89 protein-coding genes and 3 pseudogenes (1 of these 92 running past the window's edge) are annotated in these 115,343 nt (G+C 71.7%); 55 read left to right on the forward strand and 37 right to left on the reverse strand.

Translation table 11 applies throughout. The features are described 5' to 3' along the window. Nucleotides 1–87: 87 nt before the first annotated feature. Complete coding sequence (locus ACWGJB_RS29245; protein ID WP_453383062.1) at nt 88–2,268, reverse strand: LuxR C-terminal-related transcriptional regulator; 2,181 nt, start codon at nt 2,266–2,268, stop codon at nt 88–90. Nucleotides 2,269–2,384: 116 nt separating this feature from the next. Here ACWGJB_RS29245 and ACWGJB_RS29250 point away from each other — a divergent pair, with 116 nt between their 5' ends. Together ACWGJB_RS29250 and ACWGJB_RS29255 are read left to right on the forward strand one after the other, a co-directional pair. After that, nucleotides 2,385–3,071, forward strand: coding sequence for an esterase/lipase family protein (locus ACWGJB_RS29250; RefSeq protein WP_453383063.1), 687 nt, complete (start codon nt 2,385–2,387; stop codon nt 3,069–3,071). A 75-nt stretch (nt 3,072–3,146) separates the two neighbouring features. Continuing rightward, a complete protein-coding gene (locus tag ACWGJB_RS29255) occupies nt 3,147–3,830 on the forward strand; it encodes a class I SAM-dependent methyltransferase (protein WP_453383064.1) in 684 nt (227 codons plus the stop codon). A 12-nt stretch (nt 3,831–3,842) separates the two neighbouring features. Here the strand turns inward: ACWGJB_RS29255 and ACWGJB_RS29260 are convergent, their stop codons facing one another. Both ACWGJB_RS29260 and ACWGJB_RS29265 read right to left on the reverse strand, forming a co-directional pair. Continuing rightward, on the reverse strand, nt 3,843–4,217 hold the full coding sequence (locus ACWGJB_RS29260; protein WP_450763491.1) for a fic family toxin-antitoxin system, toxin component: 375 nt from the start codon (nt 4,215–4,217) through the stop codon (nt 3,843–3,845). 4 nt (nt 4,218–4,221) lie between these two features. Further along, entirely contained in the window at nt 4,222–4,473 is a 252-nt protein-coding gene (locus ACWGJB_RS29265) for a toxin-antitoxin system HicB family antitoxin (protein ID WP_351698264.1), read from the reverse strand. A 129-nt stretch (nt 4,474–4,602) separates the two neighbouring features. Between ACWGJB_RS29265 and ACWGJB_RS29270 the strand changes: the two genes are divergently transcribed. From ACWGJB_RS29270 to ACWGJB_RS29280, 3 genes are read left to right on the forward strand one after another with little or no spacing between them, the layout of a single operon-like run. Further along, nucleotides 4,603–5,445: an ABC transporter ATP-binding protein gene (locus tag ACWGJB_RS29270; RefSeq protein WP_453383065.1), complete on the forward strand. Its 843-nt coding sequence runs from the start codon at nt 4,603–4,605 to the stop codon at nt 5,443–5,445. Nucleotides 5,446–5,449: 4 nt separating this feature from the next. Further along, nucleotides 5,450–8,017, forward strand: coding sequence for an ABC transporter permease (locus ACWGJB_RS29275; RefSeq protein WP_453383066.1), 2,568 nt, complete (start codon nt 5,450–5,452; stop codon nt 8,015–8,017). Between the two features lie 43 nt (nt 8,018–8,060). Further along, the gene (locus tag ACWGJB_RS29280) at nt 8,061–8,915 is read left to right on the forward strand and encodes a TIGR03621 family F420-dependent LLM class oxidoreductase (RefSeq protein ID WP_453383067.1); all 855 of its coding nucleotides are present in this window, start codon (nt 8,061–8,063) and stop codon (nt 8,913–8,915) included. Between the two features lie 163 nt (nt 8,916–9,078). Here ACWGJB_RS29280 and ACWGJB_RS29285 read toward each other — a convergent pair whose 3' ends face one another. Together ACWGJB_RS29285 and ACWGJB_RS29290 are read right to left on the reverse strand one after the other, a co-directional pair. Continuing rightward, nucleotides 9,079–9,972: a helix-turn-helix transcriptional regulator gene (locus ACWGJB_RS29285; RefSeq protein ID WP_453383068.1), complete on the reverse strand. Its 894-nt coding sequence runs from the start codon at nt 9,970–9,972 to the stop codon at nt 9,079–9,081. A 399-nt stretch (nt 9,973–10,371) separates the two neighbouring features. Then, on the reverse strand, nt 10,372–10,923 hold the full coding sequence (locus ACWGJB_RS29290; RefSeq protein WP_453383069.1) for a GNAT family N-acetyltransferase: 552 nt from the start codon (nt 10,921–10,923) through the stop codon (nt 10,372–10,374). Nucleotides 10,924–11,165: 242 nt separating this feature from the next. Here ACWGJB_RS29290 and dacB point away from each other — a divergent pair, with 242 nt between their 5' ends. The 14 genes and pseudogenes from dacB to ACWGJB_RS29360 all read left to right on the forward strand — a co-directional run bounded on the left by dacB (nt 11,166) and on the right by ACWGJB_RS29360 (nt 27,490). Then, on the forward strand, nt 11,166–12,500 hold the full coding sequence (dacB, locus tag ACWGJB_RS29295; protein WP_453383070.1) for a D-alanyl-D-alanine carboxypeptidase/D-alanyl-D-alanine endopeptidase: 1,335 nt from the start codon (nt 11,166–11,168) through the stop codon (nt 12,498–12,500). Between the two features lie 189 nt (nt 12,501–12,689). Beyond that, nucleotides 12,690–13,109: a GNAT family N-acetyltransferase gene (locus ACWGJB_RS29300; RefSeq protein ID WP_453383071.1), complete on the forward strand. Its 420-nt coding sequence runs from the start codon at nt 12,690–12,692 to the stop codon at nt 13,107–13,109. A 249-nt stretch (nt 13,110–13,358) separates the two neighbouring features. After that, entirely contained in the window at nt 13,359–14,699 is a 1,341-nt protein-coding gene (locus ACWGJB_RS29305; protein WP_453383072.1) for a hemolysin family protein, read from the forward strand. Beyond that, nucleotides 14,696–15,709 (forward strand): hemolysin family protein, encoded by a 1,014-nt coding sequence (locus tag ACWGJB_RS29310; protein ID WP_453383073.1) that lies wholly within the window; start codon nt 14,696–14,698, stop codon nt 15,707–15,709. The genes ACWGJB_RS29305 and ACWGJB_RS29310 overlap by 4 nt, the downstream gene beginning before the upstream one ends. A 60-nt stretch (nt 15,710–15,769) precedes the next feature. Continuing rightward, nucleotides 15,770–16,627, forward strand: a complete 858-nt coding sequence (locus ACWGJB_RS29315; RefSeq protein WP_453383074.1) for an SGNH/GDSL hydrolase family protein — start codon at nt 15,770–15,772, stop codon at nt 16,625–16,627. Between the two features lie 239 nt (nt 16,628–16,866). After that, the gene (locus ACWGJB_RS29320) at nt 16,867–18,411 is read left to right on the forward strand and encodes an FMN-binding glutamate synthase family protein (protein ID WP_453383075.1); all 1,545 of its coding nucleotides are present in this window, start codon (nt 16,867–16,869) and stop codon (nt 18,409–18,411) included. Nucleotides 18,412–18,418: 7 nt separating this feature from the next. Beyond that, entirely contained in the window at nt 18,419–19,210 is a 792-nt protein-coding gene (locus ACWGJB_RS29325) for an alpha/beta hydrolase family protein (RefSeq protein ID WP_453383076.1), read from the forward strand. 189 nt (nt 19,211–19,399) lie between these two features. After that, nucleotides 19,400–19,519, forward strand: a pseudogene (locus tag ACWGJB_RS29330) (SGNH/GDSL hydrolase family protein); the annotation flags it as partial. 743 nt (nt 19,520–20,262) lie between these two features. Then, the gene (locus ACWGJB_RS29335; RefSeq protein WP_453383077.1) at nt 20,263–22,551 is read left to right on the forward strand and encodes a tectonin domain-containing protein; all 2,289 of its coding nucleotides are present in this window, start codon (nt 20,263–20,265) and stop codon (nt 22,549–22,551) included. Nucleotides 22,552–22,729: 178 nt separating this feature from the next. Further along, entirely contained in the window at nt 22,730–23,068 is a 339-nt protein-coding gene (locus ACWGJB_RS29340; protein WP_453383078.1) for a DUF4326 domain-containing protein, read from the forward strand. A 113-nt stretch (nt 23,069–23,181) separates the two neighbouring features. Continuing rightward, nucleotides 23,182–24,627 carry an adenylosuccinate lyase gene (gene purB / locus ACWGJB_RS29345; protein ID WP_453383079.1) on the forward strand — a complete coding sequence of 482 codons (1,446 nt, stop codon included), beginning with the start codon at nt 23,182–23,184 and terminating at the stop codon, nt 24,625–24,627. Nucleotides 24,628–24,707: 80 nt separating this feature from the next. Further along, nucleotides 24,708–25,196: a G/U mismatch-specific DNA glycosylase gene (gene mug, locus ACWGJB_RS29350; protein WP_453383080.1), complete on the forward strand. Its 489-nt coding sequence runs from the start codon at nt 24,708–24,710 to the stop codon at nt 25,194–25,196. A 400-nt stretch (nt 25,197–25,596) separates the two neighbouring features. Then, a pseudogene (locus ACWGJB_RS29355) lies at nt 25,597–26,231 on the forward strand (response regulator transcription factor). A 101-nt stretch (nt 26,232–26,332) separates the two neighbouring features. After that, nucleotides 26,333–27,490 carry an ROK family transcriptional regulator gene (locus tag ACWGJB_RS29360; RefSeq protein ID WP_453383081.1) on the forward strand — a complete coding sequence of 386 codons (1,158 nt, stop codon included), beginning with the start codon at nt 26,333–26,335 and terminating at the stop codon, nt 27,488–27,490. A gap of 91 nt (nt 27,491–27,581) precedes the next feature. Here the strand turns inward: ACWGJB_RS29360 and ACWGJB_RS29365 are convergent, their stop codons facing one another. Beyond that, nucleotides 27,582–28,343: a GntR family transcriptional regulator gene (locus tag ACWGJB_RS29365; protein ID WP_453383082.1), complete on the reverse strand. Its 762-nt coding sequence runs from the start codon at nt 28,341–28,343 to the stop codon at nt 27,582–27,584. 647 nt (nt 28,344–28,990) lie between these two features. Between ACWGJB_RS29365 and ACWGJB_RS29370 the strand changes: the two genes are divergently transcribed. From ACWGJB_RS29370 to ACWGJB_RS29395, 6 genes are all read left to right on the forward strand, one after another. Then, nucleotides 28,991–29,821 carry an alpha/beta fold hydrolase gene (locus ACWGJB_RS29370; RefSeq protein WP_360494996.1) on the forward strand — a complete coding sequence of 277 codons (831 nt, stop codon included), beginning with the start codon at nt 28,991–28,993 and terminating at the stop codon, nt 29,819–29,821. 1,007 nt (nt 29,822–30,828) lie between these two features. Beyond that, complete coding sequence (pdxR, locus tag ACWGJB_RS29375; protein ID WP_453383083.1) at nt 30,829–32,259, forward strand: MocR-like pyridoxine biosynthesis transcription factor PdxR; 1,431 nt, start codon at nt 30,829–30,831, stop codon at nt 32,257–32,259. A gap of 106 nt (nt 32,260–32,365) precedes the next feature. Continuing rightward, the gene (locus ACWGJB_RS29380; RefSeq protein ID WP_453383084.1) at nt 32,366–33,946 is read left to right on the forward strand and encodes an alkaline phosphatase D family protein; all 1,581 of its coding nucleotides are present in this window, start codon (nt 32,366–32,368) and stop codon (nt 33,944–33,946) included. Nucleotides 33,947–34,155: 209 nt separating this feature from the next. Next, on the forward strand, nt 34,156–35,562 hold the full coding sequence (locus ACWGJB_RS29385) for an SWIM zinc finger family protein (protein ID WP_453383085.1): 1,407 nt from the start codon (nt 34,156–34,158) through the stop codon (nt 35,560–35,562). Next, nucleotides 35,559–38,225: a DUF7825 domain-containing protein gene (locus ACWGJB_RS29390; RefSeq protein WP_453383086.1), complete on the forward strand. Its 2,667-nt coding sequence runs from the start codon at nt 35,559–35,561 to the stop codon at nt 38,223–38,225. Before ACWGJB_RS29385 ends, ACWGJB_RS29390 begins: the two co-directional genes overlap by 4 nt. A 145-nt stretch (nt 38,226–38,370) precedes the next feature. Next, nucleotides 38,371–39,819: a GNAT family N-acetyltransferase gene (locus tag ACWGJB_RS29395; protein WP_453383087.1), complete on the forward strand. Its 1,449-nt coding sequence runs from the start codon at nt 38,371–38,373 to the stop codon at nt 39,817–39,819. An 86-nt stretch (nt 39,820–39,905) separates the two neighbouring features. On the opposite strand, the gene ACWGJB_RS29400 is transcribed toward ACWGJB_RS29395, so the two are convergent. Beyond that, nucleotides 39,906–41,117: a trans-sulfuration enzyme family protein gene (locus ACWGJB_RS29400; protein WP_453383088.1), complete on the reverse strand. Its 1,212-nt coding sequence runs from the start codon at nt 41,115–41,117 to the stop codon at nt 39,906–39,908. Between the two features lie 59 nt (nt 41,118–41,176). Between ACWGJB_RS29400 and ACWGJB_RS29405 the strand changes: the two genes are divergently transcribed. From ACWGJB_RS29405 to ACWGJB_RS29430, 6 genes are all read left to right on the forward strand, one after another. Then, complete coding sequence (locus ACWGJB_RS29405) at nt 41,177–41,668, forward strand: Lrp/AsnC family transcriptional regulator (protein WP_362561907.1); 492 nt, start codon at nt 41,177–41,179, stop codon at nt 41,666–41,668. 33 nt (nt 41,669–41,701) lie between these two features. After that, nucleotides 41,702–43,390 carry a DUF885 domain-containing protein gene (locus ACWGJB_RS29410; RefSeq protein WP_453383089.1) on the forward strand — a complete coding sequence of 563 codons (1,689 nt, stop codon included), beginning with the start codon at nt 41,702–41,704 and terminating at the stop codon, nt 43,388–43,390. A gap of 282 nt (nt 43,391–43,672) precedes the next feature. Continuing rightward, nucleotides 43,673–44,344 (forward strand): hypothetical protein, encoded by a 672-nt coding sequence (locus ACWGJB_RS29415; RefSeq protein WP_453383090.1) that lies wholly within the window; start codon nt 43,673–43,675, stop codon nt 44,342–44,344. A 143-nt stretch (nt 44,345–44,487) separates the two neighbouring features. Then, nucleotides 44,488–44,715 (forward strand): ferredoxin, encoded by a 228-nt coding sequence (locus ACWGJB_RS29420; RefSeq protein ID WP_360495046.1) that lies wholly within the window; start codon nt 44,488–44,490, stop codon nt 44,713–44,715. Beyond that, the gene (locus tag ACWGJB_RS29425; protein ID WP_453383091.1) at nt 44,702–46,096 is read left to right on the forward strand and encodes an NAD(P)/FAD-dependent oxidoreductase; all 1,395 of its coding nucleotides are present in this window, start codon (nt 44,702–44,704) and stop codon (nt 46,094–46,096) included. The genes ACWGJB_RS29420 and ACWGJB_RS29425 overlap by 14 nt, the downstream gene beginning before the upstream one ends. A gap of 34 nt (nt 46,097–46,130) precedes the next feature. Then, entirely contained in the window at nt 46,131–47,363 is a 1,233-nt protein-coding gene (locus ACWGJB_RS29430) for a cytochrome P450 (protein WP_453383092.1), read from the forward strand. 19 nt (nt 47,364–47,382) lie between these two features. Here ACWGJB_RS29430 and ACWGJB_RS29435 read toward each other — a convergent pair whose 3' ends face one another. Beyond that, entirely contained in the window at nt 47,383–47,898 is a 516-nt protein-coding gene (locus ACWGJB_RS29435; RefSeq protein ID WP_453383093.1) for an immunity 21 family protein, read from the reverse strand. A 47-nt stretch (nt 47,899–47,945) separates the two neighbouring features. After that, entirely contained in the window at nt 47,946–48,419 is a 474-nt protein-coding gene (locus ACWGJB_RS29440; RefSeq protein ID WP_450763431.1) for a rhodanese-like domain-containing protein, read from the reverse strand. A 134-nt stretch (nt 48,420–48,553) separates the two neighbouring features. Here ACWGJB_RS29440 and ACWGJB_RS29445 point away from each other — a divergent pair, with 134 nt between their 5' ends. Continuing rightward, a complete protein-coding gene (locus ACWGJB_RS29445; RefSeq protein ID WP_360495034.1) occupies nt 48,554–49,000 on the forward strand; it encodes an Lrp/AsnC family transcriptional regulator in 447 nt (148 codons plus the stop codon). Here the strand turns inward: ACWGJB_RS29445 and ACWGJB_RS29450 are convergent. The 5 genes from ACWGJB_RS29450 to ACWGJB_RS29470 all read right to left on the reverse strand — a co-directional run bounded on the left by ACWGJB_RS29450 (nt 48,997) and on the right by ACWGJB_RS29470 (nt 55,270). Beyond that, a complete protein-coding gene (locus ACWGJB_RS29450) occupies nt 48,997–51,987 on the reverse strand; it encodes an AAA family ATPase (protein ID WP_453383094.1) in 2,991 nt (996 codons plus the stop codon). The two genes, ACWGJB_RS29445 and ACWGJB_RS29450, sit on opposite strands and share 4 nt — an antisense overlap. A gap of 34 nt (nt 51,988–52,021) precedes the next feature. After that, nucleotides 52,022–53,185 carry an exonuclease SbcCD subunit D gene (locus ACWGJB_RS29455; protein WP_453383095.1) on the reverse strand — a complete coding sequence of 388 codons (1,164 nt, stop codon included), beginning with the start codon at nt 53,183–53,185 and terminating at the stop codon, nt 52,022–52,024. Between the two features lie 101 nt (nt 53,186–53,286). Further along, nucleotides 53,287–53,919, reverse strand: coding sequence for a YigZ family protein (locus ACWGJB_RS29460; protein WP_453383096.1), 633 nt, complete (start codon nt 53,917–53,919; stop codon nt 53,287–53,289). A gap of 80 nt (nt 53,920–53,999) precedes the next feature. Further along, complete coding sequence (locus ACWGJB_RS29465) at nt 54,000–54,542, reverse strand: SixA phosphatase family protein (protein ID WP_453383097.1); 543 nt, start codon at nt 54,540–54,542, stop codon at nt 54,000–54,002. Further along, on the reverse strand, nt 54,539–55,270 hold the full coding sequence (locus ACWGJB_RS29470; RefSeq protein WP_453383098.1) for a hypothetical protein: 732 nt from the start codon (nt 55,268–55,270) through the stop codon (nt 54,539–54,541). The genes ACWGJB_RS29465 and ACWGJB_RS29470 overlap by 4 nt, the downstream gene beginning before the upstream one ends. 243 nt (nt 55,271–55,513) lie before the next feature. Between ACWGJB_RS29470 and ACWGJB_RS29475 the strand changes: the two genes are divergently transcribed. From ACWGJB_RS29475 to ACWGJB_RS29485, 3 genes are all read left to right on the forward strand, one after another. Beyond that, nucleotides 55,514–55,927 carry a CoA-binding protein gene (locus ACWGJB_RS29475; RefSeq protein ID WP_453383099.1) on the forward strand — a complete coding sequence of 138 codons (414 nt, stop codon included), beginning with the start codon at nt 55,514–55,516 and terminating at the stop codon, nt 55,925–55,927. 229 nt (nt 55,928–56,156) lie between these two features. After that, nucleotides 56,157–57,794, forward strand: a complete 1,638-nt coding sequence (locus ACWGJB_RS29480) for an APC family permease (protein WP_453383100.1) — start codon at nt 56,157–56,159, stop codon at nt 57,792–57,794. A 74-nt stretch (nt 57,795–57,868) separates the two neighbouring features. Next, complete coding sequence (locus ACWGJB_RS29485) at nt 57,869–59,092, forward strand: 4-hydroxybenzoate 3-monooxygenase (RefSeq protein WP_453383101.1); 1,224 nt, start codon at nt 57,869–57,871, stop codon at nt 59,090–59,092. 199 nt (nt 59,093–59,291) lie between these two features. On the opposite strand, the gene ACWGJB_RS29490 is transcribed toward ACWGJB_RS29485, so the two are convergent. Further along, a complete protein-coding gene (locus ACWGJB_RS29490) occupies nt 59,292–59,657 on the reverse strand; it encodes an ArsR/SmtB family transcription factor (RefSeq protein ID WP_453383102.1) in 366 nt (121 codons plus the stop codon). 63 nt (nt 59,658–59,720) lie between these two features. On the opposite strand from ACWGJB_RS29490, the gene ACWGJB_RS29495 reads away from it, so the two are divergent. Then, on the forward strand, nt 59,721–60,947 hold the full coding sequence (locus ACWGJB_RS29495; protein WP_453383103.1) for a cation diffusion facilitator family transporter: 1,227 nt from the start codon (nt 59,721–59,723) through the stop codon (nt 60,945–60,947). On the opposite strand, the gene ACWGJB_RS29500 is transcribed toward ACWGJB_RS29495, so the two are convergent. Together ACWGJB_RS29500 and ACWGJB_RS29505 are read right to left on the reverse strand one after the other, a co-directional pair. Beyond that, nucleotides 60,944–61,498 (reverse strand): YbaK/EbsC family protein, encoded by a 555-nt coding sequence (locus ACWGJB_RS29500; protein WP_453383104.1) that lies wholly within the window; start codon nt 61,496–61,498, stop codon nt 60,944–60,946. The genes ACWGJB_RS29495 and ACWGJB_RS29500 overlap by 4 nt on opposite strands. A 31-nt stretch (nt 61,499–61,529) precedes the next feature. Continuing rightward, nucleotides 61,530–62,102, reverse strand: a complete 573-nt coding sequence (locus ACWGJB_RS29505; RefSeq protein ID WP_453383105.1) for an XRE family transcriptional regulator — start codon at nt 62,100–62,102, stop codon at nt 61,530–61,532. Between the two features lie 115 nt (nt 62,103–62,217). Between ACWGJB_RS29505 and ACWGJB_RS29510 the strand changes: the two genes are divergently transcribed. Beyond that, on the forward strand, nt 62,218–63,075 hold the full coding sequence (locus ACWGJB_RS29510; RefSeq protein WP_453383106.1) for an EamA family transporter: 858 nt from the start codon (nt 62,218–62,220) through the stop codon (nt 63,073–63,075). Nucleotide 63,076: 1 nt separating this feature from the next. Here ACWGJB_RS29510 and ACWGJB_RS29515 read toward each other — a convergent pair whose 3' ends face one another. Then, nucleotides 63,077–63,841 (reverse strand): acyltransferase, encoded by a 765-nt coding sequence (locus tag ACWGJB_RS29515; protein ID WP_453383107.1) that lies wholly within the window; start codon nt 63,839–63,841, stop codon nt 63,077–63,079. A 116-nt stretch (nt 63,842–63,957) separates the two neighbouring features. On the opposite strand from ACWGJB_RS29515, the gene ACWGJB_RS29520 reads away from it, so the two are divergent. Then, nucleotides 63,958–64,485, forward strand: coding sequence for a gamma carbonic anhydrase family protein (locus ACWGJB_RS29520; protein WP_351733967.1), 528 nt, complete (start codon nt 63,958–63,960; stop codon nt 64,483–64,485). 86 nt (nt 64,486–64,571) lie between these two features. Here the strand turns inward: ACWGJB_RS29520 and ACWGJB_RS29525 are convergent, their stop codons facing one another. After that, complete coding sequence (locus tag ACWGJB_RS29525) at nt 64,572–65,222, reverse strand: DedA family protein (RefSeq protein WP_453383108.1); 651 nt, start codon at nt 65,220–65,222, stop codon at nt 64,572–64,574. A 218-nt stretch (nt 65,223–65,440) separates the two neighbouring features. Between ACWGJB_RS29525 and ACWGJB_RS29530 the strand changes: the two genes are divergently transcribed. After that, entirely contained in the window at nt 65,441–66,421 is a 981-nt protein-coding gene (locus ACWGJB_RS29530) for a lysylphosphatidylglycerol synthase transmembrane domain-containing protein (RefSeq protein WP_453383109.1), read from the forward strand. A gap of 4 nt (nt 66,422–66,425) precedes the next feature. On the opposite strand, the gene ACWGJB_RS29535 is transcribed toward ACWGJB_RS29530, so the two are convergent. The 8 genes from ACWGJB_RS29535 to ACWGJB_RS29570 form a co-directional block, all read right to left on the reverse strand. Next, nucleotides 66,426–67,481 (reverse strand): class I SAM-dependent methyltransferase, encoded by a 1,056-nt coding sequence (locus ACWGJB_RS29535; protein ID WP_453383110.1) that lies wholly within the window; start codon nt 67,479–67,481, stop codon nt 66,426–66,428. Continuing rightward, nucleotides 67,465–68,655 (reverse strand): glycosyltransferase, encoded by a 1,191-nt coding sequence (locus ACWGJB_RS29540; protein ID WP_453383111.1) that lies wholly within the window; start codon nt 68,653–68,655, stop codon nt 67,465–67,467. Before ACWGJB_RS29540 ends, ACWGJB_RS29535 begins: the two co-directional genes overlap by 17 nt. Next, the gene (locus ACWGJB_RS29545; protein ID WP_453383112.1) at nt 68,652–69,467 is read right to left on the reverse strand and encodes an alpha/beta fold hydrolase; all 816 of its coding nucleotides are present in this window, start codon (nt 69,465–69,467) and stop codon (nt 68,652–68,654) included. The genes ACWGJB_RS29540 and ACWGJB_RS29545 overlap by 4 nt, the downstream gene beginning before the upstream one ends. A gap of 3 nt (nt 69,468–69,470) precedes the next feature. Further along, nucleotides 69,471–69,788 carry an acyl carrier protein gene (locus tag ACWGJB_RS29550; RefSeq protein ID WP_453383113.1) on the reverse strand — a complete coding sequence of 106 codons (318 nt, stop codon included), beginning with the start codon at nt 69,786–69,788 and terminating at the stop codon, nt 69,471–69,473. Further along, nucleotides 69,785–74,344 carry a beta-ketoacyl synthase N-terminal-like domain-containing protein gene (locus ACWGJB_RS29555; RefSeq protein WP_453383114.1) on the reverse strand — a complete coding sequence of 1,520 codons (4,560 nt, stop codon included), beginning with the start codon at nt 74,342–74,344 and terminating at the stop codon, nt 69,785–69,787. The genes ACWGJB_RS29550 and ACWGJB_RS29555 overlap by 4 nt, the downstream gene beginning before the upstream one ends. Nucleotide 74,345: 1 nt before the next feature. Then, nucleotides 74,346–81,347, reverse strand: a complete 7,002-nt coding sequence (locus tag ACWGJB_RS29560; protein WP_453383115.1) for an SDR family NAD(P)-dependent oxidoreductase — start codon at nt 81,345–81,347, stop codon at nt 74,346–74,348. Nucleotides 81,348–81,896: 549 nt separating this feature from the next. Further along, on the reverse strand, nt 81,897–84,368 hold the full coding sequence (locus ACWGJB_RS29565; RefSeq protein WP_453383116.1) for a beta-glucosidase: 2,472 nt from the start codon (nt 84,366–84,368) through the stop codon (nt 81,897–81,899). Nucleotides 84,369–84,666: 298 nt separating this feature from the next. Then, complete coding sequence (locus tag ACWGJB_RS29570; protein ID WP_453383117.1) at nt 84,667–86,484, reverse strand: ricin-type beta-trefoil lectin domain protein; 1,818 nt, start codon at nt 86,482–86,484, stop codon at nt 84,667–84,669. A 415-nt stretch (nt 86,485–86,899) separates the two neighbouring features. On the opposite strand from ACWGJB_RS29570, the gene galU reads away from it, so the two are divergent. The 3 genes from galU to ACWGJB_RS29585 all read left to right on the forward strand — a co-directional run bounded on the left by galU (nt 86,900) and on the right by ACWGJB_RS29585 (nt 90,172). Next, complete coding sequence (gene galU, locus ACWGJB_RS29575; protein WP_453383118.1) at nt 86,900–87,850, forward strand: UTP--glucose-1-phosphate uridylyltransferase GalU; 951 nt, start codon at nt 86,900–86,902, stop codon at nt 87,848–87,850. A 508-nt stretch (nt 87,851–88,358) separates the two neighbouring features. Beyond that, nucleotides 88,359–89,207, forward strand: a complete 849-nt coding sequence (locus ACWGJB_RS29580; RefSeq protein ID WP_453383119.1) for an alpha/beta hydrolase — start codon at nt 88,359–88,361, stop codon at nt 89,205–89,207. A gap of 134 nt (nt 89,208–89,341) precedes the next feature. Next, nucleotides 89,342–90,172, forward strand: a complete 831-nt coding sequence (locus tag ACWGJB_RS29585; RefSeq protein WP_453383120.1) for an alpha/beta fold hydrolase — start codon at nt 89,342–89,344, stop codon at nt 90,170–90,172. A gap of 69 nt (nt 90,173–90,241) precedes the next feature. Here ACWGJB_RS29585 and ACWGJB_RS29590 read toward each other — a convergent pair whose 3' ends face one another. Then, on the reverse strand, nt 90,242–90,679 hold the full coding sequence (locus ACWGJB_RS29590; protein ID WP_453383228.1) for a DUF4442 domain-containing protein: 438 nt from the start codon (nt 90,677–90,679) through the stop codon (nt 90,242–90,244). 155 nt (nt 90,680–90,834) lie between these two features. Here ACWGJB_RS29590 and ACWGJB_RS29595 point away from each other — a divergent pair, with 155 nt between their 5' ends. Together ACWGJB_RS29595 and ACWGJB_RS29600 are read left to right on the forward strand one after the other, a co-directional pair. Continuing rightward, entirely contained in the window at nt 90,835–91,845 is a 1,011-nt protein-coding gene (locus tag ACWGJB_RS29595; RefSeq protein WP_453383121.1) for a hypothetical protein, read from the forward strand. Between the two features lie 69 nt (nt 91,846–91,914). Continuing rightward, nucleotides 91,915–93,225, forward strand: a complete 1,311-nt coding sequence (locus ACWGJB_RS29600) for an MFS transporter (protein ID WP_453383122.1) — start codon at nt 91,915–91,917, stop codon at nt 93,223–93,225. Here the strand turns inward: ACWGJB_RS29600 and ACWGJB_RS29605 are convergent. Then, nucleotides 93,187–94,032, reverse strand: coding sequence for a spermidine synthase (locus ACWGJB_RS29605; protein WP_453383123.1), 846 nt, complete (start codon nt 94,030–94,032; stop codon nt 93,187–93,189). The genes ACWGJB_RS29600 and ACWGJB_RS29605 overlap by 39 nt on opposite strands. 151 nt (nt 94,033–94,183) lie before the next feature. After that, nucleotides 94,184–95,362: an elongation factor Tu gene (tuf, locus tag ACWGJB_RS29610; RefSeq protein WP_453383124.1), complete on the reverse strand. Its 1,179-nt coding sequence runs from the start codon at nt 95,360–95,362 to the stop codon at nt 94,184–94,186. 333 nt (nt 95,363–95,695) lie between these two features. On the opposite strand from tuf, the gene ACWGJB_RS29615 reads away from it, so the two are divergent. Further along, complete coding sequence (locus tag ACWGJB_RS29615) at nt 95,696–96,457, forward strand: TVP38/TMEM64 family protein (protein WP_453383125.1); 762 nt, start codon at nt 95,696–95,698, stop codon at nt 96,455–96,457. A 149-nt stretch (nt 96,458–96,606) separates the two neighbouring features. Here the strand turns inward: ACWGJB_RS29615 and ACWGJB_RS29620 are convergent, their stop codons facing one another. The 4 genes and pseudogenes from ACWGJB_RS29620 to ACWGJB_RS29635 all read right to left on the reverse strand — a co-directional run bounded on the left by ACWGJB_RS29620 (nt 96,607) and on the right by ACWGJB_RS29635 (nt 100,231). After that, complete coding sequence (locus tag ACWGJB_RS29620; protein ID WP_453383126.1) at nt 96,607–97,779, reverse strand: thiolase family protein; 1,173 nt, start codon at nt 97,777–97,779, stop codon at nt 96,607–96,609. Between the two features lie 174 nt (nt 97,780–97,953). After that, nucleotides 97,954–98,100: pseudogene (locus ACWGJB_RS29625) on the reverse strand (cupin); the annotation flags it as partial. Nucleotides 98,101–98,138: 38 nt separating this feature from the next. After that, entirely contained in the window at nt 98,139–99,068 is a 930-nt protein-coding gene (locus ACWGJB_RS29630; RefSeq protein ID WP_453383127.1) for a DUF6807 domain-containing protein, read from the reverse strand. After that, nucleotides 99,065–100,231, reverse strand: coding sequence for a Gfo/Idh/MocA family protein (locus tag ACWGJB_RS29635; RefSeq protein WP_453383128.1), 1,167 nt, complete (start codon nt 100,229–100,231; stop codon nt 99,065–99,067). The genes ACWGJB_RS29630 and ACWGJB_RS29635 overlap by 4 nt, the downstream gene beginning before the upstream one ends. 281 nt (nt 100,232–100,512) lie before the next feature. On the opposite strand from ACWGJB_RS29635, the gene ACWGJB_RS29640 reads away from it, so the two are divergent. Then, nucleotides 100,513–101,388: an undecaprenyl-diphosphate phosphatase gene (locus ACWGJB_RS29640; protein ID WP_453383129.1), complete on the forward strand. Its 876-nt coding sequence runs from the start codon at nt 100,513–100,515 to the stop codon at nt 101,386–101,388. 326 nt (nt 101,389–101,714) lie between these two features. Continuing rightward, the gene (locus ACWGJB_RS29645) at nt 101,715–103,793 is read left to right on the forward strand and encodes a Shedu anti-phage system protein SduA domain-containing protein (protein ID WP_453383130.1); all 2,079 of its coding nucleotides are present in this window, start codon (nt 101,715–101,717) and stop codon (nt 103,791–103,793) included. Between the two features lie 542 nt (nt 103,794–104,335). Here the strand turns inward: ACWGJB_RS29645 and ACWGJB_RS29650 are convergent. After that, nucleotides 104,336–104,497 carry a hypothetical protein gene (locus ACWGJB_RS29650; RefSeq protein ID WP_453383131.1) on the reverse strand — a complete coding sequence of 54 codons (162 nt, stop codon included), beginning with the start codon at nt 104,495–104,497 and terminating at the stop codon, nt 104,336–104,338. Between the two features lie 1,076 nt (nt 104,498–105,573). On the opposite strand from ACWGJB_RS29650, the gene ACWGJB_RS29655 reads away from it, so the two are divergent. The 5 genes from ACWGJB_RS29655 to ACWGJB_RS29675 all read left to right on the forward strand — a co-directional run bounded on the left by ACWGJB_RS29655 (nt 105,574) and on the right by ACWGJB_RS29675 (nt 110,025). Beyond that, nucleotides 105,574–106,245: a tRNA-dependent cyclodipeptide synthase gene (locus tag ACWGJB_RS29655; protein ID WP_164404836.1), complete on the forward strand. Its 672-nt coding sequence runs from the start codon at nt 105,574–105,576 to the stop codon at nt 106,243–106,245. A gap of 94 nt (nt 106,246–106,339) precedes the next feature. Further along, nucleotides 106,340–107,419, forward strand: a complete 1,080-nt coding sequence (locus tag ACWGJB_RS29660) for a cytochrome P450 (protein WP_453383229.1) — start codon at nt 106,340–106,342, stop codon at nt 107,417–107,419. Then, complete coding sequence (locus tag ACWGJB_RS29665) at nt 107,337–108,278, forward strand: class I SAM-dependent methyltransferase (RefSeq protein ID WP_453383230.1); 942 nt, start codon at nt 107,337–107,339, stop codon at nt 108,276–108,278. Before ACWGJB_RS29660 ends, ACWGJB_RS29665 begins: the two co-directional genes overlap by 83 nt. Before the next feature lie 501 nt (nt 108,279–108,779). Next, complete coding sequence (locus ACWGJB_RS29670) at nt 108,780–109,157, forward strand: helix-turn-helix domain-containing protein (RefSeq protein WP_453383231.1); 378 nt, start codon at nt 108,780–108,782, stop codon at nt 109,155–109,157. Nucleotides 109,158–109,485: 328 nt separating this feature from the next. Next, a complete protein-coding gene (locus ACWGJB_RS29675; RefSeq protein WP_453383132.1) occupies nt 109,486–110,025 on the forward strand; it encodes a hypothetical protein in 540 nt (179 codons plus the stop codon). A 96-nt stretch (nt 110,026–110,121) separates the two neighbouring features. Here the strand turns inward: ACWGJB_RS29675 and ACWGJB_RS29680 are convergent, their stop codons facing one another. Both ACWGJB_RS29680 and ACWGJB_RS29685 read right to left on the reverse strand, forming a co-directional pair. Next, nucleotides 110,122–111,081, reverse strand: coding sequence for a GNAT family N-acetyltransferase (locus ACWGJB_RS29680; protein WP_453383133.1), 960 nt, complete (start codon nt 111,079–111,081; stop codon nt 110,122–110,124). A gap of 45 nt (nt 111,082–111,126) precedes the next feature. Further along, entirely contained in the window at nt 111,127–112,038 is a 912-nt protein-coding gene (locus ACWGJB_RS29685; RefSeq protein ID WP_453383134.1) for an NADP-dependent oxidoreductase, read from the reverse strand. Between the two features lie 492 nt (nt 112,039–112,530). On the opposite strand from ACWGJB_RS29685, the gene ACWGJB_RS29690 reads away from it, so the two are divergent. The 3 genes from ACWGJB_RS29690 to ACWGJB_RS29700 all read left to right on the forward strand — a co-directional run. Next, on the forward strand, nt 112,531–113,790 hold the full coding sequence (locus ACWGJB_RS29690) for an MFS transporter (protein ID WP_453383135.1): 1,260 nt from the start codon (nt 112,531–112,533) through the stop codon (nt 113,788–113,790). A gap of 269 nt (nt 113,791–114,059) precedes the next feature. Further along, nucleotides 114,060–114,659, forward strand: a complete 600-nt coding sequence (locus ACWGJB_RS29695; RefSeq protein ID WP_453383136.1) for a sulfite oxidase-like oxidoreductase — start codon at nt 114,060–114,062, stop codon at nt 114,657–114,659. Next, on the forward strand, nt 114,629–115,343 hold the 5' portion of the coding sequence (locus tag ACWGJB_RS29700) for a ferredoxin reductase (RefSeq protein ID WP_453383137.1). Its footprint extends 29 nt past the window's final position; the window shows 715 of its 744 coding nt (coding positions 1–715); the start codon lies at nt 114,629–114,631; its stop codon lies beyond the right edge, outside the window. The genes ACWGJB_RS29695 and ACWGJB_RS29700 overlap by 31 nt, the downstream gene beginning before the upstream one ends.

Genomic DNA, 115,343 nt, shown 5'->3' on the forward strand with positions numbered 1-115,343 from the left:
CCCCTTCGGGGCGCGTGTGGAACGCCCCTTTAGGGGCGCGGGGAACTGCGCGACCAGCCACGATGGCGCCGCACCCGACCGACGGACCTAGGGCGACTCGCCGAGCAGCCGTACCAGTTCGATCCGGGATCGGATCCCCAACCGGCTGAAGACCCCCCGCAGATGGTGGTCGATGGTGCGTGGGCTCAGGTTGAGGCGGTCGGCTATCTCGCGGTTGGTGGCGCCCTCGGCGGCCATCCGGGCGACCATGAGCTGCTGGGCGGTGAGGACGGCGGCCGGGTCGGGCGCACCGGTGGTGGCAGGTGTCAACGCCGTGCCCAGTGCGCGGAGTTCGGCACGGGCCTGGGCGGCGCAGTGCGGGGCGCCGAAGGACTCGAAGGCGGCCAGCGCGCTGTGCAGCCGGTCGCGTGCCTCGGGGCGCTGCCGCAGTCGGCGCAGGGCCCCGGCGAACAGCAGCTCGGTACGGGCGCGTTCGAGGTCCCGGGTGCCCCGGGCGTGCAGGTCGAGGGCGGCACGGTAGTGCTGGACGGCCTCGGCGCCGGGGGCGAGCAGGGCCCGGCAGCGGGCGCTGAGCGCGAGGTCGTCGGTGCTGCGGACGGCGGTGGCCCAGCGGTGGTAGTCGGCGTGCGCGGCGCGGGCGACCCGGGTCTCTCCGGTGCGGACGGCGGCCTCGACATAGTGCGGGGTGGCCAGGTGCCGGATGGCCCGGTGGCCGTGTCCCGGGCCGAACCCGGCGAGGGCGCGCAGCCGGGCGGCGGCAGCGGGGAAGCGGCCGCCCGCCAGGTCGAGAAAGGCGAGCGCCCACTGGGCAAGGGCGGCGGGCAGGCCGAGCCCGTGCGCCAGGGCGTGCGCGCGGACGGCGGCGGTGCGCTCCCGACAGGCCTCCTCGTCGCCCCGGACCGCCGCGAACATGGCGAGCGCGGCCTGGAGGTGGCAGGCCCCGTTGTCCTGCCCGGTGGCGTGGGCCTGGTCCAGGGCCTCCTGGACGGCGGCCTCGGCGGCCCGGGTGCGGCCGGTCCAGAAGTCGGCATAGGCGCGGAACTCCATGGCCTGAACGGCCGTCGCCGGGGTGCCGAGGGCGCGGGCCGAGGCGGCGGCCCGGAGGGTGGCGGTGGCGGCACGGGTGTGGTCGCCGAGCATCAGCGCCGCCATGCCGGAGTGGATCAGCAGACCGGGGTCGCCGCCGGGCCCGCAGCGGCCGGCGGTGCCCTTGAGGAGGATCCGGGCGTCGTCGTAGCGGCCCTCGACGGCGGCGGCGAGTCCGGCGAGGATGCCGGGCGGGAAGACGCCCAGCCACTGGGCGATGTCATGGGCCTCGCGGCAGCGTCCGAGGTCGCCGGTGTAGACGGCGGCCTCGGTGGCGAGGGCGAGGAGTTCGGCGGAGTCGACGGAACGTTCCTGCCGGACGGCGGCGGTGACCAGCGCGTCGAAGGCCTCCGAGGCGTTGCCGGCTCTGAGGGCGAGGACGCCGTCGAGGGCGGAGTCGTCCGTACGGGCGGCGAGCCGCCTCGCCCGGTCGGGCTCTCCGGAGCGCCAGGCGTCGGCGGCGGCCAGGGCGAGCAGCCGGGCCTCCGCGACCGGGTCCGGGCAGAGGTCGGCGGCGCGTTCGGCGAGGGCGCGGGCGAGCGCGGGTCTGCCCTCCGCGCGGGCGCGGTCGGCGGCGACCCGGAGTTCGGCCGCCAGCCGGGCGCTGGGGCCGAGCGCGGCGGCGCCGCGGTGCCAGGAGCGGCGGGTCGTCTCGTCCTTGCCGCCCAGCACCCGGGCGAGCAGTTGGTGGGCTTCGCGCCGGTCGGCCGGTGAGGCGGTGCCATAGGCGGCGATCCGGGTCCAGGCGTCCCGGAAGAACACCCCGCCGGCACCGGCGTGGGCGACCCCGGCGGTCTCGGCGGCGTCCAGCGGACGGGTGTCGAGCCGGCCGGCCGTGACCGCGCGCAGGAAGGCGTGGGTGGCGACCGGATACTGGTCGGCCGCGGCCAGGAGCAGCAGCCGACGGGTGTCGTCGGGCAGGGCACGGATCTCCCGGCGCAGGGCATGGAGCAGCCGCGGGGCGAGTTCGGCCGGTTCGGCCGGCAGCGGGTCGAGTCCCGCCGTCTGCCGTGCGGTGAGGCGCGGCACGAGTTCGGCCACGGCGCGCTGATCTTCGTATACGACGCGTCGCACCCGGGCGCGTACGCCCTCGGGGAGCGCCGAAGCCGGGCATGGCCCCGCGTCGGACGTCTGCGGTGGCGAAGTGCGGTCAAGAGGTGGGGGATTCACCGGTATCACCACACGAAAGACGTTACTGGCGAGTTAGTTGACTCGTAAAGACTGGCGACTTCACCGATGCGGCGCGCGTAGACCCGTCCCGACACTCCTGAACAACCCCACCCGTTTCAGGAGGCATCATGCAACGCGCCAAGCGTCGCATCGCAACCGCTCTGACGGCGATAGCCGGTTCGCTCCTTCTGTCGCTCCCCCTGGCCACCACTCCCGCGCAGGCGGCGAGCCACGACCCGGTCGTCTTCGTGCACGGCCTCAGCAGCGACTCCAGCAGCTGGGACAGCTGGATCGCGGACTTCAAGGCCGACGGGTACACCTCGTCGGAGCTGTGGGCCTGGTCGTACGACTGGACGAAGTCGAACGTCACCACCGCGTCGCAGCTGTCGACCTACATCCAGACCGTGCTCTCGCAGACCGGCGCCTCGAAGGTGGACCTGGTGGTCCACTCCATGGGCGCGCTGAACAGCCGCTACTACCTCAAGAACCTCGGCGGGACCTCGTACGTGGACGACTTCGTGTCGGTCGCCGGGGTGAACCACGGGACGAGCGTCGCCTCGCTGTGCGGGTGGCTGTACACGTCCTGCAAGGAGATGACGACCGGCAGCTCCTTCCTGACCGCCCTGAACTCCGGTGACGAGACGCCCGGCAGCGTCTCGTACGCGGCGTACTGGTCGAACTGCGACGCGGCGATCGACCCGGACTCCTCGGCGCTGCTGAGCGGGGCGACCGACGTCGGCGTCGGCTGCATCTCGCACACCGACATGAACGACGACTACGGCGTCTACCAGCAGGTGCGGGACTTCATCGCCTGATCCGGCGGCGGGGGGTGCGACGGGCCTTCGCGGGGGACAATCACCGTAGACCTGCTCCCGTCGGGAGGTATCGTCATGCGGCTGATGTCCACCGGTGCCGGGAACCCGGTACGCGATCCCGTCCACCACCCGCTGTTCGCCCGCTACTACGCCCGCATCAGTGTGACCGCCGAGTCCAGGCTCGGGATGGCCGCCGTCCGGGAGCGACTGCTCTCCGGACTGTCGGGGCGCGTGATCGAGATCGGCGCGGGCAACGGTCTCAATTTCGCGCGGTACCCCGGGGCGGTGGCGGAGGTCGTCGCGCTCGAACCGGAGCGTACCCTGCGGCAGTTGGCGGCCGAGGCCGCGGTCCGCGCCGAGGTCCCGGTGGACGTGGTGCCAGGCGCGGCGGAGGCGCTGCCGGTGAAGAGCGAGGCGTACGACGCGGCGGTGCTCTCCCTGGTGCTGTGCAGTGTGCGGGATGTGCCGCGGGCGCTCGCGGAGGCACGGCGGGTGCTGCGGCCGGGCGGTGAGCTGCGGTTCTTCGAGCACGGGCGGGGCGGCGGCCCGGCGATGCGGTTCACCCAGCGGGCGCTGGACCGGACGGTGTGGCCGCTGCTGAACGGCGGCTGCCGGCTGTCCCGGGATCCGATCGCCGAGTTGCGTGCGGCCGGGTTCGAACTCGGTCCGTACCGGCGGGTGTTCCTGCCGGAGAACGGCCCGAGGCTGCCGACCTCGTACTGTGTGCTGGGCATCGCGCGCAAGCCCCAGGAATCCTGAGCGGCACCCGGTTCACAGGCTCCAGCGGCGCAGTTCCTCCGCGATGTCGGACACGCTCGCCTCTCCGGTCTTCACCAACCGGGCCAGATCGCGGACCTGTTCGGGCGAGGTGGCGACCTTGAGGCCGCTGGCGACCAGGTAGGCGTAGGCGACCGAGGACGCGAAGAGGGCGTTCGAGCGCTCAAGTGCCGGGACGTGGATGAGGAGTTGGAGCAGGGCGGCGGCGCGGGCCTGCGGGGTGTCGTAGACGGGGACGTCGAATATCTCGGCCTGGTGCCTGGCGACGGCGGCGATCAGCGCGCCCCAGTCGGTGACCTGGGGGTCACCCGGGGTCTTCTGTTCGGCGAGCATGAGGAGCCAGGCGAGATCGATGGTCAGGTCGTTCAAGGGATCAGTGACGGCCTTCGGTCTTGTCAGACGTATCGGGACCCTGCGCTTCGCCGAATTCCTCCGCGAAGACGGACTCGTACTGCTTCATGAAGTCGGCGGCGGCCTCGACGAACGTACGGCCCGCTTCACCTGTGTCCTGCATGACCAGTTCCTCTATGTAGCGGTTGACGCTCATGCCGCGCGCGAGGGCGCGCTCACGGGCCGCCTTGGCGGTGCCCTCGTCGACGCGCACGTTCAGCTGGGTCTTCGCCATACCTAGACGCTAGCGCGACAGTGCTAGCAGCGGCAAGCGCGCATCGGAACCGAAAAGTGATACCGCCTGTGGGACGCGTCACACTACGCTCGACCCGGACAAAGAGGCCGCGCGAGCTAGGAGGCAGTCTTGGCCACACCTGCTGCGGAGGCGCCCGCCGCCGAGGGGACAGCAGCCCGGGCACGGGGGCTGACCAAGGCGTACGGCGCGGGTGAGACGGCCGTGCTCGCACTCGACTCGGTGGACGTGGACATCGCACGCGGCCGCTTCACCGCGGTCATGGGCCCGTCGGGCTCCGGCAAGTCCACGCTGATGCACTGTCTGGCGGGACTGGACACCGTGTCGGCCGGCCAGGTCTGGCTCGGCGGCACCGAGATAACGGGGCTGCGGGAGCGCGAGCTGACGCGGCTGCGCCGGGACCGGATCGGGTTCATGTTCCAGTCGTTCAACCTGATCCCGACGCTCAACGCGGTCGAGAACATCACCCTGCCCATGGACATCGCGGGCAAGAAGCCCGACGGGGTGTGGCTGGACCAGGTCATCGACACGCTGGGGCTGCGGGACCGGCTCAGGCACCGGCCGGCGCAGCTGTCCGGCGGGCAGCAGCAGCGGGTGGCCTGCGCGCGGGCGCTGGCGTCCCGGCCGGAGCTGATCTTCGCCGACGAGCCGACCGGCAACCTGGACTCGCGGGCCGGTCTGGAGGTGCTGGGCTTTCTGCGGGACGCGGTCGACCAGCTCGGTCAGACGGTCGTCATGGTGACCCACGACCCGGGCGCCGCCGCCCACTCCGACCTGGTCCTGTTCCTCGCGGACGGCCGGGTGGTGGACCGGATGGAAGGGCCGACGGCGGACGCCGTGCTGGAACGCATGCGCCTTTTCCCCGGGGGCCGTGACACGAGCGGCTCCGCCCCGCGGCCCGAGCCCCCCGGATCCGGCGTGGGACGCGGGTCCGCGCGGCCCGAGGAGGACTGACCCGGTGCTCAAGGCAACCCTGCGGAGCTTCCTGGCCCACAAGGGACGGCTGCTGCTGTCCGCGCTGGCCATCGTCCTGTCCGTGGCATTCGTCGCGGGCAGCCTGATCTTCTCCGACACCGTCACCCGTACCTTCGACCGGCTGTTCGCCTCCACCTCCGCCGACGTGACGGTGGAACCGAAGGAGGACCTCAAGTCGTCGGTGCCGACCGGCGCCGTACAGACCGTGCCGGCCGCGCTGAAGGAACGGGTCGCCAAGGTCGACGGGGTCGCGGACAGCCACGCGGACGTGTCCGTGCAGAACATCGTGGTGGTCGACAGCCACAACAAGTCGGTCGGCCCGACCACCGGCGCCCCGACCATCGCCACCGACTGGTACCTCACCCACCGCAGCCCCGTGAAGCTCACCTCGGGGCACGCCCCGCAGGGCGCCGGCCAGGCGCTGCTCGACGCCGACACCGCCGACAAGAAGCACGTGCGCATCGGCGACACCCTGACCGTGCAGGCCCAGCCCGGCACCTTCGAGGTGGAGATCGTCGGCATCGCCACCTTCACCACCACCAACCCCGGCGCGGCACTGGTCTTCCTCGACCCTTCGGTGGCCGCGAAGGAACTGCTGGGCTCGGCCGGCCGGGCGACCAGCATCTCGGTGGACGCGGCGCAGGGCGTCCCGGACGCCGTGCTGAAGCGCCGGGTCGGCGCGGCGATCGGCACCGGGACGTACGACCTGAAGACCGCCGACGAGCAGGCGAAGTCCTCCGCCGCGGACCTGGGCGGATTCCTCGACGTCATCAAGTACGTGATGCTCGGGTTCGCCGGCATCGCCACGCTCGTGGGTGTCTTCCTGATCGTCAACACCTTCTCCATGCTGATCGCCCAACGCACCCGTGAGCTGGGCCTGTTGCGCGCGCTGGGCGCCGACCGGCGTCAGGTAAGGCGGTCGGTGCTCACCGAGGCGGTGCTGCTCGGGCTGGTCGGTTCGACGCTGGGACTGGGCGCCGGCGTCGGGCTGGCGCTCGGGCTGATCAAGCTGATGACCGCGTTCGGGATGAACCTCAAGACCACCGAGATGGTCATCGGCTGGGGCACCCCCGTCGCCGCCTACGTCGTGGGCGTCGGCGTCACCTTCGTCGCCGCCTACCTGCCCGCCCGGCGCGCCGCCACGGTGTCGCCGATGGCGGCGCTCGCTGACGCCGAGATCGCCGGGGTGGGCAAGCCGCTGAGGACGCGGGCGATCGTCGGCGCCGTCGTCGGGGCGCTCGGGGCGGCGGCCCTCGCGGGCTGTGCGACGGCCACGAAGACCGCCTCGGCCGCCTCGCTGCTGGGCCTCGGAGTGGTGCTGACCCTGCTCGCGACCGTCATCGCGGGCCCGCTGCTGGTGCGCCCGGTGATCCGCGTCCTCGGCGGGGCCTTCCCCGCGCTCTTCGGCTCGGTCGGCCGGATGAGCCAGCGCAACGCCCTGCGCAACCCGCGCCGCACCGGCGCCACCGCCGCCGCGCTCATGGTGGGGCTCGCCCTGGTCGGCGGGATGTCGGTGGCGAGCGCCTCGATGTCCAAGTCCTTCGACCAGCAGATCGACAAGACGCTGGGCGCCGACTTCGTCATCCAGAACGGCAACTTCCTGCCGTTCACCCAGGAGGTCACCGACAAGGTGCGCGGCACCGATGGAGTCGGTCTCGTCGTACGGCAGCGGTTCGCGCCGGTGGCGGTACGACTGCCGGACGGCAAGCGGGTCACCACGACCGCCGCCGGGTACGACCCGCAGGTCGACGAGGTCGCCCATGTCGCCTACAAGGGCGGGAACACCGCGGCCGCGCTGGCCGACGGCGGCATCGGCATGGACGCCACCTTCGCCGCGGACCACAAGGTGCGCCTCGGCAGCGTGCTCCCGGTCGAGTTCCAGGGCGGGAAGAGCGCCGAGATGAAGGTGGGCGCCCTCACCGACCAGGACAGCGGCAGTGGCTTCGGCACCCAGGGCGGGCTGTTCTTCGGCATCGCCACCGTGGCGAAGTACGTGCCCGGCGGCCAGGACTCGTCGTTGTACGTCAACCACGCCTCGGGCACGAGCGTGGACCGGCTCCGCGCGAACCTGGAGCGGACCCTGGCCCCCTATCCGCAGGTGCAGGTCCGCGACCAGGCCGACTACAAGAAGCTGGTCCACGACCAGATCGCCGTGCTGCTCTACCTGGTGTACGCGCTGTTGGGCCTGGCGATCGTGATCGCCGTGCTCGGCGTCGTCAACACCCTTGCCCTGTCGGTCGTGGAGCGCACCCGCGAGATCGGGCTGCTGCGCGCGATCGGGCTGGGCCGGCGGCAGCTGCGCCGGATGATCCGGCTGGAGTCGGTGGTGATCGCGGTGTTCGGCGCGGTGCTGGGGCTCGCGCTCGGCCTCGTGTGGGGCGTGTCCACCCAGCAGGTGCTGGCCCTCCAGGGCATGAAGGCGCTGGCGATCCCCTGGGGCACGATCGTCGCGGTGGTGATCGGTTCGGCGGTCGTGGGCATCGTGGCCGCGCTGCTGCCGGCGTTGCGTGCGTCGCGCATGAACGTGCTGGCGGCCATCGCGCACGAGTGATGGCATCGTGACGCGCAAGTCCCCCCACGGTTGAGGAGAGTTCATGTCGCGCCCGTTCCGCTTCGGGGTCAACCTGCTCACGCCCGCATCGGCCGACGAGTGGCGCGCGAAGTGCCGGCGAGCCGAGGAGCTCGGGTACGACGTGCTCCTCGTCCCCGATCACCTGGGGATGCCGGCACCCTTCCCTGCGCTGGTCGCGGCGGCCGGGGCGACCGAACGGCCGCGCCTGGGCACCTTCGTCCTCAACGCGGGTTTCTGGAACCCGGTGTTGCTGGCCCGCGAGGTGGCGACGACCGCCACGCTGACCGGCGGCCGTCTCGAACTCGGTCTCGGCACCGGCTATGTCCAGGCGGAGCACGAGCGGGCCGGGCTGCCGTTCGGCTCGCCGCGCGAGCGGGTGGACCATCTACGGCGCACGGTCGAGGAGTTGCTGAAGTCGGACGACTGCCGGGTGCCGTTGCTGATCGGCGGCAACGGCGACCGGATGCTGCGGCTGACCGCCGAGCACGCCGACATCGCGGCCTTCGCCGGGGCCCGTCTGGCGCCGGGCAGCACGGAGGGCCGCCTGGATCCGGTCCCGGCGGAGGAGCTCGACGAACGGGTCGCCCGCTACGCGGAATTGGCGACGGGCCGCGGGGAACCCGCTGAACGGAACCTGCTCATCCAGATCGTCGCGATCACCGACGACCCACAGTCCGCACTCGGCCCGCTCCTGGAGCGACGGCCCGAGCTGATCCTGGCCCAGGCCCTCGCCCTGCCCACGGTCCTGGTCGGCACCCTGGAGGAGGTCGTCGGCCGGGTGCGGGGGCTGCGCGAGCGGTACGGGTTCTCGTATCTGACCGTCCTGGAGCCGTACATGGAGGTCTTCGCGCCGGTGCTGGCGGAGCTGTCCGCATAGCGGAATACGGGGACCGCGCCCCCGGGCCCAGCGCGAGCACGCCGGCGCCGATCCGGACCACCTGCCGCTCCGCCGGTCCTGAGCGGCAACGCGCTCTCGGAGTACGGCATGGGCTCCGCCTTCGATGCCCGTCGCAACCGGGCCCTGCAGCCGTTCGGCGAAGTCACTCTGCCGGGAAGCTCCTCGTCTCGCCGGCGGAGGGCTGTGGGGTGTCGTGACGGCCTTCGTCGGCGTCCAGGGCCGCAAGTAGGCGAAGCCGGTCCTCGGTGTCGCTGCCAGGGCGGGCATGGTAGGTGACGATGGTCTGGCCTGGAGCACTCGGGACCAGGAGTTTCTCGTAGTGCAGTTCGAGAGGGCCGACCTGGGGATGGCGCATCAGGCTGGTGCCGGTCGACTTGTGCCTGACGTCCTGGCGGGCCCAGAGCCGACGGAATCGCTCGCTGCGCAGGGACAGCTCGCCGATGATCTCCGTCAAGCGTGGTTCCTGGATGTCGGCACCGGCCACCGAGCGCAGATAGGGGACGACCCTGGCGGTCATGGCTTCCCAGTCCTGGTGCAGTTCGCGCAGCTCCGGATCGAGGAAGGCGTCGAGGATGCCGTTGTGGCCCGGCGTGTTGGCGGGCGACAGCGCGGTCGCCAGGCGGTTGGCGGCGAGTACGTCCATGTACCGGCCGTGCACGTAGGCGGGGGTGAGCGGCCAGGTGTCGATGAGCGTGCGGATGGTGTCGCTGACCTTCTCGGGGCGGGATGCGCGGGCGCGGCGGGGGCGCTGAGGTGTGGCGGCCAGCTGAAGCATGTAGGCGGTGGACTCCTCGTCCAGCTGGAGGGCGCGGGCGATGCTGAGCAGCACCTGCTGGGAGGGGCGTCGATCACGTCCCTGCTCCAGGCGGACGTAGTAGTCGGAGCTGACGCCGGCGAGGAAGGCGACCTCTTCCCGGCGCAGCCCAGCCACCCGACGGTTTCCCGCATCGGGAATGCCCGCGTCCTGGGGAGTAACGAGCTCTCTGCGGGCGCGCAGGTAGGCGGCCAGAGCGCCCGAATCGCCGGAATTTGCCATACCGCCAGGTTAGGTCGCATGCACGCCGTCCGGGTGGCCCTGCCAGTCCCGGTCTCCAGGGGGCCTGGCCGCTCTCTCTTCGCAGCCGCACAGCGACGATCAAGTTCCCGTGGAGCGGTCCGGTCGGCACCCCACCGAAGGCCGCGCGGTCGCCATCACACCGCTCGTCCCTGGCCCGCGCCCCCTACGACGCGGACCCGCTGGAGGAGACTTCCATGTCCGATCTGTCTCACAGTCGCTTCGATCGCCATTCGACTGCCGGCGAGGTGATCGACGGAGCCGACCTGGTCGGCAAGAGCGCGCCGTCGTGACCGGCGCCGGATCCGGCATCGGGGGTTGTCCACACCGAAGCCGACCACCGCTCGACGGCCCCGTGGATCCGAGTTGCCGAGCACGAGCTCAAGCGAGCGGCGCGGCCGATGACCACACGCCGAACCACTGCTCGGCGCCGTACGCCTCGAACCGCTCCGCCTCGGTGAACCCCAGCTTGGCCGCGAGACGCATCGAACGGACGTTGGCTGTCTGGGTGTAGAGCACCACCGGCTCGCCGGGCAGCGCGCCGGCGAACCAGTCGAGTGCCGCCGCGCACGCCTCGGTGGCATACCCGTGTCCCCACGCCTCCGGCAGGAACAAGTAGCCGAGTTCGGTCGCCCCGGCCTCCCGGCGGTGACTGCTGCCCGGCAGCTCGGGGGCATGCGGTTTGAGCTGGATCGTGCCGATCATCGCTCCGTCGAGCTCGATCACGAACCAGCCAGGGTGCTGCCCGGGCACCTCGGGCACCGTGCGTTCGAGCTCGGCTCGCGGTCGAGGGCCACCGAGGTAAGTGCTCACCTCTGGCGAGGCGTTCAGCTCGATGACCACCGGACGGTCCCGTGTCTCGGACTCGCGGAGTACGAGGCGCTCGGTCTTGATCGGGGCAGGCGGCCAGGCGAGGGCTCGGGAATCGGTCATGCCGGCCAACCTAGCCAGCGGACTCCGAAGCGATCAAGACTCGCCGGCCACGGGACAGCAACTGGTGGGACGCCGAAGGAGCCACCCCACAAGTCCGGCACCGTCGCGAACCAGCCAGGCCCTCCCTCTTCACAACGTACCCACGGGTAACCCCAGTTGCAGCTGTTACTTTCCCTTTCAAGATCCCTGGATCTCCCGCACCTCCCCCACTCCCCCACTCCCCCACCTGCACCGAGGCCCCCATGCTGAACCCCTCCTCAGCCGACCGCACGGGCGGACGCCACCGCAAGAGCAGAACGGCCAGTCCGACGCTCCGGCGTGCCGCCGTCATCGCGGTGACCGCCCCGGTCGCCGGGACGATCCTGTTCGGCACGTCCGCCTTCGCCGCCGAGAAGACCGTCTCCAAGACCGCCGCCGCCACGCTCGACCCCGCCGAGCAGAAGATCGCGGACAACCTCAACACCCGTGTCCAGGACACCCGTCTGGGCAGCACGCTGAGCGGTGTGGTCATCGACGCCGAGTCCAGGAAGGCCGTATGGGGTCATGACGCGACCACCGCGTTGATGCCCGCGTCCAACACCAAACTGGCCACGTCGACCGCCGCGCTGACGGTCCTCGGCCCCGACCACCGCTTCACCACGAAGGTCGTCTACGGCGACGGCACCCTCACTCTGGTCGGCGGCGGGGACCGCACCCTCACCTCCGCCGACCTCGACGCGATGGCCGAGACCGTCGTTGCGGGCCTGAAGAACGCGGGTCTGACCTCGGTGAAGGTGCAGGTCGACGACAGCCTCTTCCCCGAGCCCACACTCGCCACCGGCTGGAACGACGGCTACTACCCCGACTCCGTCGCCCCGGTACGGGCGTTGGTGGTCGACGGCCACCACGTCACGGACACGTCCCTGGACGCCGGTCAGACCTTCGCGAAGCTCCTCGCCAAGCGAGGTGTCACCGTCACCGGAACCGTCGCCCACGGCGTCGCCGGCACCGGAACCGTCCCCGTGGCACAGCACCGGTCCGGCGCACTGTCGGCCATCGTGGAACACATGCTCAAGGTGAGCGACAACGACATCGCCGAGACGCTGCTACGGACGACCGCGCTCGCCGCCGGCCGCCCGGCCACCTTCGAGGACGGCACGGCGGTCGTACGCCAGGTCCTCGGCCAATACGGCGTGTCCCTGGACAACTTCGAGATCCACGACGGCAGCGGTCTGTCCCGCGCCAACCGCATCCCGGCGCAGACCATCGCCGACATCCTCGACCTGGCCGACGCCGCCGCCCACAGCCAGACCCTGAAGTACATCGTGGACGGTCTGCCGGTCGCGGGTGAGGCGGGCTCGACGCTGGGCCCGGAGTGGGGCAGGTTCGACACCGCGGACTCCCAGTGCGCCGTCGGAAAGGTCAGCGCCAAGACGGGCACGCTGACCGGCGCGATCGCGCTGAGCGGTCTGACGAAGGCCGGAGACGGACGCTGGAAGATCTTCTCCTTCATCGAGAACAACTCCAGCGCCGACCCGGCCGCCACCAAGGACGCCCTCGACGGCCTCGCCGCCACGGTCAACGGCTGCTGGGCGTAGGACGGCACAGCACGCCCCGACCGGCTGTGCGGTGTGGTGGTACGCGGAGGCGACGGCCGGGGGACGGGGTGCCTGTCCACACCGGGCGGTCACCCCGACGGGTCACGCGGTTCCAACCTGCCTCCGCTCGATTCCCCGGTACGGAAAACTCGTTCGCCAGACAGGCGAGCGCCCTGCTTGGCTCAGCTCATGAGCGATCTTCGTATCCGCTGCGCCACCTTCTCGGACATCGACACCGTGCTGCGGTTCTGGCGCGACGCCGCGGAAGGAACGAGCATCAGCGACGACCACGACGGCGTGGCCCGACTCATCGCACGAGACCCCGAAGCGCTGCTCCTCGCGACGCGGGACGACCTCCTCACCGGAACCCTCATAGCCGGCTTCGACGGATGGCGATGCTCCGCCTACCGGCTCGCCGTACACCCCGACCACCGCCGGCAAGGCATCGCCACCGCCCTGCTGCAGGCCGCGGAACGACGCTTCGCCGCCCTGGGTGGACGACGCGTCGACGCGATGGTCCTGGAAGCCAACGAGCAGGCCCACCACACATGGGCCGCCGCCGGCTACCACCGCGAGGACCACTGGCGACGCTGGGTCAAACCGCTGTAGCCGACGTCAGCGAGGCGACGTCGGCGAGCAAACAGGCCTCGGCGGCCGACGCCGCCGGCGGCTGCCAGGGAGCGGTTGCGGGGGGCGCCGCGTACGCTACTTTGCCGATCCTTTACCATTGGGGGATCGTCCCGTTCCTCGATGAAAGGTGTGTGAGCGTCCGCCCATGGGCGAGCCTCCCGGTCCTCGGTCCCGGCAATACCGCGCGGTCCCGTCCGCCCTGTCCGATCATGGGACGGAGGTGACCCCATGACCGAAGTGCTCCTCCTGCTGGTGGCGATCCTGCTCTCGCTCGCCTGCGGTGCCTTCGTCGCGGCCGAGTTCTCACTGACCACGGTGGGTCGCGGCGACTTGGAGCGCGCCGTGGAGCGCGGCGAGCGCGGGGCGGCGGGCGCCCTCAAGGCCGTACGGCACCTGACCTTCCAGCTCTCGGGGGCGCAGCTCGGCATCACGGTCACCAATCTGGTGGTCGGCATGCTCGCCGAGCCGTCGATCGCCAAGCTGCTGGCCGGTCCGCTGGAGGCGATGGGCATCGCGCGGTCGGCGGCGAGCTCGCTCGCCCTGGTGATCGGCACCGCGCTGTCCACGGTGTTCCTGATGGTCGTCGGCGAGCTGGTGCCCAAGAACTGGGCGATCTCCTCGCCGCTGGCCGTGGCCAAGCGGGTGGGCAACGCCCAGCGTTGGTTCAGCGCGGCCTTCCGGCCGTTCATCACGCACCTGAACAACACCGCGAACCGGCTGGTACGACGGTTCGGCGTGGAGCCCGCCGAGGAGCTGGCCTCCGCCCGCGGGCCCCAGGAGCTGGCCGCGCTGGCCCGGCACTCCGCCAAGGAGGGCGCGCTGGAGGCGGACACCGCGGAACTGTTCGTGCGCACGCTGAACCTCGCCGATCTCACCGCGGAGAACGTGATGACCCCGCGCGTCCAGGTTGTCGCCCTGGAGGTCCGGGCGACCTGCGAGGACGTGGCGAACGCGACCCGGGCGACCGGGCTGTCCCGCTTCCCGGTCTACCGCGAAAGCCTGGACTCGGTCGTCGGCACCGCCCACATCAAGGACATCGTGGCCCTGCCCGTGGCGGAGCGGGCGCGCGTCCGGGTGGCCCAGGTGATGCGCGAGCCGCTGCTGGTCCCCGAGTCCCTCACCGTCGACCGCCTCCTGGACCGGCTCGGCGGCCGGCGCACCATGGCCGTCGTCATCGACGAGTACGGCGGTACGGCCGGGGTCGCCACCCTGGAGGACATCGTCGAGGAGGTCGTCGGCGAGGTCCGCGACGAGCACGATCCGCACGAGACGCCCGATCTCGCCCCCGCGGGCGCCGACGAGCAGGGCCGCACGCTCTACTCGGCGGACGGCGCGGCCCGTATGGACCAGCTCGCGCGCGTCGGCCTGAGGGCGCCCGAGGGGCCGTACGAGACGCTGGCCGGGCTGGTCGCGGCCGAGCTGGGGCGGATACCCGAGACCGGGGACAGCGTCGAGGTCGCCGGGTGGCGGCTCGACGTGGTGGACGCGTCGGGACGGCGGGCGGCCCGGGTGCTGCTGCACGCGCCGCTCGCCGACGAGCAGGAGCAGAAGCGGGAGGGGCGCCGGTGACCGTCGTACAGCTGCTGATCGGTTTCGCGACGCTGGTCGTCAACGCCTTCTTCGTGGGCGCCGAGTTCGCGCTGATCTCCGTGCGCCGCTCCCAGATCGAGCCGCACGCCGAGGCGGGCGACCGGCGGGCCAAGAGCGTGCTGTGGGGGTTGGAGCACGTATCGGCGCTCCTGGCCGCCGCCCAGCTCGGCATCACCCTGTGCACGCTGGTGCTGGGTGTGGTCGCCGAGCCGGCCATCGCGCATCTGCTGGAGCCGGTGTTCCACGCGGTCGGCGTGCCCGAGAGCGCCGGCCATGCCGTGTCCTTCGTGATCGCGCTGGCTCTGGCGACCTACCTGCACATGCTGCTCGGCGAGATGGTGCCGAAGAACGTGGCGCTCGCCGAGCCCGTGCGCAGCGCGCTGCTGCTCGGGCCGCCCCTGGTGGCGCTGTCCCGGGCGCTGCGTCCGGTGATCTTCACAGTGAACGCCTTCGCGAACGGCCTGCTCAAGCTGTTGCGGGTGGAGACCAAGGACGAGGTCGCGGCGACCTTCACGGACACCGAGCTGGCCGAGATCGTCAAGGACGCCAGCGAGGCGGGTCTGATCGACGACCGGGCGCAGGAACGCCTGCACGACGCCCTGGAGCTGGGCCGGCGGCCGGTGCGGGACGTGGTGGTCCCGCTGGAACGGGTCGTCTACGCGCGCGTGGGCGTCACCCCGGAAGAGCTGGAACGGCTGTCGGCGGAGTCGGGTTTCTCCCGGTTCCCGGTGGTCGACGAGGGGCGGCGGATCGTCGGCTACCTGCACGTCAAGGACGCGCTGGACGCCTCGCCACGGGACGAGGCGTTCCGGCTGCGGGACATGCGGCCCATCGCGCGGGTGCGGGAGAGCACCCCGCTGGACGACGTGCTCACCGCGATGCGCGGCAGCCGCACCCATCTGGCGGGCGTGCTCGGTGACGACGGGCGGCTGGCGGGGCTGGTGACGATGGAGGACGTGCTGCGGGAGCTGTTCGGGCAGCACGCGTAGCCCACCTCCGAGGAGGGACCGACCGACGGGTATGCGCCTCGGGATACCATCTCTGTCGCCATGCAGAAGAACCCTGTGCACCCCGCGCTTCCCGCCCACTCCAGCCTGGTCGCGGTCGGCGACTCCTTCACCGAGGGCATGTCGGACCTGCAACCCGACGGCTCGTACCGGGGCTGGGCCGATGTCCTCGCCGCCCGGATGGCCGCCCGCACCCCCGGCTTCCGCTACGCCAACCTCGCGGTGCGCGGCAAGCTGATCGGGCAGATCGTCGAGGAGCAGGTGGACGTGGCGGTCGCGATGCGGCCCGACGTGATCACCCTGGTCGGCGGCCTCAACGACACCCTGCGCCCCAAGTGCGACATGGTCCGGGTCCGGGACCTGCTGACCGAGGCTGTGGAGCGGCTGGCGCCGGCCTGCGAGCAGCTGGTGCTGATGCGCAGCCCCGGCCGCCAGGGCCCGGTCCTGGAGCGGTTCCGGCCGCGCATGGAGGAGCTGTTCGACTGCGTCGAGAAGCTCGCCGGACAGCACGGCGCCGCCGTGGTCGACCTGTACGGCGCCCCTTCGCTCTCCGACCCCCGGATGTGGGACGTGGACCGGCTGCACCTGACGGCCGAGGGGCACCGCAGGGTCGCCGAGGCGGTCTGGCAGACCCTCGGGTACGAGGCCGAGGACAGCGAGTGGCACACGCCGATGCCGGCCACACCGCCGCCCGGCTGGGCCGCGCGCCGGGTCGCGGACGCCCGCTTCACCAGGCAGTACCTGCTGCCGTGGATAGGCCGTCGTCTGACCGGACGCTCCTCGGGGGACGGCCGGACAGGCGCCCACTTCAGCGCTGAGCTGGGCAAAGCCTTCTGGGTCACCCCCGCGGACCACACAAACCCCGGCCCTGTGACGGACTGGCGACGGGTGGGGCCCTAGCCCGGAGCCCCGCCGGCTGCGATGCACCGATTACACGCGGGGCGCGGGCGAGGCCTGGGCCCGGTCGTTTGGGTGGTGTGATCGTCGTCGCTGTGCATATTCGTCTGACCTTTTAGAGTCGTCTCGCTTTCTTCGATGGCGCTGGCGCGCCCTTGACTGTGTGCGCCGTCTGGCGCCCGATGTGACACAAGCGGCCTCCATCGTGTGGCGATAGAGCCGTGCCTCGAGGAGGAACGTTCATGCTGGCCAGGAGGATCGGCGCGGTCGCCGCAACAGCAGTGGCGCTGGTGGCAGCCCGCGACCTTGTCCAGAAGCGGCACGCGCTGCTGCGGAACTTCCCGGTGATCGGGCACGCTCGGTACCTGCTGGAGACGATCGGGCCGGAGCTGCGGCAGTACATCGTGACGTCCAACGAGGAGGAGCGCCCCTTCAGCCGTGACCAGCGCACCTGGATCTACGCGTCGGCGAAGGAGGAGAACAACTACTTCGGGTTCGGCACCGAGGTCGACGTCGAGCACGTCCAGGGGCACGCCTACCTGAAGCAGCGCACCTTCGCCGGCGCTCTGCCCGACGCGCACGACCCGCAGGCCCCGCTGCCCTCGGCCAAGGTGCTGGGCGGTCCGCGCGGGCGCGCCAAGGCCTTCCGGCCGGCGAGCGTCGTGAACATCTCGGCGATGAGCTTCGGCTCGCTCTCCGGCGCGGCCATCACGGCGCTCAACAAGGGAGCGGCGCTGGCGGGCACGATGCACAACAGCGGCGAGGGCGGCCTGTCGCCGTACCACCGCAACGGCGGCGACTTGGTGCTGCAGATCGGCACCTCGTACTTCGGCTGCCGCAACGAGGACGGCAGCTTCAACCTCGGCAAGCTCAAGGACGTGGTCGCGAGCGCCCCCGTCAAGGCGATCGAGATCAAGCTCTCCCAGGGTGCCAAGCCGGGGCTGGGCGGGATGCTGCCGGGCGCCAAGGTGACCCCGGAGATCGCCGAAATCCGCGGCATCCCCGTCGGCAAGGACTGCGCCTCCCCGTCGCGGCACACCGCGTTCAGCGACGTCGACTCGATGCTCGACTTCGTCGAGCTGCTCGCCACCGAGACCGGTCTGCCGGTCGGGGTCAAGAGCGCGGTGGGCGAGCTGGACTTCTGGCAGGAGCTGGCCGCGCTGATGGCGCGTGGTGACCGTGGCGTCGACTTCGTGACCGTCGACGGCAGCGAGGGCGGCACCGGAGCGGCGCCGCGGATCTTCGCCGACTCGGTGTCGTTGCCGTTCCGGATGGGCTTCTCCCGGGTCTACGGCACTTTCGCCGAGCTCGGGCTCACCGACGAGCTGACCTTCATCGGCTCCGGCAAGCTCGGCCTGCCCGAGAACGCCGCGGTCGCCTTCGCCCTGGGCGCCGACATGATCAACGTGGCCCGTGAGGCGATGCTGTCGATCGGCTGCATCCAGTCGCAGAAGTGCCACACCGACAAGTGCCCCACCGGCATCGCCACCCAGAACCAGTGGCTGGCCCGCGGCCTGGACCCGACCTCGAAGGCCACCCGGACCGCCGTCTACCTGCGCACCCTGCGCAGAGAGCTGATGAAGGTCTCGTCGGCTGTCGGCGTCGCCCACCCGGGACTCATCACCGCCGACGACATCGAGATCATGAACGGCGACTACGAGGCCCGCACCCTGGCCGACGTCTACGGCTACAAGGACGGCTGGGGCGAGCTCGGCCCGCACCTTGCCAAGGAGATCACCGAGCTGCTCGTCTCCACGCCGACCTCCACGAACATCCGGCCGGAGTGATCGCAACGTGTCCGAAGAAGTGAGATTCAAGAGCGTCGTCGGCCCCGAGCTGGCCGGGTCGATCGACCTGCCGGAGGGCGAGGTCCGGGGCTGGGGGATCTTTGTCCACGGATTCACGCTCGGCAGGAACTCGCCGGCCGCCTCGCGGGTCAGCAAGCAGTTGGCACGCGAGGGGATCGGCATTCTGCGCTACGACAACCTCGGGATCGGCGACTCCGACGGCGACTGGGGTGACGGTTCCTTCACCGTCAAGGTCCAGGACACCGTCCGCGCGGCAAACCTGATGGCAGAGCGGGGGACTCCGGCGGATCTGCTGGTGGGGCACTCGTGGGGAGGCGCCGCCGCCATCGCCGCGGCGGCCGAGGCAACCGGCGTCCGCGCGGTCGCCACGATCGGGGCGCCCGCCGACCCCAGCCACGTGGAGCACCAGTACGACGCGGTCGTGGACCGCGTGCTCAGTAACGGGCAGCACGAGTGGTTCGTCGGCGGGCGGACCCTGGTCCTCAAGCGTGCCTTCGTCGAGGACGTCCGCCGTGCCCGTCTGGACGAGCGGGTGCGTGAGTTGGACCAGCCGCTGCTCGTGATGCACTCGCCCACCGACGACACCGTCGATATCGCCAACGCCGGGGAGATCTTCCGCAAGGCGCGGCACTCGCGAAGCTTCGTCTCGCTCGAAGGAGCAGACCATCTCCTGACCGCACGAGGGCACGCGCAGCGAGCCGCCCGCATCATCAGCGCCTGGGCCGACCAGTACATCCACGCCTCACGACCCGCAGGAAAGGACGTTTTGGGTGTTTGAGCGGTCGTTTTCGCCTGAGTAGACATGCTTCAGGCACCCCAGTACTGCGCTCTCGCCTCTCATGTGACAGGCCCAGGGGCGCAGTGGCGCCTCAGAAGTCGCACCTCGACGGTGGAGCCATTTTTCACGTTCTTGCTCTTGCGCAGGCAGAGGTCTACGAGAGGCCTGACGGCCATGGGTGCCACACCGTCCGGGGACGGCAGGGCAGGCGCCCATTTCAGCGCTGAGCTGGGCAAAGCCTTCTGGGTCTCCCCTGCGGACCACACAAACCCCGGCCCGGTGACGGACTGGCGACGGGTGGAACCCTGAGCCGGAGCCCCGCCCGGCTGCCCTGCGCGGCGAGTTCGCCGTGCACGCACCATCAGCCCCCACCCGGGATTCTCCGGTACGAGGCGCAGGACGAGGGCCCGGACGGAGCCGACGGCGCGGGGACGGCCTGGGCGTTCGGGGCGGGGCAAAGGATCTGGAGATCCTGACCCTGCGCCACCGACTCGCCCACTGCACAGGCAGGTGGACAAGCCACACTCGACCTGGCCCGATCGAGCGCTGCCTGACGCAGCTGCTTCACCGTCTCCCGCGGTTGCAGCTCCGCCAGCTCCCCCTGATCATCTCTCCCGACACCGTGCTCCGTTGGCACCGTGACCTCCCACGTCGGCGCCACGCAAAAGCCTCACTCATCGGCAACAGCCGTACAGGGCTGAAGGCGGTGGACAAGGCGAGGTACGGCAGTCGCACCAGCACAGTCGACCATCCTCGCGACCGGCCCGCGCATGCTCCAAGAGCCTCTTCCACGCGGGAGGCTGCCCCGTCAGGCGCCGTCCGATGACGTCGAATCAGGTCTGTCACCGGCGTGGACGCGATATTCGGCACGTACGGCATCCGCCGCGGATCGCGAGGGCCTGCCGGCCGCGTGGAACGGCGTGGAACGGCACGGAACGCCCAACCCTCAGGTGGTCACGCCGGGCTGCACAGGCCGCGCCCTTGAGAGGGTGCGCGGCCTCGAACCGGTCGGCTCCACCGAATCAGCACATGGGACGAGAACCGGGACAGGGATGAACATTTCGAGAAAGTGCCGGCTGTTCGCAGCGATCGGGGCACTGGTGACCTCGCTGGCCGTGTCCGGCGGCACCGCGTCGGCCACCGTGCCCGCAGGGGCCGCCGACCGCGCGGCGGACTCGCAGAACTTCAGCATCACCTCCGACGACCAGCAGAACCAGTTCGTCCAGGCCGTCAGCACCCCCAACGCGACGGTGATGATCGCGGGGACCGTGAATCTGGACCTGAGCGGCCTGTCAGCCATACCGGTAGCTCCCGGGGTTCGGGTCATCGGCGATCGCACGGTCGTCGCGAAGGGGCCGCGGATCTTCACGACGACGTTCCCGCGCACGCTGCTGACGATCGGGGACAGCAACGGCGGGACCGCGGACAACGTGCGGATCAGCGGGATCAGGTTCGACGGCGGGGAGCCGATGGACCCCGCCGCGTCGGTGGGCACCACCGACGCGGACGGGATCGACGTCTGGTCCAGCCAGAACGTGGAGATCGACCACGACGAGTTCGCCCGCTGGCGCGGCGCGGCGATCAACGTGCAGGATCCGGGCAACCGGATCAACCGAGCCAACGCCGACACGGTGTGGGTGCACGACAACTACATCCATGACAACCAGCACCCCACCATGGACGGCATCGAGGACGCGTTCGGCAGCCACCACGGCGCCGGCTACGGGGTGGCCCTGAACAACGGCGCCTACGCGCTGATCGAGAAGAACGAGTTCCAGGCCAACCGCCACTCGGTCACCGGTGACGGCCGGCCGGGCACCGGGTACCTGGTGTACCGCAACCTCATGGAGTCACCCGGGCTCGGCTTCTCACTGCTGGGCTGGGACCACTACGAGCACCTCATCGACATGCACGGCCGCGGGGACTGCTCCAACTACCAGTGCGGGCCGGCCGGCGAGTACGCCGACATCGCCTACAACTCCTTCCCCTCCACCAACTCGACCGAGATCAAGCTGCGCGGCACGCCCACGGACGGCTTCAACGTCGAGAACAACGTCTTCGCCCACACGGTCCGGTGGTCGACCACGTTCACCAACGGTGCGCTGGACCAGACCGAGACCGGTCTGCACGACAACGGCGGGAACATCCTGGGGGCGAACCGGGACAACCAGCGCACGTGCGACTTCGACGGCGACGGCATCGCCGACCCCTTCATGACCACGGGCCTGACCTGGTGGTACGCCACCAGCGCCGGCGACCAGCACTGGGTCTACCTCAACCAGTCGAACGAGCGCATCGCCGACCTCCGGTTCCGCGATGTCAACGGCGACGGCCTGTGCGACGCGACCTCGGTGAACACCGGCAAGGTCTACTACACCCACCGTCAGACCGACGACACGGTGCGTCCCAGCAACGGCCTTCCCACGGTCGCCCCCGTCCCCGGCTCCTCGGTCGCCATGGCCTCCCAGGACGAGACGGACTCCGCGAAGGGGGTCCAGGCGTTCGCCGTCGACGCGCAAGGCGGGCTGCACACCACCCACATCGTCCCGGGGCAGCCGGCCCCGGACTGGACCGCCGACTACGACACCCCCGCACCACTGACGTCCGTGGCGGCGGCGACCAACGCCGACGGGCGGATCGAACTGTTCGCCCTTGACCGGAACGGGCTGATCTACTCGCGCGCGCAGACGAGTCCCGGATCGAGCGGGTGGTCGGCATGGAGGAACATCGACGGCATCCTCAATTCGATCTCCGTGGCGCGCAACCAGAACGGAACCCTCCAGATCTTCGGCACCAACTCTGCCGGCTCGATCTTCACCCGCTCCCAACTGCAGCCCTCGGTCGACAACTGGAACGGCTGGCAGCAGATGGACGGCCTCCTGAACAAGATCGTCGCAGGAACCCACGCGGACGGGACGATCGAGGTCGACGGCTTCAACTTCAACGGCACCCCGTTCCACCGCCGGCAGACCACCGTCAACGCCACCAGCCCCGGGTCCGGCTGGTCGGCCTGGGCCCAGATGTTCACGAATCAGGGGGTGCTCACGGACATCTCCGTAGCCCCCACCTATTACCAGGAGTTCGCGTTCTTCGGTGTCTTCGGTGACGCGGCGTACCAGAACACCGAGGTGTCGTGGGGCGGCTACAACACCGGCGGGTGGCACGCCCTCACCTACGGCAGCGGCATCCGCAACGTCGCCGCGCAGCGGTGCGGCACCGACGTGCTCCTCATCGGCGTCACCGACGACGGAAAGACCGAGATCAACGAGATCGGGGGCGGTTTCATCGGCGGTGACTACGGGTGGGGCCTGATCAACGGCGCCACCGCACGTACCACCTGATCCGTACCGACAGCGCGGCCAACCGAGGCGCACGACGTCCACCTCAAGCACTACGACAGCGATGTGCGAGTGCGCCTCGAAGCGCCGCTTGGTCGCGCTGCAGTCCGGCGACGGCCGCGCGCCGAAGCGGCCGGAGCTGCTGCCGTACGAGGCGTAGCGGGGGCATAGCCTGGATGCCGTGTCCACGCGGGTGATCAATGTGAGGGGCCGGATCCACGAGTTCGGCCCCCGGCTGGAACACGCTCCCGAGGACGTCGTCTACGTCGGTCGCCGCTGGACCATGGGCGGCTGGGACCTGCCCCGCCACCCGCTCCGCAACCCCTTCGCCTACAACACCCCGAGGAAGAAGCGAGACGGCACCCGGGCCGAGGTGATGGCGATGTACCGGGCGTATCTGCTGGAACACCCCGAGCTGCTGGAGCTGGTGGCCGAGCTGCGGGGGAAGACACTGGCGTGCTGGTGCGTGCCCGAGCCGTGCCACGCGGACGTCCTGGCGGAGCTGGCCGAGGCCTCCTGACGCTCGTGCGCCTGACCGGGCCGATTCGCCCCCCCCATCGCACGTCTCTCGTAGCTTCGCACGAGCGGACCTGCGGCGCTGGACTGCAGAAACCGCCAGTAGAATCCGTACACGTGACTTCTGCCGCTCCCGCCAAGCCCCGCATCCCGAACGTCCTCGCCGGACGTTACGCCTCCGCCGAGCTCGCCACGCTCTGGTCGCCCGAGCAGAAGGTGAAGCTGGAGCGGCAGCTCTGGCTCGCCGTGCTGCGGGCCCAGAAGGACCTCGGTATCGAGGTGCCGGACGCGGCGATCGCCGACTACGAGCGGGTCCTCGACACCGTCGACCTGGCCTCCATCGCCGAGCGCGAGAAGGTCACGCGGCACGACGTGAAGGCGCGGATCGAGGAGTTCAACGACCTCGCCGGGCATGAGCACGTGCACAAGGGCATGACCTCCCGTGACCTGACGGAGAACGTCGAGCAGCTGCAGATCCGGCTCTCGCTGGAACTGGTGCGCGACCGTACGGTGGCCGTCCTGGCGCGGCTGGGCAAGCTGGCCGGCGAGTACGCGGAGCTGGTCATGGCCGGCCGCTCGCACAACGTGGCCGCACAGGCCACCACCCTCGGCAAGCGCTTCGCGACCGCCGCCGACGAGCTGCTGGTGGCGTACGGCCGGGTCGAGGAGCTGCTCGGCCGCTACCCGCTGCGTGGCATCAAGGGCCCGGTCGGTACGGCCCAGGACATGCTGGACCTGCTGGGCGGGGACGCGGCGAAGCTGACCGAGCTGGAGAACCGGATCGCGCGGCACCTGGGCTTCTCGCAGGCGTTCACGTCGGTCGGCCAGGTGTACCCGCGGTCGCTGGACTACGAGGTCGTGACCGCGCTGGTGCAGCTGGCGGCCGCGCCGTCGTCGCTGGCCAAGACGATCCGGCTGATGGCCGGGCACGAGCTGGTCACCGAGGGCTTCAAGCCGGGCCAGGTGGGCTCCTCGGCGATGCCGCACAAGATGAACACGCGGTCCTGCGAGCGCGTCAACGGCCTGATGGTGATCCTGCGCGGCTACGCCTCGATGACCGGCGAGCTGGCGGGCGACCAGTGGAACGAGGGCGACGTGTCCTGCTCGGTGGTGCGCCGGGTGGCCCTGCCCGACGCGTTCTTCGCGCTGGACGGTCTGCTGGAGACCTTCCTGACCGTGCTCGACGAGTTCGGCGCCTTCCCCGCCGTCATCGCCCGCGAGCTGGACCGCTACCTGCCGTTCCTCGCCACCACCAAGGTGCTGATGGGCGCGGTGCGCGCGGGTGTCGGCCGTGAGGTCGCGCACGAGGCGATCAAGGAGAACGCCGTCGCCACCGCGCTCGCGATGCGTGAGCAGGGCGCCGAGCGCAACGACCTGCTCGACAAGCTCGCCGCCGACGAGCGGCTGCCGCTCGACCGTGAGCAGCTGACGGCCCTGATGGCCGACAAGCTGTCCTTCACGGGCGCGGCCGCCGACCAGGTCGCGGCCGTCGTCGGCCGGGTCGAGGAGATCCTCAAGCAGCACCCCGAGGCCGCCGCCTACGCCCCCGGAGCGATCCTCTGAGCCGCCCTGCCGGCTCGCCCCCGTCACCCCGCTTCACCCAGGCGGAACTGGAGGCCGCCCGCGACCGGCTCGTCCCGGACGTGATCGCGGACGGCCTGCACGTCCTGTTCTGCGGCATCAACCCCGGTCTGATGACGGCGGCCACGGGCCATCACTTCGCCCGTCCGGGCAACCGCTTCTGGCCGGTGCTGTATCTGTCCGGGTTCACCCCGAGGCTGCTGAAGCCCGCGGAACAAGGCCAGTTGCTGTCCTACGGGCTCGGCATCACGAATGTGGTGGCGCGGGCGACCGCGCGCGCCGACGAGCTGACGGCCGCGGAGTACACCGAGGGCGGGCGGCTGCTGACGGCGAAGGTGACCCGGACGCGGCCGAGATGGCTGGCGGTGGTGGGCGTCACGGCCTACCGGGCCGCCTTCGGCGACCGCACGGCCCAGGTAGGGCCGCAGGAGCGGCTGATCGGGGACACCCGGGTGTGGGTGCTGCCGAACCCGAGCGGACTGAACGCGCACTGGACGGCGGCGACCATGGCGGAGGAGTTCGGGCGGCTGCGGGAGGCGGCGGAGGGCTAGCCGGTCACCGCCGGCAGGGGGTGGGCCGTCAGGCGTCCCCTCGACGGGGCGGCCCTGCCGTCAGGCGTCCCGCCGGCAGGGCCGTTGCGGACCCGTCAGGCTGCTGCTCACGCCCGGTGAGGAGACTTCGGGGATCTCGCAGGCGCCGTCGGCGACCTGGCGGGACCGGTGGCGCACGGTGCTGTGGCTGACGGTGCCGGCTCCGGTCTCCCGGGAGGGCTATCGCATCCTCCAGGAGGCACTCACCAACGTGCTCCGGCATGCGGGGGCCGTGCCCGTGCGGGTCCGGGTGACCGTGGCCGACGGGACGCTCGGGCTGGAGGTGCGCAATCCGCTCACCGCGGCGATACCCGGGCCCGGGCGGGGCAGCGGGCTGCGCGGGATACGCGAGCGCGCGGCCCTGCTCGGGGGCAGCGAACCCCTCGTACGGGCGGGGCTGCGCGCCGTGCTGGATGCGCAGCCCGACATCGAGGTGGTCGGCGAGGCCACCGACGGGGCGGCGGTCATCCCGCTGGTGCGGCGGTTGCGGCCGGACGTGGGGGCGATGGACGTACGGATGCCGCTGCTGGACGGGATCGAGGCCACCCGCGCGGTGCTGCGCACGGTCGCGGAACCACCGAAGATCCTGGTGGTGACGACGTTCGAGGACGACGAGTACGTGTACGAAGCACTGCGCGCGGGTGCCGACGGGTTTCTGCTGAAGCGGGCCCGGCCGGCCGAGATCGTGCACGCGGTGCGGCTGGTCGCCGAAGGCGAGTCGCCGCTCTTCCCGGCCTCGGTACGGCGGCTCGCCGCCCGGTACGGCGAGGCCGACGGCCGGGACATGCTCCGGTGGGCTCGGTTGACCGACCGGGAGGCCGAGGTGCTGCGGCTCATGACGCAGGGACTGTCCAACGCCGAGATCGCCGGCAACTGGTCGTCGGTACCGAGACCGTGAAGTCCCATGTGGGTGCCGTCCTGGCCAAACTCGGGGCGCGGGACCGTACGCAGGCGGTGATCGCGGCGTACGAGTCCGGGTTCGTCGTGCCCCGCTGATCGCGGATCCTCGGCAGGTCGGAGGCGCCGGACACTCGCCGGAGCCGCCGGTGCCGAAGTACGATCCGGCCAACACGCAGGGCTAGCTGGGAGGACGGACGTTGGCGGGGCTGACCGGCGGTGATCCGTCGCTGCTGCGGAGGATCAACTCCGCGGTGGTGCTGCACGCGTTGCGTGCCACGGACTGCGCGACCCTGACCGAGATCACCCGGGTGACCGGACTGTCCCGGCCGACCGTCGAGGGGGTCGTCGAGGGGCTCATCGAGGCCGGTCTGGTCGTCGAGACGGCGGCCGAGGAGGGCGCCACCCGGCGGCAGGGGCGGCCCGCGCGGCGGTTCCGGTTCCGGGCCGAGGCCGGGCATCTGCTGGGCCTGGAGATCGGGCCGCACCGCGTCGCCGCGCTGCTGGCCGATCTGGACGGCCGGGTGCTGGGGGCGCAGGCCAAGGACGTGGACGAGACGGCCGACGCGGACGAGCGGCTGGAGCGGCTGCGTACCGCGGTCGCCGAGCTGCTGCGCCGGGCCGGGGTGTCGCGCAGTTCGCTGCGGGCCGTCGGGGTCGGCACGCCGGGCATCGTCGAGGCGGACGGCCGGGTGCGGCTGGGCACCGCGCTGCCCCAGTGGACGGGACTGCGGCTGGGCGAGCGGCTCAGCCGCTCCTTCAAGTGCCCGGTACTGGTGGAGAACGACGCCAACGCGGCGGCCGTCGCCGAGCACTGGAAGGGCGCCGCCACCGAGTCCGACGACGTGGTGATGGTGATGGCCGGGCTCAGTCCGGGCGCCGGTTCGCTGATCGGCGGACGGCTGCACCGGGGTTACGGCGGGGCGGCCGGGGAGATCGGCGCGCTGCATCTGCTGGGCCGCGAGGTGACCCCGGAGACGCTGCTGTCCACCACCGACGAACCGCTGCACCCGCTGGACGAGCAGGCGGTCGCGGAGGTGTTCGCGCTGGCCCGGAAGGGGGACACGCGGGCGCGGGCCGCGGTCGACCGGTTCATCCAGCGGCTGGTCCACGACGTGGCCGCGCTGGCGCTGGCCCTCGACCCCGAGCTGGTGGTGATCGGCGGCTGGGCGGCGGGGCTCGACGGCGTCCTGGAGCCGCTGCGCCGCGAACTCGCCCGCTACTGTCTGCGCCCGCCGAGGGTGACCCTCTCCCTCCTCGGCGAGGCGGCGGTGGCGACCGGCGCGCTGCGGCTCGCCCTCGACCATGTGGAGGAGCAGCTGTTCGCGGTGGAGGGTACGGTCACCGCACGCCGCTGAGCAGCTGCTCAGCTGTAGGGACAACGCGACGCGCCCCGGAGGAGTTCCGGGGCGCGTCCTGTTCGGCTCGGCGGCTGCTTCGGCCCGGTGGTTACGAGGCCTGCCGCTCGGGTCCGTGGTGGATCTCCACGCCGCCGGAGTCGCCGAAGGTAAGCCGGCAGGTGTCCGCGCGGTACGTCGCGACGGAGAGCGCGGCGGTGCGGCCGGCGGCGAGGAAGCGGGTGGTGACGACGAGGACCGGGGCACCCGGGAGGCGGTCCAGCTCCTTGGCGTCGTCGGCGCGGGCCGAGCCCAGCTCCACGGCGCGGTCCTGCCCCTCCAGCTCCAGGCGCTGCAGCTCGCGCAGTACCGCACGCGCGCGTGCCGAGCCGGACGGCGCGTCGATCGCCGTCAGGTCCGGGACGGAGGAGGCCGGGATGTAGAGCAGCTCGGCGGCGACGGGCTGGCCGTGGGAGACGCGGGAGCGGCGCACCATGTGCACCGGCTCCTCCGCGCCGGTCTCCAGGGCGGTCGCGACGGCGGCGGGCGGCACCGCGAGGGTGCACTCGACCGGCTGCCAGGCGTCGCCGGGGGCGCCCGGCCAGGCGTCCTCGTCGGTGCCCACGGCCACGCCAACGCGCGGGGGCGCCACCGTCGTACCGACCCCGCGGCGGCGCTGGAGGCGACCCTCCAGTTCGAGTTGTTCGAGGGCCTGACGGAGGGTGGCGCGGGCCACGCCGAAGCGGGCGGCGAGGTCGCGCTCGTTGGGCAGGATCTCGCCGACCGAGAACTCCGAGTCGAGTGCCTCACTGAGCACGGTCTTGAGATGCCAGTACTTCGGTTCCGGCACCGATTCCAGCTGCGTGGTCCCCACCCTGTCCTCCGCAATCGCCGTGGTCCGGCGGCGTTTTTAGCGCCCTTGTTTATTAAAGGTTGTTGTACTTATCTGCGACCATAGGGCGGCGCACACCCTTGGTCAAGACCAATCCTCGATCCCATGGGCAGCACATAGAAAGCGGTGCCACGCAGCGTTCATGAGGCGTTCGCACGGGGGTGTTTTCGTGACATGACGGCAAAGCTCCCGTCGCACGACGGAAGACGTGGGGCGAGTGGGGTCAGAGGGCGAAGAGGGACCTCTGTTTGCCGGTATTACGGATGATATGGCTGGTGCGGACGGGACCATGGGAACGCCGACCGGACCTACGCCGACCGGACCTACGCCGACCGGACCCTCCCCGCCCGACACGCTCCTGCGCGTCCCGGCGGAATCACCACGTCCCGGGCACGCCCGGCCCAGAATGATCCCGGACCGCCGGTGACCGGCCGCCCTGCGGGCCGTGGAGCTGCGGCCGACACTCTCGCGGCGACCCCTGCACCCCGTCTTCAACCTGGAGTCGCCCAGGGCGTGTTGCGCAAGACCGTCCGCCGCGGCACGACACACCGCCCCGGGGACTACCCGCCAGTAGCAATTGCTGACAAGCTGTCTACGGCGTCAGCCGATGTCACAGACGAGGAGCCCCCATGTCCGCCACCGTCTCCGTCAAAGTCCCGGCCGCGCAGGGCCAGCAGGACGTGACCGTCTCCTACGCGCGCGTGGGCCGAGGCGAGCCGCTGGTCCTGATCCACGGCATAGGGCATCACCGGCAGGCCTGGGACCCGGTGGTGGACATCCTCGCGACCGAACGGGACGTGATCGCCGTGGACCTGCCCGGCTTCGGCGCCTCCCCCGGCCTTCCGGCGGGCCTCACCTACGACCTGCCCACGACCAACACCGTGCTCGCCGCCCTGTTCGAGGCGCTGGAGCTGGACCGGCCGCATGTGGCCGGCAACTCGCTCGGCGGGCTGCTGGCCCTGGAGCTGGGCCGCGAGAAGCTCGTACGGACCGTCACCGCCCTCTCCCCCGCCGGGTTCTGGACGCAGGCCGAACGGCGCTACGCCTTCGGTGTGCTCATCGCCATGCGGCGGATCGCGGAACGGCTGCCGCTCCCGCTGGTCGAGCGGCTGTCCCGCACGGCCGCCGGCCGGACGGCCCTGACCAGCACCATCTACGCCCGCCCGGCGCGCCGTTCACCCGAGGCCGTGGTCGCCGAGACGCTCGCGCTCGCGCGGGCCACCGGGTTCGCCGAGACCCTGCGGGCGGGCTCCGCCGTCCAGTTCACGGACGACGTCCCCGGCATCCCGGTCACCGTGGGCTGGGGCACCCGGGACATGCTGCTGGTGCGCCGTCAGGGGGTGCGGGCCAAGCAGATCATCCCCAAGGCCCGCCTGGTCCGGCTGCCCGGCTGCGGCCACTGCCCGATGAACGACGACCCGGCCCTGGTCGCACGGGTCATCCTGGACGGCAGCCGCTGAGTCTCGCCGGGCGCGGGGTGCGGCGTCGACGGTTCCCGGCCGCCGGCTCGCACCGGACCTGGCTGCGGCGGCCGCCGCCCGTCGGCCGATGTGTGGCAGGGCTCCGGAGCCCAGGGCGACCCCCGCGCCCACCAGGACGCCGCCGACGGCCTGGGCGGGGCCGTAGGAGCCCGTTCCGGCGAGTGGGGCGGTGACGACGGCGGTGAGGGGGACCAGGCCCGTGAGGAGCGTCGCGCGCTCCGTGCCGATCCGCTGCACGCCCATGTACCAGCACACGAAACCGACGACGGTGACGACCGCCGCCTGCCACAGCAGCGCGGCCGTCTCCGTGGCGTCGGGCCGGCGCAGCCATCCCCCGCCGTCGAGCACGACCCCGGCCACCGCCGCCTCGGCCGCGGCGACGGCGCACACCGTGGCGGTCAGCAGCCGTGGCCCGAGCGCCCGCAGCACCGGCCCCGCGAGCACCGCGAACCCGACCTCACCGGCCAGCGCGCACACCGAGAAGGCGATCCCGCTCGCGTCGGTACGTCCCCAGCCCTGGACGGCGAAGGCGCCGACGGCGACCAGCAACGCCCCTTGGAGGACGCGGTGTTGGGGCCCGCGCCCGTCGAGGAGCGGGACCAGGACCGCGACCACCACCGGAGCGCAGCCCACGAAGACACCGGGAACCGCCGGTTCCGAGGTGCGTTCGGCGGCGAGGATCGCCAGATTGAAGCCGACCATCCCGACGGCGGCGAGCAGGGCCAGCCGCAGCCACGCGCGCGCCCCGAGCCCGCGCAGCCGCTCCACCGCGCGCGGGCCGACGAAGGGCACGAGCAGCAGACAGGCCACCCCGTAGCGCAGGAACTGGCCGCCCGCGTAGGGGTAGTGGCCCAGCACGCTGTTGGCGGTGAAGGAGGCCCCGACGAGCGCATAGGCGAACGCCGTCAGGAGGGCGCCGCGTGTGGTGGTCGCGTTCATGACGACCACGCTAGGAACCTGGGCGACCCGGATTAAGGTCCACTTCCATGACGTCATCGGGGACCAATCCGGTCGGCCTGCCGGGATCCGCCGCCTGGGAGCTGTTGCTGCCGGCCGCGTCGGCACCGGCACGCGCGCGTGGCCGTTTCCTCCAGGCGGCCCTGCGCGAGGCGATCCGTACGGGACGGCTCGCGCCCGGCACCCGGCTGCCGTCGAGCCGGGAGCTGGCCAAGGACCTCGGTGTGTCACGCGGGCTGGTCACCGAGGCGTACGAACAGCTGACGGCGGAGGGCTATCTGCGCAGCGGCCGCGGTGCGGGGACCTGGGTGGGCGGTGCGGTACGGGCGGCGTCGGCACGCGCGCGTGATCTGGCACCGCGCTCGCCGGGGGTACGGGTGGACTTCGTGCCTGGGTCACCGGATCTGGCGCTGTTCCCGCGCGCCGCCTGGGCCGCCGCACAGCGCGAGGTGCTGGCGGAGCTCCCGCACCGCGACCTCGGCTATCCGGACCCGCGCGGGCTGCCCCGGCTGCGCTCGGCCCTCGCCGAACTGCTGGCCCGGCGCCGGGGCGTGGTCGCCGACCCGGAGCGGATCGTGGTCGTCTCCGGGGTGGCACAGGCGACGACACTGCTCGGATCCGTGCTGCACGCGGGCGGGATGCGCGAGATCGGTGTGGAGGACCCCGGAAGCCCCCAGCACGACGGCCTGTACGCGGCGGCCGGGCTGCGCACCGTGCCGCTGCCCCTGGACGCCGAGGGCCTGGCCCTGGGCCCGCTCCGCGACTCGGGGGTACGCGCGGTGGTGACGACGCCCGCCCACCAGTACCCGACCGGGATCGCCTACTCCGCGGAACGCCGGACCCGGCTGCTGGACTGGGCCCGTGCGGTGGACGGCCTGCTGCTGGAGGACGACTACGACGGCGACTTCCGCTACGACCGCGCCCCGGTCGGCGCGCTCCAGGGGCTCGACCCGGAACGGGTGGCGTACATGGGATCGGTCAGCAAGTCCCTCGCCCCCGGGCTGCGGCTGGGCTGGCTGCTGGTGCCGGAGTATTTGGCGTACGACGTCGTCGAGCGCAAGCGGACCATGGACCTGGGACATCCCTCCCTCGACCAGGCGGTGTTCGCCCGGTTCCTGGAGCGCGGCGACTACGACCGGCAGCTGCGCCGCTGCCAGCGCGCCTACCGGGAACGCCGGGACGTCCTGGTGGACTCGCTGGCCGAACACTTCCCGCACGCGCGCGTGTCGGGGATCGCGGCGGGGCTGCACGCGATCGCCGAACTGCCTCGGTCCTGCGGGCCGGAGAGCCGTTTCGTGGCACGGGTGACGGCGGCCGGGGTCGCGGTGCGTCCGCTGGGTGCGTGCGCGCACGCACCGGCCGACGACTCTGTCGTACGGCTGGTGCTGGGGTACGCGCAGTTGCCGCCGGCGCGGATCCGGGAGGGGGTGCGGGTGATGGCGGAGGCGCTCGACGGGTGACCTCGCGGGGCCGGTCAGTTGTTCACTTGTGGTTTCCGTGAGCGCTGCGGCGCACCAGTAGTTGTGGCTGTGCACAACTGGCCGGATCCCGTTCTGGAGGCCCTTCATGTCCCTTTCGTTCCCTGCCCGCCGCAGCGTGCTGCGCGGATCCCTCGCCGCGTCGGCGGCCCTGACCCTGCCCACGGCGCTCGGTGCGGCCCCGGCGTTCGCGCGCTCCGGACGGCCCCGGGCGGACTGGGGTGTGCAGGCGGGCGACGTGACCGCCGACTCCGGCCTGGTGTGGGTCCGTTCGGATCGTCCGGCCCGGATGATCGTGGAGACCTCGGCCACCGAGTCGTTCCGCAACCCGCGCAGGTGGCGGGGCCCGCTGCTCGGCGCGGACAGCGACTTCACCGGCACCACGCGGCTGCCCGGCCTGCCGTCCGGCGAGCAGGTCCACTACCGCGTGCTGCTCGCCGACCCGGAGGACCCGCGCCGCACCGGCGAGCCGGTCACCGGCACCTTCCGTACCGCGTCCACCCGCCGGCGCCCCGGAGTGAAGTTCCTGTGGTCCGGTGACCTGGCCGGGCAGGGCTGGGGTATCAACGAGTCCATCGGCGGCTACCGCATCTTCGACGCGATGGCGAAACTGGACCCGGACTTCTTCCTGTGCAGCGGTGACAACATCTACGCCGACGGCGTGATCTCGGCGACGCAGGCGCTGCCCGACGGCAGCCTGTACCGCAACGTCACCAGCGAGGCGAAGTCGCACGTCGCGGTCACTCTGGACGACTTCCGCGGCAACTTCCGCTACAACCTGCTGGACGAGGCGCTGCGCCGGTTCAACGCCCAGGTGCCGAACGTCATCCAGTGGGACGACCACGAGGTCCGCAACAACTGGTACCCGGGCGAGGTCATCGGCACCGGCACCCCGTACCCGGCCGGCACCCGGCTCGACGACATGGCGGTGCGCTCCCGGCGGGCGTTCTCCGAATACTTCCCCATCTCCACGATCAGCGGCCGCCCGGACGGCCGGATCTACCGCGTCCACCATCACGGCCCGCTCCTCGACGTCTTCGTCCTGGACATGCGGACCTACCGCAACGCGAACTCACCCGACGACCAGACCACCGACCCGCAGGGCATCCTCGGCGCCGAGCAGCTGGAGTGGCTCAAGCGCGAACTGTCCCGGTCGCGTGCGGTGTGGAAGGTCATCGCCGCGGACATGCCGCTCGGTCTGGTGGTGCCCGACCCGGTCGAGGGCCTGGCGAACTTCGAGGCCGTCGCCCAGGGCGACCCGGGCGCGCCGCTCGGCCGTGAGCTGCAGATCGCGGAGCTGCTGCGCCACATCAAGCACCGCAGGATCACCGGCACCGTGTGGCTGACGGCCGACGTCCACCACACCTCCGCCCAGCACTACGACCCGTCGCGGGCCGCGTTCAAGGACTTCGCGCCGTTCTGGGAGTTCGTCTCGGGACCGCTCAACGCAGGCGCCTTCCCGGCCAGCGCGCTGGACGGCACGTTCGGCCCCGACCGGGTGTTCGTCAAGGCGCCGACCGCCTCGAACGTGTCGCCCGCCGAGGGCTACCAGTTCTTCGGCGAGGTCGACATCGACGGCGACAGCGGTGAGCTGACGGTCCGCCTGCGCGAGTACGACGGCACCGTGCTGTTCACCCAGACCCTGCAGCCGGGCCGGGTCGGCCAGTAACTCCCGTACCCTTTTCCCAGGGCCGCGCACCGGCGTCATCCCCCGGTGCGCGGCCCTGTCGCACGCCCCGGCACGGGTTCCGCCGCGCGCTCCGGCACGGTCCCGCCGCATCTCCCTGCGCGGGCCCCATCGCACCCCGAACTTCCCCGCCCGCAGGGTGTTTTCGCAGGTCAGGGCCGATTGTCAGTGGTCGCCTCTACGGTTTTTCCATGACGCGATCTTCACAGGCCGTGGCCTATCGGCAACCCTCCGTGCTGCGCTCCGCCGCCGACGGACGCCAGCTCGGACTGGAGACCTCCCGGGGTGCGACGCCCACCGGGATCGAGGACCATCCGCGGTTCTTCGCGGGCTTCCTGACCTCGCCTCAGGTGGCCGCCGCCGGGCTGCTCGCGGTGGCCGACGTGGCGGCCGCGCGGTACTACCAGCCGCTGCTGCGCGCCTCGCTGGACCCGGTGGTGACGGGCAACGGCGACCGGCTGCGCTTCGAGTCCTTCTCCGGCTGCGGCGGGGTGTACGCCCGGCTGGACGTACTCGGCCCGGGCCTGGACGGCGGCGAGGTGGGCCACGGTACGACGAACGTCGACGTCAACAACCCGCTGCGGGAGGCCCTTTCCCGGCTCGGCACCGACGATCCGCTGCATCTGCGCGTCGGCCCCGAGGAGTTGGCGGTGACCACGCTCGACGGCCCCGTGGTGGAGAAGAAGGTCCCGCTGCCGGACCGCTGGCTGCGCGGCTTCGCGGAGGCGCAGGTCATAGCGGCCGGGTTCGACCTGCGGGCCGAGCTGCCGGCCGACGAGGCGGTGCGGTTCCTGCGCTCGCTCCCCCGCGGCGGCACGGCCCGCCGGGGCTCGGCCGGGCCCCGCTGGGTGGTGCCGGCGGGGCGGGGGCTGCGGCCGACCCGCCCGGTGCCGGGCGCGGTGTGCCTGCCGGGACCGGAGCGGCTGACCGCGCTCCAGCGGGTGCTGCGCCATGCGACGGCGCTGCGTGTCTACGGTCCGCAGGGTGCCCTCGCGCTCTCCGGTACGGCCGCCGCCTGGGAGGTCGTGCTGCCGGGCATGCGGCTGACGCTGACCCTGTCGCCCGACGCGGCCCGCGGGTTCTCCGGCGAGGGCGGCGTGCTGGACGCGCTCGCCACCGACGCGGCCGCCGAGGACGCGGAGCTGATCGCGGTGCTGCTGGCCTGGGAGCCCCGGGTCGACGTCGCCGACCTGGCCGCCTCCGCCGGGCTCACCCCGGACCGGGTCCGCGCGGCCCTGATCCGCCTCGGCACCTCGGGACGCGTCGGTTACGACACGGCGGAGGCCGCCTACTTCCATCGCGAGCTGCCGTACGACGCGGGCCGCGTCGAGCGGCACAACCCCCGGCTGCGCTCGGCGCGGGCGCTGGTGGCCGCGGGCGCGGTGACCGTGGACGGCGCCGTCGGCACGGTGACGGCCGAGGACGGTCATGTGCACCGGGTGCGGGATGCGGCGGGGGTGCTGAGCTGCAGTTGTCTGTGGTGGGCGAAGTACCGGGGCGGGCGCGGGCCGTGCAAGCACGCGCTGGCGGTGCGGATGGTGCGGCGTGGTGGAGCGAGGGAGCAGGACATGGCGGAGATCGACGGGGGTACGCGATGAGTGCGGTGCTGGAAGCGGTGCGGATGGGGCGCGTGGGCGAGACCGAGCTCCTGCTGAGGAGCATGCCGGATACCGAACGGCGGGCGCTGTTGCCGGAGTTGAAGAGGCTGCGCAAGGAGGTGCGGGCTCTGCCGTGGGAGCAGCGGGACCGGCTTGAGCGCATGTATCCGGCGCTGCAGGTGGCCGGGGCGATGTGCCACTCGGGGGCCGCGGCGGCCGCGACCTGGGTCGCCGGAGCGGACATGCGCTGGCGGCAGGCGCCGGCGGAGACGCTGTTGCGGGCGCTGGCCGACCGGGACACCGGCTGGCAGGCCGATGTGGCCCGGCGCCTCGCCGGCCGGCCGGTCTCCGCGGACGTGCCCTTCCTGCTGATGGCCGGGCTGGTGCGCCGCTCGGGATGCGAGGTCCCGGTGACGGACGCCTATGTGGTCGGCTGGGTCCGGCACATCGGCCACGGCTGGGGGCGCGTCCCCCTGATCGACCGGCTGCGGGCCGAGCCGGACCTGGCGCCGCTGGTGAACGGCCTGTTCGAGTTCTCCGATGTGAGCGAGGTCCGCTGGCTGTTCGGTGACGGTCCCGCTTCCTGGCAGAGCGCGATCGCGGAGCTGACCCGGACGGGCGAACTGGACCGCAGGGCCGTGGCCGACGCCTGTGTCGCCCGTCTGCTGCGTGGCGGCGGCCCGACCGACCACCGGATCTTCCTGCCGCTGCTGGTCCGGCTCGCCCTCACCCGGGAGGAGGAGCGCGCCCGCGTCGCCGACTGGACGGCCCTGGCCCGGGACGCCGTCTCCCCCGTCGCCGCCCACGCCCAGGCGGTCCTCGCCGCCCTGGCGCTCGACGGCGAACTCACCGCACGGCAGCTGGCGGAGGCCTCCGAAGGACTGCTGTTCCGCACCGAGAAGAAGCTGGTGCGCGCCCAGCTGGTGCTGCTCGGCAAGGTGCTCGCCGGTGAGCCGGCCTCGGCGGCGGAGCTGCTGCCGGCCGTGGCCCAGGCGTTCGGGCACGAGGACACCCAGGTGCAGGAGCGCGCGCTGAAGCTGGTGGAGCGGCACGCGAAGAAGCTCGACGACCCGGCGGCCCGGTCCGGCATCGCCGGGGCGGCCGAGCAGCTGAGTCCCGTCCTGCGGAACCGGGCGGGCGATGCTCTGGGGATCCCTGCCGTACCGGCGGCCGAGGGGTACGCGGAGATGCTGCCGCCGGCTCCGGAGCCGTTCCGGCCGGCGCCGGCGCCGGAGTCCGCCGTGGAGCTCGCCGAGGAGGTCGGTGCCCTGCTGGCGTCCGACGGGGACGTGGCGGCGTTCGAGCGGGTGCTGGACGGGCTGGCCCGCCACGCACACCGCGACCGGGACGCGCTGCGGGCGGCGCTCGAACCGGTGGCCGCCACCCGCTGGTGGAAGCAGCCGGACGCCCGCCGCTGGTGGCACACCGACGAGTACTTCGGCAACACCCGCTACGGCCTCCTGGGCGCCCAGGACGGCCTGGAGCTGCTGCTGGCCACGCTGTTCGGGGCCGTCGGCACGGACACCCTGTTCGCCGCCCAGCAGCGCGGCCCGGCCGATCACGAGTGCGCGCACAGCGGGTTCTCCCGGGTGTTCGACGTCCGGCTGCGCGAACTGGCGTACCGGATACGGACGGACCCGCAGCCGCTGCTGCTGGCCACACCGTCGTGGAGCACCGGGCTCCTGGAACCGGGCGAACTGGTCGACCGGCTCGCGGTCTACGGTCGGCTGGGTGCCCGGGTCGGTGCCGCCGACTTCGCGCAGGCGCTGCTGCGGGTGCGCCGCGAGGACCGGGCGGCGGCCCTGGCGGCGGCGGAGCGAGCGGCGGCGCTCGGCACACCGGAGGGCCGGCGGCTGGCACACCGGCTCTCCACCGGGGGACCCGCCCTGCCCACGTCCCACCGCCGGGCCTCGGGGGCGCGGATCCTGGTCGAGTCGGGTGAGGTCCTGGAACTCCAGGCGGACTTCCAGGAGGCGTTCCGGAGGCTGGGCCGACCGGTCACGGCCGGCGAGGAGCGGCGGTACTGCCACCACTGGGGCCGGGAGAACCACCGGCACTGGCTGGCCACGCTCCCGGAACAGCGCGAGCTGGTCGCCGTGCGGCTGCTGCACGATCTGTCCCAGGCCGCCGTGGACGACCAGCGGGGCATGGCCGCGGCTCTTCCGCTGCTCGCCGAGTCCGGGGGCAGCGCCGGCGAGAGCACCCATCTGTGTGTCGCCTACGGGCTGGGCGCCCGGCATCCGGAGGACCGGCTCGCCGCGGTGGACGCGCTGCTGGTGCTCGCCGCGCGTGGGCAGCTCGACGCGGAGCGGCTGGGTGCCGACCTGGGCCAGCTGGTCCGGCGTGGCGCGGTGAAGCCGTTGCGGCTGGCCGAGTCGGCGCGGACGGCGGCGGCCACCGGGGCCAACACGACGATATGGGAGATGCTCCGGCACACTCTTCCCGTGCTGCTCGCCGACCTCGCGACGGCGGGCGCGGGCACACCGGGTTCGGCCCGTGGGCTCGGGGAGCTGCTCTCGGTCGCGGCCGAGTGCGCCGAGCGGTCCGGGGCCCGTGGTGCGCTGCCGCACCTGTCACAGACGGCGGCCCGGCGCGGCTCGTCCCGTCTGGTGGTCCAGGCCCGTCGGTTGCGGGACGCACTGGGTGCGGAGGTGGCCGCTTGACCGGGGGCCGGAACCAGTCAATTCCGGGACCTCGGCAATGGTAAAAAACATCGCAAAGACTACATAAGCACGCTTTACCCGTCGGTCACAGCGCGTTCGTGATCACGCAACACCCTTCCTTCACAGTGGATGCATGAATCGAGACATGTCTGACGTGAGGCGCACGCGGGACGGACGCCCCGTGCACCACTGGCGACGGGACGTCGTCGAACTCGCCGCCCTGTTCACGGCCGTCGCGGTGGCGGACGCGGTGGCGAACCTGATCGGGCACGGGCCCGACGGCCCGGCGCTGCTGGTGATCGCGGCCCTGGTGTTGGCGGCGACGGCCGGCTTCCACGTGTGGTGGGCCAGGCGCCCAGGTCACGCACCTCCGGTGACCGATACCGATACCGGCGCCCGGCCGGCCGCCACCGAGACGCGGCAGGCCGGGCCCGGTCCGGGGGCCCCGACGGCCGAAGGCGCGCACAGCACACTGTGGCGGCTGCGCACGACCGTACGGGACGAGCCCGGTTCGCTGGCCGCGCTGTGCACCGCGCTCGCCCGGTACGCGGTCGACATCCTGAACCTGCAGACGCATCCGCTGGCCGACGGCACGGTCGACGAGTTCCTGCTGCGGGCCCCGGGCCTGCTGACGGCCGGTGAGATCACCCGGGCGGTCGCGCTGGCCGGGGGCACGGACACCTGGATCGAGCGGGCCGACGCGCACGATCTGGTGGACGCCCCGACCCGGGTACTGAGTCTGGCGACCCGAACCGCGCTGGACGCGGCGGAACTTCCGCTGGCCCTCCGGCAGTTGTTGGGAAGGTGCACGATCCGCTCGCTCCCCGCCCATCCGGTCGGCGGGGCCCGGAGCCCCGAGACGGTTCCCGTCGAAGGGGTACTGGAGGACACCGTGATGCGGCTGCGCGCACCGGAGGGTGGAGTGATCACCGTGGAGCGGCCGTATCTGCCGTTCACGCCGACCGAGTTCGCGCGGGCGCGCGCGCTGGTGGAACTGGACGCCCGGCTCGGGCCGCGCATCCCGCACAGTCAGGACGTGCTCACCCTGCCCGAAGGCAGGGAGATCACCGTACGCCGGGCCGACACCGGTGACGTGGAGGCCGCGAAGGCCATGCACGAGCGCTGCTCGGCACGGACCCTCGGGCTGCGCTACCACGGCCCGGTCGGGGACGCGGACCGCTATCTGAACCACCTGCTCAGCCCCCGCTTCGGCCGGACGCTGGCCGTGCAGACCGCGTCGGGCCGGATCGTCGCCCTCGGGCACCTGCTGTGGGACGGGGACGAGACGGAGGTCGCGCTGCTCGTCGAGGACGACTGGCAGCGGCGCGGAATCGGCAGCGAGTTGCTGGGCCGGCTGGTGGGCATGGCCGTCGAGGCGGGCTGCGAGAGCGTCTACGCAGTGACGCAGGCGTCCAACACCGGGATGGTGGCGGCGATGCGGGGGCTGGAGTTGCCGCTGGACTATCAGATCGAGGAGGGGACGTTGGTGATCACGGCCCGGCTGGCGGCGGTTCCGGCGGAGCCGGGGGATGCCGTGACTGCCATGGGGTGGCTTTCCGGTGCGGGTGAGGCTGGGAAGGCCGAAGCGCCGTAGGGCTCAGGGCCGTCCCGCGACTGCGGGTGCGCGGGGGCTGGTCGCGCCCGCGCGGCGGAGCCGCACATCGATACGGCCCCGCGCCCCTATCGGGGCGCCCCCAGTGCCCGGTCCAGGTCCGCCCACAGATCGTCCACGTCCTCCAGTCCCACCGACAGCCGCAGCAGTCGGTCGCTCACCCCGGCGCCCCGGCGGTCCTCGGCGTCGACGACGCGGTGGCTGATGGAGGCCGGGTGCTGGATGAGGGTGTCGACGCTGCCGAGGCTGACGGCCGGGGTGATCAGCCGTACCCGGGAGACGACCTCGTGCGGATCGCCGTACACCTCGAAGGCGATCATCGCGCCGCCCAGGCGCGGGTAGTGGGTACGGGCGACCCGCGGGTCGGCGGTGAGACGGCGGGCGAGTTCGGCGGCGGTGGCGGAGGCGGCCCGGACCCGTACCGGGAGGGTGGACAGGCCGCGCAGCAGCAGGTAGCCGGCCAGCGGGTGCAGCACGCCCCCGGTGGCGAAACGTATCTTCCTGAGCTGCCCGGCGAACTCCTCGTCGCAGGCGACCACCCCGGCCAGCACGTCGCCGTGGCCGCCGAGGTACTTGGTGGCGCTGTGCAGCACCAGCCGGGCGCCGTGTTCGGCGGGGCGCTGGAGGACGGGGGTGGCGAAGGTGTTGTCGGCGAGCAACGGGACCGTGCCGCAGGCGTGGGCGACGGCCCGCAGGTCGAGTTCGGCGAGGGTCGGGTTGGCCGGGGACTCGACCAGCACCAGGCCGGTGTCGGGGCGCAGCGCGTCGGTGATGCCCGCCGGGTCGGTCCAGGTGACCTCGGTGCCGAGGAGACCGGCGGTGAGCAGGTGGTCGCTGCACCCGTACAGGGGCCGTACGGCGACGACATGGCGCAGGCCGTTCGCCGCGCGGGCGAGCAGCACAGCGCTCAGGGCGGCCATGCCGCTGGCGAAGGCGACGGCCGACTCGGTGCCCTCCAGGCGGGCCAGGGCGGTCTCGAAGCGGGCGACCGTCGGATTTCCGAGCCGCCCGTAGACCGGCGGTCCGGTCGGGTTGGCGCCGTCGGTGGCGAAGGCGTCGATGCGGGCGGCCTCGGCGCGGCTGTCGTAGGACGGGTAGGTGGTGGACAGGTCGATCGGCGGGGCGTGCAGGCCCTGGCGGGCGAGGTCGTCGCGGCCGGCGTGCACGGCCTCGGTGGCCAGGGCGCGCGGGGCGCCGGACAGTCGCGTCACGCCGGCACGGAGGTTCACCGAGTCGTCGTAGGCGCTCACTGAGTCGTCGTAGGTGCTCGTCGAGTGCATGCCCGAAGGGTGAACATCGAGCGGGGTACGGGAAGCGAACACCGTGTTACGTTCGCCGTATGGCCGAATCTGTCGTACTGGATCCGGTCGATCTGCATCTGCTTCGGCTGCTGCAGAACGACGCCCGGACCACCTACCGCGATCTCGCCGCCCGGGTGGGCGTGGCGCCGTCCACCTGTCTGGACCGGGTGACCCGGCTGCGGCGCTCCGGAGTGATCCTCGGGCATCGGCTGGAGCTCGATCCGGCCAAGCTCGGGCGCGGTCTCGAGGCGTTGCTGTCGGTGCAGGTGCGGCCGCACCGGCGGGAGTTGGTGGGGCCGTTCGTGGAGCGGATCAGGGCGCTGCCGGAGTCGCGGACGGTGTTCCATCTGACCGGTCCCGACGACTACCTCGTGCATGTGGCGGTGGCCGACATGACGGACCTGCAGCGGCTGGTCCTGGACGAGTTCACGTCCCAGCGCGAAGTGGCCCGGGTGGAGACCCGGTTGATCTTCCAGCAGTGGGAGTGCGGACCGCTGCTCCCGCCTACGCCGTCAGCTCAATCCCAGTGACGTGCGGCGGCCCGCCGTACGAGGATGGAGGGCATGTCACAGACCAACAGCCCGCTGCCCCGCCAGGTCGCCGACACCTTCGTCGACGAGCTCATCGCCCTCGATCCGATCACCGGTACGTTCCTCGGTGTCAAAGAGAGTTCGAGCCGTCTGCCGGACACCTCACCGGCCGGCGCCGAGGCGCTCGCCCAGCTCCAGCGTGACACGCTCGCCAAGCTCGACGAGGCCGAACGGCAGCCCGGCGCGGACAGTGACATCGAGCGTCGCTGCGCGCGTCTGCTGCGCGAGCGGCTCACCGCCTCCCTGGCCGTGCACGAGGCGGACGAGAGCCTGCGTTCCGTCAGCAACCTGAGCTCGGCCGCGCACGCGGTACGCCAGGTGTTCACCGTGACGCCCACGGCCACCGAGGAGGACTGGGCGGCGGTCGCCGAGCGGCTGCGCGCCGTGCCGGCCGCGCTGGAGGGCTACCGGCAGTCCCTGGAACTCGGTCTGGAGCGGAAGCTGCACGCGGGTCCGCGCGCCACCGCCACCTTCGTCGGACAGCTCGGCGAATGGACCGACACGGGCGACGGCCGGGGCTGGTTCGAGCAGTTCGCCGCGGCCGGGCCCGAGGCGCTGCGCGCCGAGCTGGACGAGGCGGCCCGCGCCGCCACCCAGGGCGTCGCGGCGCTGCGCGAGTGGATGCGGGACGTGTACGCGCCGGCGATCGAGGGCGCCCCGGACGTGGTGGGCCGCGAGCGGTACGCCCGCTGGGTCCGCCAGTACAACGGCACCGACCTCGACCTGGACGAGGCGTACGCGTACGGCTGGGCCGAGTACCACCGGCTGCTCGGCGAGATGAAGACCGAGGCCGAGAAGATCCTGCCCGGCGCGGCCACGCCGTGGGTGGCGCTGGCGCACCTGGACGAGCACGGCAGCCACATCGAGGGCGTCGACGAGGTCCAGCGCTGGCTGCAGTCCGTGATGGACGAGGCCATCGAAAAGCTGGACGGCACCCACTTCGACCTGGCCGAGCGGGTCCGCCGCGTCGAGTCCAGGATCGCTCCCCCCGGCAGCGCGGCGGCGCCGTACTACACGCCGCCGTCGGACGACTTCTCGCGCCCGGGCTGCACCTGGCTGCCGACCATGGGCCAGACCCGGTTCCCGGTCTACGACCTGGTCTCGACCTGGTACCACGAGGGCGTACCCGGCCACCACCTCCAGCTGGCGCAGTGGAAGCACATCGCCGACAACCTCTCCCGCTACCAGGCCAGCGTGGGCATGGTCAGCGCCAACGCCGAGGGCTGGGCGCTGTACGCGGAGCGGCTGATGGACGAGCTGGGCTTCCTCACCGACCCGGAGCGCCGGCTCGGTTACCTGGACGCGCAGATGATGCGCGCCGCGCGGGTCATCATCGACATCGGCATGCACCTGGAGCTGACGATCCCGGACGACTCCCCCTTCCACCCCGGGGAGCGCTGGACGCCGGAGCTGGCGCAGGAGTTCTTCGGCTCGCACAGCAGTCGCCCGGCGGACTTCGTGGAGAGTGAGCTGACCCGCTATCTGTCCATGCCGGGGCAGGCCATCGGCTACAAGCTGGGCGAGCGGGCCTGGCTGCTGGGCCGGGAGCAGGCCCGCGAGCGGCGCGGCGACGCTTTCGACCTCAAGGCCTGGCACATGGCGGCCCTGTCCCAGGGGTCACTGGGCCTGGACGACCTGGTGGACGAACTGTCGCAGCTCTGACGGCACGTCAGCGGCGGTAGCCGCCTCGGAGCCGACGACCTGCCCGGTGATCCGGCGTGCCTCGTGCGACGAGCCGCGCCGGGTCGTCGGGGCCGGCCCCGCTGTCCGGCCGGGAACCGTGCGGCCACGGCCGCGTCGACCTCGCCGGGCCCGCGCCCGGCAGCGCGCGGCGGACGGCGACCGAGGTGGCGCCGTCTGCCGTTCGGGGGTGCTCCGGTGGCGGCGGACAGGCGCAGGCGGCTTGCTGGTGCGGGGGGCCATCGCACAGGAAGCGAGCCGCGCATGCAGACCTCCACGCCCCGGCGGCAGTCGCTGGAGGCCCCGCGTGCCGCCGGTGTGGCCGGCATCGTCTTCGCGCTCCTGCTGGCCGCCGCGATCGTGCTGATCCGGCTGGGGGTCCCGGAGGGCGCCGACGCGGTCAACGCCCAGGCAGCGGACCCCGCCCAGCGCAGCGCCGTCCACGCGGCCCTCATGCTGGTGCCGTTCGCCGGCATCTTCTTCCTCTGGTTCGTCGGCGCGGTGCGCACCCACGTCGGAGACAGCGAGGACCGGTTCGTCGCCACCGTGTTCCTCGGCAGCGGGCTGGTCTTCACGGCCACGATGTTCGGCGCCGCCGCGGCGGCCGCGGCCCTGCTGGACACCGCGCACCCGGCGGGTACCTCACCCTCCCGGCCCACCTGGGACTTCGGCCAGCACTTCGCGTACACGCTGATGACCGGCTACGCGATGCGGATGGCGGCCGTCTTCGTCTGCTCCACCTCGGTGATCGGGCACCGACTGGGCATCCTGCCGCGCTGGCTCACGGTGCTGGGTTTCCTCAGCACCCTGGTCCTGCTGTTCGTGTCGTCGATCGTGCCGTGGGCCGAGCTGGTGTTCCCGGCCTGGTCACTGCTGCTCAGCTCGTACATCGTCGTGGCGGGTTTCCGGCGTTCCGCCGCGGCCCCGGCGTCCTGAGCACTCACCCGATCGGAAGCCCCCGGCGCGCGGTGGCACTCACGAGCGCCCATGCTGACGTGCGGGGAGTTCTCCGCGGTCCGAGACCGAAGCCACGGGCGGCGGTACGCCCGACACCTGGCCACCGGAAGGGCGGAGCCATGATGCGCCTTGTCGTCGATCTCAACAGATGTCAGGGATACGCGCAGTGCGCGTTCCTCGCCCCGGACGTCTTCACCATGCACGGCGAGGAATCGCTCGTCTACAGCCCACACGCCGAGGAGGAGCAGCGGGAGCGGCTGGCCCGTGCCGTCGCCGCCTGCCCGGTGCAGGCAATCACCGCCGACGGCCTGGACGGGGCCGTGGGAGGGACGTCCGATGGCGCCCGCTGACTATCTCGACTGGCTCCGGCGGGAGGGCCGGATCGTGATCGTGGGTGCCTCGCTGGCCGGGCTGCGCGGCGCCGAGACGCTGCGCGCCGAGGGCTTCGCCGGCGAACTCACCATGATCGGCGACGAGCCGTACGAGCCGTACGACCGGCCGCCGCTGTCCAAGGCGGTGCTGCTCGGCAAGGCGTCCCCGAACCACACCGAACTGCCCCGCCGCCGGGAGATCGACGCGAAGTGGCGGCTGGGGGTCGCGGCGACCGGTCTCGACATCGAGGCCAGGCGGGTACGGCTGGCCGACGGCGACGAGGTCGAGTACGACCGTCTGCTGATCGCGACCGGAGTGAGCGCCCGGCCCTGGCCCAAGGAGGACGAGGCCCGGCTGGACGGCGTGTTCACCCTGCGCACCCGGGACGAAGCCGCCGCGCTGCTGCGGCGGCTGAAGGCCGGCCCGCGCCGGGTGTTCGTGATCGGCGCCGGGTTCACCGGTTCGGAGATCGCCTCGGCCTGCCGGGAGCACGGGATCGAGGTCACCGTGGCGGAACGCGCCGGTGCGCCGCTGGTGGGCGCCCTGGGCGGGGTGATCGGCGCGGTCGCGGCCGACATGCACCGCGAGCACGGGGTGGACCTGCGCACCGGGGTCATGGTCACCGCGCTGGAGGGCGACCCGGCCGGCCGGGTGCGCGCCGTCCATCTGTCCGACGAGAGCATCGTCGAGGCGGACGTCGTGATCGTGTCGCTCGGTGCGACCCGCAACACCGGCTGGCTCACCGGATCCGGTCTCGGCGCGGGCCCCCGGGGCATCGCCTGCGACGCTGGCTGCCGTGCCTTCGACTTCCGGGGCATCGTCACCGACGACATCTTCGTCGCCGGCGATGTCGCCCGGTCCCCGCACGCCCTGTTCGGCTATCAGTTCCTCTCCCTTGAGCACTGGGGCAACGCGGTCGCGCAGGCCGAGATCGCCGCGCACAACATGATCAGCCCGAGCGCCGAGCGCAGGCCGCATCTGTGGGTACCGGCGTTCTGGTCGTCCCAGTTCGGCGTGAACATCAAGTCCGTCGGGGTGCCGCCGATGGGCGAGCAGATCATGATCACGCAGGGTTCGCTGGCCGAACGCCGGTTCATCGGGGTGTACGGCCACAAGGGCCGGACGATCGCCGCGGTGAGCTTCGACAACACACGGTGGCTGGAGTTCTACCAGCGGCAGATCGAGAAGGGCGCGCCGTTCCCGGTGGAGTTCCCGACGGTGGACCGCCGTCCCGAGGGCCGGCTGCCGGTCGACGCCGACTTCCCGGACCCCGCGCTGCCTACGCACGGTCCCATGGTGACCCTCAGCGGCTACTCGCCGACCGACCAGCAGCTGGTCTTCCACCCCGCCCGCCACTGACCGTGCCCCGGCCCCGACGTCCCAAGGACCTGTCATGACGACGCAGACCTCGATGTTGCGCCAGATCACCGACTTCGCGAACCGCGCCAACCCGTACCCGGTGTACGAGGAACTCCGCAAGACGCCGGTGCTGCATGAGGAGGACGACGGCCCCTACCTCATCAGCTCCTACCACGACATCGAGGCCCTGCTCCACGATCCGCGGATCAGCTCCGACGAGTCCAACGTGACCGCCGGCGGCCACGACGACCTGTCCGGTCCGGAGGCCACGGGACTGCCGCCGAGCTTCATCCGGCTCGACCCGCCGGAGCACGACCGGCTGCGCAGGATCGCCAACAGCTCCTTCGGGCCACCGCACCGGCCGCGCCGGATCGACGACATGCGGGGCCAGCTGGACGAGATCATCACCGGTCTCATCGACGGCCTCGGGGACGCCCGGGAGATCGACCTCGTCGACCAGGTCGCATACCCCTTCCCGGTCACCGCGATCTGCCGGCTGCTCGGTGTGCCGCGCGAGGACGAGCCCCGTTTCCGTGCCTGGGTCGACCCGATCGTCGCCGGCCTGGATCCCGACAGCCGTACGGCCGCCGACTCCCAGCGCACCGCGCAGGAGGCCCGGCTGCAGCTGGGCATGTACCTGAACGGGCTGGTGGAGCAGCGTGCCAAGGAACCCCGTGACGACATGCTGTCCGACCTGGTGCACAGCAGCGGTCCGGACGGCGCCATGACGACCATGGAGGTACTGAGCACCGCGGTGCTGCTGCTCATCGCCGGCCATGAGACGACCGTCAACCTGATCACCAACGGCATGCTCACGCTGCTGCGGCATCCGGAGGTGCTGGAGCGGCTGCGCAACGACCCGGGACTGTCGGTGCGGATCGTGGAGGAACTGCTGCGTTACGAGCCACCGGTGCAGCTGGTGCCGCAGCGCACCTGTATCGCCGACATCGAGGTGCGCGGGGTGACCATCCCCAAGGGTTCGCGCATCTGGCTCGTCCTGGGCGCCGGCAACCGGGACCCGGAGCGGTTCCCGGACCCCGACCGGTTCGACCCGGACCGCCAGGACATCCAGCACCTCGGCTTCGGCAGCGGCATCCACAGTTGTTTCGGCGCTCCGCTGGCTCGTATCGAAGCCCAGCTCGCGCTGGCCCAGTTGGCCCGCCGGCTCGACAACCCGCGACTCGTCGAGGACCCGCCGCCCTACCGTCCGAACGCGGTGCTGCGCGGTCCGCGCCACCTCAAGATCGCGATCGACGGGGTGAGGTGACGGGTGAGCTGAGGGGTCGTCAGGCCTCGATCCGGCGCAACCGCACCAGGCCCAGCCAGGTTTCCGGGCCGGGCCTGGTGTAGGCGGCGTGCACCTCGTAGGTGCCGGGCTCCAGCGGGACCCGCAGATGGTCCCCGCCCTCCGCGTCGCCGCCCGGCCAGGCGGAGTCGAACAGGACGACGGGGCCCGGCACCTGCCAGCGGATCTCGTTCTCCCACACCGCGCTGTCGAGCGCGGCGGGGACCTGGGCCAGCAGCTCGTCCTCGGAGTTGGCGGCGGACCAGCGTATGAACGTGCCGTGGTCCGGCAGGAAGGACGTCGAGGCGGGTTCGTCGCCGAGGACCAGGGCCGCGCTGTCCCCGACCGGGAGCAGTCCGACGTAGCCGTCGACCTCGCAGGCCCGGTCGTAGTCGGTGGCCAGTTCCTCGCTGTCGGCTCCGGCCCAGAACGGCAGGACCGTCTCCGGGACCGCCACGAGCGGGCCGCCGCCCGACTCCACCCACTCCACCGCGCCTGGATCCGCATAACGAGTCATGGGGTGAACCTACACGTACAGCGACAGCACAAGTTCGCCTCAGGGAATCAGCAACCGCAGTCGCCCTCGACGGGCGCGGTCAGCGGGTCCGGAGCCCGGCGCGTACGGCCCTGCCAGGTCTCGAACTCGAAGCCCTCACGCACCCAGTACTCGAACCCCCCGAGCAACTCCTTTACCCGGTAGCCGAGTTCGGCCAGCGCGAGGGCGGCACGGGTCGCACCGTTGCAGCCGGGACCCCAGCAGTACGTGACCACGGGCACGTCCCTGTCGAGGAGCCGGGCCGCCTGCTCGGGGATCAGCGCGGTGGGCAGGTGGACGGCGCCCGGGATGTGGCCCTGGTCCCAGGACTCGGTGGAGCGGGAGTCCAGGACGACGAAGCCGGGGTCGCCGTCGGCGGCGAGGGCGGCGGCCACGTCGGAGACATCGGCGTGGAAGACGAGGCTCGCCCGGAAGTGGGCGGCGGCCTCGGCGGGCGCGGCGGGGGCGACGCGCAGGACGGGGTTCACGGTGGTGGCGGTCATCTGGGGCCTTTCACTGGCCGCCGGTGCGGCGGATCTCCATGACCGGAAATCTACGGCCGGTGACCGATCGCCCTGAAGGTACGATCCCCGGCCCTGGCCTTGTCCGGCCGGGGATTCCCTGTTATCCATCCGCCATGACCGTGTTTTCCCCGGACGCCACCGACTGGCGCATCCTCGACGTCCTCCAGCGCGAGGGCCGGGCCAGCTTCGCCGAACTGGCGCGTGCCGTCGCGATGTCCCCGAGCGCCGTGACCGAGCGGGTGCGCCGCCTCGAGGAAGCGGGCGTGATCCAGGGGTACGCGGCCGTGGTCGACCCGGAGCGGCTGGGCCTGCCGATCCTGGCCTTCGTCCGGCTGCGCTACCCGAACGGCAACTACCGGCCGTTCCACGACCTGGTCGCCGCCACCCCCGAGATCCTGGAGGCGCACCACGTCACGGGGGACGACTGCTTCGTCATCAAGGTCACCGCCCGCTCGATGCGCCACCTGGAGGAGATCTCCGGCAGGATCGGCACCCTGGGCTCGGTGACGACGAGCGTCGTCTACTCATCGCCCCTCCCCCGCCGCGCCATCGGTACCTAGACCCCGCGCCGGTGCAGCGTCGAGCCCGATCTGCCCTTCGCCACCTCCAGTTGGGCGTGGATACGGCGGCGCAGGTCCGGGACATGACTGACGATGCCCACGCTGCGGTCGCGTTCGCGCAGCGAGTCGAGGACGTCGAGGACCTCGTCCAGGGTCTGGTCGTCGAGGCTGCCGAAGCCCTCGTCGATGAAGAGGGTGTCGAGCCGGACCCCGCCGGCCTCGTCGGTGACGACGTCGGCGAGGCCGAGGGCGAGCGCGAGGGAGGCGAAGAAGGTCTCGCCGCCGGACAGGGTGGCGGTGTCCCGCTCGCGTCCGGTCCAGGCGTCGACGACGTGCAGCCCGAGGCCGCTGCGGCCGCGTCCGGTGCGGTCGTCGGAGTGGACGAGGGTGTAGCGGCCGGAGGACATGCGGTGCAGGCGCACGGTCGCGGCGGCGGCGACCTGTTCCAGGCGGGCCGCCAGGACGTACGACTCCAGCCGCATCCGGCGCTCGTTGTCGGCGGAAGTGCCGGCGGTGAGGGCGGCGAGCCGGGCGACCCGCTCGTACTCCTCGCGCAGCGGCCCGAGCCGGCGCACGCCCTCGGTCGCGCGGGCGGACAGCCGGTCGAGTTCGGCGCGGCAGCGGTCGGCCCGGTCCCGGGCGGAGGCGGCGTCGCGCAGCGACCGGGCCGCCGTGGCGGCGGCACGCTCCGCCGCGTCGAGGTCGGCGGGCGGCTGCTGGGCGGCCGCCGCGGTGTCGGCCTCCGCCAGCACCGCGCGCACCGCCGTCTCCTCGGACTGCCAGTCGTCCAGGCGCCGTTGGAGTTGGCGGTGGGCGGTGTCGTCGAGGAGGGCGGCGGCCGCGTCCCGCGGGGTGTCGAAGCCGGCCCGGAAGGCGGCGTCGGCGAGCCGGGCGTCGGCGTCCTTCAGATGCCGGGCGGAGTCGTCGGCGGCGCGGGCGGCGTCGGCGGCGTCGGTGAGCAGCGTCACCTGCCGCTCCAGCTGTGCGGCCCGGGCGGCGACACTTGCCGCACCGCCCCGGGCCGTGACCAACTCCTCTTCCAGAGTGGCCAGTTCCGTGTCGAGACCGTCCCGCCGGGTCAGCCGGGCGGCGGCCCGGACCTCGGCCTGCTGCCGGCCGGCCAGCCGGCGCTCGCGCTCCTGCTCGGCGAGCCGCAGCTCCTCCTGCGCCGCGTGCAGGTCGGAGGCCGCGCGCCGGGCCAGCGCGTACTCCTGCTCCAGCTCATCGGCATCGGCGGCGAGTTGACTGGTGGGGGTGTCGGTCGCCTCGGCGGTGGCGGCGGCCAGTGCCTCGCGGACGGTGCCGAGGCGCCGCTCGTCCTCGGCGCGCTGTTCGTCGGCGCGCTGGTAGGCGGCGAGCGCCCGCTCCTCCGCCTGCCGGTCGACATGCCCCGCGAACTTCCGCGCGGGCGCCGGATGTTCGGTGGACCCGCAGACCGCACACGGTGCGCCGTCGGTGAGATCGGCGGCCAGCTCGGCGGCGATGCCGTTCAGGCGCTGTTCCTTGAGGTCCAGCCAGTGGGCCCGTGCGTCGACGGCCTGCCGCGCGGAGGCCAGGGCCCTGCGCTGGGCCTCGTCCGTGTCCCGGCCCAGCTCGTCCCGCAGCCGCGCCGCCGCCAGCCGCCGGCGGGCGGGATCGCGCTGGACGGCGAGCTGCTCGGCGCGGGTCGCGGCCTCCTGGGCGGAGTCGATCCGGGTCCCCAGTCCCGCGCGTACGGTGTCCCAGTCGGCGAGCCAGCCCGCGGCCTCGCGCAGGGCGTCCTCGTCGTCCCGCTCCTGCCGGTCCAGGCGCCCGCGCTCGTCCACGACCTCGGCGAGCCGTCGCTCGGCCCGGCGCGCGGATTCCAGCCCGCCCAGCTCCTCGGCGGCCCGGCGGGCAGCGGTGGCGAGCCCCGTCGCACCGGCTCCCATGAAGGTCTCCGGCAGCAGCGCACGCGTGCGTGCCTCGGCTGCTGCCGCCTCCCGGTGCCCGGCCTCGGCGGCGTCCCGCAGCTCCAGTGCCGGCGCCACCGCCGCCGCCTGCCGCCCCCGCTCCATCCGCGCCTGCGCCGCACGGCGGTCCCCGGCCCGCTCCTCCAGCCGTACGGCCCGCTCCCGGGCCTCGGCGAACCGGCCCTGCAACCGTGCCAGTTCGCGGACGCCGGCCAGTGCGCGGTCGGCGGCGAACTGGGCGGACTCGGCCGCGGTGAGGCGGCAGTGGGCGAGGGTGAGGTGCTCGCGGGCGGTGCTGCGGGCGACGGCGGCGGCGGTGAGGACGGCCTCGGCGAGGCCGGGCTCGCCCGGGGACAGCTCCGGCAGCTCCATCGCGTCGCCGGCTTCCTGCTGCATACGGTGTGCGTCGGCCAGCAGCGCGGAGTCGCCGTCCCGTACCCGGGCCTCGGCCGCCTTCCGGCGCTCTGCGAGGCGCTTCTCGACGTCGGCGAAGCGCTGGGTGTCGAAGAGGCGGCCGAGCAGCTGGCCGCGGGCCCCGGCGTCGGCGCGCAGGAATCGGGCGAAGTCGCCCTGGGGCAGCAGGACGACCTGGCAGAACTGCTCGCGGCTCATGCCGAGCAGCTGGCTGATCTCCTCGCCGATCTCCTGGTGGGAGCGGCTGAGATCCTTCCAGGCGCCGCCCGTGGCGTCGTACTCGCGCAGCCAGGTCTGGGCCTTGTCCAGGGTGGTGCCGGAGCCGCGTTTCTTGGGGCGCTCCCAGGGCGGCTGCCGGGTGATCTCCAACCGGCGTCCGCCGACGGTGAGTTCGAGGCGGATCTCGGTGCGGGTGGCCGGGTCGGCGTGGTCGCTGCGCAGGGATGTGCCCTGGCCGCTCTGGCGGGCGCCCGGGACGGTGCCGTAGAGCGCGTAGCAGACGGCGTCCAGGACGGAGGTCTTTCCGGCGCCGGTCGGGCCGTGCAGCAGGAAGAGCCCGGCGGCGGAGAGCGCGTCGAAGTCGACGCTCTGGGCGGCGCCGAAGGGGCCGAAGGCGGTGATGTCGAGCCGGTGCAGCCTCACTGGGCGGCCTCCGTGATCCGTCGCGCGTGCGTCCTCACCGCGCCACCTCCCGCACCGCGAGGTCAGCGTGCACGGCGTCGAAGGCGTCGCCCAGCACGGTCAGTTCCCGCTGGTCGGGGCCCGCGCCGCGGACATGGGCGACGAAGTCCTCGGCGATCTGGCGGTCGGTGCGGCCGGCCAGGCGGCGGGCGTAGGTCACGTCGGGGTCGTCCGGGGCACGGTCGGGGGCGAAGACCAGGCTGAGGGCGTGCGGGAAGCGGTCGGCGAGCCGGGCCATCGGGTCGGCGGGGCGGACCGGGTCGGTGAGGGTGGCCTCGATCCAGGCGGACTCGTGCCGGGTCAGGGCGGGGTCGGCGAGCAGGTCGTCGAGCGTGCCGCGGATGCGCGCCAGGTGGCGCGGGACCGGGCAGTCCAGGCGCTCGGCGGTGACGGCGCCGTCGGCGGCCAGCTCGACGAGCCACATGCTCTTGCGGTGGTCGGCCTCGGAGAAGGAGTACGCCAGCGGGGACCCGGAGTAGCGGACGCGCTCGGTGATGGTCTGGCAGCCGTGCAGGTGGCCCAGCGCGACGTAGTCGACGCCGTCGAAGACTCCGGCCGGGACGGCGGCCACCCCGCCGACGGTGATGTCCCGCTCGCTGTCGCTGGCCTCGCCGCCGGTGACGAAGGCGTGCGCGAGGACGACGGAACGCGTGCCCGGCGGGCGGGCGGCGAGGTCGGCGCGGACCCGGTCCATGGCGGCGGCCAGCACCGGCTCGTGCCCGGCCTTCTCGACGGCGAACTCGTCCTTCACCAGGGCCGGTTCGAGATACGGCAGGCCGTAGAAGGCGACGTCGCCGAAGTCGTCGGCGAGCACGACGGGTGTGCCGCAGGCCGACGGCTCGGTGCGCAGATGGATGCCCGCGCGGTCGATGAGACCGGCGCCGACGCCCAGGCGGCGGGCCGAGTCGTGGTTGCCGGAGATCATCACCGTGGGCACGCCCAGGTCGGCCAGCCGGTGCAGGGCGTCGTCGAACAGCTCGACCGCGGCCAGCGGCGGGACCGCGCGGTCGTACACGTCTCCCGACACGACCACGGCGTCGACCGCATGCTCACGCACGGTCGCCACGAGGTGACCGATGAACTCGGCCTGGGCGCCGAGCATGTTCACCCGGTGGAACGCCCGGCCGAGGTGCCAGTCGGAAGTGTGCAGGAGTCTCATGATCCCCGAGGTTAACGGCCGGGTCTGACATCACGGGCGGTTACTCCCGTATCAGCCCGTCATGAGCCGAATGAATTAGAGCCGTTATGTCCAGTTGGTGCTCACTGTCCCGCGTCTCCGTAGGCCTCCCCGCCCAGTTCGAGGCTCGCCGTGCCCGCGGTCGCGTCGGCGAGCCAGGCGCGGAACGTTGCCACGTCGGTGTCCGGCAACCCGATCTCGATGGTGACCGCCTCGCCGTAGCGGACGTCACGGACCTCGCGGCCGGTGGCGCGCAGGTCGTTCTGGATCTTGCCGGCCCGCTGGTGGTCGACGGTCACCGTGGCCAGCCGGAAGCGGCGGCGGGTGATCGCGCCGAGGCTGTCCAGGGCCTCGCCGACGGCTCCGCCGTACGCGCGGATGAGTCCGCCGGCGCCGAGCTTGACCCCGCCGTAGTAGCGGGTGACGACGGCGACGACGTACCGCATGTCGCGGCGCAGCAGCATCTGGAGCATGGGGACGCCGGCGGTGCCGCCCGGTTCGCCGTCGTCACTGGCCCTCTGGGTGGAGGCGTCGGCGCCGATGACGTAGGCCCAGCAGTTGTGGCTGGCGTCGGCGTGCTCCTTGCGGACGCGCGCGACGAAGTCCTGGGCCTCCTGCTCGGTGGCCGCCGGGGCGAGGGCGCACAGGAAACGGGAGCGGTTGACCTCGGTCTCGTGGGTGCCCGTGCGGGCGACTGTGCGGTACTCGTCCTGCATCCGCCCAGCCTATGCGGACTCGCGGGCGCACCCGGCCCGAGGCGGAGCTGCCCCGTCCCGGCCGCGTGGCGGGGTGGGGCCTACCCGTGGCCGCCCCGCGCCACCGTCACGTCCGTCAGCAGCGCCGTCCCCGGGCCCAGCGCCGCCCATGCCGTCCCGTGCCAGGCCAGGACGGCGATCGCCGACGTCGGGAACTTCTTCCGCACCTGCTCCACGGTGTCGTCCAGGCCGTCCCCGGCCAGTTCCAGGACCAGTTCCTCCAGTCCCGGGTTGTGCCCGACCAGCAACAGCGTCTCCACCTCGGGCGGGACCTCGCGCACCACCTCCAGGAGCTCGGGTACACCCGCCGCGTACACCCGCCGGTCGTGGCGAACCGGCGCGGGCGTGCCCCACTGGCCGGAGGCCAGCTCCCAGGTCTGCCGGGCGCGCAGCGCGGTGGAGCAGACCGCGAGGTCGGGCAGGCAGTCGGACTCGGCGAGGGCGCGGCCGGCGGCGGGGGCGTCACGGCGCCCGCGGGGCGCGAGCGGACGCAGCTGGTCGGGGACGCCCTCGGGCCAGGCCGACTTGGCGTGCCGCAGGACGACCAGGCGGCGCAGCGGTCCCGCGCCCGCGCGGGCGATCATGCCGTGCTCCCGAGGTCACGGGTGAGGTCGAGGGCGAGCAGCCGGTCGGCGTAGGCGCAGGTCTCGAAGCGGGCGCCGTCGGGGATCTCGGGCTGGTTCTCCATCCAGCGCAGGACGCCGAGCACCCCGGGTACGTCGAGGTCGCCCTCCCAGGCGTCCCGCAGCCGCCCCCGCACCTTCTCGGGCACCGGCCGCGAGGGGCTGCGCGCCCACTGGGCCACGGCCTGCCGGAGTCGTCCGAGCCTGCGGCCGGCCGCGTCGAGAGCGCCGGCGCCGAGGTGGACGGCCGTGCCGCGCGGGACGTCGAGCAGGGCGAGCCGGAGCGCGGCGGGGTCGGCGAGCCCGTGGAGAACACCGGCGTCGGGGCCACCTGCGGGAGCGACAGTGACGGTCACCCCGGCGCCGGGCACGGTCACGCCCTCCGCCGTCACATGGACGACCTGGGCCTCGCCCAGTCCCGACGCGAGGTCGCGGCCGTCCTCGAAGGGGCGGATACCGAGGGTGGTGGCGGCGGCGTGCAGCTCGGCCTGGTGGTGGTCGGCGGTGAGCAGGGGCAGGACCGGGGTGCCGCCGATCTCCAGGGCGCGCAGGAGCAGGTCGGTGGTGAGCAGCACCCGCAGCGCCGTCAGGTCGTACCCGGAGGCATGGGCCTCGACCCGGGTCAGGGCGCGGCGGGCGGGGGCGGCGGGGACGGTCTCACCGGTCGTGGCGTCGAGGATGCGGAGCACGGGCTGAGCGTAGGCGGCTGGACGGCCGTATGCAGGCACCTTGCTCCGATTCCGGTCACCGTGGCGGGACATGCGGGACATGGGACACCTTCTGCCACTGTTTCTGCCACTGCGTCTGCCGCCACTGCGGCCGCGAAGAGTGTCCCAGCGGTACTGCGCGGGTCCGGCCCGGGCCAGGGAATCAGGGTCCGGGCGGGCACTGTTGGCCACGACAGATGTTCCCCCGAGCCGAGGAGGCCGACGATGTACGGCGACGAAGCGACGATCCGCAGGATCCTGACCGAGACGGGTGACACCTGGGCGGTGGTCGGCCTGTCGTCCAACCGGGGACGCGCGGCATACGGAGTGGCACAGGTGCTGCAGCGGTTCGGCAAGCGGGTCGTACCGGTCCATCCCAAGGCGGAAACGGTGCACGGGGAGCAGGGCTACGCCTCACTCGCGGACATCCCCTTCGACGTGGACGTGGTGGACGTCTTCGTCAACAGCGAGCTGGCCGGCGCGGTCGCGGACGAGGCGGTGGCGAGGGGCGCGAAGGCGGTGTGGTTCCAGCTCGGGGTGATCGACGAGGCGGCTTACCAGCGCACCCGCGATGCCGGCCTCGACATGGTCATGGACCACTGCCCGGCTATCGAAATTCCCCGGCTGGACCGGACCTGAGCTTTATTTGAGGAAGATCTGAGCTTTCCTGTCTTACCCTCTTCTCACTTATCGCAGCTGAATACGGACATTCCGTGACCCTTGCTGACCTGTGCAAAAGCTTTGACCAAGACAGGAAAGATCGAGGGTCAAATTTTTGGAAACACTCTTCAGCCAGAGCGGCGTGCACCCTTAGCTTGTGGCCTCTTGCTCGTTAAATCTGCGTTCAGAAACTGAGAGGCCACTTGACATGGTGAGTGTCGAGAAAGCCGCGACGGAGGACACCACACCTTCGGGCGGTCTGAGGAGGGACGTCGGGCTGATCGGCCTGATGTGGGCCTCCGTGGGCTCGATCATCGGCTCCGGCTGGCTGTACGGCGCGCACGACGCGGTCATACAGGCCGGTCCCTCGGCGATCATCTCGTGGGTGATCGGCGCGGTCGCGATCGTGCTCCTGGCACTGGTGCACGCCGAGCTCGGCGGCATGTTCCCGGTGGCGGGCGGTACGGCCCGCTACCCGCACTACGCGTTCGGCGGCCTGGCCGGCATGTCCTTCGGCTGGTTCTCCTGGCTCCAGGCCGCGACGGTGGCGCCGATCGAGGTCGAGGCCATGATCGGCTACGCCGGTCACTGGTCGTGGGCCCAGCACTTCCAGCACGCCGACAAGACCCTGACGGCCAGCGGTCTGCTGGTGGCGATCGTGCTGATGGCGCTCTTCGTCGGCGTGAACTTCTTCGGCGTGCGCGTGTTGGCGCACACCAACAGCGCCGCGACCTGGTGGAAGATCGCCGTTCCGCTGGCCGCTATCTTCATCATCGCGATCGGCAACTTCCACCCCGCCAACTTCCACTCGGAGGGCTTCGCCCCCTTCGGCGCCAAGGGCGTGCTCGCCGCCATCAGCACCAGCGGCATCATCTTCGCGCTGCTCGGCTTCGAGCAGGCGATCCAGCTGGCGGGCGAGAGCCGCAACCCGAAGAAGGACCTGCCGCGGGCCACGCTCGGCTCGGTCGCGATCGGTGCCGTCATCTATGTCCTGCTCCAGGTCGTGTTCATCGGCGCGCTGTCGCACAGCTCCTTCGCGCACGGCTGGGCCCACCTCGCGTACCAGGGCGACAGCGGTCCGTGGGCAGGCGTCGCCACCATGGTGGGCCTCGGCTGGCTGGCCTGGGTCCTCTACCTGGACGCGATCATCTCCCCCGGCGGCACCGGTCTGATCTACACCACCGCCACCTCACGGGTCTCCTACGGCCTGGCGAAGAACGGCTACGCTCCGAAGATCTTCACCAAGACGGATGCGCGCGGTGTGCCGTGGTTCGGGCTCGTCATGTCCTTCGTGACCGGCGTGATCTGCTTCCTGCCGTTCCCGAGCTGGCACCAGCTGGTCGGCTTCATCACCTCCGCGAGCGTGCTGATGTACGCGGGCGCTCCGCTGGCGTACGGCGTCTTCGCGGACAAGCTGCCGGGCCATGAGCGCCCGTACCGGCTGCCCGGCGGCAAGGTGATCTCGCCGGTGGCGTTCGTAGTCGCCAACCTGATCATCTACTGGGCCGGCTGGGGCACCCTGTGGCGGCTCGGCCTTGCGATCGTGCTCGGTTATCTGCTGCTCGGCGGCTACGCCTGGTACGCCCACAGCAAGAACCTGCCGGACGCGCCCCGGCTGGACTTCCGGGCCGCGCAGTGGCTGCCCGTCTATCTGATCGGCATGGGCCTGATCTCCTGGCAGGGCGGCTTCGGCGGCCAGGGGAACATCCCGCTGTGGTGGGACATCGTGGTCATCGCCGCCTTCTCGATCGTCATCTACTACTGGGCCAAGGCAACCTCGTCCCCGGCCGAGGAGATCGAGCGCAGCATCGACGAGGTCGTGGTCACGGACGCCCCGGCGCACTGACCCGCCCCGACTCCGGTGTCCCGTCAGCCACTGCGGCCCTGCCGTGGCTGACGGGACACCGTCATAATGCGGGGGTGACTCACCCCTCCCCCCACACCAACTCCCCCTCCGAAGAACGCCGTACGGTCGTCATCGTCGGCGCCGGGCCCGCCGGGCTGGCCGTCGGGAACATCCTGCGGGCCGCCGACGTCGACTGTGTGGTCCTGGAGACCGAGAGCAGGCGGTTCATCGAGACCCGGCCCAGGGCCGGGGTCATCGAGGAATGGGCGGTCCGCGGCCTCCGGCAACGCGGTCTGGCCGACGCCCTGCTGGCCCGGGCGCAGGTGCACAGCGAGTGCGAGTTCCGCTTCGGCGGCGAGCGCTTCCGGTTCGACTACGGCGGGCTGACGGACCACCATCACTACGTCTGTCCACAGCCGTTGCTGGTGACGGACCTGGTGCGGGAGTACGCGGACGTGCGCGGCGGCGACATCAGGTTCGGAGTGCAGGACGTCAGGCTGCACGACCTGGAGTCGGACCGGCCGGCGGTGTCGTACGTCGACCCCGGGACCGGTCAACGGCATGTCCTGCGCTGTGAGTTCGTCGCGGGCTGCGACGGGGCGCGCGGGGTGACCCGGGACGCGATACCCGACGGGCGGGTGCGGATCTCCCGGCAGGACTACGGCATCGGGTGGCTGGCGCTGCTCGCCGAGGCACCCCCGTCCTCGGACTGCGTGCTGTTCGGCGTCCATCCGAACGGTTTCGCCGGGCACATGGCACGCAGCCCCGAGGTCACCCGCTACTACCTGCAGTGCCCGCCGGGCGACGACCCGGAGAGCTGGTCCCACGAGCGGGTCTGGGCCGAACTGCGCGAACGGCTCGGCGCGGAAGGGGCGCCGCCGCTCAACGAGGGGCTGCTGGTCGAGAAGCGCGTGCTGGACATGCACAACTACGTGGTCGAACCCCTGGTGTTCGGCCGCCTCTTCCTGGCCGGCGACGCCGGGCACCTGACCGCGCCGATCGCCGCGAAAGGCATGAACCTCGCCCTGCACGACGCCTTCCTGCTGGGCGACGCGCTCGCCGCGCACGTCACCAAGGGCGACGACTCCGGCCTGGACGGCTACTCCCATGCCTGTCTGCGCCGGGTCTGGGACTACCAGGAGTTCTCCGGGTTCCTGTCCGATATCTACCACGGAACCGCGTCCGGCGATCCGTTCCTCGCGGGCACCACTCTGGCCCGGCTGCGCAGGCTCTTCACCTCGCGCGCGGCGGCGACGGCCTTCGCCGAGCAGTACCTCGGTTCGGCCGCCGCCTTCTGAGCTTTACGCGGGAGCACTACGCAGGGACGGCCGCCGGGTCTCCCGCGCGGGTCGTGAACAGCGCCCGGCCGCCGTACGCTGCTGAGCCCGGCCGCCGAGCCGTCCGACCGCATGACAGCGGTGCGGGAGGTCCCGCTGGGCCCGGCACTGGCTGCGGCGACCAGCGATCCGGACGAGGCACTCGCCCTTCTGACCAAGCTCAGCCGTCTGTTGCGGTAGCGGTCTCGGTGAGCCGGTGGTCCGCCACCTTCAGCGCCTCGTCGACCAGTCGGCGCAGATGACCGTGGCGCAGCGAGTACACCACCCGGCGCCCCTCCTTGCGCGTGCCCACCAGACCCGCGAGCCGGAGCCGGGACAGGTGCTGGCTGACGGCGGGCCGCGCGGCACCGCAGACCTCGGTGAGCGTGGTGACGTCGGCCTCCCCCGCCGTCAGGGCGTGCAGCAGGGTCAGCCGGGTGCGGTCACCGAGCAGGGCGAGGAGTTCGGCGGCGAGCGCGAACTGCTCCTCGCCCGGGCTGCGCGGGTGCGCATGGTGCGCAGGTGATAGGTGCATGCGTGCGCTCATACGCACATAATGGCCTCGAGGGCATCGCATGTCCACGTCCCGCGCACCGGAGAGGGGAGCCGCATGAGCGACCGGCACCACCACGAGCAGGCATCCGCGGACGACGGACACCGCCACGAGCACCCGCCCGCGCTCGACGGACACCACCACGAGCACCCGCCCGCGCACGACCGGCACCACCACGAGCACGCACCCGGGGACGACCGGCACCACCACGAGCACGCTCGCGTCCGCGACCGGCACGGTGAGCACGCTCACCGCCACGACCACGGTCACGCCCACCCCTCTCCCGGTGACCTCCGCCATCGCCTCGGTCACCGTCTCGGCCATCTCCTCACCACCCACTCCCACGAGACGGCCGACAAGCTCGACTCCGCCCTGGAGACCTCGGCGCGCGGGATGCGGGCGCTCTGGGGGTCACTGGCCGTGCTCGGGGCGACGGCGCTCGTGCAGGCGGTCGTCGTGGTCCTGTCCGGCTCCGTCGCCCTGCTCGGCGACACCGTGCACAACGCCGCCGACGCGCTGACCGCCGTACCGCTCGGCATCGCCTTCGTACTGGGGCGCCGCGCGGCGAACCGCCGCTTCACCTACGGCTACGGGCGGGCCGAGGATCTGGCGGGGATCGCGATCGTGCTGACGATCACCGCGTCGGCCGCGTTCGCCGCCTGGACCGCGGTCGAACGGCTGCTGGATCCCCGGCCGGTCACGCATCTCCCGGCGGTCGCGGTGGCCGCGCTGGTCGGCTTCGCCGGGAACGAGTGGGTGGCCCGGTACCGGATCCGGGTGGGCCGGGAGATCGGCTCGGCGGCCCTGGTGGCCGACGGGCTGCACGCCCGTACCGACGGATTCACCTCGCTGGCCGTGCTGTTGGGGGCCGGCGGCGCGGCGCTGGGCTGGCAACTCGCCGACCCGCTGGTGGGGTTGGCGATCACCGCGGCGATCGCGCTGGTGCTGCGGGACGCGGCCCGGGAGGTGTTCCGGCGGGTGATGGACGCCGTGGACCCGGAACTGGTGGACCGGGCCGAGCGGGCGCTGTGCGAGGTGCCGGGGGTGCGGGCGGTGGGTGAGCTGCGGCTGCGGTGGATCGGGCACCGGCTGCGGGCCGAGGTCGCGGTCGAGGTCGACGGCGAGGCGACCGTACGGCAGGCGCACGCGGTCGCGGTGGCGGCGGAACACGCGCTGCTGCACGCCGTACCCCGGCTGACGGCGGCCCTGGTGCACGCCGATCCGGCGCCCGCGCCCGGCGAGCAGGACCCGCACCTGGCGCTGGCCCACCACGCGACGCTCTAGGCGCCCAGGCCCTCCAGCACGACCGCGCCGGGCAGCTCGGCGAACGCCTTGCCGGGGACCAGGAGTTTGCCGCGCCGGCGGCCGCTGCCGACCAGGACATAGGGCAGGTCGACGACGGCCGAGTCCACCAGCAGGGGCCAGTCGCGCGGGAGTCCGATCGGGGTGATGCCGCCGTACTCCATGCCGGTCTCGCCCGTCGCGGTGTCCATTGAGGCGAACGAGGCCTTGCGGGCGCCGAGTTGGCGGCGTACGACACCGTTGACGTCGACCTTGGTGGTGGACAGGGCCAGACAGGCGGCCAGCGTCGTCTCACCGCCGCGCTTGCCCGCCACCACCACACAGTTGGCCGACCGCTCCAGCAGGTCGCGCCCGTAGTGCTCGACGAAGACGGCGGTGTCCGCCCACTGCGGGTCAGTCTCGACGTAGATGATCTGCTCGGCGGGGACGGCACCGCTCCATTGCCGTACGGCTTCGGCGACCGGCGCGGTCAGCTCGTCGAGGCAGTCGGGGGCGGGGACGGCGGTGTCGAAGTTTCCGATGGGTGCGCGCATGTCCGCACGCTAACAGCCCGGCCCGCCGGGCTCAGGGCACGGGCGGGACCGAGACGGTCATGACCATTTCCATCGGCACGTCCCCGGTGTTGCCGTACACATGGGCCGTGTTGGCCTCGAAGGAGGCACTGGCGCCCGTCGGCACGCGGTACTCGGCGCCGTCGACGGTGAGGGTCAGTTCACCGGCGGTGACATGGACGATCTCCACGGTGCCGGTGGGATGGGGTTCCGACGGGCTGCTCTCGCCCGGCATCAGACGCCAGTCCCACATCTCCAGCGGGCCGGGCGCCTCGGTGCCGGCGAGGAGGCGGTTGTAGCTGCCGGCGTCGGTGTGCCACAGCCGTACGGCCTTGTCGACGGGGACGATCTGGACCTTGGGGCCCTGTTCGTAGTCGAGCAGCGTGGTGATGCTGATGCCGAGCGCGTCGCCGATCTTGACGACCGTGCCGATGCTCGGGTTGGTGCGGGCCTGCTCGATCTGGATGAGCATGCCGCGGCTGACCCCGGCCCGGGCCGCGAGCACGTCGAGGGTGAAGCCGCGCACCGCGCGCCAGTGCTTGACGTTGCGGGCCAGGGACTGGGTCAGCAGGTCGAGGTCCGACACGTTCCGTCCATCGTCGAGAGCATCACGGTCCATTATTTTAAATGACAGAGTTCAACTGAGTGAACTACGGTGAGGTGTACCTGATCGTTCACCGAACTGTACTGCGAGGCGGGCCGTGACAGCATTCTTCGCCCTGACCACCAGTCTCCTGTGGGGGCTGGCCGACTTCGGCGGCGGGCTGCTCACACGACGCGCCCCGGCGCTCACGGTGGTCGTGCTCTCGCAGGGCATCGCGGCGGCGGTCCTCGGCGTGATCGTGGTCGCCACCGGCGGCTGGAGCGAGGCCGGTCCCCGGCTCTGGTTCGCGTTCGCGGCGGGCCTGGTCGGGCCGGTCGCGCTGTTCTGCTTCTACAAGGCCCTCGCCCTGGGCCCGATGGGCGTGGTCTCCCCACTGGCCACGCTGAGCGTCGCCGTCCCGGTCGGAGTCGGGCTGATACTCGGCGAGCGCCCGGGGCTGCTCCAGTTCGCGGGGATCACGGTCGCCGTCACCGGGGTCGTCCTGGCGGGCGGCCCGCAACTGCGTGGTGCACCCGTCGAGCGCCGCACGATCCTGGTCACGCTGGTCGCGGCGGTCGGCTTCGGCACGGTGTTCGCCCTGATCACGGAGGCGTCCACCAATGTCACCGGCCTCTTCCTGGCCCTCTTCGTCCAGCGGCTGACCAGCGTCGCGACAGGCGGCGCGGCCCTGTGGCGGTCCGTACGGCAGGGCGGGCCCGCACTGCCGAAGGGCGGCTTCGGCTGGTCCACGGTCCCGGCGCTGGGCTTCGTCGGTCTCGCCGACGTCGCCGCCAACGGCACGTACACGGTCGCCGCCCAGCACGGCCCGGTCACCGTCGCCGCGGTGCTCGCCTCGCTCTACCCGGTGGTCACCGCGCTGGCGGCCCGCGGTTTCCTCAGTGAGCGACTGCGGGCCGTCCAGGCGGCGGGGGCGGGGCTGGCGCTGGTGGGGACGCTGCTGCTGGCCACCGGCTGAGTCAGTTCTCGCTCTCCAGGGCGGCGAGCCGCGCCACGCCCTCCTCGTCCAGCTCCGCCAGCGCGCGCAACTGCTCCGGAGTCATGCCCTCCGGTATCGGCACCGGTGCGGGCGTGCGCAGCGGCGGCTGCCAGCCGGTCTCGGGGGTCCAGCGGCGTACCACCCGGGCGGGCGCGCCGGCCACCACGGCGTGGTCGGGCACCGTGCCCCGGACCACCGCGCCGGCGGCCACCACCACGTTCCGGCCGATCCGCGCGCCCGGCAGGATCACCGCGCCGGTGCCGATCCAGCAGCCCGGACCGATCTCCACGGGCTCCATGCGGGGCCACTGCCTGCCGATGGGCTGGTGCGGGTCGTCGTAGGAGTGGTTGGTGGAGGTGACGTAGACGTACGGGCCGAAGTAGCAGTCGCTGCCGATGGTGACGGTCGTGTCGGCGATGACGTGGCTGCCGCGGCCCAGGACCACGCCGTCACCGATGCGCAGGATCGGCTCGGGGCCGAGGTCGAGGTCGGGCATCAGGCCCGCGGTGAGGGTGACCTGTTCGCCGACGATGCAATGGGAGCCGAGGTGGATCCACGGTTCGCCGAAGACCGTGCCCAGCGGGAAGGCGAGGCGGGTGGCCTCGCCGATCGCGCCGAACCGGAAGCGGCCGGGGTGGTCGGCGGTGACGGAACCCGTGCGCTGCATCCAGGCCCAGCCCGCGTGCACCGCGCGCTGGGCGAGGCGGCGGCACCAGGACGAGAACGTGTTCTTGGGCTTCGGCACGGGGTCACGCTACGCGGAGGGGACCGCCGACGAGAGGGTGGGCTGCTGTGATCTTCGCCCCAGGGGGTGAGCTAGGTTGCCGTGGACGTCGATGGCGATGGCGATGGGAGACCGTGATGACGCAGAAGGCGCTGATCGTGGGGATCGGCGGGCGCGAGCCGAAGATCGAGGACGACGTGTTCGTGGCGCCGACCGCCTCGGTGATCGGGGACGTGACGCTGAAGGCGGGGGCGAGTGTCTGGTACGGCGCGGTGGTGCGGGGGGACGTCGAGAAGATCACCGTGGGGGCGCAGGCGAATGTGCAGGACAACGTGACGCTGCACGCCGATCCGGGGTTTCCGGTGAGTGTGGGTGAGCGGGTGTCCATCGGGCACAACGCGGTGGTGCACGGGGCGACGGTCGGGGACGACTGCCTCATCGGGATGGGGGCGACGGTGCTGAACGGGGCCGTCATCGGGGCGGGGTCGCTGGTCGCGGCTCAGGCGTTGGTGCCGCAGGGGATGGTGGTGCCGGCGGGGTCATTGGTGGCGGGGGTGCCGGCGAAGGTGCGGCGGGAGTTGAGTGAGGAGGAGCTCCAGGGGGTGACCCTCAACGGGACCTTCTACGCGGAGTTGGCGAAGGCGCATCGCGGGGTGCACGAATAGGTGGTACGGCGGGTGCAGCGGGTGGGGGCTGATCGCGCCCACGCGGCGGAGCCGCAAATGGACACAGCCCCGCGCCCCTGGCAGATCTACTCCCCGGCGCCTACCGGTTCGGCTTCCTTCTCAGGGACCTGGAACTTCTTTGCCTTGCGCCGCACGATCAGCATCGACGCCACGCCCACCAGCACCGCCAGCGCCAGCGCCAGGCCCACGTACGAGAACCTCTTCAGCCAGTCCTCCGCGACGATGCCCACGTAGTAGACCACCGCCGTCGTGCCGCCCGCCCAGCAGATGCCGCCGAGCAGGTTCGCCGTCAGGAACTTCCAGTACGGCATGTGCAGCACGCCCGCCAGCGGGCCCGCGAAGATGCGCAGGAGGGCGATGAAGCGGCCGACGAAGACCGCCCACATGCCCCACTTCTCGAAGGAGCGCTCGGCGGTGGCGACATGGCCCTCGCCGAAGTGTCTCGGGAACTTCCGGCCCAGCCAGGCCAGCAGCGGGCGGCCGCCCTTGCGGCCGATCGCGTAGCCGATGGAGTCGCCGATCACCGCGCCCGCGGTGGCACAGGCGCCGAGGACGATCGGGTTGATGCCCGAGTGCTGGGAGGAGAGCAGCGCGGCGGAGACCAGCACGATCTCGCCGGGCAGCGGGATGCCCAGGCTCTCCAGCCCGATGACCAGCGCCACCAGGGCGTAGACGGCGACCGCCGGTACCGAGTCGAGCCATTCCTGGACGTGCACCGCCGGATCCTCCCCTGTCGCGTGCTGCGTACCCCAGGAAGGCTACCCGGTCGGCCGGGTACGGCCGTGCCCGCGGCACCGGCCCGCCCCCCGGCCTTCGGTTTTCGGACATCCGGGTGTCATACGGGACGGGAAGGCTCCCCAGCGGTCCCGCACGCCTGCGGTCCCGCTCGCCTGCGGCTCCCCACCGCGGCCCGCCGTGGAAGGACAACGTCCCCGTGTCCTCACCGTCCTCGCTCCGCTCCGACGCGCCCGTGCGTACCCTGTCGACGCCCTCGATGGCCGGCCGGCCGCTCCGGCTCGCCCTGTGTCTGTCCCCGCTGCTCATCGCGGCGGTCTGGGGGCTGACCAACCAGTCCCTGCTGTACGAGGGGGTCGGCAGGCTCGCCCGCGCCGAACCCGCGTGGCTGCTGGCCGCGGGCGGTCTCACCTGCCTGACCTGGGTGGTGGCCGCCTGTATGCGGCAGGGTGCCGTGCCCGACCGGCTGCCGCCGGGGCTGCTGCTGGCCTCGCAGTTCGCCGCCGGCGCCGCCAACCACGCGCTGCCCGCCGGACTGGGCGCACACGCCGTCACCGTCCGCTTCCTCCGCACCCGGGGCGTCCCCCTCGAGCGGGCCACCTCCTCGATAGCGCTGTACTCGGTGGCCAAGTCGGGTGCGAAGACGGTCGTGCTGATCGTGTTCCTGCTGTCCTCGTCCGCCTGGCGACGGCTGGGCGAGCTGGTCCCGGACGGCGTGGTGCTGGTCCCGGTCGCCGCCGTCCTCACCCTGGTGACCATCGCGATGGCCGTCGTACGACCGCTGCGACGGCCGATCACCGGGCTGGTGCGGTGTGCGCTCACCAACGCCCGGACGGTGCACGCCCGGCCCTCCCGGGTGCTGGCCCTGTGGGGCGGCGCGACGGCGATGCCGCTGGTGCAGGCGAGCGTGCTGGCCTGCACCGGGGAGGCGCTCGGGCTCGGGCTCTCGTGGGGCACCGTGATCTTCGCGTACCTGGCGGCGGGCACCGCGGGGGGTGCCGTACCGGTACCCGGCGGGGTCGCGGTGGACGCGGCGCTGGTGATCACACTGGCCGCGTTCGGCTCCCCGGTCGCGGTGGTCACCGCGACCGTGATCGGCTACCGGGTGCTGACCGACTGGGTACCACTGCTGCCGGGCGCCCTGGTGCTGTCGGCGATGATCCGCGCCAAGGTGCTCTGAGGGCTCAGTCGCGGCGGGCCACGATCCGGTAGGCGTTGGAGACGCGCAGCCGGTGCGCGAACGGCCGTACGGCGAAGCGGTCCGCGAGCGTGCCCGCGATCAGGGCCGGGATCCCGGCGAGGAGCAGGGCGGCGCGTGCCGTCTTCTGCAGAGCGCCCGGCGGGCGGGGCAGCCAGGGGGCGTCCTCGCGCGGGGCGGTGTGGTCCAGGGCGAGCCAGACGGCGGCCAGCAGGTCGACGGGGTCGTGCGCCTCGGCGTGCTGTTCCGCGACCACCGTGAAGCCCAGCTCGGTGAGGCGGGCGCGGAGGTTGGCGACGGGGACGAAGTGCAGGTGCTGCGGCTGGAGCCAGGGCAGCCACCAGCGGCCGAGCAGCCGGGCGTAGCGGCTCTCCGGGTCGGGGACCTCGATGAGGAGGTGGCCGCCGGGGCGTACCGCCTGGTGGGCGGCGCGCAGTTCGCTGTCGGGGTCGGTGCTGTGCTCCAGGTAGTGGAACATGCTGACCACGTCGTAGCCGGCCGCGAGGTCGGGGGCCAGCTCGGGGAAGGCGCCCCGGTAGGCGCGCTCCACGCGGCCCTCGCGGGCGGCCAGTTCGACGCCGTCGGTGAAGTCGAGGCCGTCGAAGGCGGTGCCGGGCAGCACCTCGCGGGCGGCCTCGCAGAAGTGGCCGTGGCCGGTGCCGACGTCGAGCCAGTTCTTGGGGGTGGCGTCGTGCGGGAGCATGGACTCGGCGCGGCCCCGGTACATCTTGGTGCGGCCGCCGAAGGTGCCGCTCATCTTCTGTTCGCCGAGGCCGTCGTAGAAGTCGCGGTAGTAGAACTCCAGGCCGGTGCCGTTCAGGCGCGGGTTCTGGAAGGTGTGCCCGCACTTCTGGCAGCGGTCCAGTTGGAAGCGGCCGGGCTTGTGCTGGAGCAGGTCGGTGGTGCGCAGCCGGGTGGTCAGCCGGTCGGAGGCACACCAGGGGCAGGTGGTGCGGCGGGGTTCGAAGAAGCGGTCGACGCCGTCGGCCAGGTCCCGCTGGTAGGCGGAGCGCAGCGCCTCGATCTCACTCTGCTTGCTCATCGGGTCTCCTGAATCGCGAGTCGACTGCCAGGTCTTCCAGGTGGGTTGCGGCGACCGGTGCGCCGCCCGCGGCGCGGAACGCGGTGCGGATCCGGGCCGCCGCGGTGCGCGGGCCGGGCTCGTACAGGACGGTGTCGAGGGCCTCGCCCAGCCGCTGGGCGGTGACCCGGCCGAATCTGACCCGGACGCCCGCGCCCGCGTCCACGACCTGCCCGGCGATCACCGGCTGGTCGTCCCGGATGGGGGCGACGACCAGCGGGACGCCGTGCCAGAGGGCCTCGCACACGGTGTTGTGCCCGGCGTGGCAGACGACCGCGTCGACCCTCTCCAGCAGCGGGAGCTGGGGCAGCGAGGGCAGGATCAGGATGTCCTTGTCGTCGGTGGCGGGGGGCAGGGTGCCTCCGGGGTCGGCCACCAACGCCTGGACCCGGTGGGCGCGTTCGCGCACGGCGGCCACGCACTCGGCCAGGAACCGCCCGCCGACGTCCGCGTTGGCGGTGCCGAGCGAGACGAGGACCCGCTCCCGGCTCGGGTCCAGCCACTCCCAGGGGAAGCCGTCGGCCACCGGCCGCTCCGAGATTGACGGGCCGACGTGACGGATCCTCACCTGATCGGTTCTGCCCGCCAGTTCGGGGGTGGTGAAGGCGAGCGTCAGATGCGGTGAGAAGCGCGGGTCGGTGGTGCCCGCCGGGTCGCCGATGCGGTCCCGGAGCTCCGCGAGCCGGGCCCGGAGCCACTCGGCGACCTTGGGGATGCCGTCGTAGGCGCCGCCGAACTCGGCGGAGGTGGTCGCGGAGGTCGCCCAGGGCAGGCCGAGCCGGTCGGCCACCAGGGCGCCGGCGAAGGCCTGTTGGTCGGCGACCACGACATCGGGGCGGAAGTCGTCGACGGCCGCCCGGACCCCGGGCGCCATCGACTCGGCGAGCGGCACCAGGAACCACTCCCACAGGAACTTCAGCGCCTCCGCGCCGCGCAGGTCGGCGGGCCGTTCGCCCTCGGCCGCCCCCGCGCACGGGTACACCCGTGCCTGGGATCCCGCCAGCCGGCGCAGCAGCGCGGCGTCCGGGCAGACCCAGGCCACCCGGTGGCCGCGCGCGGTGAGTTGGGCCGCGACGCCGACGGCCGGGTTGATGTGCCCGACCAGGGGCGGTACGACGAAGAGGTAGCCGCTCACCGGACGCCGGCCGCCCGCGCCCCGCTGACCGAGTGGATCAGCTCCATGATGTGCCCGCCGACCGTGCCGGCCGCCTCGACCAGCACGGAGTGCTCGTGTCCGGGCAGCACCACCGACCGGTAGTCCGCCAGCAGGGCCTCCTTCAGCGGGACCACGTCCACCAGGTCCGAGTCACCGCCGTACACCCCGAGGACCGGGCAGCGGACGGCGCTGATCTGGTCCTCGGTCAGGACCCGGCTGGCCGGGATGTCCCGGCCGAGGCTGGTCTCGCGGGCCAGCCGGGCCGCGCCCCTGGCCAGGCGGGCGGTGTTGTGGCTGCGGTTGGCGGTGATCCAGGCGATGGCGTCCTGCTCGTTGTGGGCGAGCTCGGTGACCACCCGGCGCAGGATGCCGCCCAGCTTGTCCGCCCAGGCGGCGGTGGCGGGCTCGGACTCGATGAGAGTGAGACTGGCGGCGCGTTCGGGATGGCGGGCCGCGTAGCCGAAGGCGATGGTGCCGCCGTAGGAGTTGCCGACGAGGTGGACCGGGCCGGTGATCGACAACTGGTCGAGCAGGGCCTCCAGGTCGTCGATGTTGTGGTCGAGGGTGTAGCCGCCGGACGGCCGGCCGCTGCGGCCGTGGCCGCGCAGGTCGTACATGACCACGTCCAGGCCGGAGGCGGCGAAGGCGGGCGCCACGGTGAAGTAGTAGCTGGCGAGGCTGTCGGTGAGCAGCCCGTGGACCAGGACCACGGTGGCGACCGGGGTACGGCCCTGACCCGGGCCCATTCTCTGCACGTGCAGCCGGATGTCTCCGGTGTCGACGATCGCCATGGCTCAGCCCGCCTCCGTGGCCTTCAGGCTCCACACGACGTACTCCACCAGCCGGCCGACGGTCAGCCCGATGATCTCGTCGAACTCCATCCCGGCCAGGAACTCGGCGAAGTTGACCCGTTTCCCGTACCGCTCCTCCAGGAGTCCGGCGAGGGTGACCAGGTCGATGCTCTCCAGCTCCAGATCACGGTTGAAGGTGGTGCTCATGTCGATCTCGGCGTCGTCGTCGCCGTACTCCTCCAGGAGGGTGCGGAGCATCCGGGTGAGGTCGGCGAGCACCGCCTCCTCGTCGGCGCGGACTTCGGGCTGGGTCGGATTCATCGCGGGTCCTCCTCTGGGTCTGCGACTGCCGGTCCGGTCGTCCAGGCCACGACGTAGTCGCGGTCCGGCAGTGCGGGGGGATTGCGGACCGGCGCGCAGTGCACCGGGTAGGCGCGTTCCAGCCGGCCCGAGACCAGCAGCCGGCTGCCGTCCGGGGCCGCCTCCAGCACGGCGAAGTCCCTCGGGCGGCCCTCGAATCCGGTGCCCTCCGCCTTGGCGACGGCCTCCTTGGCGGCCCAGAACCGGGTGAACCACAGCCCCGTGGAGCCGGTTCCGGAGAGTTCGTGCAGCAGGCGCAGTTCGTCCGCGCCAAGGGCGGCCGCCAGGGCGGCCGGGTCACGTTCGGTGACCTCTTCGAGGTCGATGCCCGGGCCGGGCCCGGGCCGGTGCGGTCGTACGATCGCCACCGCCGCCTCGGCCCGGTGGGCGAGCGAGACGTCCAGCGCGGGCAGCGTACGGCCGTGCACACCGCACACGTATGGTCGGCCCACCTCGTCGTTGTGCACTCGGAGTTCGGCCGGGAAGACGGGGCCCTCGCCGTGCTGCCAGAGCCACTGCCGGACCGCGTCCTTGGCGGCGATCCGGCCGAGCAGCCACTGTCTGCGGCCGCGCGGCGCGTGCTCCGCGTACTGCGAACGCTCCACTCCGCCGAGGGAGTTGCGCATGATCAGTTCGCGGGAGGCGAGGTCCGGCCAGCGTTCGTGGACGAGTGCCCAGCCGCCGGGCCGCGCCTCGGAGAGGGTGTTGCGGTCGGGGAAGCGCTCGACGGGGCGGGTCTGCGGGTCGTTGTCGAAGCGCCGGTCCTGCCAGCCCCCGATCCGGGCCCACACCCGGTCCTCGACGGTCAGCTCCACGTCCGCCTCCAGGACGGTGTCGGTGAGCGAGGTGATCTGCACCAGGCAGCCGACCTCGGTGCCGGGCGCGGGATGCGGGCCGTGGAAGCGGGTCTCCCGCATCCCCACCGGGAAGACGACGGTCCGTTCGGTGCGGGTGGCCATGATCCAGTAGCCGAGGATCTGGCCGACGTTGTCCAGCAGGGCGCCCGGGGCGGCGGGCGTGGTGATCACCCCGCGGACGTGCCGGTCGCCGATCGCGGTGAGTTCGGTGACGCCCTGGAACGCCGGGCCGTGGAACATCCAGCGCTCGGAGTAGAGCTGGGCGGCCGTGTGGTCGGGGATGCGTTCGGGGGTCGGCGGTGCGGTGGGGGCGGCGGGTGGCGGCGCGTGGCCGGGGGCGAGTTCGACGACCGCGCGGGCGGTGGGCCCGAAGGTGACCGAGACGCGGCCGGGGCTCTCGGGGGTGACGGTGACCGGGACGTCGACGGGGGGCGTGGCGGTGAGCCAGCGGTCGAAGCGGGCGCCGTGCACGGCCACCGCCCGCAGCCCGGTGGCCTCCTCGGCCGCGTCCATCATGTGCCGGACGATGGTGGTGGCCGGAACCACCGGCCAGCGGTCCTCGATGTCCGGCCAGTCGGCGCGTTGCGGGTAGAAGCAGTGGTCGAGCAGGTGGGGCATGGTGTCCGGGGAGACCCGGACGGTGGTGGTGCGCGCCGTGGGGGCCGACGGGACCGGCGCGGCCGGCCGGACCGGTGTGGGCTGCGGGACCGGCGAGGCCTGTGGGGCCGGCGGGGCCTGCCGGGCCGGCGGGGCCGGTGTCCGGTGTGCGGTGAGGACGGCCACCGCGGTGTCCGCGGTGTCGCGCAACAGCGCGCTGAGTTCGGCGGCGGCCGGGACGCGGACGGCGAGGTCGTCGAGCGGGGACGGGCCGGTGGGCACGGCGGGCCGCCCCAGCTCGGCGCGGAGCCGGTGCAGGACCGGGCCGTCCAGGGAGATCAGGGCGCCGTCCAGGTCGAGGCGGACGGGCGGGAGGTGTCGTACCGGCGTACTCGCGCCGCTCGTGTCGGGGGTGGCCGGTGCCACAGCCGGTGCCACGGCCGCGCCGGCCGTCCACAACGCCGTTGCCACCCTTCGGAGTTGACCGAGGCCCGAGCGGTGCGGGGAGTTGGCGGCGACGGCCAGGTGGTCGCGGTCGCCGAGGGTGTCGGCGATGAGGGAGGCCAGCTGGCCGGGGCCGGTCTGGACGAAGGTGCGGTGCCCTGCGGCGTACAGGGCCTCGACCAGCTGCCGGAACCGGACCGGCTCCAGCAGGTGCCGGACGAACAGCTCGCGTACCTCCGCCTCGGCCTGCGGGAAGGGGGCCGCGGTGGTGCCGGACCAGACCGGGACGGTGGGCCGGTGCAGCCGGAAGCGCTCGGCGGCCTCCTTGATGGGCGTCAGGTACGGCTCCAGCATCGGCGTGTGGAAACCGGACCGGAACGGCAGCACCTGGCACAGCACGCCGTCGGCGCGGAAGGAGCGGACGAAGTCGGCCACGGCCCGGTCCGGACCGCAGACCATCGACTGGCCGGGCGCGTTGTCATGGGAGAGGACGATCCCGGCGTCCGCCCAGTCGTCGTCCAGGGCGGCCAGGACCCGCTCGGCGGGGGCTCCGACGGCGGCGAAGGCGAGGCCCGGGACGGTGACCCCGTCGGGGTCGAACTCAGCCATGAAGGCGTCGACTTGGTCGCCGGAGTAGAGACCGGCGGCCACCATCGCCGTCCACTCGCCGACGCTGTGCCCTGCGACCGCGTCCGGGACCACGCCCATCCGGCGCAGCGCGGTGTCCAGGAGCCGCCCCACGCCGACGACACCGAACCCATGACGGCCCACGTCACCGACCCGTACGTCCTGATCGGCGGGGCGGGTGACGGTGGGGAGGCCGAAATGCGTGGCGATGTCGTCGACGCGGGGAGTGAACTCGCCTTCCAGGCCGGGGAAGACGAAGGCCAGCCTGCCGGTGTCGAGGAGCGGGGTGGGCCGGAACCACACGTCGTTGCGGCCCTGCCAGGCCCGGCCCTTGCCGACCGCACGGCGGGCCAGGGCCAGCCGTTTGGCGGTGGGGTCGACGATGCCCAGCCGGGCCGGACCGGCCTCCGGGTGGGCACGGTCGGGGGCGAGGCCGGCGACGAGGACGGCGGAGTCGTCGGCGGCGAGGGCGACGGCGAGCTGCTCGGGGGTGGGGGCGGCGAGGAGGAGGATGCGCTCGGGCTCGGTGACCGTCGCGACGGACGCCACGGGCGCGACGGCGGTGGCACGCCTGCCGGGCGCCTCCTCCAGCACCACGTGTGCGTTGATCCCGCCGAACCCGAACGCGTTCACCCCGGCTCTGCGGACCGGCTGGTCGGGGGTGGTCTCCCAGGGCTCGGCCCGGTCCAGGGTGCGGAAGCGGGTGTCCGCGAGGGCCGGGTGCGGGTCGTCGCAGTGCAGGGTGGGCAGCAGGGTGGCATGGTGCAGGGCGAGGGCGGCCTTGACCAGCCCTGCCACTCCGGCGGCCGGCATGGTGTGGCCGATCATCGACTTCACGGAGCCCAGCACGGCCCGCTCGTCGCTGCCGCTCGGCCCGAACACCGCGGCGAGGGTGGTGAGTTCGGCACCGTCTCCGGCCGGGGTCGCGGTGCCGTGCGCCTCCAGGAGCCCGACGGAGTGCGGGGCGGCGGGGTCGAGACCGGCGGCCCGCCAGGCCTGGCGTACGGCATGGGTCTGGCCGCCGGGGTCGGGGTTGACGAGTCCGGCGGTACGGCCGTCGCTGGCCACGCCCGTACCGCGGATCACCGCGTAGACGCGGTCGCCGTCGCGTTCGGCGTCGGCGAGGCGCTTGAGGACGACGACGCCGGTGCCCTCGCCGATGAGGATGCCGTCGGCCTCGCGATGGAAGGGGCGGATGCGCTGGCTCGGGGAGAGCGCGCGCAGCTGGGAGAAGACGCTCCACAGGGTGATGTCGTGGCAGTGGTGCACTCCCCCGGCGAGCATCAGGTCGCAGCGCTCCGCGGTGAGTTCGGTGACCGCCTGGTCGACGGCGACCAGCGAGGAGGCGCAGGCCGCGTCCACGGTGTAGGCGGGGCCGCGCAGGTCGAGACGGTTGGCGATCCGGGAGGCGGCGAGGTTGGGCACCAGGCCGATCGCCGACTCGGGGCTGGCGGGCCCGAGCCGCTCGGTGAACGCCTCCCGCACCCGGGCCAGTTGGCCGGGGGTGAGGTCGGGCACCAACTCGCCTAGCGTGCGTATGAGTTGCCCCGCCGTCCGGACCCGCTGGTCGAGCCGGACCAGACCGGGCGTGAGATAGCCGCCCCGGCCCAGGACCACGCCGATCCGGTGCCGGTCCGGCAGCCGGTCCGCGCCACCGGCGTCGGCGATCGCGGCGGCGGCCACGTCGAGGGCGATCAGCTGGTCGGGTTCGGTGCCGTCGACGGAGTTCGGCATGATGCCGTACCGGGTGACCTCCACCTCGGCGAGGCCGTCCACGAAGCCGCCGCGCCGGCAGTACACCTGGTCGGGGACGGCGGGCCCGCTCGCCGAGCCGGGCCGGTAGTAGTCCGCGTCCCAGCGCCCTTCGGGCACCTCGCCGATCGCGTCCACGCCGTCGCGCAGGTTTCTCCAGTACGCGTCGAGGCCTGCGGCGCCGGGCAGCAGCACCGCCATGCCCACGATCGCGACCGGTGTCCGGCCGTCGTCGGTCATGTCACCAGCCCGACGCGGTGTAGACGACGGCACGGACGGACTCCGCGCCCCAGGCGAGTTCGCGCAGCAGCGCGGCGGCGCCCTCGTCGGGGTCGATCAGCCGGACCCCGCGCCGGGCGTACTCGCGCCCCAGCTCCGGGCTGACCATGCCGGTGTGGCGGCCGGTCGGCGCCCACGGCCCCCAGTGCACGGTCAGCGCCCGGTTGCCGGTGCGGTCCGCCCAGTCGGCGCCGAGGCTCTCCAGGGCGTCGTTGGCGGCGGCGTAGTCGACCTGGCCGCGGTTGCCGAGGACGGCGGAGATGCTGCCGAACAGCACCGCGAAACCTGGCCCGTTGGGCAGCTCCTCGAGGGCTGCGAGCAGGGTGGTGGCGCCGTTCGTCTTGGTGCCGTAGACCCGCTGGAAGGACTCCGGGGTCTTCTCGGCGATCAGCCGGTCCTCGATCACCCCGGCCGCGAAGACGACCCCGTCCAGGCGGCCGTGGTCGGCGTGGATCTCCTTGACGGCCTGGAGCGCGGAGTCCCGGTCGCGGAAGTCCACGGCGCGGTAGCGCGCCTCGCTGCCGAGCGCGGCCAGTTCGTCGAGGGTGGCGGTGATCTCCCGCTGGGCGAGGATCAGTTCGGTCTCCCGGTTGACCTCGGCGGGTTTGAGTCCGCCCCGGGCCGCGAGGGCCGCGCGGAGTTCGGCGGGGGTACCGGCGGCGGCGGTGTCCGGGGTCTCGGGGCCGGTGGGCGCTGGGGTCCGGCCGAGCAGTTCGACACGGCAGCGGCAGGCGGCGGCCAGCCCGGCCGCGAACTTCGCGGTGATGCCCCGGGCCCCGCCGACCAGCAGCACCACGGAGTCCCGGTCCAGGCCGAGCGCGGCGGCCTCGGCGGCGCCCTCCCCGGCGGGTCCGGCGCCGGTGCTGCCGAGCGGGCCCAGCGGTACCTCGGCCAGCTCCAGCCCCTGCCGGCCGGCGGCGGTGCGCAGGACCACGGGGACCGGGTCCGGTGCGAGCAGTTCGGCGAGCAGTGCCTCGGCGACGGCGGCCGGTCCGGTGTCCGCGAGGGTCACGACCCGGGCGACCGTGTCCGGATACTCCCGGGCGACGGTTCGGAACAGCCCGTGCAGCCCGGCCGAGCGGGCCGCGTCCTCGCCCTCGGCGGGCCGGGCGGCCAGCAGCCAGCGCGGGCCGCGCGCCAGTGCCGCCCGCAGCACGGGGAAGGCGTCCGGCAGCACGGGCGGGTCGCTGCCGGGCAGCGCACCCAGGTAGAGCACGCCGTCCACGGTTCCGTCCGCCTCGCCGAGCCGGTGGTCCCGGCCGACGGTCACACACTCGACGCCGTACGCGGAGAGCCGTTCCGCCAGTCGGGCGCCGTACGCGGAGACCTGGTCCGCCCGTTGGGCGCCGTCCCCGAGGATCACGAACCGCCTGCCGGACAGCAGGGCGGCCGGGTCGGCCGCGGCGTCCGGCTCCGCCAGCGCGACGGGGCGCATCTCGAACCGCTTCGGCGCCGCGCCCGGGGGGACCTCCTCGGCGGTGGTGGGCCGGAGTGCCGACGCCGGTACGCGCGGGCCGGGTGCGGGCTCCGACGTGCCGGCCCCGACAGCCGCTGCCGCCGGCTCGGCCACGGCGCCCGTCCGCTCGGCGGTGCCGCCGGTGGTGGCCGTGGCCGTCTCCTCCGGCCGGCCGCCGGTGTCGACCCGGGCCCGCAGCCATCCGGTGACGGCCGCGGCCGTCCGGGCCTTGGCCAGTTCCTCCAGCTCGGCGTCGTCCAGGGTCTCCGCCCCGCCCGCGATGCCGAGCCGCTTCGCCAGCTCCCCCGCGATCTCGGCCCGTTTGATGGAGTCGATGCTCAGGTCCGCCTCCAGATCGAGGTCGGGCTCGATCATGTCGACGGGGTAGCCGGTGCGCTCGCTGATGATCTCCAGGACGACCCGCTCGACGTCGGTCTCCGCAGCCGGCTCCACGGCGGGCACGGCCCGCACGGCCGGCACGGCCACCGGCTCCGGCTGGGGTACGACGATGTCTGCGGATGCGAGAGCGGGCGCAGGCTGCTGCGGTGACACCGGCGCGGCGGGCACCGCCCCCGGTGTCGCTCCGAAGTAGGTGAGCAGCACGTCGCGCTGCGCGGCGATCATCTCCCGGCTGGTGCGCAGGAATTCGGAGATCAGCGCGTCCCGGTCGGCCGGGGCGCCGTGCGGCTGGTTCGTCGTCACAGTCGTCTCCACGACTCGTCGGGCCGGTGCGAGGGCACCGGGCAGGAGGTCTCCGGCGGCGGTGCGCACGAGCTGTCCGTCGACCGTCCAGCCGGGCCGCTTGGGCACCGGGGTGCGGACCGCGTCCACGGCGTCTCGGCCGCGCAGCAGCCAGGCGGCGCGTACCGGTGCCCCGGCCACGGCCAGCCGGGCGAGTGCGTCGAGCCAGCCGCGCAGTCCGCTGTCGGCGCGGGGCTCGCAGGCCACGGTGGTGTGCGGGCGGTCGCCGAGGATCTGCCCGACGAGCCGGGTGAGGACGGTGCCGGGTCCGGCCTCGACGAAGACCCGGGCCCCGGCCTCGTACATCGCCTCGATCTGGGCGGCGAAGGCGACGGGGGAGCCGATCTGGGCGGCGAGTTCGGCGCGTACGGCAGCGGGCTCCGGCGGGTAGGGGGCTGCCGTGCGGTTGGACCACACCGGGAACTCGGGCGGTCGTACGGCCGTCTCCGCGAGCACCTCCGCGAACCGGTCCCCGGCACCGGCGACCACCGGGCTGTGGAAGGCGCACGCCACCGGGATCCGTTTGGCGCCGAGCCCGCCCTCGCGCAACCGCCGCACGGCTTCGGTCACTTCTTCCGTCGGGCCGGAAATCACACTCTGCTTGGGCGAGTTGTGGTTGGCGACCACGACCGAGTCCGGGACGCCGGTGGTGCGCAGCGCGCGCTCGACGTCCTCGGCCGCGCCGGACACGGCGGCCATGGTGCCCGGTTCGTCGCCCGCGGCGGCCAGGATCGCGGCGGCGCGTTCGGCGCTGAGCTCCAGGAGGGTCTCGGGGGTGAGGGCGCCGGCCGCGCTGAGGGCGACGAGTTCGCCGTAGCTGTGTCCGGCGGCCATGTCGGGGCGGACTCCGGCCGCCGTCAGCAGGGCGTGGGCGGCGAGGCCGGTGATGCCGAGGGCGGGCTGGGCGGCCCGGGTGTCGGTGAGGGCGGCCCGGTGGCGCTCACGGGTGGCGTCGTCGAAGGCGGTCGGCGGGTAGAGGGGGCCGGCGTGGGCCCGGCCGAGCTGGAGGTAGTGCTGCAACTCGGGGAAGGCGACGAGGAGGTCGGCGAGCATGCCGGGGCGCTGGCTGCCCTGGCCGGGGAAGAGGAACGCGACCTTGGCGGCGGTGTCGGCCGTCGGGTCGGCCAGGTGGATGCCGGCGGCCGGGTCGTGCTCGCCCGCGAGGACCCGCCGCAGCTGCGCAGTCAGCTCGTCCGGGTCACGCGCCACCACCGCGGCCCGCACCGGCTCGTGCGAGGCGTCCGAGCGGCGGGCGGCGGCGAGCGCCAGGTCACGCAGCCGCCACGACCCCGTCTCGGCGGCCCGCAGGATCTCCTCGGCACCCCGGTGGGCCGCCTTCTCGTCCCGCCCCCGGAACAGGAACAGCTCGGCGGGCCAGAGGTCCAGCCCCTGCTCCGGCGGTACGACACTGTCGTAGGCACCCAGTACCACGTGGAAGTTGGTGCCGCCGAAGCCGAACGCGCTGACCCCGGCGACCCGTTCGGCGGCCGGAGCGGCCCACGGCCGGGCCTCGGTGTGGAAGGCGAACGGGCTGTCCTCTTCCTTCCAGGCCGGGTTGGGCCGGTTCAGATGCAGGGTGGGCGGCTTGACGCCGGTGTGCAGGGCGAGGGTGGTCTTGATCAGCCCGGCGAGTCCGGCGGCGCACTTGGTGTGCCCGATCTGGGACTTGACCGAGCCGAGCGCACAACCGCCGTTCTCCGCGCCCGCCTCCGCGAACACCTCGCTGAGGATGGTGAGTTCGGTGCGGTCGCCGACGACGGTGCCGGTGCCGTGCGCCTCCACCAGGCCGACCTGCGCCGGGGAGACACCGGCGTTGCGGTACGCGCGGAGCAGCGCGGCCCGTTGTCCCTCGGGGCGTGGTGCGGTCAGGCCCAGGGAGCGGCCGTCGCTCGACGAGCCGAGTCCCTTGATCACACCGTAGATGCGGTCCCCGTCGCGCTCGGCGTCGGCCAGCCGCTTGAGGACGACGCAGGCCACGCCCTCGCCGAGCGCGATGCCGTCGGCGGAACCGTCGAAGGCACGGGAGCGGCCGGTCGGCGAGAGGGCGTGCACCGAGGAGAACAGGACGTAGTCGTTGATGCCGTTGTGCAGGTCGGCGCCGCCGCACAGTACGACGTCGCTGGTGCCGGCGGTGAGTTCCTTGCAGGCGACGTCGACGGCGGCCAGTGAGGAGGCGCAGGCGGCGTCCACGGTGTAGTTGGCGCCGCCCAGGTCGAGGCGGTTGGCGATCCGCCCGGAGATGACGTTGGCGAGCATGCCCGGGAAGGAGTCCTCGGTGAGCCGGGGCAGCTGCTCTTCGAGGCCGTCGGGGACCTTGCCGTAGTACGAGGGCAGTACGGCGCGCAGCGTGGCCGCGTTGGAGAGGTCGCTGCCGGCCTCGGCACCGAAGACCACGGAGGTGCGCGAGCGGTCGAACTCGCGTCCCCGGGTGCCGTATCCGGCGTCGTCCAGGGCGCGTCGGGCGGCCTCCAGGGCGAGCAGCTGGACCGGTTCGATGTGGCCGAGGGAGGCGGGCGGGATGCCGTAGCTCAGCGGGTCGAAGGGGATGGCGGGCAGGAAGCCGCCCCACTTGGAGGTGGTGGTGCCGTCGGCGTGGTGGACGGCCGGGTCCCAGCGCTCGGGCGGGACCTCGGTGACGGCGTCGTGTCCGGCGACCACGTTGGCCCAGAAGGTGGCCAGGTCGGGGGCGTGCGGGAACATCCCGGCCATGCCGACGATCGCGATGTCGAGCGGGGCGGGGGCGGGCGGCTCCGGGCGCTGTTCGGGTGCCGGTCGCCGCCGGGCCAGGAAGTCGGCGGCGCCGTCGGTGACGGCGTGGTGCAGGGCGGCCACGGTGGTCGTCGCCGAGCGCAATACGGCGACCTCCCCGGCCATGAACATCCCCTCGTTGAGCTGACGTTGTTCGTCCACCGGCGCCGGCTCGCCGCCGTCCGGGCGGTCGACTCCCTTGCTGGCGATGCGCAGCCGGCCGACGTTGAGCCGCTCCAGTTCCTCCCACCGCTGCCGGTCCGGCACCCCGTTCGCCCGCAGTTCCGCCTCGCGCTTGTGGTAGTCGAGGGTGAACGGGCTGGGCACGCAGCGGGTGGCGTGTCCGGGTGCGGTCTCCAGGAGGGCGGTCGAGGCGGCGGCCCTGACCTGGCGCTGGAAGAGGGGCTGGATCGCGCCCCGGTCCACGGCCTCCTCGGTGAAGAGGTAAGCGGTGCCCATGAGCAGGCCGACGGCGGCGCCCCGGGCGGTCAGCGGCGCGGCCAGCGCGGCGACCATCGCCGCGGAGCGTTCGTCGTGGATGCCGCCCGCGAAGAACACCTCCAGGCCCTCGGCCTCCGGGAAGTCCTCCAGGACGGCGAGTTGGGCCTCCCAGAGCGGGAAGCTCGCACGCGGTCCGACGTGGCCGCCGCACTCGGAACCCTCGAACACGAACCTGCGGGCCCCGGCCTCCAGGAACTGCCGGAGCAGCCCGGGCGAGGGCACATGGAGGAAAGTGCTGATCCCGGCCCGCTCCAGCGCCTCCGCCTGGGCGGGTCGGCCGCCCGCGATGATCGCGTGGCTGGGCCGCAGTTCCCGTACGGCGTCGAGCTGGGCGTTCCTGAGTTCCTCGGGGGCGAAGCCGAGCACGCCGACGCCCCAGGGCCGGCCGTCCAGTGCGGCCTTGGCCTCGGTGAGCATCTCCCGGGTGCGGGCACCGTCGGCGAGGGCCAGCGCCAGGAAGGGCAGCGCCCCGTCGGCGGCGACGGCCGCGGCGAAGGCGGCCCGGTCACTGACCCGGGTCATCGGGCCCTGGGCGACGGGCAGCCGGGTGCCGAGAGCTCGGCTCATGGCGGAAGTGGCGGGCCTCAGCGCGTCCGGGGCGGAGATGCCGGACCTCAGCGCATCCGGGGCGGACGTCTCGGGCCGTACCGCGTCCGGGGCGATGGCGCCGCCGCCCTCCCGGATCGCCGCCGTCAGCTCCCGTACGGTTCTTCGTACATCGCCCCAGCGCTCGGCGAACCGGGCGGCGAGGAAGCCGTCCTGTCCCACCGGCAGCAGCTGGGTGCGCAGGTCCTCGGCGCCCAGCAGCGCGCCGACCGCCGCCGGGTCGTCGGCGGGCGGGCGCACGGCGTCCGGGCCGCGCCGGTGCAGTACCCGGTGACCGGAGACGACGGCCGTCTCGGAGCCGTCCAGGGAGCGCAGTACGGCCGCCGTCGCCTCGGGCAGCCGGGACTCGGCGAGCAGCGCCAGCTGGCTGTCCAGGACGACCCCGGCCGCGCCGCCGGCCACCGCAGCCGCCGCGGTACGCGGCCCGATGCCTCCGCAGGCCCACACCGGAACGTCCAACTCGGGGGCTTCGAGGAGCTGTTGCAGCAGGACGAAGGTGCTGAGACCACCGATCCGGCCGCCGCTCTCGGCGCCCCGGGCGATCAGCCCGCGCACTCCGGCCGCGACCGCTTCGCGGGCCCCGGCCAGATCCGTCACCTCGGCCAATACCCGTACACGGGGGTCGAGTTGATCGATGGTCCAAGGTGCGTCGACGGCCAGGACCACCGTGTCGGGAATCTGGTCGAGGTCCTGCGGGGTGAGCGCGCAGCCGGGGGCGACCCGCACGCCGTAGGGTGCCGGCGCCGCCCGTCCCAGCCGGGCCAGGGCCTCCCGGGTTCTTCGGTCACCGCGCCCCAGGTCCAGGACACCGAGTCCGCCGGCGGCGCAGACCGCTGCGGCGAGCCGGGCGTCGGGTTCTCCGAAAGGGGTGATGCACATGATCAGGTCGACGGCACGCACAGGGGACGTCATGATGCTCCGAATAATCGGGAGGACAGCACGGTGGGGGATGTGTGCGGCGAAAAGCTCGGGGTGAGGCCCCCGGAAACTAGCGAGTTCATTACTCGCGGGTCAATAACGGAACGGCCCTATCACGAGCGGTGGCATTGATTCGGCCAGTCGGGGGAATTCACCGCAAGAGCCGAAAATGCGAGCAATCCACTGCGCCGGAACGGCCTCCGAACCGATGGAGCACTGGCCTCACACCATCACAAGACCGTCAAAGCACCCGGGCCATTCACCCGGCACTCATCCCGGCGCAACACCCCGTGCGGCCGCGCCGAGCTCTGTAAATTCCGGATGACTTCGGTTCGCTGGCTCGATCGTGGCACACCGGAAACCTGCGGCGACCGCACCTGCACGAAGCCTGCACCAACCCTGACCCAAGCCTGACAAAAACCTGTCGTCAAGTGTATTGCTTCACATGAAACACGCGACGGGGAAAATCCTTGTAAACCCTTGAAGTAAAGCGGCCGGAGAGCCTTCGCCCGCCGACCGCCCATTGACACGGATTCAGTGATCTCAGCCGCTCACCCGCGCACTGGTGCGCAGCTTCAGGTCGCCCGACGAGGCGCCCACCCAGACGGTGCGCCGTCCGGTGCCGAGCGTCCAGCGATGGCGACGCGCGTCCCACGACGACAGGGTGCGCGCGGCGATCCGCACGGTGACCCGCCGCCGCTCCCCCGCGCGCAGCACCATCCGCCGGAAACCGCCCAACACCCGTACCGCCTGGTCGAGTCGGAGGTCGGGCGAGCGTCCGACGTACACCTGGGGCACCTCCACCCCCGTCCTGCGCCCGGTGTTGCGCACGTTGAACGTCACCTCCAGACCGCCGCGTGTCCAGCGTGCGTGCACGTCGGAGTAGGCGAAGGAGGTGTACGACAACCCGTGTCCGAAGGGGAAGAGGGGCCGCACGCCCTGCGCGTCGTACCAGCGGTAGCCGACGTGGATGCCCTCCGAGTACTCCTCGATGCCGTCGACGCCGGGGTAGCGGCGCGGGTCCCCGGCGACCGGGTGGTGGTCGTCGTCGACCGGGAAGGACTGGGTGAGGCGCCCGCCGGGGTCGCTGTCGCCGAAGAGGACGGCGGCGGTCGCGGCCGCGCCCTCCTGGCCGGGGTAGTACATCTGGAGCACGGCTCCGGTGTCCTCGAGCCAGGGCATCGAGGTGGACGACGAGGTGTTGAGGACGACGGTGGTGCGCGGGTTGGCCGCCGTCACCGCCCGGATCAGCTGCTCCTGGTGGCCGGGCAGCGCGAGGGTCGTGCGGTCGAGGCCCTCGGTCGCGTCCTCGTAGGCGAACAGCACGGCATGGCGTGCGGCGCGGGCCGCGCTCACGGCCTCGGCGACGTCCTGGGCCCGGGTGGCTCCGGTGATCCGGCGCAGCCGGAACAGCAGACCGGAGTCGCCTCCGACCGCCGTGATCTTCAACTTGTGCACGCCCTTGGCGAGTCGGAGCGTGGCACGGCGGACGCCGAGGCCGTCGGGGGCGACGGCCACCAGCCCGCCGGAGAAGTACTCGCCGTATCCGGGCGCGATGGGGAACAGGTCCTCGCCGTCCAGCAGGACCGTGGGGCGGGCGGTGGCCGCGGACGAGAAGTGCAGGACGAGAGTCCACTCGTCGGTCTCGGCCACGGTGAGCGTGCCGTCGTACTCCCAGCTCTTCCCGGCGGCGACCTGCTGCCCCTCGCCGTCGAAGGCGGGGCTGAGGGAGGTCGCGGGCAGCGCCTTGCCGAAGAGGTCCTCGCCGAGCGAGTAGGTGACCGTGCCGTGCGCGCGGGCCCTGATGGCGTCGAGGGGGCTGTCGGCGTGGTCGGGGATGACGTGGGCGCTGCCGCCGCCGCTGACGAAGGGCAGGCTGCCCGTCGGTCCGATCACCGCGATGCCGCCGCCGTCCAGGGGCAGCGTGCGGCGCTCGTTGCGCAGCAGGGTCGCGCCCGCCTCGGCGACCTCCCGGGCCACCGCCGCGCCCGCCGCGGCGTCGCGGCCGGGGCGTGGCGGGGCGCTGCCGTCGAGGAGGCCGAAGCGGTCCATCACCGAGAGGATCCGCCGTACCGCCCGGTCGACGTACTTCTCGGGCACGCTGCCGTTCCGCACCGCCGACTTGAGGGCCGTACCGAAGTACGTCCCGTCGGGCATCTCCATGTCGAGTCCGGCGGTGATGGCGGCGACCGTGCTGTGCGCGGCGAACCAGTCGGTCATCACCCAGCCGCCAAAGCCCCACCGGTCGCGCAGGATGTCGGTGAGAAGCGCCTTGTTCTCACAGGCGAAGGTGGAGTTCACCTTGTTGTAGGCGCCCATGACGGCGCCGGTGCCGGCCTCCACCGCTGCCTCGAAGCCGCGCAACTCGATCTCATGCATGGTCTGTTCGCCCGCGTGCACGTCGATCGTGTTGCGGTCCTTCTCCTGGTTGTTGAGGGCGAAGTGCTTGACGGTCGCGATCAGGCCCTCGCCCTGGATACCGCCGATCTCGGCGGCGACCAGGTCGGAGGCGAGCAGCGGGTCCTCGCTGAAGGTCTCGAAGTTGCGGCCCGCGTAGGGGGTGCGGATGAGGTTGACCATCGGGGAGAGCAGCACGTCCTGGCCGAGGGCGCGGCCCTCGCGGCCGATCACCTGGCCGTAGCGGCGGGCCAGTTCGGGGTCGAAGGCGGAGGCGAGCAGCACGGGAGCGGGCAGGGCGGTGGCGTGTGCGGTGATACGGACGCCGGCCGGGCCGTCGGCGAGCCTGAGGGGCGGGATGCCCAGCCGGGGGACGCCGGGCACGTAGCCGGCCTGGCCGAGCGAGTCGGGGTCGGTGGCCCCGTGCAGCAGGGAGATCTTCTCGTCCAGCGTGAGTCCGGCGATCAGCCGCTCGACCCGGGGACCTGCCCCGGCCTCGGGTCTGCCGGCCGCCGCGGCGGACGTGAGCGGGACGAGTCCGCCGGTGGCAGCGGCGGCGACCGTGATGGCGCCGGCCGTCAGGCGCAGGGCGGAGCGTCGGGAGACGGTTTCGGACATGAGCCGTCACTCCTTCGGTGTGCGGGCACGACGGTGTGAACCGCGCAGGCGCGCCCGGGTGCCCGGCCCGTGTTCGGCATGTGAACGCACCTCCCGTCACACGACCTTGACGACCCGTCAACCGCACCATCGGCGCCTCGGAAACGTAGATCCGGTGGTGACTCGTGTCAACGATCCGAACAGAAAACGGCCCGGCGCCGACAGGAACCGAAAACGGAGGGCCACCCCACCCCGTGACCCTCCGCCGATCCACACGCTGGACATCCACCGCTTCAGCGTGTGGTCCGCCACCGGCCGGCTAGCCGAGGAGGCTTCCCACCCCGCTCACGACACCCGTCACCGTGGCCGGTACGGCCTCCAGGACGTCGCCGACCGTTCCGGCGAGCGTTGCGACGGGCTCGGGCTGCTCCTGTGGCCCGGGCGGCACGACCGGGGCGGGACCGTCATGGGTGCCGACCTGCGCGACCCGTGTGCTGTACGGGTCCTGCGGACTCCCGGGCGCCTGCGGCGGAGCCTCCGGATCCGGCGGGGGCGCGGGGAGTTCCGACCCCTGGTCTTTCTTCCCGGGTGGCGCGGAGTGTGTGGCGTCCGGCGTCACCGGTTCGCCCCCGCCGCCCGACGCCAGCTCCCAGCGTTGCTGGAACGATCCGTTCCGCCGGGCCACGACCACCTTCGTGCCGTTCACGGCCAGCGCGAGGTCCTTGTCCCAGCGCAGCAGGAGCTCACCGCGCACCGTCAGGTCGTACGACACCTCGCCCGCGTGCACCAGGCAGCCGGCGACCACGACACTGCGCGCGCCCGGGTCGGCGGCGAGGCAGAGGCTGGGGTCGAGTGCGCTGCGCAGCATGCCGTCGTCCTGGTACGCCCACTGCTGGGACCCGGCGTCCGCGCACTTGCCGAGCCGCAGGTCGGCGCCCACCCGCACCCGGCCGCCGCGCACGTCCAGGCAGAGTCCGGAGTCGAGGCTGCGCAGTCTGCCGTGGGCGATCTCGACGGGCTCGCCCGCGGACGCCGGGGACGGGGAGGTGGCGGTGGGCGGTTTCCCGTCCGGGCCGGGCCGGCTGGTGCTGGGGGCGCCCCAGGTGGTGGTGCCGGGGGGCGGGACACCGTTGTCGTCGGACCAGCCCTTGGCCACCAGCACGGTGGCGAGCAGGGCGAGGGAGACCAGGCCGGCGCCGGCCAGCAGGGCCTTGCGTCGGCCACCCTCGGACACCGTGCGGTGCCGGCCGCCGGGCACCGCGGTGGGCGCGGGTTCGGTACCGGTCGGCCAGGCCTCGACAGCACCGTGGCCGGACCGCGCGTCGAGATAGCGGCGGGCGCCCCAACCGAGCACGGTCTCGGCGAGCAGGACCTCGAGACCGCCGTCGAAATGGCTGAGCTGTTCGGCCGCGTGCCGACAGAACCGGCACACCGTCAGGTGCTGTTGCACATCGGGGAGCAGAGAGCCGCCCCGGCGAATGGGGACGTCGAGGAGTCGGTTGTAGAAACGGCATTCCTTCGAAGGCGCGAGTTCGCGGTGGGCGCGTACCAGGCCGACCCGGAATTGTTCACGGGCCTGGTCGAGGGCGGCCGTGGCGGTAGGGGTGTCGACACCCAACAGACCCGCGGGTATGTTTATGGGTTCGGCTTCGACCTCGGTGTGCCAGAGGAGGCATTGCGAGGCCGCGGGAAGAGCCTGGAAGGCGCGTTCTGCGAGTTGCCGTCTTTCGGGGGTGCCCGGTCTCGCGGCACTGAGTCCGCGACCGCCGGTGGTTTTGCGCAGTTCCGGTACGACCACGGAAATGACTTCGTCGGCGGCCCAGGCGCGGACCGTCTCCCGTACGGCCACGAGGAGCTGCGGGCGCAGGGCGCCGCCGACCGCGCCGCCGGCCAGCCGGCCGAGCACCCGCTCGAAGGCTGCGCTGGCGACCAACTGCGTGGCGGGCGTGGCGGAGGCGAGGCAGACGGCCGCGTAGTCACAAGTGGCGCGCCAGTGCCGGGTGAGCAGCAGGGCGACGGCATGGTGCCTGGCCGCAGGGGTTCCGGTGAGCTGGGCGATGAGATTGCGGTCGGACTCCCCTGGGGTCGAACCGGGGTGCGGCGGGTAAGGCGGGCGTGGGGGGTAGGGGGATTGCACTGAACCATTTCCTTCCGAGCCGCAGGACGGCATGCGAAATGGCGCCCTGACGGAATGCAGTGCCTGATTGGTGCGTACCTTTTGGAGACCATAAGGACCGGACTAACGGCCATACCGGCCTCTGGACCCTCCCGCGGGGAGGCTCACCTTCGCACACGGGCCTCATAGGAAACAAGAAGTTGAGGTGACCCAAGTTCAAAGTCCGGCGAATTCAGATAAGTTACCGCCGGTATCCACGACCGGCTCGGATTCAGCGGGCGCACAGGTCCAACTTGTGTGTGCCGCGGGTCCGGTGGCACACGAAACCTTCAACTGAGGTACGGCTGCCGTCACAGAGGGCGGAACACGGCCTTCCACAGCCGTCTCCCACGTTTCTCTCGGCCCGCTCTCATCCCGGTGGGCCAGCATGTGCCGCATGACCGCCCCCCACACCTCATCCGCCCCCACGTCCCCCCGGTCGGTGCGCAAGGCCGTCGTCCCGGCCGCCGGACTCGGCACCCGGTTCCTGCCCGCCACCAAGGCGACCCCGAAGGAGATGCTGCCGGTCGTCGACAAGCCGGCGATCCAGTACGTCGTCGAGGAAGCGGCCAAGGCCGGACTCGACGACATCCTCATGGTCACCGGCCGGCACAAGCGGGCCATCGAGGACCACTTCGACAACGCCTTCGAGCTGGAGCAGGCGCTGGCCGCCAAGGGCGACACCGTGCGTCTGGACGCCGTACGCGATCCCGCACGGCTCGCCGACATCCACCACATCCGTCAGGGCGACCCGCTCGGCCTCGGCCACGCGGTGCTGTGCGCCAAGCACCACGTGGGCGACCAGCCGTTCGCGGTGCTCCTCGGTGACGACCTGATCGATGCGCGCGAGACCCTGCTCAGCAGGATGCTCGAGGTCCGCGACCGCTTCGAGGGCAGTGTGGTGGCGCTGATGGAGGTCGACCCGTCACAGGTCCACCTCTACGGCTGTGCCGCCGTCGAGCACATCGGCGAGGACGGCGTGGTGCGGGTGACCGGCCTGGTGGAGAAGCCGTCCCCGGAGAACGCGCCCAGCAACTACGCGGTCATCGGCCGCTATGTCCTGGCCCCTGAGGTGTTCGGCGTCCTGGAGCGGACCGCGCCCGGCCGGGGCGGCGAGATCCAGCTGACCGACGCACTGCAGGAGCTGGCCGCGGGCGGCACGGTGCACGGGGTCGTCTTCGACGGACTGCGCTACGACACCGGTGACAAGGCCGACTATCTGCGCACGGTGGTCCGGATCGCCTGCGAACGCCCGGATCTGGGGCCCGAGTTCACGGCGTGGCTGAAGGAGTTCGTGGCGGGCCTGGCAGTCGACGAGACGGCACGGCACTCCGGCCGGGCCGCCTGAGCGAGCCACGCGAGAGGGGGAAGCCGTACACCCGCCGGGCCACAGCGCAACCGCTCAGCCGTCCGGCGTCCGGCGTCCGGTCATGAGGGCGGCCGTCGAGGCCGGGCCAGGCCGAGCCGGATGTCGCTGATCAATTGGTCGGACGCCAATCGCCAGGATCATGTAATTCTCTAACGCCATTAATCACGGAGTGAAGGCCGTATTCGGCAAGGAGGGCGCCGCGACCGGTGTCGCGGACGGCTTCGTACCGGTCGACGCCATGCTCACCAACATCGACCCGGTCAGACTCTGCGACCCGCCGGACAGCTGATCCGTGGAGGCCGCGCTCCGACGCTCCGGCCCGGCCGTTCCGAGCCCAGGTGCTGATGCGGCGGCATGGCGCTACCGTCGTGTGGAGAGCCAGGGGCGCGTCCCTCGGTGCAGCGGGCTTCCTCTCCGATCCGCGTGCCGGACCTCGTGTCTGCCGGGAGGCGTCCCCTCCGGAGAAGCTGGAACAAGGAGGCTTCCGATGGCGTCCACCGCATGGCGGCGGAATCTCCCGATGACTCTGACGGCAGTCACGATCGCCGTCACGAGCATGGCTGCCGCGGCCCCACCGAGCGGTGCGGCGCACACCGGCCCCACGGCCGAAAAACAGACGAAACCCACGATCGTCCTCGTGCACGGCGCGTGGGCGGACACGTCGAGCTGGAACGGCGAGGTCACTCTCCTGCGCCGCGCGGGCTACACGGTGCGGGCCATCGGCAACCCGCTGGAGAACCTGACGACCGACGCGCAGACGGTCCAGTACTTCCTCAAGAGCATCAAGGGCCCGATCGTCCTGGTGGGGCACTCCTACGGCGGCTCGGTGATCACCAACGCCGCCCAGGGAGTCGCCAACGTCAAGGCACTCGTCTACGTCGACGCCGCCGTACCGGCGGTCGGGGAGACCACGGCGCAGCTCAGCGGCCCGACGTCGGTCCTGACCAAGGGGAAGCCGGCCGATCTGTACGACGCCGTGCCGTACCCGAACGCACCGTCCAAGGCGTCCGCGCTGTACCTCAAGGAGAACGTGTTCGTCAGCAAGTTCGCGAACGGTTTGCCCCATGACCAGGCGGTCAACCTGTGGGCCACCCAGCGTGCCGCGACCACGGTGGCCTTCAACACCGCCTCCAAGTACGCGGCGTGGAAAACGATCCCCTCCTGGTACTTCATCAGCACCGGCGACCAGATCATCACGCCCAGCTCGGAGAAGATGATGGCGCGCCGCGCGAAGTCCAACGTGACCATCTACAAGGGCGGTTCGCACCTCACGCTCGTGTCGGACCCGGCAGCCGTGACGAAAGTGATCCAGTCGGCAGCCTCGTCCCTGCGATGAGGCGGCGGCCGACCGACGCATCCCGAAACCGGCGCACGCCTCTCGGCCGCGGGATCCGCGCCTGCCCAGGACCGTCCGGTCCGGCCGATCCCTTCGATCCGGCCGGTCCGGCCGGCCTCACGTAAGGATGAGCAATGAGCACGGTCACCACATCCGACGGCACGATCATCTTCTACAAGGACTGGGGCCCCCGCGACGGCAAGCCCATCGTCTTCCACCACGGATGGCCGCTGAGCGCCGACGACTGGGACAACCAGTTGCTGTACTTCCTGTCCAAGGGGTACCGCGTCATCGCCCATGACCGACGCGGTCACGGCCGTTCGAGCCAGACCGCCACCGGTCACGACATGGACACCTACGCGGCCGACGTCGTCGCACTGACCGACGCCCTCGACCTGAAGGACGCGGTGCACATCGGTCACTCCACCGGCGGCGGCGAGGTCGCCCGCTATGTCGCGCTGGCCAAGCCGGGGCGGGTCTCCAAGGCCGTCCTCGTCGCGGCCGTACCGCCAGTCATGATCAAGAAAGAGAGCAACCCGGAAGGCCTGCCCATCGAGGTGTTCGACGGATTCCGCGCCGCGCTGGCCGCCAACCGCGCCCAGTTCTACATCGACGTGCCGTCGGGGCCGTTCTACAACTTCGACCAGCCCGGGGTCGAGAAGTCGCAGGCCCTGATCGACCGTTGGTGGCTCCAGGGCATGACAGGCGCCGCCAACGCGCACTACGAGTGCATCAAGGCCTTCTCCGAGACCGACTTCACCGAGGACCTCCAGAAGATCGAGGTCCCGGTGCTCGTGTTGCACGGCACGGGCGACCAGGTCGTGCCGTACGCCGACGCCGGCCCGAAGTCCGCCGAGCTGCTCAAGAACGGCCGGCTCAAGAGCTACGACGGCTACCCGCACGGCATGTTGTCGACGCACCCGGACGTCCTCAACCCCGACATCCTCGCCTTCATCGAGGAATAGCCGGCCGCGGCAGCCGGACGGCCTGCCCGGTCCGCCCCAGTCTCCGCGGACGCGAGCGTCCGCGATCGCTCAGCCGTTGGGGCGCAGTGTCCAGACAACGGTCATCTCGCCGGTGACCGCGCCGTCCTCGCGCTGGATGGCGACGGCGACCGGGAACTCGGGACGCTTGCCCTCGTCGAGTTCGGCGACGACGTCGGCGATCGGGCGGCCCAGGGTCGCGGTCGCCCTGACCGGTCCGAGAGCCACCTTCTTGTAGGCGATCTCGGCGCTGACGGCGAGCGGCACGGCCCGGGAGAGCTGGTCGCCGAAGGCGGCGAGGACGATCGCGCCGCTCGCCGACTCGGCGAGGGTGAACATCGCACCCGCGTGCGGCCCGCCGATGTGGTTGTGGAAGTCGCCCTGGTCCGGAAGGGACAGCACGGCCCGCTCCGGAGTGGTCTCCAGGTACTCCAGGTTGAGGGTCCGCACCATCGGGACCGTGGCGGCGAGCATCTCGCCGATCGACATCTGGTCTGTGCTCATGACGGTCATGTTACTCATGGGTAGCAGAGTCTGAACAGTGCCGCTGCGCAGATCGTCGTCATCTGGCGGCGACCTGCCGGCGTGGCGTTCGCCGGTGCCAGGGATGTACGACGTCCCGGGCGGCACTAGGGTTACGAGCCATGTGGCCAGAACAGCAGCCGCCAGGGGGCGAGCAGTACCCGCAGAACAACCCGTATCAGCAACCGGGTTACCAGCAGCCGAATCCGTACCAGCAGCCCGGATACCAGCAGTATCCGCCGCCGGGCGGGTACGGGCAGCAGCCGCAGTGGGGTCCGCCGGGACCGGCCGGCGGGCCGCAGGCACCGCAGGGCGGAGGCGGGGGCGGGGGCAACCGGACGAAACTGGTCGCGATCATCGCGGCCACGGCCGTCGTGGTGGCGGCCGGGGTGACCGGGTTCCTGGTGCTCGGCGGCAAGAAGGACGACAAGGCGGACAACGGGAAGGACGGGCGGGCGTCCCAGTCGCCGACACCGTCGCCGACAGTCTCCGCGTCCGCCTCGACGGAGGACGACCCGCGCGGTAACGAGACCGAGAAACCGACGGTCGCGGGCTGGAAGACCGTCGTGAACCCCAAGTGGGGCACGGCCTTCGACGTGCCGGCCGACTGGGAGGTGCTGACCCCCGGTACGTCCATCGGCTTCGAGGACAAGGACGGCAAGCCGATCATCACCATGTCGGCGGCCGCCCAGTACAAGTCGAAGTGGTGCACCAGCGACGACGACAAGGACGGCAGGACCGAGGACACCTCCCTCGCGGGCGTCGGCACCAAGGGCGAGAGCGGCGCGAAGAGCGGCGGTGACGCGGCCGTCCGCGAGGTCCCCTGGTGGGTGTACGGCGGCTACACGCAGCCGGACAAGAAGACCATCAGCTACGACAAGAAGGCCACCGTTTACACCACCGCCTCCGGTCTCAAGGGCGCCTACGCGTGGGCGCGTTCGGCGAACACCCCGCAGAAGGGCAAGTGCGTGAGCGACGGCAAGGCGATCACGTTCGGCTTCGAGAACTCGGCCGGCGACCTGGTGTCCTGGGACTTCTACGGCGCCCAGGGCGTCAAGGGCGAGGTCCCCACGGCGACGATCATGAAGATCCTCAGCACGGTACGGCTGCACGGCACCCCGACCGCGAGCTGACCTGATCAGGGGGCCGGAAGCCCACCGAACGGTTTGGCGAGCCGGACCCCCGGCAGGGATAGTCAGGCGGTGACCTCCACCTCCGACGCCCCCGGCACCCCCGCCCGCCTGCGCAGACCCGGCAGGGCGGGCCGCAACTACAGTCTGCTGACCGCGGCGGCGGTCGTGACGAGCCTGGGCGCCAACGGCTCGCTGATCGCCGCCGCGTTCGCGGTGCTGGACGCGGGTGGCGACGGCGGGGACGTCGGTCTGGTGGCCGCCGCCCGGACCCTTCCGCTGGTGCTGTTCCTGCTCATCGGCGGCGCGGTGGCGGACCGGTTCCCCCGCCACCGGGTGATGGTCGCGGCCAACGCCCTCAACTTCCTCTCCCAGGGCACCTTCGCCGTCCTGGTGATCGCGGGTGACCCCCGGCTGTGGCAGATGATGCTGCTCACGGCGCTGGGCGGTACCGGCCAGGCGTTCTTCAGCCCGGCGGCCGAGGGAATGCTGATGTCCTCGGTGAGCGGGGAGCAGGCGGGCCGCGCCTTCGCCGTGTTCCGGATCGCGATGCAGGGCGCGGCCCTGGGCGGCGCAGCGCTCGGCGGTGCCCTGGTGGCGGCGGTGGGCCCGGGCTGGGTGCTGGCGGTGGACGCGGCCGCGTTCGCGGTCGCCGGGGCGCTCCGCTCGTTCCTCGACGTCAGCCATATCCCGCCGCGCGCCCCCGGCGAGGGGCTGCTGGCCGACCTCAGGGAGGGCTGGCAGGAGGTCAAAGGGCGCCCCTGGCTGTGGGGCATCGTCGTCCAGTTCTCGATCGCGAACGCGGTGGTGGGCGCCGCCGACGCCGTCTACGGCCCGCTCGTCGCCCGCGACAGCCTGGGCGGACCGGGCCCGTGGGGCCTGGCGCTGGGCGCCTTCGGCGCGGGCACGGTGGCCGGCGCCCTGCTGATGACCCGCTGGAAACCCCGCCGGCTGCTGTTCGTCGGCACCCTCTGCATCTTCCCGCTGGCCCTGCCCTCGGCGGCGCTGGCGGTGCCCGTCCCGGTGGGGATCCTCTACGTGGTGATGTTCGTCTCCGGGACCATGGTCGAGGTCTTCGGCGTCTCCTGGATGACGGTGCTGCACCAGGAGATACCCGAGGACAAGCTCTCCCGGGTCTCGGCGTACGACTGGTTCGGCTCCGTCTCCCTGTTGCCGCTGGCAACCGCGCTGGCGGGCCCGGCGGAGGACGCTTTCGGCCGGAGTCCGGCGCTGTGGGGCTGCGCGGGCCTGGTCGTCGCCGTCACCGCCGCGGTCCTGCTGGTGCCGGACGTCCGCAACCTCACCCGCCGCACGGTCCCGGTCAACATCCGGTCGACGCCGGCCTCACCCGATGCCGAACGTTCCGCCGGGGGGCTCGGGTGAGGGCACCGCGTCCGCGTCGCCGACCGGTCCGGCACCGCCGGTGAACCGCCGCAGCGCGGGCCCGTGTTCGACCCGCGCGGGAAAGGCGTCGGCGGCCGTGCGCCGGGCCAGCACGGCGGTGTCGACGGGCCGGTGCGAGGCGATGAGCACCGCGTTCCCGAACCGCCGCCCGCGCAGCACCCCCGGCTCGGCGATGACCGCCAGCTCCTCGAACACGGCCGCGAACGTGGCAAGTTGGGAGCGCAGGAAGTCGAAGGGCGCGGAGTCCGCGAGGTTGGCCAGGTAGACCCCGTCGTCCCGTAGTACCCGCTCGGCCTCCCGCGCATAGCCCAGCGAGGTCAGATGCGCGGGGATCCGGGACCCCCCGAAGACGTCGGCGATGAGCACGTCGGCCGAGTCGCCGCGAGCGCCCTCCAGCCAGCCGCGTGCGTCGGCGGCGTGCAGGGCGATCCCAGTGCGGTCCGACAGCGGCAGATGTTCGGTGACCAGGTCCAGCAGCCCCCGGTCGGCGTCCACGACGTCCTGCCGGGACCCCGGCCGGGTCGCCGCCACGTACCGGGGCAGGGTGAGGGCGCCCCCGCCGAGATGCAGCACGTCCAGGGGCGCCCCGGTCTCCGCCACCGCGTCCAGCACGTACCCGAGCCGCCGGGCGTACTCGAACTCCAGATGCGTCGGCGCGTCGAGATCGACGTACGACTGGGGCGCCCCGTCGACCGTCAGCAGCCAGGCCCGCTCCCGGTCGACGTCGGGCATGAGCTTGGCGGTGCCGTGATCGGTGACCCGGACGACGGGTATGGCTTCGTTCACGGCACCATTGTCGCGCCTGTGCAAGAAGCGTGACGCTCGGTGGGGGACTGCGGGCCGGTGGGGGCCTGTCGCGCCCACGCGGCGGAGCCGCATAGGGACACAGCCCCGCGCCCCTTACGGGCGCCGCAGTGGCCGTCGGACAGCCGCGACCTCACTCCACCGAGGTCACCGTCCCCGCCCCCACGGTCCTGCCACCCTCACGAATGGCGAACCCCAGCCCCGCCTCCAGCGGTACCTCCCGCCCCAGCTCCACGGTCATCTCCACCGTGTCCCCGGGCCGGGCGACCGCCACCTCACCGAGGTCGACGTCCCCGACCACATCCGCCGTACGGATGTAGAACTGCGGGCGGTACCCCGTCGAGACAGGGGTCGTACGACCCCCTTCCCGCCCCGACAGCACGTACACCCGCGCCGAGAACCGCCGCGCCGGCACCACGCTCCCCGGCGCCGCCACCACGTGCCCGCGCCGCACCGCGTCCCGCGGCACCCCGCGCAACAGCAGCGCCACGTTGTCCCCGGCCTGCGCCTCGTCCATCGGCTTCCCGAAGGTCTCCAGGCCGGTGACGACGGTCTCGACGTCCGCGCCGAGCACCTCGATCCGGTCGCCGACCCGCACGGTCCCCCGCTCCACGGCACCGGTCACGACGGTCCCGCGCCCGGTGATGGTGAGCACGTTCTCCACCGGCAGCAGGAACGGCGCGTCCAGATACCGCTCCGGCATCGGCACGTACGTGTCCACCGCGTCGAGCAGCGCCTCGATCGACGCCGTCCATCGCGGGTCCCCCTCCAGGGCCTTGAGCCCGGAGACCCGTACGACGGGCACCGCGTCGCCGCCGTACCCCTGCGCGGTGAGGAGTTCACGGACCTCCAGCTCCACGAGGTCGGTGAGTTCCTCGTCGCCCGCCTCGGCCTTGTTGAGCGCGACCACGATGTGGTCGACGCCCACCTGCCGGGCGAGCAGGACGTGTTCGGCGGTCTGCGGCATGATCCCGTCGAGCGCGGAGACCACGAGGATCGCGCCGTCCAGCTGGGCGGCCCCGGTGACCATGTTCTTGACGTAGTCGGCATGGCCCGGCATGTCCACGTGGGCGTAATGCCGGGTGTCGGTCTCGTACTCGACGTGCGCGATGTTGATGGTGATGCCGCGGGCGGCCTCCTCCGGGGCCCGGTCGATGCGGTCGAACGAAACGTATTGGGTGGTGCTGCCCGTGCCGCGCTCGGCGAGGACCTTGGTGATGGCGGCGGTCAGGGTGGTCTTGCCGTGGTCGACGTGGCCCATCGTGCCGATGTTCAGATGCGGTTTGGTGCGGACGTATGCCGTCTTGGGCATGGTTCTACCTCGAAGCCTGAACTGCGGTGAAGCGTCTCGTCAGCGCGAGACGCGGGGACCCCGGAGAACCGCCGACCCTCCCCCTACGGGGTCCGCCGGACGATCCGGGGAGGGTCAGCTTCGGGCGCCGTCGACAGCGGCCGGGAGAACGGGCACGGCAGCCTTCGGCGCATCCGCGGCTGCGGATGCTGCGAGGAGGAAGGCGTACCGGAACATGACGCAGATCATTGCCGATCCGTCACCGCACGTCGAACGGTTTTCCGTGGCGCCGGCTTCGCCCAATGGACAGGAACCATACGGCGATCACACATCCGCTTCGGCTACTGTCACCGAATGCTCGATGCCAACCGCTCTGGCACCGCCACGGCCGTTCCCCCGGCCGCCGCCGAGGAGCTGACGATTGCCGTGTCCGGTCCGGTGAGCTTCACCGCGCGCTGCACAAGAGTGCTGCTGTCGCCGTGGTCCCGGCTGTCCCTGCTCGTCGCCCTGCTGGCGGCGGCCGCGTCGTCGGTGCTGCTCTTCGAGCCGCAGAAACTGATGACGCAGGGCTGGCCGCCCCAGGTCGAGGGCACCACCGCGGTGGTGATCTTCGCTGTGGCGTACGGCCTGATCACGGTGGCGTTCGTGCCGCGGCCGTTCCTGAACCTGGCGGCCGGCGCGCTGTTCGGCTCGGCACTGGGCATGGGCGCGGCCATGGCGGGCACCCTGCTCGGGGCCTGGATCTCCTTCGCGCTCGGCCGGATGCTCGGCCAGGACGCGCTGCGCCCGCTGCTGCGCGGCCGGCTGCTGAAGGCGGCGGACAACCAGTTCAGCAAGCACGGCTTCCGCTCGATGCTGGCGGTACGGCTGTTCCCCGGCGTCCCGTTCTGGGCCGCGAACTACGCGGCGTCCGTCTCCCGTATGCGCTACGCGCCGTTCCTGCTGGCGACGGGGCTGGGCTCGATCCCGAATGTCGCCGCGTACGTGGTGGCCGGCGCCCGGGCCTCGACACCGACGTCCCCGGTCTTCCTGATCTCGGTGGCGGCGATCGTGGTCCCGGCGGTGGCGGGCGCGGTGGTGGCCTGGCGAAAGCGCCACCACCTGCGCGCGAAATAGGCATCACATTTCCGACGCCCCGCAGCTCCGGCGCCCCAAAGGGGCGCGGGGCTGCATCAATGTGCGGCTCCGCCGCGGGGCGCGACCAGCCCAGACGCCGCCGCAGACGCACAACGGCACCGAGCGGCACCCCACTGGGCGCCCGGCCCCTACCGCACCGCTTCCAGAATCATCGCGTTCGCCAACCCGCCCGCCTCGCACATGGTCTGCAAGCCGTAGCGAGCGCCGCGCTCCCGCATGGCATGCACCAGCGTCGTGGTCAGCCGGGTCCCGCTCGCCCCCAGCGGATGCCCCAGCGCGATGGCCCCACCGCGCACGTTGACCTTGGCCAGATCCGCCCCGGTCTCCTGACGCCAGGCCAGCACCACGCTGGAGAACGCCTCGTTGACCTCGAAGAGGTCGATGTCGCCGAGCTCCAGCCCGGCCCTGCGCAGCACCTTCTCGGTGGCCGGGATCACGCCGGTCAGCATCAGCAACGGGTCGGAGCCGGTCACGGCGAAGGCGTGCAGGCGGGCCAGCGGCCGCAGCCCGAGCCGCTCGGCGGTCTCGCCGGCCATGATCAGCACAGCGGAGGCGCCGTCGTTGATCGGGCTGGCGTTGCCCGCCGTGACGCTCCAGTCGATCTGCGGGAAGCGCTCGGCGAACCCGGGGTCGTAGTAGGCGGGCTTGAGCCCGGCGAGGATCTCGGCGGTGGTGCCGGGCCGCACCGACTCGTCCCGGCCGACCCCCTCCAGCCCCGCCACCTCGGCGTCGAACAGCCCCGCCTCCCAGGCGGCCGCGGCCTTCTGGTGCGAGGAGACGGCGAACGCGTCCATCTCCGCCCGGCTGATCGACCACTTCGCCGCGATCAGTTCGGCGCTGATGCCCTGCGGGACCAGACCCTCCGGGTAGCGGGCGGCGACTCCGGGGCCGAAGGGGTCCTTGCCGGGCGGCACGTTGGACCACATCGGCACCCGGCTCATCGACTCGACGCCGCAGGCCACGACGATGTCGTAGGCCCCCGACATGACCCCCTGCGCCGCGAAGTGCACGGCCTGCTGGGAGGAGCCGCACTGGCGGTCGACGGTGGTCGCGGGGACGGTCTCCGGGAAGCCCGCCGAGAGCACGGCGTACCGGGTGGTGTTCATGGCCTGCTCACCGACCTGGTCGACGGTGCCGCCGATCACGTCGTCGACGAGGGCCGGGTCGACGCCGGAGCGCTCGACGAGGGTGCGCAGGGTGTGGGCGAGGAGCTCGACGGGGTGGACGTGGGCCAGGGACCCGTTCGGCTTGCCCTTCCCGACGGGGGTACGTACGGCTTCGACGATGACTGCGTCACGCATCACGGGGACCTCGATCGAAAGTCTCGATTACCGGTGAGTAGGAAATCCAAACTCACCATAACTCCGTGAGTAGGAAAATCCAACCTTCCCCGGGATCGGCGCCCCGGACCGCGCCCGCGCACGACTTCGAGGCGGACGGTCGCCTGACCGTCCGCCTCCTGCGGTTCTGCGGCGCTACCGCCCCTGCCGGTACACGTCCTGCCGCCCGCACATCCCGTACCGGCCCCACTCACAGGGCTGCCCGGCCTGTACGACGGCGTCGGCGAGGTGGCGGGCATCGCCCCGTTCGAGGCGGTCGAGCTGCTCCCCCGTGGCCGCGCCCCTGCCCGGCAGCCCCGCGAACCCGGACTCGCCGCGGCTCACCACGGATGCGCCTCCAGGTACTTGGCGATGTCCGCTCGTTCCCAGGCGCCGTTCGCGATCACGACCCGGTAGCGGCGCCGGAGGGTGTCCCCCGGGGCCAGTTCGAGTTCGTCGTGGAAGGCCCAGGAGGGGGCGATGCCGGCGAACGGGTCGTTGCGCACGAACCAGTGCGCCGGGTGGGTGCCGCCCGCGCCCGAGTGGTCGTTCTCCGGGGCGTGTTCGAAGACGACGGTGGCGTGGCCGTCGGCGCCGTCGTGCTCGCCGGACAGAGCCAGCCAGGACGACTGGGAGCCCATCAGCTCCGGGCCTTCGCCCTCGGGACCGATGATCCGGCCGTCCCGGAAGGCGCGCGGGCCGCGCCAGAACAAGCCGGAGTAGCCCGCCTGTTCGCGTCCCGCGGTGGTCGGGCTGCCGAACCGGAGCGGCTCGTCCCGGACGTTGGTGACGGCACTGGACCAGGTCAGCGCCCAGGCACCGGATTCGGGGTCGACGTCATTGACCTCGAGGCGCCGCTTCTCCCGCGCCCACAGCGTCCCGTCGTACGGATGCCAGGTCAGCCGCTCCGCGACGACCAGCCGGCCGTCCACAGCGGACAGTTCGTCGAAGCCGGCGTGCCGCATCGAGCCGACACGCTCCGGCAGGACGAGGTAACCCTCGCCGTGGACATAGGAGTTGCCGCCCCACAGGTTCGCGCCGGACAGGTGCGAGGCGGTCAGGGAGAGGCCCTTGTGCCAGCGGTGGTCGTTGGGCCGGTAGTCGGTGACGACGTCCCCGGCGAGGGTGCGGATCGGGTGCAGATAGGGCTTGGGTGCCTCCCAGGCCGCCTCGCTCCGGTAGACGTACGCGAAGAGCTGCACCCCGGTGACCGGCTCGGTCACGGAGATCCGGTCGCCGTGGGTGTGCGTGATCCGCAGTTCGCCGCTCACGCGGACACCTCCTCACGCTCGACCGGCGCCCAGCCCGGAGCGCCTCCGTGCAGGGCCGTGTAATAAGGATCACCGGGACCGATCTCGCCCGCACGCACGGTGGTGTCGGTGAACGCCGACTTGTACAGCGCGGTGATCAGCTCCAGGCTGGTGCGCCCGTCGGCGCCGCTGCTGCGCGGCCGCTCCCCCGCGCGCATGCCGGCGATCAGCTCGCGCAGCTGGGCCAGGTGCGAGCTGGGCACGTCCGGGCCGAAGTCCTGCCAGGCCGCCGCCTCGTCGTCGGGGACGCCCGGGGCCGGGGTGATGCGCCAGTTCGCGTTGGAGTGGCCGTAGAGGTGGGTCAGTTCGACGGTGGCGCGCTCGCAGTCGATGCGGATACGGCTGACCTCGTCGGGACTGAGCACGCTGTTCACGACGGTCGCCAGGGCGCCGTTCCCGAACCGGACCAGGGCGGTGGAGACGTCCTCGGTCTCCACGTCGTGCACGAGCCGGGCGGCCATGCCCCGCACCGCGCGCCACGGCCCGAGCAGGTCGAGAAGGAGGTCCATCTGGTGGATGCCGTGGCCCATCGCCGGGCCGCCGCCCTCGGTCGCCCAGCGGCCGCGCCAGGGCACGGCGTAGTAAGCGGTGTCCCGGTACCAGGTGGTCTGGCAGTGGGCGACCAGCGGGCGGCCCAGCGCCCCCTGGGACAGCAGCCTGCGCACATGGGTGGAGGCGGAGCCGAACCGGTGCTGGAAGACGATCGAGGCGTACGGCCCGCCGTCGGTGCCCTCCTCGGCCTCGACCGCGTCGAAGTCGGCGAGCGACGGCACCGGCGGCTTCTCGCACCACACCCAGGCGCCGGCCCGCAGCGCGGCCACCGTCTGGTCCCGGTGCAGGGTCGGCGGGGTGCCGATGGTGACCAGGTCGGGCCGCTGCTCGGCGAGCATCCGGTCCAGGTCGGTGTAGGCGTGCGGGATACCGGCCTCGGCGCGGAACGCCTCTACGGCCGTGGCATCGATGTCAACGGCGGCGACGACCTCGGTCTCACCCTCCGCGGCCAGCTGGGCGAGCGCGGGCAGATGGGAGCCGCGCCCGATGGCGCCGGCGCCGATGACGGCTGCCCGGATGCGGCGACCGGCGAAGGGGGCTCCGGGAAGGGAGTCAAGGGGCGTGCGGGGCATGGACGTGATCAGCACTCCTCGGGGCGGGGACCGACGATGGGCGCGAACCGCCGCCCGACGTGCGCCGCACACGCACCCCGATGTGCGGGAGCAAGCGCTTTCTCCTGGGGAAACGTAAGCGGCGGTGCCCAGGCCGGTCAACACCCCCTCGCTCCTGCCCGACCGCCGAACCCCTGTGTCCGCGTCGTCAGCGAGGCCCGCTACGCTGCCGTTGCACACCCATGATCACGCGCGCCCGCGCACCCGCCAGCCATCTCGCACCCCTGGGACGCCGTACCTTCATGTCTTGGTTCGAATCGCTGATCCTCGGACTCGTCCAGGGGCTGACCGAGTTCCTGCCCGTCTCCTCCAGTGCGCATCTGCGGCTGACCGCGGCCTTCTCCGGCTGGAAGGACCCGGGCGCGGCCTTCACGGCGATCACCCAGATCGGCACGGAGACCGCGGTGCTGATCTACTTCCGCAAGGACATCGGGCGGATCATCTCGGCCTGGTTCCGGTCGCTGTTCGACAAGGCGATGCGACGGGACCACAACGCCCGGATGGGCTGGCTGGTGATCGTCGGCTCGATCCCGATCGGCCTGCTGGGTGTGACGCTCAAGGACCAGATCGAGGGCCCGTTCCGCGATCTGCGGATCACGGCGACCATGCTCATCGTCGTCGGCATCGTCATCGGCATCGCCGACCGGCTCGCCGCCCGCGACGAGACGGGCGGCCGGCACCGGGCGCCGAAGCAGCGCAAGACGCTGGAGAACCTGAGCGTGAAGGACGGCCTGATCTACGGCCTCTGCCAGGCCTGCGCCCTGATCCCGGGCGTCTCCCGCTCCGGCGCCACCATCAGCGGCGGTCTGTTCATGGGCTACAAGCGCGAGGCGGCGGCCCGCTACTCCTTCCTGCTCGCCGTCCCGGCGGTGCTGGCCTCCGGCGCCTTCGAGGTCAAGGACTCGGTGAGCGAGGGCCATGTGGCCTGGGGTCCGACCCTGTTCGCGACGGTGATCGCGTTCGCCTCCGGGTACGCGGTGATCGCGTGGTTCATGAAGTGGATCTCCAACAAGAGCTTCATGCCGTTCGTCTGGTACCGCGTCGCCCTCGGCGTCGTGATCATCGCCCTGGTCAGCGCCGATGTGATCAGTCCTCATGCTGCCGAATCGGCGACCTAGGCGCGTCGCCGGGGAGGCGGGAGGGCGGCGCTATCTAGCATTTCCTAGCGCCTGACTGCATCACCACGCCATGATCATCTCCCACTCGTCTCCCACCTGGGAGGCGGGACGCACCCGCCTATGAGGTTGATGGAGATCTTGGGTTCTGGCCCTGCCGCGTCAGCGGCAGGGCCAGACTCGTCATGTGGCGATGTGGTCAAGAAGGCGCTCCTTCGGATAGCAGGTTGCGGATCATTGTGCGTGCCTCGGCGACAGGCTTGGCTGTGAGGCCGACGGTATGCGGGTACAGCCTGGCGAGTTGTTCAGGGACCCGCCGGGAGAGGATCGTGGATGCGGCCTGGACGGCCTGTCTGGTGGGGGGTGACGGCGCTGGTCAGGTCGCCGGTGAGAAAGTGGCATTCGACGAGGCCGATCATGCCGAAGGGGTAGCTGCGTCCGGCTTCCGGCCCGCCGACGGCCAGGGTCCGTTGGATGGAGTCGGCGGCCTGGCCCGCGTACTGGCGTGGCTCATGCCGGGCCAGATCCAGGAGGCGGCCGCCGGTGACGCCGTTCAGTTCGGCCTCGCCGAAGTAGCTGATCCAGTACGGCTCGTCGGGCCCTGCGTCGGCAAGGTGGTCGGCGGCTTCTCCGGTGGTGCGACGGAAGGCGCTCGTGCGCGGTTCGTGCATCCCGAGGTGCAGCCTGACGCTGACCACGCATCCCAACGGGTCGCGGAGCTGAACCGTCTCCTCGGGCCGGACGGCTGGACGCTCCGCCCCTTCAAGTTCATATCGGAACGGCCGGTCTACTCTCCAGCCCCCGCACCGTCTACCGGCCCGCTGGTCCCCGTGCCGCTCGATGACGACGACACCGGCAAACTCGACCTCGTCCTCGGACAGACCTACAGCCTCCTCGATCGCGACGGCGAGAAAATCGCCCGAGACCTGCTCCGCCCGACTGTCCTGACGCTGCGCCGTGACGGCGGCATCTACCACCCCATGCCCGGTGACGGATGGACGGACGCCACGTACGAGGCAGTCCTCACCGTGCCTTCCGTCCTCCTGCCGGCATTCACGGAGACCGTCATCAACGCAGTCTGGCAACGACTGGAAGCCGTACTCACCCGTCTCCAACGCGCAGACGTCCAGTCCCTCGTCATCGAAGGCGACCTGGGCCCGCTGCCGGCCGTCTCACCGGACTGGAGGAGCCAGACCGCCGAGCCTGATCTCCCCGTCCTGCGGGGCTTCCGCATCGGCCTTCCGACCACAGAGTTCGATGTCACGGCGCAGGACTTCTCTGATCTTGAGATTCGCGACCAAGACCAAGGGCTCCCCTACTTCTACGACACTCGCGGAAGCCGCCTGATCACCGATTTCCTTCTGGACGACCGGCAGCGGATGGCCACGTTGTGCAACGTGACCCTCATCAACAAGGACGGTGTCCTTTCACCCAGGATCAAGCTGTGGAAGAAGGACAAGAGCAAGGCTGCAAAGGCGGCAGCCACGGAGGCGATACCCGGCACCGAGGCCCCTCAGATCGTCAAGGCACTCGTCCACGCGAGTGATGCCCACGAGAGCTTATGGAAGGTCATCCGCTTCCTCGAAAGCTGCGTCGGGCTGGACATCCCTGACAGCAGCCTGCGGCTGGTCGTCGGCGACGAAGCAGAGTTGGCTCGCCTTCTGGCTGACCAGGACCGCACAACACTCCTCGAAGCCGTCAGAGCCGCCGTCGGCGGCGCCCTCACGGAAGAGGACATCCGACTGATCAGCAACCGCAAAGCCCAACTCCAAAGGTTCGACCGGTTGTTGAACGTCCCGGAGTTCTTCCAGCAGGAGCGCGCTCAGGTGGCCGGCCCGGAAGCGGTCTGGCAGGGCTTCTTCGAAAAGAATTCCTGGATCTTCGGATACGGTCTCACCTTCGTTGCCTGTGGCCCCTACGACGACGGCAAGCTGGAGCGCATCACGACCGGCGCGAACATCTTCGCGGGGGCGGGAAAGCGCAGTGACGCCGTCATGCGTTCCAGGGGCTTCATCAGCAGCCTGCTGTTCTGCGAGATCAAGACCCATCTGACATCCCTGCTGGCCAGCGCACCGTACCGGGCGCCGGACGTCTATCAGGTCTCCAAGGAAGTCGTCGGCGCCGTGGCGCAGGTACAGAAGACCGCCTACAAGGCCCAACAACTGGTCAGCGGTCAACTGCATAGGCAGTTCCGGGACGACGGTGCCCCGACCGGCATCGAGGTCTCCACCGTCCGCCCGCGACAGGTGCTCGTAATCGGAAGCCTCAACGAGTTCACCGACGGCGGCGCGGCGAACCCCGAGAAGATGACTTCCTTCGAGCAGTACAGGCGATCCATCCAGGACGTCGAAGTCATCACGTTCGACGAGCTCTACGAACGGGCCTGCTTCATCGTGCAGGACAGATGAAGCACGACCGAACCGAGCGGGAAACTCCCGAGCTGAGAGCAGCCAGTCCGAACATCCCGGCTGGCTGCTCCCCCTCGCCAGCCGTCAGGGAGCGTCTCGGGCGATCCGCCGCCCGACCGCGGCCCAAGTCGGCTCAGTGCTTCTCTCGGGCACGGCTCCCGTCAGGCCATCGAGATGATCAACGGCCTCCCCCGTGATATAGCGGTCGGGATGGGGTGACTGCAGATAGCGGCGCAGAAGATCGGCATCGAGGTCCTGGCGCTGGAGAGAGCGCTGCTCGCCGGTGCCGCGGCATCCCTCAAGGAGGCGCGGGGTGTCCGAGCGTACGGCGGCAGGACCGCCGACTGTTCCGATTTCCCCGGATCGCCAACGCTCTGAAGCGACCTGCGGATACGCCGGGCTGGTGAGCACGGTTTCCCCAACCGTTCGACGGGCGCCTCCCGGAGGGTATTGGCTTCTCAGCGCGGGGCCCCAACTGATGGTCGGGGCCCCGTCGCCGTAGAGATACCATCACGGCGCGTGAGTCCTCGTCAGCCAGCGCGTCACTCCAGGGCCGGTTCCGCCGGCCCGGTGGCGTCGCCTTCAGCCGGATCGTCAGCCTCCATCCACGCACGCAGCCTGGCCAGCCCGTCCTTGTTGTAGTCGCCGGCGGGCGCATTGCTCCCTACGAGGTGGAGTTGTGCCAGCACCTCTTCGATCGTCACGCCCTGCGTCGATGCGTCGCCGGGGGACGGGACTTCAACTTCTTCTCTCATACCTATACATGTCCCGAGCCGCCCAGAACGTTTACAAGACTTTCGTCGCCGCAGGATGCTGGCATACGTCGATGCCCCTACAGTCCGCGCGGAACCAGCCTGCGGACAATCGCCCTGCGAGGCCCAGACGACCCCTGTGACTTCCCTGACGCTTACCGGGGCGTTTTCGTGTGTGCGCTCAGGTCAGCGCAGGCCGTCTGTGTCGTCGTGCTCTTCGCCGACTGGGAGTGGCCGACGGTCGTCCCCCCTATCCTCGCTGTATAAGGCCGTGGAGACCGTGCTGTCGTTCGGTCCGGCTGCGGCCGAAGCGCTGGTATCGCCCCCAACTGTCGGCGACGGGGACGACAAGGAGGTCGTCATCGAGGACGGTCCAGTACCGAGTGCCCGACGGCAGGACCACGGGGAAAGCCCGCAGGCGTAAATCCGGTGCTCTGACGGTTCATTCAACAACCCGCCACAGAGCCACACCCCATGAGTATGAGTGTCTAAGTGGTCGAGTTTGGAAGTCCTTCGGGGGTTGACGCTGAGGAAGCTCCCGTGCTTGGTGGTGGCGTGGAACGTGGCCGAAGTGCGAGTTGGCCTTCAAGTTGGATGAAGGTCAACCATCGGATCCATGGACGGCACCACGAAACTACTGAGCATCAGCGCCTTCGCGCGGCGAGTGGGTCTCGCTACGGGCGCCCTGCGTTTCTACGACGGTTGCCGTGTCCTTCCGGGCCGGCTGGGCGTTGAAAGTACGACACGTGCAGCAGTTGAACTCGCGTCGGGCCAACTGTGCATTGAGCCCGGCTCGGGCCTGCTGTGCAGTGGCGGCCCCTGTCCCTGCCCGGCATCGGGGCCGCAGGGCAACTCTCGGTTCCCCCGAACCGTGTGAGGGGTATCGCCGAGGTGAGCTCAGAAGGGACATATCTTTGTGCCGTGACCGCGATGCGGACACCAACAGCTCAGGTGACTTCGTCTTCTCCCCTGCCCCGCGCCACGCTGGCGCTGACCCGGCTGCTGCGCAGACAGTCGTACGGATCCGGGTGCACCGGGAGCGATGCCGTCGGGTCCTGGAGAAACGCCACTGCGCGGTGCTGGGGCTTTCCCCGTTCAACTCCTTCTTCACCCCACGGACCATCCGCCTTCTGGTGGCCTGGGCCGACGACTGGTTCGACCAGGTGGAGATCTTGTTGCCCGGCTACGAGGCAGCGTACGGGCAGATCGCTGCCGGGATGGCGCCGCGCGCCGCGGTCCGTCACACGTTGCACGCGGTCAGGACACTGCGCGGGGCCGCCAAGACAGCACTCGCCCGGGTGGGCCGCGAACCGCGGGTCCACACCTGGACGGCCAAGGCCGCCCATCCGCACTACCAGGCTCTGCACCGGGCAGGCATCGACGCCTTCCACCGCGAGCCCCTCTTCCGTGACCTGTGCGAACAGAACGCGCGCGCCTACCTCCGCACAGTAACCGACCGAGTCCCCGACGCCGACACAGTCGCCCGCAACGTCGACTACATCCTGGCCGAAGTTCCCTACTTGCTCGATGTCGCAGGCATCGTCGACGCCGAGAGCGCTGTCTTCTGCTACCCCAAACCCTGGCCTCTCCAGTTGGCCCTCTTCGACGGCCACGTGCCCACACTCGTTCCCGCAGACCGCCACGGCTACGCCCAGGTCACGTTGGATGCCGTACAACCGGAGGGTCCACATGTGCGCTGACATCCTCGACTGGCCTCTCCCCCCTGGCCCGCACGGCACGCCACCGCCCCTGTACGAGACGCTGCGCAGAAAACGACCCGTCTGCCCCGTGCGCATGCCCTCCGGCGAGGTCATATGGCTCCTGACCCGCCGGGAAGACATCTGCGCGGTCGCCACCGACCACCACCGCTTCACCCGCAACCTCACCTACCCCGGCGCGCCCCGCATCGCCGGCGAGGACTTCAACAGCGTCAAGGGCGGCATCTTCAATCTCGACCCGCCCGACCACACCCGCATCCGCACCATCCTGACCCCCTACTACACACGTGCCGCAGTCACCCGCTACGCCGGCACGATCCGTGCCCTGGCTCACGCCCTGCTGGACGAGATGATCCAGGGCCCCAACCCGGCGGACCTGATGACCGGATACGCCGAACCGCTGGCCCTGCGATTCAACTGCGACATGCTGCGCATTCCCCTGGCCCTGCGCACCCGCTACCGGGACTGCTTCCGTACCCAGACCTCCCAGACCGCCAGCCGCGCCGCCATCGCCGACGCCACCGCACAGATCAGCGCCCTGGCCCGCACCGTGCTCGACGCGCACAACGGCTCCGCCGCCGACCACCCCATCGGTGCCCTGCTCGCCGCCCACCGCGAGGGCACCATCAGCGAGGAGGAGCTCATCGGCACCGTCGACTACCTCATGGTCACCGGCGTCGACCCGCTCATCTCACCCACCGGCACTTTCGTGGTCACCGTGCTGCGCCACCACGGCCATCGCGGCCGTCTGATCGCCGACCCCGACAGCTGGCCCGCCACGATCGAAGAGCTCCTGCGCTACCACCACAACGGCTACCTCTCCAACCCTCGCGTCGCCACTGAAGACATCACCCTGCACGGCCAGACCATCCACGCCGGACAGGCCGTCATCACCCCGTTCCTGGCCGCCTGCTGGGACCCGGACCGTTATCCCAAGCCGGGCAAATTCGACCCCGGCCGCAGCACGGACGGCTCGCTGACCTTCGGCCACGGTGCCCATTACTGCCTCGGCTCCAGCCTCGCGCGCCTCTACCTGGACATCGCCCTGCGCGAACTCTTCGCTCGACTGCCGGATTTGGCCCTCGCCGTCGACGACATCCCCTGGGACGAGAACATCCTCTTCACCCGCCCCGCCCTACTGCCCGTCACCTGGTGAAGCCTGCAAGGAGACCGCTGTGGACAGCGCATTCGACAACCTGGCCCCGGCCTACGAACGCACCGCCCAGCACATGCCGTTCCGCGAACATGTGGAGGCCCACAGCCTCCTTGCCGTCATCGGCGACATCACCGGCCAGGCCGTCCTCGACCTGGGCTGCGGATCCGGCCTGTACACCCGCCGCACCAAACAGCTCGGAGCCGCCCGCGCCGTTGGCATCGACAGTTCCCACGGCATGCTCGACCACGCCCGCCGCCTCGAACAGCAAGCCCCTCTGGGGGTGACCTACCTGCACCGCGACGCAGCCCACCAGGGACCGGACCCGATGACCGATCACGCCTTCGATCTCGTCATCGCCATCCATCTGACCCCCTACGCCACCACCCACGACGAACTCACTGGCATCTGCCGCACCGCCCGCAGGGCCCTGCGCACCAACGGCGGCCGTTTCGTAGCGGCATGCCTTAACCCTGACTTCAACACCACGCCCGGCTGGTACCACCGCTACGGCTTCGACCTGACCTGCACTAGCACCGCAGAAGGTGCCCCCGTCACCCTCCACGGTCACCTCCCCGGCCAGGAATTCCGCCTCACCGGCTACTACTGGTCCACCCACGCCCACGAAACCGCCCTGGCAGCCGCCGGCTTTGACCACACCACCTGGCACCGCCCCACCGTCTCCCGCCAAGGCGCCCGTCTCCACGGCGCCCCCTACTGGAAGCCGTACCTCGACTTCCCACACACCCTCATCACCGAAAGCACCGTCCAGCCGACACCACGGCCTACAGGCACGGAACAGCAGGCCGACACCGAAAACCTCGGTTCCCGTGTCTCCGCCCGGACGCCGCCCCTCGGTTGAAAGCGGCTGCCAGGAAGCGAGACACGGCATCTGCGCCCTCGGGATGCCGTGTTTGCTGAGCGCGTCGAGCTGGGAGTCGAGTTCCTGCCCGAGCGTCGAGCCGCGGGCGTAGCCGATGCGGATGTCGGCGCTCGGCAGGTGCGGGTCGATCGGCGCGGGGTGCCGGGGCGCCGCGGCCGGCACCCGCAGCGCCTTCTTCAGCCGGGGCACTTGGTGAAACGGCGGGTGTGGTAGGCGGAGGCGACCGCGCCGCCGCGCAGTCCGCCGGGCGGTTCTTGGCCGCAGCCTCCGACCTCACGGTCGGTGGGCCGTCATACGTGCCAGTCACTACCCGCTCTTCCTGTCTCCTTGAACGTCCAACGAGGTGGAAGGAAGAGCGGGGGACAGTCGAAATCGCTCAGGCTTATCAGCCTGCCGCTGGATCCAGGGGACAGGCACTTGTCCATACGCGCTGCCGTGGCAGTGGTGTTGACCGCCGCCGAGCGCCACCGGCTGAAGAAGATGGCTTACGGTCACAAGACTCCACACCAAGCCCGGCAGCGTGCCTCAGTCGTCCTCCTTGCGGCACGTGGCCTGGGTAATGCCAGGATCGCCGCCGAGACCCAGCTGCACGTGGACACGGTCCGGACCTGGCGCGGCCGGTTCGCCCATGGCGGGCTGCCGGCCCTGGCCGACCGTAAGCGCTCCGGGCGCCCCGCCCGTTTCACCCAGGGCCGGCCTCACCAGGCGGGTCTGCAACCCCCCACAACAGGCAGGGCCATCTGTGCGGCCAGCCTGGCCCGCATCGCCTTCGTACGCTCCATGCGCTCTCCCTCATCTCTGCTGCGCGGCCCCAGTCGGCGTAGGTACGTATCCAGGGCTTATGACGTCAGGCGATGAGCCTGGCTGTCACCCAGGCCCCTGCCGCCTCCGCGGCACCGGCGGCAACTTCGCGCCAGGCGATCTGCCAGACCGTGGGGCCGACCAGCTTTGTCGGCAAGATCACACACCCCGTTGGGGGCTTGCTCCGGACGATCCTCGGCGACTACAGGAAGCCTGCAGCCGCTAACACTCACCTGGTCGGGAGTGTCGGCACGGGGGTCACGCGCGTCACCGACTCCATCCTGGGACGTGACGAGACGGACTGCGCGGACTGATGTCCACGTCGGGAGGGGCGCCGCTGATTCGCCCGTTCATCGCACGGACGGACCACGAGCCTCTCCCGGGCATGGAGGAAGTGATCGCTCGGGCCGGCCACGTCGCCTACCCGGATGAAACCACAGCCGACCGAGACTCGTACGGCGTGCTGTGGATCCGTCAGATCCGCGCGCCTGAGCAGGGAATGCCCCTCTACGGGAAGATTCACTCAGCACGCCAGCGCCATGCCGTACTGAACCTGCTGTGCCAGATCTGCGGGCAGGAACCCGACGAAAACCCCGACGGCGTCCTGTGGCTCCTCCCGGCCCTGCCCGGCCAGCCGGCCGAAGACGACGGCAACGGGATCATCACTACGTACCCGCCCGTCTGTCGGCCGTGCGCCCGTCTGGCTCTTCGGCAGTGCCCACCCCTGCGCCGGGGACATGCCTTGCTCCGTGTCCGCGACGTCCAGGTCCACGGCGTCACCGGAGCCGCATTCACCCTGAGCGCTTCCCGCGCCGTCTTCCGCGAAGCTGTCGAGCACGCCTACGGCGACCCTGCCCTTGCCACCGTGGTCGCCATCCAGCAGTTGTTGCGACTGACCGACTACCGGGCGACTGAAGATGACTGAACGGCAGTGAACTGAAGCCGAACAGCGCCGCTGTTCATCTGCGGCTGGCAGTCAATGCACGCTGGACGAGTCGAACCGCGTACGGATGCAGGGCGGCTATGTCAGGTCGTTCTCGAACGCGGCGGTCTGTTGCTGGTTGTCCGCCCTGCCTGCGGGTCTGTGCTGGGGGTAGGCGCCGGAACCCGGATGGACCTTGTCGATGAGATCGCGGTATTGGGGGTTGCGGGAGATGAACTCGCCCACGACCGGGCAGACGACGGTGATCTTCTTTCCGGTTGGGCGGATCTCGTCCAACACGCGCGCGATGAGCTCCGTGGCGACCCGGTGGTGGCGGTAGGCGGGGTCGACCCAGGTCGTCAACAACACGACGCGGCCGCCAACGAACCGGTACGAGAGTTCCGCGATCGCTTCGGGTCCGATAGCCGCGAACCATCGGCTGCGCTCCGTGTCATTGATGACATCAAGTTCCCAGCTCGACTCCACCTCGCTGAGACCTGTCCTGTCCAATGCGGCGATGAGCGTCGCGTTGTTCTCTTCCCGGGCAGCTGCCTCGGCCTCGACGCGGGTCGTCACTGTCATACCTTCTCCTCGGGGAAGCCTGAAGGGCTGGTCTAGGACCGGTGTGACTCTCTTGGCTCCCGGGTGCTCGGGGTCGACGAGGTCGGCGTACGCCGGGTTGCGCTCGATGAAGGTGCGCACGATCGGGCACGTGATGGTGACCGTCTTTCCTTGCGCGCGCACGTCGTCCAGGACGCGTCGGATCAGCTCGGTGGCGATGCCCTGGTTGCGGAACTCGGGGAACACTGAGGTGGCCAGCAGCGCGAGTCGGTTCTCGCCGGCGGCCTTGTAGGTCAGTCCTGCCACCTCTGTGTCCCCGGCCTTGGCCTCGTAGACACCGGTCTTCTCGTCGTTGACGACGTCGAAGTCGAACGCGGGAGCTCGGGGATTATCGCTGGCATCGTCGATGAGGACGGCCTGATCCTGAGTGGGGAGGCCTGGGTCTGCCCTCTCGACGTCGCCGGCGGTCGAGCGGTTCGGCTCGGTTGGGCTGGTCATGCGGGGTGGTCCTTTGCTGGTTGTGTCAGGGCATGTGCGGTGGCCTCATGGGCGAACGATGGTCTTGCCTTTGACCCGCTCGGCCGGGTTGAAAGAGGAAACGGCGTCGTCGAGGGTGACGACCTGGCCGATGTTCGTGCGCAGACGTCCGTCCCGGACTCGCTGGACGATCTCAGCCAGCTGTGCGCGGTCGGCTTCGACGACGAAGTCGACCGCCAGGCCGTCCCTAGGCTGCGTCTCGGCCGGGCCGGCGATGGTCACCAGCGTCCCGCCTGCTCGCACCAGCCCCGCCGACCGCTTCCCGATGTCGCCACCGATCACGTCGAAGACCAGGTCGACGCCGCCGACGTCTTCCAGTAAGTCGTTGCCGAGGTCGACGAACTCCTGCGCCCCGAATTCCATCGCGGCCTGCCGGTCGGCGGCGCGTCCGGTTCCGATGACGTAGGCGCCGGCCTGGCGGGCGAGCTGCGTGACCATCGAGCCGACGCCGCCGGCTGCGCCGTGCACGAGAACGCTCTGCCCCTCTTGGAAGCGGCCGTGCACGAACAGTCCCTGCCAGGCCGTCAGGCCAGAGATCGGCAGACTCGCACCCACCGTGAAGTCGACATCGCCCGGCAGCGGCGCGAGGTTACGTGCCTCGATGGCCACGTACTGCGCGAGAGTGCCGTCACGCGTCCAGTCCGCCTGTCCGAACACCCGCTGTCCGACCGACAGCCCCCTCGTGCCATAGCCGAGAGCGCTGACCACCCCGGCCACCTCGTGGCCGGGGATAGATGGCGTCCGGTCACGGCCGAGACGATCGACCCAGGTCGAGGGCCACTCCAGCTCACCTGGGGTGAAACCCGACGCGTGAACCTCAACGAGCACGTCGTTGCCCGCGGCCTTCGGATCCGGACGCTCGGTCAGCGTCATCCCGGCCGTTCCCGCTGCCCGATCCGTCACCACAATCGCCTTCACGAGACGCCTCCCTGTCTCCGGATCCCTGCCTGCGCGGCACGGTCCGTCCAACCAGAGCCGGCCAATCCAACAGGCTGCTGCGATCTCGACTCGGCCCTTGAGTCACTACCTTCACCCTAACCCAAAAGTGGACGTCAGAGTCCAAAGATGGGAGGGTGGAAGCGCCACGGGGTTGTGGCAGGTAGTCCCGCGTACAGACGCGCAAGCTCACCGTTTACTCAGTCCGAACACAGCATTAGCCGGATCCTGACGCAGGAGCGCGGGCGAGCACAGGGCAAGGGGCGTGCTTGTCGGAGCGTGACGCGTTCCCTCAGTATGGACGAAACAGTCCCGTTCCTGCATGATTTTCGGGTCAGGCGAACCTACGGGGCGAACCCCAGCCCTACGCGAAGACGGAGCTCGCAGGAGCCAGCAGTCGCGGGGCCGACTGTCACCGCCCACGACAGAAGCCGGTGCGCTGCCTGATTCAGAACGAGAAAAGGACACTGCTCGATGCACAATGTGGCCCCAGCGCCCAATCAGGATCGTCAGGGCAGAACATTCCGGCTTGCATTCCTGTCCGCGGTGCTCTCCCTGGCGGCGGCGTTTGCCGCGGTGGGCTCGACGATCCCCCTGTTCAACGTCTACCGGGCCCAGGACGGGTTCACCAACGCGGGCATCTCGATGGCAGTCGTCGCCTACTCCGCCGCCACCATCAGCACGCTGCTGGTACTGGGACGGCTGTCCAACCATGTGGGCCGGCGGCCCACGGCCCTCGCCAGCCTCGGCCTGCTCGTGCTGGGCTGCCTGGTGCTGTTGAACGTGCACCACGTAGGCGTCCTCATCGCCGGCCGGCTCCTGATGGGTCTGGGTGCCGGTTTGGCCAGCAGCAGCCTCACCGCGTACATCGTCGACACCGCACCCGCAAAGCCGGCCTGGCTGGCTTCCGTCGCGTCCAGCCAGACAGTCATGCTCGGCCTTGCCATAGGCGCCATCGCCTCCGGTGCCCTGGTCCAGTTCGGCCTCTGGCCACGCGACCTCATCTACCTCATTTCCGTCGGCCTGCTCTTGCTGTCCACCGTGCTCATCGCCATCAGCCCGGACACCGTAGCCCCCGTCCCCGGCGCGTGGCGATCACTGAAACCCACCGTCCGCGTACCGGTCCGGGTCAGGCATCTGCTCGCTGTCACGGCCGCAGTGCTCTTGTCCACCTGGGCCACCGGGGCGTTCTACCAAGCCTTCGTGCCCGCGCTGGTCGAAGATCAGCTCCGCACTCACAGTTCACTCGTCCTGGGCCTGGTGTTCGCCGCTTACATGGCCCCCAGTGCTTTGGGCGCTCCCCTCAGTGGCCGGTTCGCACCGGCGGGAGCTCAACGCATCGGCATGGCGGCCTTCTTCGCCGGCTGGATCGGCATCATCACAGCGATCGCCACCGGTGCACTTCCGTTGTTCATCGCCGCGACTATCGTCGCCGGGGCCGGTCAAGGCATTGCCATCAGTGGCACCACCCGCAGCCTGCTGTCTGGCAGCAGCATGGCAGACCGGGCACCGATCTTCGCCGTGGTGTATCTCCTCAGCTACAGCGGCGCGACCATTCCCAGCCTCATCACCGGCCAACTGTCCAACACCTTTTCGCTACCGAAGATCGCGCTCGGCTACGGCGCTTTTGCCCTCGTCGCCACCCTGTTCACCGTCATCGCGGCACGCAATCCGCACACCGACACAACCAGTCAGCACGATGAGTGCTCACGGCAAATCTCGCCGTCACCCTGACGGCACTTGACGCCGAACAAGGCCGCCGCCAGTACTCGTCCACGCCTGGCTGTCGCCCCGCAGATCGCACGTGCTGCTTCATCGGCCCGAACGGGCCTCGGCGAGGATCACATCCCCATCCGTGAATGTCTGGACCGACGTCGCGCCGAAGGTCGCAGGTGCAGCTGAGGGCTGTGGAAGAGAAGAAAGACAAGAGGCGTGTGTTCGCCGTCGCTGATACTTTTTAGGGGCGCTAGCCCTGCTTCCGGCGAGCCGATTGGACGGCCAGCATGGCGATCATCTCGCGCGGTTTCCACGGCCGACGGCCGCCCACGGGCAGGAAGCTGCCACCCGGACAGTACGAGACCACGCACTTTCCGGTCCTCTCGTCCGGGCCCACGCAGCGGATAAGCACAGACAAGTGGGAGCTGTCCGTCACCACGGAGACCGGGAGGCGGCACAACTGGGACTGGGCCGCCCTCACGAAGCTGCCGTCGGAAACCCCGACGGCAGACCTCCACTGCGTGACCAAGTGGTCGAAGTTCGGCACCCGCTGGCAGGGGGTGTCTTTGGACGTCCTGCTTGCCGATGTCGAGACGGCCGCCGAGTACGTCCTCGTCTCCTCCTACGGGGGCTACACCACGAACCTCCCGCTGGAGGATCTTCTGGACGGCAAGGCCTGGATCGCGTACGGCTACGACGGCCGGCCGCTCGCCCCCGAGCATGGCGGTCCGGCCCGACTGCTCGTCCCGCACCTCTACCTCTGGAAGTCCGCGAAGTGGGTGCACGGACTGGAGTTGCGGGAGAACGACAGCCCGGGGTTCTGGGAAAGCGCCGGCTACCACAATTACGGAGACCCGTGGCAAGAACAGCGGTATCGAGGAGACTAGGCGACCGGCTCCGTTGGAGGGTCGCCGAGGTGACAGAACGTCGCACTGAGTCCGCGACGGCCGTCACGCTGGCGCTGGAGGTGCCGGAATGGCCCGGCCATCTGGCAGGCCAACATGTGGACATCCGGCTGACCGCGGAAGACGGCTACAGCACACAACGCAGTTACTCCATCGCTTCGGCCCCGGACGGAACGCGCCTGGAACTGACAGTGCAGCGCGTCGTTGAGGGCGAGGTCTCTCCCTACCTGGCCGACGAGCTCATGCCCGGCGACCAGCTGGAACTGCGGGGACCGGTCGGAGGGTGGTTCGTCTGGCAGCCGGAGCAGCAAGAACCGGTCCTGCTCGTGGCCGGAGGCTCCGGGCTGGTGCCGCTGATGTGCATGATCCGCTCGCGGCGTGCAGCCGGCAACCGGGTTCCCTTCCGGGCGCTGTACTCCCTGCGATCGCCGGCCGAGCTGCTGTACGGGCCAGAAATCCGCCAAGGAACACCAGGCGTAGACGTCACACACATCTACACCCGGGAAGCGCCACAGCAGTCCGCGCGCCCCCCGGGCCGCATCACACCCGACGACCTAGTACGCCACGGATGGCCACCGGACTTCGCGCCGACCTGCTACGTCTGCGGACCCACGGCATTCGTCGAGAAGGCAGCTACCTACCTGGTGCTCCTCGGACACGACCCTG

Source organism: Streptomyces sp. NPDC054813 (assembly GCF_053611365.1).

Excerpts from the sequence above, each read along its gene's own strand:
- ACWGJB_RS29500 (WP_453383104.1), bottom strand. The coding sequence starts at position 61,498 with ATGCGCGCACCCATCGGAAACTTCGACACCGCCGTCCCCGCCCCCGAC.
- ACWGJB_RS29385 (WP_453383085.1), top strand. The coding sequence starts at position 34,156 with ATGACGCGATCTTCACAGGCCGTGGCCTATCGGCAACCCTCCGTGCTG.
- ACWGJB_RS29535 (WP_453383110.1), bottom strand. The coding sequence starts at position 67,481 with ATGAGCAAGCAGAGTGAGATCGAGGCGCTGCGCTCCGCCTACCAGCGG.
- ACWGJB_RS29620 (WP_453383126.1), bottom strand. The coding sequence starts at position 97,779 with ATGCGTGACGCAGTCATCGTCGAAGCCGTACGTACCCCCGTCGGGAAG.
- ACWGJB_RS29370 (WP_360494996.1), top strand. The coding sequence starts at position 28,991 with ATGTCCGCCACCGTCTCCGTCAAAGTCCCGGCCGCGCAGGGCCAGCAG.
- ACWGJB_RS29675 (WP_453383132.1), top strand. The coding sequence starts at position 109,486 with ATGGAGGAAGTGATCGCTCGGGCCGGCCACGTCGCCTACCCGGATGAA.
- ACWGJB_RS29490 (WP_453383102.1), bottom strand. The coding sequence starts at position 59,657 with ATGAGCGCACGCATGCACCTATCACCTGCGCACCATGCGCACCCGCGC.
- ACWGJB_RS29395 (WP_453383087.1), top strand. The coding sequence starts at position 38,371 with ATGTCTGACGTGAGGCGCACGCGGGACGGACGCCCCGTGCACCACTGG.
- ACWGJB_RS29595 (WP_453383121.1), top strand. The coding sequence starts at position 90,835 with ATGTGGCCAGAACAGCAGCCGCCAGGGGGCGAGCAGTACCCGCAGAAC.
- ACWGJB_RS29695 (WP_453383136.1), top strand. The coding sequence starts at position 114,060 with ATGGCGATCATCTCGCGCGGTTTCCACGGCCGACGGCCGCCCACGGGC.
- ACWGJB_RS29400 (WP_453383088.1), bottom strand. The coding sequence starts at position 41,117 with ATGCACTCGACGAGCACCTACGACGACTCAGTGAGCGCCTACGACGAC.
- ACWGJB_RS29480 (WP_453383100.1), top strand. The coding sequence starts at position 56,157 with ATGGTGAGTGTCGAGAAAGCCGCGACGGAGGACACCACACCTTCGGGC.
- ACWGJB_RS29690 (WP_453383135.1), top strand. The coding sequence starts at position 112,531 with ATGCACAATGTGGCCCCAGCGCCCAATCAGGATCGTCAGGGCAGAACA.
- ACWGJB_RS29670 (WP_453383231.1), top strand. The coding sequence starts at position 108,780 with ATGGCTTACGGTCACAAGACTCCACACCAAGCCCGGCAGCGTGCCTCA.
- ACWGJB_RS29305 (WP_453383072.1), top strand. The coding sequence starts at position 13,359 with ATGACCGAAGTGCTCCTCCTGCTGGTGGCGATCCTGCTCTCGCTCGCC.
- ACWGJB_RS29565 (WP_453383116.1), bottom strand. The coding sequence starts at position 84,368 with ATGTCCGAAACCGTCTCCCGACGCTCCGCCCTGCGCCTGACGGCCGGC.
- ACWGJB_RS29285 (WP_453383068.1), bottom strand. The coding sequence starts at position 9,972 with ATGGCAAATTCCGGCGATTCGGGCGCTCTGGCCGCCTACCTGCGCGCC.
- ACWGJB_RS29335 (WP_453383077.1), top strand. The coding sequence starts at position 20,263 with ATGAACATTTCGAGAAAGTGCCGGCTGTTCGCAGCGATCGGGGCACTG.
- ACWGJB_RS29320 (WP_453383075.1), top strand. The coding sequence starts at position 16,867 with ATGCTGGCCAGGAGGATCGGCGCGGTCGCCGCAACAGCAGTGGCGCTG.
- ACWGJB_RS29250 (WP_453383063.1), top strand. The coding sequence starts at position 2,385 with ATGCAACGCGCCAAGCGTCGCATCGCAACCGCTCTGACGGCGATAGCC.
- ACWGJB_RS29280 (WP_453383067.1), top strand. The coding sequence starts at position 8,061 with ATGTCGCGCCCGTTCCGCTTCGGGGTCAACCTGCTCACGCCCGCATCG.
- ACWGJB_RS29495 (WP_453383103.1), top strand. The coding sequence starts at position 59,721 with ATGAGCGACCGGCACCACCACGAGCAGGCATCCGCGGACGACGGACAC.
- ACWGJB_RS29455 (WP_453383095.1), bottom strand. The coding sequence starts at position 53,185 with ATGAGACTCCTGCACACTTCCGACTGGCACCTCGGCCGGGCGTTCCAC.
- ACWGJB_RS29410 (WP_453383089.1), top strand. The coding sequence starts at position 41,702 with ATGTCACAGACCAACAGCCCGCTGCCCCGCCAGGTCGCCGACACCTTC.
- ACWGJB_RS29315 (WP_453383074.1), top strand. The coding sequence starts at position 15,770 with ATGCAGAAGAACCCTGTGCACCCCGCGCTTCCCGCCCACTCCAGCCTG.
- ACWGJB_RS29520 (WP_351733967.1), top strand. The coding sequence starts at position 63,958 with ATGACGCAGAAGGCGCTGATCGTGGGGATCGGCGGGCGCGAGCCGAAG.
- ACWGJB_RS29265 (WP_351698264.1), bottom strand. The coding sequence starts at position 4,473 with ATGGCGAAGACCCAGCTGAACGTGCGCGTCGACGAGGGCACCGCCAAG.
- ACWGJB_RS29420 (WP_360495046.1), top strand. The coding sequence starts at position 44,488 with ATGCGCCTTGTCGTCGATCTCAACAGATGTCAGGGATACGCGCAGTGC.
- ACWGJB_RS29555 (WP_453383114.1), bottom strand. The coding sequence starts at position 74,344 with ATGACCGACGACGGCCGGACACCGGTCGCGATCGTGGGCATGGCGGTG.
- ACWGJB_RS29405 (WP_362561907.1), top strand. The coding sequence starts at position 41,177 with ATGGCCGAATCTGTCGTACTGGATCCGGTCGATCTGCATCTGCTTCGG.
- ACWGJB_RS29580 (WP_453383119.1), top strand. The coding sequence starts at position 88,359 with ATGGCGTCCACCGCATGGCGGCGGAATCTCCCGATGACTCTGACGGCA.
- tuf (WP_453383124.1), bottom strand. The coding sequence starts at position 95,362 with ATGCCCAAGACGGCATACGTCCGCACCAAACCGCATCTGAACATCGGC.
- ACWGJB_RS29440 (WP_450763431.1), bottom strand. The coding sequence starts at position 48,419 with ATGACCGCCACCACCGTGAACCCCGTCCTGCGCGTCGCCCCCGCCGCG.
- ACWGJB_RS29585 (WP_453383120.1), top strand. The coding sequence starts at position 89,342 with ATGAGCACGGTCACCACATCCGACGGCACGATCATCTTCTACAAGGAC.
- ACWGJB_RS29445 (WP_360495034.1), top strand. The coding sequence starts at position 48,554 with ATGACCGTGTTTTCCCCGGACGCCACCGACTGGCGCATCCTCGACGTC.
- dacB (WP_453383070.1), top strand. The coding sequence starts at position 11,166 with ATGCTGAACCCCTCCTCAGCCGACCGCACGGGCGGACGCCACCGCAAG.
- ACWGJB_RS29435 (WP_453383093.1), bottom strand. The coding sequence starts at position 47,898 with ATGACTCGTTATGCGGATCCAGGCGCGGTGGAGTGGGTGGAGTCGGGC.
- ACWGJB_RS29680 (WP_453383133.1), bottom strand. The coding sequence starts at position 111,081 with ATGACCAGCCCAACCGAGCCGAACCGCTCGACCGCCGGCGACGTCGAG.
- galU (WP_453383118.1), top strand. The coding sequence starts at position 86,900 with ATGACCGCCCCCCACACCTCATCCGCCCCCACGTCCCCCCGGTCGGTG.
- ACWGJB_RS29615 (WP_453383125.1), top strand. The coding sequence starts at position 95,696 with ATGCTCGATGCCAACCGCTCTGGCACCGCCACGGCCGTTCCCCCGGCC.
- ACWGJB_RS29560 (WP_453383115.1), bottom strand. The coding sequence starts at position 81,347 with ATGACGTCCCCTGTGCGTGCCGTCGACCTGATCATGTGCATCACCCCT.
- ACWGJB_RS29550 (WP_453383113.1), bottom strand. The coding sequence starts at position 69,788 with ATGAATCCGACCCAGCCCGAAGTCCGCGCCGACGAGGAGGCGGTGCTC.
- ACWGJB_RS29475 (WP_453383099.1), top strand. The coding sequence starts at position 55,514 with ATGTACGGCGACGAAGCGACGATCCGCAGGATCCTGACCGAGACGGGT.
- ACWGJB_RS29660 (WP_453383229.1), top strand. The coding sequence starts at position 106,340 with ATGCCCTCCGGCGAGGTCATATGGCTCCTGACCCGCCGGGAAGACATC.
- ACWGJB_RS29635 (WP_453383128.1), bottom strand. The coding sequence starts at position 100,231 with ATGCCCCGCACGCCCCTTGACTCCCTTCCCGGAGCCCCCTTCGCCGGT.
- ACWGJB_RS29590 (WP_453383228.1), bottom strand. The coding sequence starts at position 90,679 with ATGTCGATCGGCGAGATGCTCGCCGCCACGGTCCCGATGGTGCGGACC.
- ACWGJB_RS29300 (WP_453383071.1), top strand. The coding sequence starts at position 12,690 with ATGAGCGATCTTCGTATCCGCTGCGCCACCTTCTCGGACATCGACACC.
- ACWGJB_RS29640 (WP_453383129.1), top strand. The coding sequence starts at position 100,513 with ATGTCTTGGTTCGAATCGCTGATCCTCGGACTCGTCCAGGGGCTGACC.
- ACWGJB_RS29430 (WP_453383092.1), top strand. The coding sequence starts at position 46,131 with ATGACGACGCAGACCTCGATGTTGCGCCAGATCACCGACTTCGCGAAC.
- ACWGJB_RS29460 (WP_453383096.1), bottom strand. The coding sequence starts at position 53,919 with ATGCAGGACGAGTACCGCACAGTCGCCCGCACGGGCACCCACGAGACC.
- ACWGJB_RS29415 (WP_453383090.1), top strand. The coding sequence starts at position 43,673 with ATGCAGACCTCCACGCCCCGGCGGCAGTCGCTGGAGGCCCCGCGTGCC.
- ACWGJB_RS29425 (WP_453383091.1), top strand. The coding sequence starts at position 44,702 with ATGGCGCCCGCTGACTATCTCGACTGGCTCCGGCGGGAGGGCCGGATC.
- pdxR (WP_453383083.1), top strand. The coding sequence starts at position 30,829 with ATGACGTCATCGGGGACCAATCCGGTCGGCCTGCCGGGATCCGCCGCC.
- ACWGJB_RS29255 (WP_453383064.1), top strand. The coding sequence starts at position 3,147 with ATGCGGCTGATGTCCACCGGTGCCGGGAACCCGGTACGCGATCCCGTC.
- ACWGJB_RS29380 (WP_453383084.1), top strand. The coding sequence starts at position 32,366 with ATGTCCCTTTCGTTCCCTGCCCGCCGCAGCGTGCTGCGCGGATCCCTC.
- ACWGJB_RS29290 (WP_453383069.1), bottom strand. The coding sequence starts at position 10,923 with ATGACCGATTCCCGAGCCCTCGCCTGGCCGCCTGCCCCGATCAAGACC.
- ACWGJB_RS29390 (WP_453383086.1), top strand. The coding sequence starts at position 35,559 with ATGAGTGCGGTGCTGGAAGCGGTGCGGATGGGGCGCGTGGGCGAGACC.
- ACWGJB_RS29465 (WP_453383097.1), bottom strand. The coding sequence starts at position 54,542 with ATGATCGCCCGCGCGGGCGCGGGACCGCTGCGCCGCCTGGTCGTCCTG.
- ACWGJB_RS29545 (WP_453383112.1), bottom strand. The coding sequence starts at position 69,467 with ATGGCGATCGTCGACACCGGAGACATCCGGCTGCACGTGCAGAGAATG.